This is a genomic window from Comamonas sp. 4034, from assembly GCF_050434545.1.
GTDB classification, from domain to species: domain Bacteria; phylum Pseudomonadota; class Gammaproteobacteria; order Burkholderiales; family Burkholderiaceae_C; genus Comamonas; species Comamonas odontotermitis.
Genome location: NZ_JBNDIT010000001.1, coordinates 170553 through 285895 on the forward strand (window position 1 = coordinate 170553; position 115343 = coordinate 285895).

At 59.2% G+C, this 115343-nt stretch carries 94 protein-coding genes, 1 pseudogene and 1 riboswitch (1 of these 96 only partly in view); of the genes and pseudogenes, 45 read left to right on the plus strand and 50 right to left on the minus strand.

Annotated elements, in window-relative coordinates:
- On the minus strand, positions 1-1096 hold the start of the coding sequence (locus ABIE32_RS00790) for a beta strand repeat-containing protein (RefSeq protein ID WP_429012871.1). 2855 nt of this gene lie to the left of the window's left edge; the window shows 1096 of its 3951 coding nt (coding positions 1-1096); the start codon lies at positions 1094-1096; its stop codon lies off the left edge, out of view.
- Between the two features lie 684 nt (positions 1097-1780).
- The gene (locus ABIE32_RS00795) at positions 1781-2920 is read right to left on the minus strand and encodes an acyltransferase family protein (protein WP_429012874.1); all 1140 of its coding nucleotides are present in this window, start codon (positions 2918-2920) and stop codon (positions 1781-1783) included.
- Between the two features lie 435 nt (positions 2921-3355).
- Between ABIE32_RS00795 and ABIE32_RS00800 the strand changes: the two genes are divergently transcribed.
- Both ABIE32_RS00800 and ABIE32_RS00805 read left to right on the plus strand, forming a co-directional pair.
- Positions 3356-5392: an acetoacetate--CoA ligase gene (locus ABIE32_RS00800; RefSeq protein ID WP_429012876.1), complete on the plus strand. Its 2037-nt coding sequence runs from the start codon at positions 3356-3358 to the stop codon at positions 5390-5392.
- An 84-nt stretch (positions 5393-5476) separates the two neighbouring features.
- A complete protein-coding gene (locus ABIE32_RS00805; RefSeq protein WP_429012879.1) occupies positions 5477-6712 on the plus strand; it encodes a multidrug effflux MFS transporter in 1236 nt (411 codons plus the stop codon).
- 73 nt (positions 6713-6785) lie between these two features.
- Here the strand turns inward: ABIE32_RS00805 and ABIE32_RS00810 are convergent, their stop codons facing one another.
- The 8 genes from ABIE32_RS00810 to ABIE32_RS00845 all read right to left on the minus strand — a co-directional run bounded on the left by ABIE32_RS00810 (position 6786) and on the right by ABIE32_RS00845 (position 16314).
- The gene (locus tag ABIE32_RS00810; protein ID WP_224150661.1) at positions 6786-7931 is read right to left on the minus strand and encodes a M20 family metallopeptidase; all 1146 of its coding nucleotides are present in this window, start codon (positions 7929-7931) and stop codon (positions 6786-6788) included.
- Positions 7932-7961: 30 nt separating this feature from the next.
- Positions 7962-8846, minus strand: a complete 885-nt coding sequence (locus ABIE32_RS00815; RefSeq protein WP_429012882.1) for an alpha/beta hydrolase — start codon at positions 8844-8846, stop codon at positions 7962-7964.
- Between the two features lie 19 nt (positions 8847-8865).
- Complete coding sequence (locus ABIE32_RS00820; protein WP_429012885.1) at positions 8866-9876, minus strand: ABC transporter ATP-binding protein; 1011 nt, start codon at positions 9874-9876, stop codon at positions 8866-8868.
- Complete coding sequence (locus ABIE32_RS00825) at positions 9873-10850, minus strand: ABC transporter ATP-binding protein (protein ID WP_429012887.1); 978 nt, start codon at positions 10848-10850, stop codon at positions 9873-9875. The genes ABIE32_RS00820 and ABIE32_RS00825 overlap by 4 nt, the downstream gene beginning before the upstream one ends.
- Positions 10850-11758, minus strand: coding sequence for an ABC transporter permease (locus ABIE32_RS00830; protein ID WP_429012890.1), 909 nt, complete (start codon positions 11756-11758; stop codon positions 10850-10852). The genes ABIE32_RS00825 and ABIE32_RS00830 overlap by 1 nt, the downstream gene beginning before the upstream one ends.
- Before the next feature lie 17 nt (positions 11759-11775).
- Complete coding sequence (locus ABIE32_RS00835; RefSeq protein WP_224150665.1) at positions 11776-12750, minus strand: ABC transporter permease; 975 nt, start codon at positions 12748-12750, stop codon at positions 11776-11778.
- A 165-nt stretch (positions 12751-12915) separates the two neighbouring features.
- Positions 12916-14535, minus strand: coding sequence for an ABC transporter substrate-binding protein (locus ABIE32_RS00840; protein WP_429013606.1), 1620 nt, complete (start codon positions 14533-14535; stop codon positions 12916-12918).
- Between the two features lie 162 nt (positions 14536-14697).
- The gene (locus ABIE32_RS00845; RefSeq protein ID WP_429012893.1) at positions 14698-16314 is read right to left on the minus strand and encodes an ABC transporter substrate-binding protein; all 1617 of its coding nucleotides are present in this window, start codon (positions 16312-16314) and stop codon (positions 14698-14700) included.
- A 503-nt stretch (positions 16315-16817) separates the two neighbouring features.
- Here ABIE32_RS00845 and ABIE32_RS00850 point away from each other — a divergent pair.
- From ABIE32_RS00850 to ABIE32_RS00860, 3 genes are all read left to right on the plus strand, one after another.
- Positions 16818-17270 carry a DUF1439 domain-containing protein gene (locus ABIE32_RS00850; RefSeq protein WP_429012896.1) on the plus strand — a complete coding sequence of 151 codons (453 nt, stop codon included), beginning with the start codon at positions 16818-16820 and terminating at the stop codon, positions 17268-17270.
- 61 nt (positions 17271-17331) lie between these two features.
- Positions 17332-18033 (plus strand): glutathione S-transferase N-terminal domain-containing protein, encoded by a 702-nt coding sequence (locus ABIE32_RS00855; protein WP_429012899.1) that lies wholly within the window; start codon positions 17332-17334, stop codon positions 18031-18033.
- Positions 18034-18047: 14 nt separating this feature from the next.
- Complete coding sequence (locus ABIE32_RS00860) at positions 18048-18935, plus strand: pirin family protein (RefSeq protein ID WP_429012901.1); 888 nt, start codon at positions 18048-18050, stop codon at positions 18933-18935.
- 163 nt (positions 18936-19098) lie between these two features.
- Here ABIE32_RS00860 and dinG read toward each other — a convergent pair whose 3' ends face one another.
- Positions 19099-21279: an ATP-dependent DNA helicase DinG gene (gene dinG / locus ABIE32_RS00865; protein WP_429012903.1), complete on the minus strand. Its 2181-nt coding sequence runs from the start codon at positions 21277-21279 to the stop codon at positions 19099-19101.
- A gap of 314 nt (positions 21280-21593) precedes the next feature.
- Here dinG and ABIE32_RS00870 point away from each other — a divergent pair, with 314 nt between their 5' ends.
- The 12 genes from ABIE32_RS00870 (at position 21594) to ABIE32_RS00925 (ending at position 35966) form a co-directional block, all read left to right on the plus strand.
- A complete protein-coding gene (locus ABIE32_RS00870; RefSeq protein ID WP_184704550.1) occupies positions 21594-21947 on the plus strand; it encodes a DUF2304 domain-containing protein in 354 nt (117 codons plus the stop codon).
- A 34-nt stretch (positions 21948-21981) separates the two neighbouring features.
- Positions 21982-23442, plus strand: coding sequence for a mannose-1-phosphate guanylyltransferase/mannose-6-phosphate isomerase (locus tag ABIE32_RS00875; RefSeq protein WP_429012906.1), 1461 nt, complete (start codon positions 21982-21984; stop codon positions 23440-23442).
- 5 nt (positions 23443-23447) lie between these two features.
- The gene (locus tag ABIE32_RS00880; protein WP_429013609.1) at positions 23448-24251 is read left to right on the plus strand and encodes an ABC transporter permease; all 804 of its coding nucleotides are present in this window, start codon (positions 23448-23450) and stop codon (positions 24249-24251) included.
- Complete coding sequence (locus ABIE32_RS00885; protein WP_429012909.1) at positions 24251-25471, plus strand: ABC transporter ATP-binding protein; 1221 nt, start codon at positions 24251-24253, stop codon at positions 25469-25471. The genes ABIE32_RS00880 and ABIE32_RS00885 overlap by 1 nt, the downstream gene beginning before the upstream one ends.
- Positions 25468-27075, plus strand: coding sequence for a class I SAM-dependent methyltransferase (locus tag ABIE32_RS00890; protein WP_429012912.1), 1608 nt, complete (start codon positions 25468-25470; stop codon positions 27073-27075). The genes ABIE32_RS00885 and ABIE32_RS00890 overlap by 4 nt, the downstream gene beginning before the upstream one ends.
- A gap of 21 nt (positions 27076-27096) precedes the next feature.
- On the plus strand, positions 27097-29430 hold the full coding sequence (locus ABIE32_RS00895; protein ID WP_429012915.1) for a glycosyltransferase family 4 protein: 2334 nt from the start codon (positions 27097-27099) through the stop codon (positions 29428-29430).
- A gap of 12 nt (positions 29431-29442) precedes the next feature.
- Positions 29443-30657 carry a glycosyltransferase family 4 protein gene (locus ABIE32_RS00900; RefSeq protein ID WP_429012918.1) on the plus strand — a complete coding sequence of 405 codons (1215 nt, stop codon included), beginning with the start codon at positions 29443-29445 and terminating at the stop codon, positions 30655-30657.
- A 38-nt stretch (positions 30658-30695) separates the two neighbouring features.
- Positions 30696-31412: a class I SAM-dependent methyltransferase gene (locus ABIE32_RS00905; RefSeq protein WP_429012921.1), complete on the plus strand. Its 717-nt coding sequence runs from the start codon at positions 30696-30698 to the stop codon at positions 31410-31412.
- A 97-nt stretch (positions 31413-31509) separates the two neighbouring features.
- Complete coding sequence (gene gmd, locus ABIE32_RS00910) at positions 31510-32550, plus strand: GDP-mannose 4,6-dehydratase (RefSeq protein WP_429012924.1); 1041 nt, start codon at positions 31510-31512, stop codon at positions 32548-32550.
- A 2-nt stretch (positions 32551-32552) separates the two neighbouring features.
- Positions 32553-33467, plus strand: a complete 915-nt coding sequence (locus ABIE32_RS00915; RefSeq protein WP_429012927.1) for a GDP-mannose 4,6-dehydratase — start codon at positions 32553-32555, stop codon at positions 33465-33467.
- A gap of 19 nt (positions 33468-33486) precedes the next feature.
- Positions 33487-34662 carry a glycosyltransferase family 4 protein gene (locus tag ABIE32_RS00920; protein WP_429012929.1) on the plus strand — a complete coding sequence of 392 codons (1176 nt, stop codon included), beginning with the start codon at positions 33487-33489 and terminating at the stop codon, positions 34660-34662.
- The gene (locus ABIE32_RS00925) at positions 34659-35966 is read left to right on the plus strand and encodes a hypothetical protein (RefSeq protein WP_429012932.1); all 1308 of its coding nucleotides are present in this window, start codon (positions 34659-34661) and stop codon (positions 35964-35966) included. The genes ABIE32_RS00920 and ABIE32_RS00925 overlap by 4 nt, the downstream gene beginning before the upstream one ends.
- 66 nt (positions 35967-36032) lie before the next feature.
- Here the strand turns inward: ABIE32_RS00925 and ABIE32_RS00930 are convergent, their stop codons facing one another.
- The 6 genes from ABIE32_RS00930 to ABIE32_RS00955 form a co-directional block, all read right to left on the minus strand.
- Positions 36033-37601: a glycosyltransferase gene (locus tag ABIE32_RS00930; RefSeq protein WP_429012934.1), complete on the minus strand. Its 1569-nt coding sequence runs from the start codon at positions 37599-37601 to the stop codon at positions 36033-36035.
- A gap of 112 nt (positions 37602-37713) precedes the next feature.
- The gene (locus tag ABIE32_RS00935; RefSeq protein WP_429012937.1) at positions 37714-39693 is read right to left on the minus strand and encodes a tetratricopeptide repeat protein; all 1980 of its coding nucleotides are present in this window, start codon (positions 39691-39693) and stop codon (positions 37714-37716) included.
- 136 nt (positions 39694-39829) lie between these two features.
- Positions 39830-40231, minus strand: a complete 402-nt coding sequence (locus ABIE32_RS00940) for a YkgJ family cysteine cluster protein (protein WP_224150686.1) — start codon at positions 40229-40231, stop codon at positions 39830-39832.
- Positions 40228-40593, minus strand: a complete 366-nt coding sequence (locus ABIE32_RS00945; protein WP_224150687.1) for a Rieske (2Fe-2S) protein — start codon at positions 40591-40593, stop codon at positions 40228-40230. Before ABIE32_RS00945 ends, ABIE32_RS00940 begins: the two co-directional genes overlap by 4 nt.
- Before the next feature lie 135 nt (positions 40594-40728).
- On the minus strand, positions 40729-42204 hold the full coding sequence (locus ABIE32_RS00950) for a M20 family metallopeptidase (RefSeq protein WP_429012941.1): 1476 nt from the start codon (positions 42202-42204) through the stop codon (positions 40729-40731).
- Positions 42205-42345: 141 nt separating this feature from the next.
- Positions 42346-43518, minus strand: a complete 1173-nt coding sequence (locus ABIE32_RS00955; protein WP_429012944.1) for a diguanylate cyclase — start codon at positions 43516-43518, stop codon at positions 42346-42348.
- Positions 43519-44535: 1017 nt separating this feature from the next.
- Here ABIE32_RS00955 and ABIE32_RS00960 point away from each other — a divergent pair.
- Entirely contained in the window at positions 44536-45615 is a 1080-nt protein-coding gene (locus ABIE32_RS00960) for an acyltransferase family protein (protein ID WP_429012946.1), read from the plus strand.
- Positions 45616-45667: 52 nt separating this feature from the next.
- Here the strand turns inward: ABIE32_RS00960 and metW are convergent, their stop codons facing one another.
- From metW to ABIE32_RS00975, 3 genes are all read right to left on the minus strand, one after another.
- Positions 45668-46252: a methionine biosynthesis protein MetW gene (gene metW / locus ABIE32_RS00965; protein ID WP_224150690.1), complete on the minus strand. Its 585-nt coding sequence runs from the start codon at positions 46250-46252 to the stop codon at positions 45668-45670.
- Positions 46249-47403 carry a homoserine O-succinyltransferase MetX gene (metX, locus tag ABIE32_RS00970; RefSeq protein ID WP_429012949.1) on the minus strand — a complete coding sequence of 385 codons (1155 nt, stop codon included), beginning with the start codon at positions 47401-47403 and terminating at the stop codon, positions 46249-46251. Before metX ends, metW begins: the two co-directional genes overlap by 4 nt.
- 153 nt (positions 47404-47556) lie before the next feature.
- Complete coding sequence (locus ABIE32_RS00975; protein ID WP_396022764.1) at positions 47557-48048, minus strand: Lrp/AsnC ligand binding domain-containing protein; 492 nt, start codon at positions 48046-48048, stop codon at positions 47557-47559.
- Between the two features lie 115 nt (positions 48049-48163).
- On the opposite strand from ABIE32_RS00975, the gene putA reads away from it, so the two are divergent.
- The gene (putA, locus tag ABIE32_RS00980; RefSeq protein WP_429012952.1) at positions 48164-52072 is read left to right on the plus strand and encodes a trifunctional transcriptional regulator/proline dehydrogenase/L-glutamate gamma-semialdehyde dehydrogenase; all 3909 of its coding nucleotides are present in this window, start codon (positions 48164-48166) and stop codon (positions 52070-52072) included.
- 28 nt (positions 52073-52100) lie between these two features.
- Here putA and pobA read toward each other — a convergent pair whose 3' ends face one another.
- Positions 52101-53276, minus strand: coding sequence for a 4-hydroxybenzoate 3-monooxygenase (gene pobA / locus ABIE32_RS00985; RefSeq protein WP_429012955.1), 1176 nt, complete (start codon positions 53274-53276; stop codon positions 52101-52103).
- A gap of 132 nt (positions 53277-53408) precedes the next feature.
- Here pobA and ABIE32_RS00990 point away from each other — a divergent pair, with 132 nt between their 5' ends.
- On the plus strand, positions 53409-54194 hold the full coding sequence (locus ABIE32_RS00990; RefSeq protein WP_429012958.1) for an IclR family transcriptional regulator domain-containing protein: 786 nt from the start codon (positions 53409-53411) through the stop codon (positions 54192-54194).
- Positions 54195-54311: 117 nt separating this feature from the next.
- On the opposite strand, the gene ABIE32_RS00995 is transcribed toward ABIE32_RS00990, so the two are convergent.
- On the minus strand, positions 54312-55199 hold the full coding sequence (locus ABIE32_RS00995; RefSeq protein WP_224150697.1) for a LysR family transcriptional regulator: 888 nt from the start codon (positions 55197-55199) through the stop codon (positions 54312-54314).
- 305 nt (positions 55200-55504) lie between these two features.
- On the opposite strand from ABIE32_RS00995, the gene ABIE32_RS01000 reads away from it, so the two are divergent.
- Positions 55505-56512, plus strand: a complete 1008-nt coding sequence (locus ABIE32_RS01000; RefSeq protein ID WP_429012962.1) for a Bug family tripartite tricarboxylate transporter substrate binding protein — start codon at positions 55505-55507, stop codon at positions 56510-56512.
- 74 nt (positions 56513-56586) lie between these two features.
- Here ABIE32_RS01000 and ABIE32_RS01005 read toward each other — a convergent pair whose 3' ends face one another.
- The 10 genes and pseudogenes from ABIE32_RS01005 to ABIE32_RS01050 all read right to left on the minus strand — a co-directional run bounded on the left by ABIE32_RS01005 (position 56587) and on the right by ABIE32_RS01050 (position 66077).
- Positions 56587-57603: an aldo/keto reductase gene (locus ABIE32_RS01005; protein ID WP_429012965.1), complete on the minus strand. Its 1017-nt coding sequence runs from the start codon at positions 57601-57603 to the stop codon at positions 56587-56589.
- A gap of 86 nt (positions 57604-57689) precedes the next feature.
- Positions 57690-58655, minus strand: a complete 966-nt coding sequence (locus tag ABIE32_RS01010; RefSeq protein WP_429012968.1) for a Gfo/Idh/MocA family oxidoreductase — start codon at positions 58653-58655, stop codon at positions 57690-57692.
- 2 nt (positions 58656-58657) lie between these two features.
- The gene (locus ABIE32_RS01015) at positions 58658-59545 is read right to left on the minus strand and encodes a class III extradiol dioxygenase subunit beta (protein ID WP_429013612.1); all 888 of its coding nucleotides are present in this window, start codon (positions 59543-59545) and stop codon (positions 58658-58660) included.
- Between the two features lie 174 nt (positions 59546-59719).
- Positions 59720-60040, minus strand: a pseudogene (gene ligA / locus ABIE32_RS01020) (protocatechuate 4,5-dioxygenase subunit alpha); the annotation flags it as partial.
- Positions 60041-60174: 134 nt separating this feature from the next.
- Positions 60175-61092, minus strand: a complete 918-nt coding sequence (locus tag ABIE32_RS01025) for an amidohydrolase family protein (protein ID WP_429012971.1) — start codon at positions 61090-61092, stop codon at positions 60175-60177.
- 164 nt (positions 61093-61256) lie between these two features.
- Positions 61257-61940, minus strand: coding sequence for a 4-carboxy-4-hydroxy-2-oxoadipate aldolase/oxaloacetate decarboxylase (ligK, locus tag ABIE32_RS01030; RefSeq protein WP_224150703.1), 684 nt, complete (start codon positions 61938-61940; stop codon positions 61257-61259).
- 122 nt (positions 61941-62062) lie between these two features.
- On the minus strand, positions 62063-63091 hold the full coding sequence (locus ABIE32_RS01035; RefSeq protein ID WP_429012974.1) for an amidohydrolase family protein: 1029 nt from the start codon (positions 63089-63091) through the stop codon (positions 62063-62065).
- Positions 63092-63125: 34 nt separating this feature from the next.
- Entirely contained in the window at positions 63126-64532 is a 1407-nt protein-coding gene (locus ABIE32_RS01040) for an MFS transporter (RefSeq protein WP_429012976.1), read from the minus strand.
- Between the two features lie 151 nt (positions 64533-64683).
- The gene (locus ABIE32_RS01045) at positions 64684-65382 is read right to left on the minus strand and encodes a substrate-binding domain-containing protein (protein WP_429012979.1); all 699 of its coding nucleotides are present in this window, start codon (positions 65380-65382) and stop codon (positions 64684-64686) included.
- A gap of 128 nt (positions 65383-65510) precedes the next feature.
- The gene (locus ABIE32_RS01050; protein WP_224150711.1) at positions 65511-66077 is read right to left on the minus strand and encodes a TMEM165/GDT1 family protein; all 567 of its coding nucleotides are present in this window, start codon (positions 66075-66077) and stop codon (positions 65511-65513) included.
- 97 nt (positions 66078-66174) lie between these two features.
- Positions 66175-66282: riboswitch (yybP-ykoY riboswitch) on the minus strand.
- A 234-nt stretch (positions 66283-66516) separates the two neighbouring features.
- Between ABIE32_RS01050 and ABIE32_RS01055 the strand changes: the two genes are divergently transcribed.
- Together ABIE32_RS01055 and ABIE32_RS01060 are read left to right on the plus strand one after the other, a co-directional pair.
- Positions 66517-66903, plus strand: a complete 387-nt coding sequence (locus tag ABIE32_RS01055; RefSeq protein WP_224150712.1) for an RNA recognition motif domain-containing protein — start codon at positions 66517-66519, stop codon at positions 66901-66903.
- 294 nt (positions 66904-67197) lie between these two features.
- A complete protein-coding gene (locus tag ABIE32_RS01060) occupies positions 67198-67800 on the plus strand; it encodes an RNA recognition motif domain-containing protein (RefSeq protein ID WP_429012983.1) in 603 nt (200 codons plus the stop codon).
- 115 nt (positions 67801-67915) lie between these two features.
- Here the strand turns inward: ABIE32_RS01060 and ABIE32_RS01065 are convergent, their stop codons facing one another.
- The 4 genes from ABIE32_RS01065 to ABIE32_RS01080 are packed head-to-tail and all read right to left on the minus strand — an operon-like array spanning position 67916 to position 70922.
- Positions 67916-68752 (minus strand): SDR family oxidoreductase, encoded by an 837-nt coding sequence (locus tag ABIE32_RS01065; RefSeq protein ID WP_429012986.1) that lies wholly within the window; start codon positions 68750-68752, stop codon positions 67916-67918.
- 3 nt (positions 68753-68755) lie between these two features.
- Entirely contained in the window at positions 68756-69355 is a 600-nt protein-coding gene (lptC, locus tag ABIE32_RS01070) for an LPS export ABC transporter periplasmic protein LptC (RefSeq protein WP_224150716.1), read from the minus strand.
- A complete protein-coding gene (locus ABIE32_RS01075) occupies positions 69352-69915 on the minus strand; it encodes a KdsC family phosphatase (RefSeq protein WP_224150717.1) in 564 nt (187 codons plus the stop codon). The genes lptC and ABIE32_RS01075 overlap by 4 nt, the downstream gene beginning before the upstream one ends.
- A gap of 8 nt (positions 69916-69923) precedes the next feature.
- Positions 69924-70922, minus strand: a complete 999-nt coding sequence (locus ABIE32_RS01080; RefSeq protein WP_429012989.1) for a KpsF/GutQ family sugar-phosphate isomerase — start codon at positions 70920-70922, stop codon at positions 69924-69926.
- A gap of 212 nt (positions 70923-71134) precedes the next feature.
- On the opposite strand from ABIE32_RS01080, the gene ABIE32_RS01085 reads away from it, so the two are divergent.
- Positions 71135-71689 (plus strand): adenine phosphoribosyltransferase, encoded by a 555-nt coding sequence (locus ABIE32_RS01085; protein WP_224150718.1) that lies wholly within the window; start codon positions 71135-71137, stop codon positions 71687-71689.
- Positions 71690-71842: 153 nt separating this feature from the next.
- On the opposite strand, the gene ABIE32_RS01090 is transcribed toward ABIE32_RS01085, so the two are convergent.
- Positions 71843-72661, minus strand: coding sequence for a hypothetical protein (locus ABIE32_RS01090; protein WP_429012992.1), 819 nt, complete (start codon positions 72659-72661; stop codon positions 71843-71845).
- Between the two features lie 135 nt (positions 72662-72796).
- Positions 72797-73273: a Crp/Fnr family transcriptional regulator gene (locus ABIE32_RS01095; RefSeq protein ID WP_429012995.1), complete on the minus strand. Its 477-nt coding sequence runs from the start codon at positions 73271-73273 to the stop codon at positions 72797-72799.
- Between the two features lie 190 nt (positions 73274-73463).
- On the opposite strand from ABIE32_RS01095, the gene ABIE32_RS01100 reads away from it, so the two are divergent.
- Entirely contained in the window at positions 73464-74390 is a 927-nt protein-coding gene (locus ABIE32_RS01100; protein ID WP_429012998.1) for a class I SAM-dependent methyltransferase, read from the plus strand.
- 33 nt (positions 74391-74423) lie between these two features.
- Here ABIE32_RS01100 and ABIE32_RS01105 read toward each other — a convergent pair whose 3' ends face one another.
- The 7 genes from ABIE32_RS01105 to rpmH form a co-directional block, all read right to left on the minus strand.
- Entirely contained in the window at positions 74424-75236 is an 813-nt protein-coding gene (locus tag ABIE32_RS01105) for a hypothetical protein (protein WP_429013001.1), read from the minus strand.
- Between the two features lie 130 nt (positions 75237-75366).
- On the minus strand, positions 75367-76833 hold the full coding sequence (mnmE, locus tag ABIE32_RS01110) for a tRNA uridine-5-carboxymethylaminomethyl(34) synthesis GTPase MnmE (protein ID WP_429013004.1): 1467 nt from the start codon (positions 76831-76833) through the stop codon (positions 75367-75369).
- Positions 76834-77079: 246 nt separating this feature from the next.
- Positions 77080-78663 (minus strand): ABC transporter substrate-binding protein, encoded by a 1584-nt coding sequence (locus tag ABIE32_RS01115; protein WP_224150725.1) that lies wholly within the window; start codon positions 78661-78663, stop codon positions 77080-77082.
- Positions 78664-78793: 130 nt separating this feature from the next.
- Positions 78794-80482 (minus strand): membrane protein insertase YidC, encoded by a 1689-nt coding sequence (gene yidC / locus ABIE32_RS01120; RefSeq protein WP_224150726.1) that lies wholly within the window; start codon positions 80480-80482, stop codon positions 78794-78796.
- On the minus strand, positions 80479-80763 hold the full coding sequence (gene yidD, locus ABIE32_RS01125) for a membrane protein insertion efficiency factor YidD (protein ID WP_184704648.1): 285 nt from the start codon (positions 80761-80763) through the stop codon (positions 80479-80481). Before yidD ends, yidC begins: the two co-directional genes overlap by 4 nt.
- Positions 80760-81248, minus strand: coding sequence for a ribonuclease P protein component (locus tag ABIE32_RS01130; protein ID WP_429013009.1), 489 nt, complete (start codon positions 81246-81248; stop codon positions 80760-80762). Before ABIE32_RS01130 ends, yidD begins: the two co-directional genes overlap by 4 nt.
- 52 nt (positions 81249-81300) lie before the next feature.
- The gene (rpmH, locus tag ABIE32_RS01135; protein WP_184704652.1) at positions 81301-81435 is read right to left on the minus strand and encodes a 50S ribosomal protein L34; all 135 of its coding nucleotides are present in this window, start codon (positions 81433-81435) and stop codon (positions 81301-81303) included.
- A 461-nt stretch (positions 81436-81896) separates the two neighbouring features.
- Between rpmH and dnaA the strand changes: the two genes are divergently transcribed.
- From dnaA to ABIE32_RS01205, 14 genes are all read left to right on the plus strand, one after another.
- Positions 81897-83447 (plus strand): chromosomal replication initiator protein DnaA, encoded by a 1551-nt coding sequence (gene dnaA, locus ABIE32_RS01140; protein WP_429013014.1) that lies wholly within the window; start codon positions 81897-81899, stop codon positions 83445-83447.
- Between the two features lie 147 nt (positions 83448-83594).
- A complete protein-coding gene (gene dnaN, locus ABIE32_RS01145; protein ID WP_395027057.1) occupies positions 83595-84713 on the plus strand; it encodes a DNA polymerase III subunit beta in 1119 nt (372 codons plus the stop codon).
- A 125-nt stretch (positions 84714-84838) separates the two neighbouring features.
- Positions 84839-87418 carry a DNA topoisomerase (ATP-hydrolyzing) subunit B gene (gene gyrB, locus ABIE32_RS01150; protein ID WP_395027056.1) on the plus strand — a complete coding sequence of 860 codons (2580 nt, stop codon included), beginning with the start codon at positions 84839-84841 and terminating at the stop codon, positions 87416-87418.
- Positions 87419-87743: 325 nt separating this feature from the next.
- Positions 87744-88841, plus strand: coding sequence for a hypothetical protein (locus tag ABIE32_RS01155; RefSeq protein ID WP_429013019.1), 1098 nt, complete (start codon positions 87744-87746; stop codon positions 88839-88841).
- Between the two features lie 9 nt (positions 88842-88850).
- Complete coding sequence (locus ABIE32_RS01160) at positions 88851-89402, plus strand: DNA-binding protein (protein WP_312987436.1); 552 nt, start codon at positions 88851-88853, stop codon at positions 89400-89402.
- A gap of 115 nt (positions 89403-89517) precedes the next feature.
- Positions 89518-90660, plus strand: coding sequence for a multiubiquitin domain-containing protein (locus ABIE32_RS01165; protein ID WP_429013023.1), 1143 nt, complete (start codon positions 89518-89520; stop codon positions 90658-90660).
- The gene (locus tag ABIE32_RS01170) at positions 90660-92042 is read left to right on the plus strand and encodes a ThiF family adenylyltransferase (protein WP_429013026.1); all 1383 of its coding nucleotides are present in this window, start codon (positions 90660-90662) and stop codon (positions 92040-92042) included. The genes ABIE32_RS01165 and ABIE32_RS01170 overlap by 1 nt, the downstream gene beginning before the upstream one ends.
- A 152-nt stretch (positions 92043-92194) precedes the next feature.
- Positions 92195-92374 carry a DUF6527 family protein gene (locus tag ABIE32_RS01175; protein WP_312987494.1) on the plus strand — a complete coding sequence of 60 codons (180 nt, stop codon included), beginning with the start codon at positions 92195-92197 and terminating at the stop codon, positions 92372-92374.
- Between the two features lie 290 nt (positions 92375-92664).
- On the plus strand, positions 92665-93096 hold the full coding sequence (locus tag ABIE32_RS01180) for a helix-turn-helix domain-containing protein (RefSeq protein ID WP_429013029.1): 432 nt from the start codon (positions 92665-92667) through the stop codon (positions 93094-93096).
- Positions 93097-93337: 241 nt separating this feature from the next.
- Entirely contained in the window at positions 93338-94060 is a 723-nt protein-coding gene (locus ABIE32_RS01185) for a TnsA endonuclease N-terminal domain-containing protein (protein ID WP_429013032.1), read from the plus strand.
- The gene (locus ABIE32_RS01190) at positions 94023-96092 is read left to right on the plus strand and encodes a Mu transposase C-terminal domain-containing protein (protein ID WP_429013035.1); all 2070 of its coding nucleotides are present in this window, start codon (positions 94023-94025) and stop codon (positions 96090-96092) included. The genes ABIE32_RS01185 and ABIE32_RS01190 overlap by 38 nt, the downstream gene beginning before the upstream one ends.
- Complete coding sequence (locus tag ABIE32_RS01195) at positions 96089-97054, plus strand: TniB family NTP-binding protein (RefSeq protein ID WP_429013038.1); 966 nt, start codon at positions 96089-96091, stop codon at positions 97052-97054. Before ABIE32_RS01190 ends, ABIE32_RS01195 begins: the two co-directional genes overlap by 4 nt.
- Entirely contained in the window at positions 97051-98874 is a 1824-nt protein-coding gene (locus ABIE32_RS01200) for a TniQ family protein (RefSeq protein ID WP_429013041.1), read from the plus strand. Before ABIE32_RS01195 ends, ABIE32_RS01200 begins: the two co-directional genes overlap by 4 nt.
- Before the next feature lie 107 nt (positions 98875-98981).
- Positions 98982-99356, plus strand: a complete 375-nt coding sequence (locus ABIE32_RS01205) for a hypothetical protein (protein WP_429013044.1) — start codon at positions 98982-98984, stop codon at positions 99354-99356.
- Positions 99357-99537: 181 nt separating this feature from the next.
- Here the strand turns inward: ABIE32_RS01205 and ABIE32_RS01210 are convergent, their stop codons facing one another.
- The 3 genes from ABIE32_RS01210 to ABIE32_RS01220 all read right to left on the minus strand — a co-directional run bounded on the left by ABIE32_RS01210 (position 99538) and on the right by ABIE32_RS01220 (position 103688).
- A complete protein-coding gene (locus ABIE32_RS01210; RefSeq protein WP_429013047.1) occupies positions 99538-101352 on the minus strand; it encodes an ATP-dependent helicase in 1815 nt (604 codons plus the stop codon).
- Complete coding sequence (locus tag ABIE32_RS01215; protein ID WP_429013050.1) at positions 101339-103102, minus strand: ATP-dependent nuclease; 1764 nt, start codon at positions 103100-103102, stop codon at positions 101339-101341. The genes ABIE32_RS01210 and ABIE32_RS01215 overlap by 14 nt, the downstream gene beginning before the upstream one ends.
- A gap of 181 nt (positions 103103-103283) precedes the next feature.
- Positions 103284-103688, minus strand: coding sequence for a hypothetical protein (locus tag ABIE32_RS01220; RefSeq protein ID WP_429013053.1), 405 nt, complete (start codon positions 103686-103688; stop codon positions 103284-103286).
- 120 nt (positions 103689-103808) lie between these two features.
- Here ABIE32_RS01220 and ABIE32_RS01225 point away from each other — a divergent pair, with 120 nt between their 5' ends.
- The 3 genes from ABIE32_RS01225 to ABIE32_RS01235 all read left to right on the plus strand — a co-directional run bounded on the left by ABIE32_RS01225 (position 103809) and on the right by ABIE32_RS01235 (position 106962).
- A complete protein-coding gene (locus ABIE32_RS01225; RefSeq protein ID WP_429013056.1) occupies positions 103809-104822 on the plus strand; it encodes a hypothetical protein in 1014 nt (337 codons plus the stop codon).
- Positions 104819-104962, plus strand: coding sequence for a hypothetical protein (locus tag ABIE32_RS01230; protein ID WP_429013059.1), 144 nt, complete (start codon positions 104819-104821; stop codon positions 104960-104962). The genes ABIE32_RS01225 and ABIE32_RS01230 overlap by 4 nt, the downstream gene beginning before the upstream one ends.
- 416 nt (positions 104963-105378) lie before the next feature.
- Complete coding sequence (locus ABIE32_RS01235) at positions 105379-106962, plus strand: Na+/H+ antiporter (protein WP_429013062.1); 1584 nt, start codon at positions 105379-105381, stop codon at positions 106960-106962.
- Positions 106963-107118: 156 nt separating this feature from the next.
- Here ABIE32_RS01235 and ABIE32_RS01240 read toward each other — a convergent pair whose 3' ends face one another.
- Positions 107119-108210 carry a siderophore-interacting protein gene (locus tag ABIE32_RS01240; RefSeq protein ID WP_429013065.1) on the minus strand — a complete coding sequence of 364 codons (1092 nt, stop codon included), beginning with the start codon at positions 108208-108210 and terminating at the stop codon, positions 107119-107121.
- A 265-nt stretch (positions 108211-108475) separates the two neighbouring features.
- Here ABIE32_RS01240 and ABIE32_RS01245 point away from each other — a divergent pair, with 265 nt between their 5' ends.
- Positions 108476-110557, plus strand: coding sequence for a TonB-dependent siderophore receptor (locus ABIE32_RS01245; RefSeq protein ID WP_429013068.1), 2082 nt, complete (start codon positions 108476-108478; stop codon positions 110555-110557).
- Between the two features lie 153 nt (positions 110558-110710).
- Positions 110711-112033, plus strand: a complete 1323-nt coding sequence (locus ABIE32_RS01250; RefSeq protein WP_429013071.1) for an MFS transporter — start codon at positions 110711-110713, stop codon at positions 112031-112033.
- Positions 112034-112093: 60 nt separating this feature from the next.
- On the opposite strand, the gene ABIE32_RS01255 is transcribed toward ABIE32_RS01250, so the two are convergent.
- Positions 112094-114307 (minus strand): prolyl oligopeptidase family serine peptidase, encoded by a 2214-nt coding sequence (locus tag ABIE32_RS01255; RefSeq protein WP_429013074.1) that lies wholly within the window; start codon positions 114305-114307, stop codon positions 112094-112096.
- 198 nt (positions 114308-114505) lie between these two features.
- Here ABIE32_RS01255 and ABIE32_RS01260 point away from each other — a divergent pair, with 198 nt between their 5' ends.
- Positions 114506-115297: an aminoglycoside adenylyltransferase family protein gene (locus tag ABIE32_RS01260; RefSeq protein WP_429013077.1), complete on the plus strand. Its 792-nt coding sequence runs from the start codon at positions 114506-114508 to the stop codon at positions 115295-115297.
- Positions 115298-115343 lie beyond the last annotated feature (46 nt).

Genomic DNA, 115343 nt, shown 5'->3' on the forward strand with positions numbered 1-115343 from the left:
TGACCGTTACCGGCTGCCCTTCCGCAGAGCAGGCACCCGAGACGCCGTAGGAAGTCTGATTGCTTACCGTGATGGCGGGCGCAGTGACCGACACTGTGGGCGCACCCGGATTGGAGGGCGGATTCTTGACCGTACTCTTGCTGGCAGAACTATTGGGCCCAGACGGCGTCTGTGAGGCAGTCACCGTGATGGCACCCGCAGGCAGAGCCGAGACGTTGAGCGTGCCGCCATAGCTGCCATTGCTCTGGCAGGACAGCGTCTGGCTGGCGCCTGCGGGAAGCGTCGTGATGGCAAGATCGTTGCTGCCAGGGCTGCAGGTACCGCTGACAGGAAGCAGGTTGCTGGCTGCAACCGGGTTCTGCAGATCGTCCAACGTCACGGTGGACTGGCAATCCAGCATCGACGCTTCGGAGTGGCCGATAACCACATCTGCCCTGATCAGGCCAAGCACATTGATTCTCACATGGACCGCATTGACGGAAATGCTGGTCGGAGTGACGGTTTGCTCATTGACCGTGATGGTGGCAATGCCAAGAAGACCCACACTCGCATCCAGATTCACCCCGACATCCAGACCCAGACCAGCTAATTGGCCGGAGCCATTCAAGATGTCCGTGCGCCCTGATGCGACTGGCTGCCCCTTGTCACAGGTCATCGTTGCCGTGGACGTGATGGTCCCTGCACCAAGGTTCAACAACGGTATGTTGAGGAGGTTGAGCAAGGAAAGCCCCAATCCATTGACCTGAGAAGTCGAGGTCACGCTGTTGCGGGTCAAGGTGCTCTTTGTCAACGAGGTGATGACACCCGTATCGACCTTCAGAATTCCCGCCGCATTGACGCCAACATTCGCAACATCGCTGGGTTTGTTGAAATCCGGCGGCGCGCTACCCTGCCCTGTGTTGGCAAACTTGGTATCCAACCCCACCAGCGGAGGGCCCGGAAGCAGCGCCAGCACGGTTGCAGAGGCTTCCAGTCCATAGGCTTGACCGGTGCCGGAGGAAGCTGCGAATGCCATCGCCCCCCAGCCATATGCAGTTGCCATGATGAGCCAACGGATCACCGAACGTGCGATCCCTTTCATTCCTGCGGTAGTCATATCGCCTCCTCTTGGACCAAGGCTCCAAGAATGGGCAGATAGATACCAACCAGTTTGATGCACGGCTGACTCGATCAACCCATCCACCCGAGACACTCCCAACCAGCTAATTACAAAATATTAGCAAGTAGCACACGAAGCCTCACGATCACTACCCTACACCTGGGGAATCGAGTACTTAAATTTATTTAATAAATCAAAACGCAAAAATATAAAGATTAATCATTAATAAGAAAAATACAGGCTTCAAAGAAATCTATCGAAAAATTAATTTCAATACTTTTCTCCACACAGTGAAATATTCACCTTTTTTTAAAAGCACAGCAATTTGCACCCAAAAATCACAGGCAATGCTATTTTTAAATTCAATGCATTTTTTAAATCATGTAATACTTGGACACGCATTATTGTTGACAGTGACAACCCATTCACAGGGCTTCGCCAATGCCTGCGCGGGTCTTGCCCTATCGGTTCACTCGCCGCTGCAGGCTAGGTCTTTGTGGCATCGCTGCGCGGGCTCCGTGCTTTCAGGTTCTGAAATGAAAACAAGCCGACCACACCTGCGTGCGGTCGGCTTGTCGAAATCATCCTGAACTGTCCGTGGCTACCTTACCTTGCTCAGCCCATTGGCGATCCACCTGAAACAGACATCGCACTGCGCCATCGGTGCGTTGCAGACCAATTTCAGACGGTGGCAGTTCGTCTCTGCGCTACCTGGCGCGTTGCAACCGGGTGCGCAGAAGGCGCACCGCGCCCTACACGGTCACGCAGGTGCAAAGCCCAGCGCTCCACGGTGTAGAACGATAGCGCTGCAAATGCGGCAGACAGCGGCAAGCCCAGTGCCACCACCCAGGCCCAATCCATATGCGCGCGCAACAACCGCACTACAGGGTAGTGCCACAGATAGATGCCATATGACATCTTGCCCAACCACACCAGCAAAGGCAGGCTCAGCATGTCATATAACGCGCCTTTGTGCTTGCTCACCGCAATGACGATTGCAACTGCAGTCAGCTCAGCCAACGCAAAACCCCATAGCAGTGCACCTGCATCATCCCAGGCATAGCCGATGATGATGAAAGGGAACACCGGCAGCAGCCACAGCAGGTACTTCTGGCGTGCGTGCAGCGCATCCATCCATTCGGCGCGGTGCACCGAGACCACAGCCAGCAGACTGCCCAGCAGCATGCCGGTGGCCCGGGTATCGAAACGGAAGAAGATTTCGTAGAACTGCTGACCCCTTGCCACCCAATAGGCACGCCAGACAAACATCAGCACCACAAGCAAGAACACAGGACGCCACAATTGCTTACGCGCAGTATGCGTCAGCAACAATGCCAGCAAAGGCGGCCAGACCAGGTAGAAGTGCTCTTCCACCGAGAGCGACCACATATGCAGCAGAGTATTGGGACTGTCGAAAAAGGCGATACCGTAGTCCGCCAGATAAAGTGCCGATACCACCACATCCTGGTTGATGTCTTCCAGATCAGGCCAGATCAGCGGCGCAAATACCCAATATGCGCCAAGGAACAACAACAATGCAGGCGCCAGGCGCAGAAACCGCCGCTTGTAAAAGCGCCAGTAATCCAATCGACCATCTTGTTGGAATTCTTTGAGCAGCAGCGACGTGATCAAAAAGCCGCTGAGCACAAAAAACAGATCCACGCCAAAGAACGCACCATCAAACATGGGCACATGGGCATGGGACAGAAACACCAACACAATCGCCACCGCGCGCAAACCATCCAGCGCAGGGTTGTATTTCAATCGCAAAACAGACAAAACAGACACACTCCCTACTTCGTCGGCATGCCAGGAAGCCATGCCACACGCCCAGACCCAAATAACCTATGTCTGCCGCTGCAAAGCCTGCAGAAGAATTTGTCTGGGGTTTACAAACCTATGTTGCTTAACGCGCAACGGCGCCGAAAAGCTGACTGATGAGTGAACCGGCCAGTAGGGCCGTCACAGTGGCCAACAACTGCAGGGAGCAGATGCGGCCGTTGCCCCGAGATGCCAACACGTGGGGGGCGAGGTCAATAAGAACCGAGCCTAATGCAATAGTTCCAGCAAGGCTGCGCTATTTTGTTACGGTGGAAGATTCCATGCTGGCACTCGCCTATTGCCAGGTTGACATACCGCCGTCATGTCTTTGCATCGGTACCAAGCTGCTACCCGTGCGACAGCGCTTCCGTGCTTTCCCCCATGCGGCGCACCGCCGCTTTGCGTAGGCTCTGCACAGCTTCCTCTCAACGTGCCATGACTGCCTCAACCCACGCCTTAGACCACGCTTTAACGCCCCAGATTCGCATGTACCAGGACTGGCTCGCCCAGCAACGTGGCCTGCGCTTCAACAGCTACGAAGACCTGCACCGCTGGTCTGTTTCACATCTGGCTGATTTCTGGCGCAGCATCTGGGATTACTACCAGTTGCAATCGCCAGTAGCCCTCACCAAAGACCTGCAGGTATTGAGCGGCGATGCAATGCCCGACACCCAATGGTTCAGAGGCGTGCAGGTGAGCCTGCCGCGCCAGTTGCTGCGGCATGTAAAGGCGGCCGATGCTGCAGGCATGCCGGCCATCGTGAGCGACAACGAGCGTGGAGAAGTGCGTGAAATGTCTTGGCCCGAATTGCAGCGCCAGGTGGCTTCGGTCGCCATCGCGCTGCGCAAGCTGGGTGTGGTGCGTGGCGACCGCGTGGCAGCTTACATGCCCAATATTCCCGAAACAGTGGTCGCCATGCTGGCATGCACCAGCATTGGTGCCATATGGAGCCTGTGCGCACCCGACATGGGTGTCGCTGCGGTAGTCGATCGCTTCAAGCAGATCGAGCCCAAGGTGCTCATTGCCGTGGACGGTGTGTACTACGGCGGCAAGCCACTCGATCGCAGCGCCGTCGTGCAATCGCTGCTGGCCGAGCTACCATCGGTGCAGCAGCGCATCGCCATATCCACGCCCTATGCAACTGCACCTGTTCCTGACAGCCACGACTGGCAATGGGCCACTGCGCAAGATGCGCAGGCCATCGCCGCTTTCGAGCCTGAATGGCTACCCTTTGACCATCCGATCTGGATCGTCTATTCCAGCGGCACCACAGGCCTGCCCAAGCCCATTGTCCACGGCACCGGCGGCATTCTGCTCGCGCTGCATGTGGCGGGGCTGCACAACGACCTGGGAGCCAGCTATGGCGACAACAACCGCAACGAACGCTTTCACTGGTACAGCTCCACGGGCTGGGTGATGTGGAACATACAGGCAAGCGGCCTGCTGTTTGGCACCACCATCACCATTTTTGATGGTCACCCCGCTGGCAGCAGCAGCCAGCCCGACTGGGGTGTGCTGTGGCGTTTTGCCGCCAAACACCAAACGACCATTTTCGGCGCTGGCGCCGCCTACTACAGCAACTGCATGAAGGCAGGCCTGGATATTGCGGCCATTCCCGGACTGCAGCAGGTTCGCACCCTGGGCAGCACCGGCTCGCCGCTGGCGCCCGAGGTGCAGCGCTGGGGCAGTGCACAGCTGCAAGCAGCCGGAGCTGGCGACGTATTCTGGTGCAACATCTCTGGCGGCACCGATTTTTGCGGCGCCTTCATCGGCGGCAACCGCGAGTTGCCGCAGGCACCGGGCCGCATGCAATGCCGCTGGCTCGGCCATGCCGTCGAGGCCTGGAACGAACAGGGCCAACCGGTGACGGGCGAAGTCGGAGAGCTGGTCTGCGTCCAGCCCATTCCTTCGATGCCGCTGTACTTCTGGAACGACCCTGGCAAGCGACGCTATCTGGACAGCTATTTCGACCACTGGCCCGGCATCTGGCGCCACGGAGACTGGATACAGGTGGACAGCGATGGCAGCTGCATCATCTATGGCCGCAGCGATGCCACCATCAACCGCCAGGGCTTGCGCATGGGCACCAGCGAAATCTACAACGCGGTCGAAGCGCTACCGCAAGTGCAGGACTCGATGGTGGTGGATCTGGAATACCTGGGCAAGGACAGCTATATGCCGCTGTTTGTCGTGCTGCGCGAGGGCATCGTACTGGATGACACCGTCAAGGCCAGCATCAGCCAGGCCATCCGCACCGCCCTTTCGCCCCGCTTTGTGCCCGATGCCATCTTGCAAGTGGCAGAAATCCCACGCACCTTGACCGGTAAGAAACTGGAACTGCCCATCAAGAAATTGATGCTGGGCCAACCAGCAGACAAAGTACTGAATCCGGAAACCATGGCCAATCCCGGGTGCCTGGCGTGGTACGAAGCATTTGCACAACGCCACTTTGCCACTCTGGCAAACGCATAACACCTTCTGCAAATCAGGGCATTACAGAGGTGCGGATTTCGCTGACACACGCCTCGCGCATGTATCGGCGACAATCCCGCTCCTATGTCTGAAACTTCCGGCTCGTCCTCCTCCTCCATCTCGCTTCGCCTGGTCTTCATTCTGGGTCTGCTCTCAGCCATCGGGCCCTTTGCCATCGATATGTATTTGCCCGCGCTGCCACAGATTGGCGCGAGCCTGAATGCCCCTGTTGGCGCCGTACAGGCCAGCCTCACCGCCTTCTTTCTGGCACTGGGCGTAGGCCAGCCTCTGTTTGGCACCCTGGCCGATATGTGGGGGCGCAAGAGACCGCTGTACCTGGGTTTGTCGATCTTCGTGCTGGCAAGCGTGGGATGCGCACTGGCACAGGACATCCACACCTTGGTGGTGCTGCGCTTCGTGCAGGGCATGGGCGCTGCAGCAGGCATGGCGATTCCGCGTGCCGTGGTGCGTGACCTGCATACGGGGCATGAAGCGGCACGCATGATGTCGCTTCTGATGCTGGTGTTCAGCGTGTCCCCCATCCTCGCTCCGCTGGCGGGCAGCGGTGTCATCGCCGTGGGTGGCTGGCGCATGGTGTTCTGGGTCGTGGGGGTAGCGGCCATTCTGGGCCTGGCTGCCATGGTGCGTGGCCTGCCCGAGACGCGCCCCGCCGATGCCCGACTGGACAGCAGCCTTGGCGGTGTATTGCAGGCCTACGGTTTCTTGCTGCGCGACTGGCACTACCTGGGTCTGGTATTCATCGGCTCCTGTGCAATGGCAGGCTTTTTTGTCTATCTGGCAGGTTCGCCGTTTGTGCTGATCAACCACTACGGGCTCTCCACCACGCAGTACAGCATGGCATTTGCGCTCAATGCGATTGCCTTCATTGGCGCCGCTCAGTTCACCGGCGCATTGGGTAAACGGTTCGGGCTGGTGCCCGTGGTCAAGGTGGCCGCCAGTGCATGCGGTGTGGTGATGACCAGCCTGCTGGCCTATTACCTGCTGGGCGGCGATCAACTGATCGTACTGATCGTGCTGTACTTCATCTCCAGTGCCTTGATGGGCCTGGTGATTCCAACCACATCGGTGCTGGCGCTGGAAGAGCACGGCGAGATCGCAGGCACCGCATCAGCCCTGCTGGGCACCTTGCAGATGCTGACGGGGGCTGTTGCGATGCAGGTGGTCGGCGTGTTCTCCAATGGCAAGCCACTGCCCATGGTGGTGGGCATGGCCACCGGCGCACTGTGCGGCGTGCTGCTCACATGGATCACCCTGGGCGGCCAGAAGAGTGCAGCGCGCTACGCCGACAGCCTGCAATAAGCCTCAAAAAAAAGGGCGCTGGTGGCGCCCATTTTTTATGGGATTGGGCTCCTGCAAGACAGGAGCGACAGCCTCAATCCAAGTGTGTGAGCAGATGGTGCCAGAAACGGGCACGCATCTCCAGTGTCGACACCAGAATGTATTCGGTCACGGTGTGTGCACCATCGCCATCGGCACCCAGCCCATCCAGCGATGGCACGCCCATGGCCGAGGTGAAATTGGCATCGCTGCCGCCACCCGTGGGCGGTGCTTCTTCCAGTGCAAAGCCTGCTTCCTTGGCCGACTGCTGCACACGCGCCAGCAGTGCTTCGGCCTTGGCATCCTTCACCATCGGCGGGCGGTTCACTTCCACATCGATGTCCAGCGACACCCCTTCACCCACCGGACGCAGCGCACGCATCTTGCCAACCAGTTCGTCTGCGGCCTGCAGATCGGGCAAGCGGAAATCGACAATGCACTTGCAGTAGGCAGGCACGGTGTTGGTGGCCGTGCCACCTTCCACCTTGCCCACGCTCACGGTAACACCGCGTTGGTAATCGGTCATGGCTTCCAGCGCCAGAATCTGGTGCGCCATTTCACGGATGGCGCTTCGGCCCTTTTCATGCGCGACCCCGGCGTGCGACGCCAGGCCCTTGACGCCCAGGCGCAGCATGCCGGTTCCCTTGCGTGCAGTCACGCAACGGCCACCGTTGGCGCGGGCAGGTTCCGCCACCAGGCAATATTTGGCGTTGCTGGCAAAGGCCTCGATGTGCTTGCGCGATGCGTGGCTGCCGGTTTCCTCATCGGGAACGATCAGCAAATCGACCGGCAGCGGCGTGCTGCCGGGCGCAGCGGCAGCGCTCAGTGCCGTCAGCGCCAGGTAGATGCCAGCCTTCATGTCATAACCGCCTGGCCCATACAGTCGGTCGCCTTCGATGCGGATCGGGTTGTCCGCCAGCATACCGATGGGATGCACCGTATCCGAGTGGCCCAGAATCAACAACCCCTGACGCGTATCACCTTCTGCACGATTGGTGATGTGCAGCAAAGGCAGCGCCGGCCCCGTGCCATGCTTGCCCTGCGCATAGGTTTCAGTCACCGTGGCACGCAGACCCGCAGCAGCGGCTTGTGCCCGCATCATCTCCACCATGCGCGCCAGTGCAGCCGGGTCGCTGGATGGAGACTCGCAGCGCATCCAGTCCGAGATGCCATCGACCAATTGTTGGGTAGTTGCTTGCATAGTAGATGTCCTTGGTGTTGTGGTGTGTTATCAGGCGGTGGTGCGGCCTGCCCATTGCGCGAGCCATGCAGCGTCGGGCATACGGCCCTCGAACCACCAGTGTGCGCAGACATGGCTCATGGCCTCTCCGTCGTGGCCGATGCCAGCGACTTCGTGCAGTTGCCATGCCAGTGGCATGCCCAGTTGCGCGGCCGCAGCCTGCCCTGCCGCAAAGTAATGGCGGGCGCGTGCAAAACGGTGCGGCCCCTGGCGCAGCGCTGCAGGCTCGGCGGGAAGATTGGGATCAAGGGTATCGGTATCCTGGTCACCTGCCAGAATGACCAGCGGCGTAGCCAGCAGGCGTTCCAGCGCGTCGGCCGCCAGCCCGATGCCGGCCAGCCCTTCCGGGAAAGTGAGTGTCGCATTCGGCAAGGTGTACCAGCCGGGATTGCCCGCAACCACGCCAGCAAATCCATCAGCCCCCAGAGTGCTGACGAGCCGATGCACAAACTGGCCGCCTGCAGAGTGGCCAAACAGGTAGAGCGGCTGACCGCCCACGATGCCCGCATCGCGCAACTGCTGCGCCAATACGACTACCGCCTGGTACGACCAGTAGGCGCGATCGCGCAGCTCTGCGTCTTCGGTCCAGACACTGCCGTTGTTGTAGCTCTCCACGCCCGGCCAGTGCTCGTTGCCAAAGGTCGGTGCGATGATCTGCAGGCCATGGCGATCTGCTGCAGGCATCCAGAAGTCGCGGTAGTCGTCGCCATTGCGCAGCACGCCATGCTGCACCAGTACCACCGGGGCATCTGCTGCCACACCCGGTGGGCGATAGCAGTTCAGAACGACAGGCAGGTGCAAGGCGCCGCTGTCTGCCTTCCAGGGCATTGAAAAACGGCCATGTTGCTGGCTGAAATGTTGCAGGCTGTCCGTCATCACTGGTTCTCGGTTGTTTTCAGGCCTGGTCTTGCAGGTGGCAGGCCGTGACATGGCCGGGCGCGGTCTCTCGCAGCACCGGCACTTCGGTCTTGCAGCGCTCCATCGCATGCGGGCAGCGCGGGTGGAAGGTGCAGCCCGAAGGCGGGTTCAGCGGAGAAGGGATCTCTCCCTTGATCGGTACGAAGGAACGCTTGCGCCGTGCCACATCGGGCACCTCGGCCAGCAAGGCTTGGGTATAGGGGTGCTGGGCCTTGCCGAATATCTCGGCAGTCGGAGCCATCTCCACAATCTTGCCCAGGTACATGATGGCCACACGGTCGGAGATATGGCGCACCACACCCAGATCGTGGCTGATGAACATGTAGGTCAGGCCTCGCTGCGAACGCAGGTCCATGAACAGGTTGATCACCTGTGCCTGGATGGACACGTCGAGTGCCGCCACCGGCTCGTCGCACACCAGAAAATCGGGCATCACCATCAACGCGCGGGCAATGCCGATGCGCTGGCGCTGGCCGCCGGATATCTGGTGCGGCAGGCGGTTGCGGTACTCCGTGGCAAGACCCACTTCGGCAAGTGCCGCATCAACGCGGCCTGGCACATCGCCGCTGGGCGCCAGCTTGTGTACGTGCAGCGCTTCGCCCAGGATCTGGTGCAGTTTCTGGCGCGGGTTCAGCGATGCCTGAGGATCCTGAAACACCATCTGCACGCCCAGGGTGTAGGCCAGCCTGTCCTTGCCGGCCAGCCCGCTCACATCCTGGCCCTGGTAGAGCAACTGCCCTTCGGTTGCCGGATGCAGGCCCGCCACCACGCGGCCCAGGGTCGATTTGCCGCAGCCCGATTCGCCGACCAGGCCCAGCACCTCGCCCTTGGCAATCTGCAGGTTGACGCCGTTGACGGCGTGCACAGTGCGGGTCTGCGCTGGCTGCCTGGCCACCGCACCGACGATCTTCTGCAACAGATCGGGCGTGCTGACAAAGCGCTTGTGCACATCGCGCAATTCAATCACAGGGGTATTCATCGCGGTCATGCGGCGTGCGCCTCCAGCGGAACAAAGCAGCGGAATTCGCGGCCGGGAATGGTGGTGACGGCCGGCTGCTCCGCCACACATTGCGGCGTGGCCCGGGTACAGCGCGGCGCGAAGGCGCAGCCAGGCACACGCCCCGACAGGCTGGGCGCCATGCCGTTGATCTGCGACAGGCGTGCACCAGGCGTGGCCTGTGCCGGCAAAGAACTGAGCAGGCCTTGTGTGTAAGGATGGCGCGGCGCGTCCAGCACCTCGGCCACGGCACCGGTCTCGACAATGCGGCCTGCGTACATCACGGCCACACGGTCGGCCAGTTCTGCAATCACCCCCAGATCATGGGTGATCCAGATCAGCGCCGTACCATGCTCCTGGCAGATTTTCTGCATGCGGTAGAGGATCTGGCCCTGGATGGTGACATCCAGCGCCGTGGTCGGCTCGTCGCAGATGATGAGATCGGGCTTGTTGAGCATGGCTATGGCAATCGCCACACGCTGGCGCATGCCGCCTGAAAATTCATGCGGATAGCTACGCAGGCGCTTCTCCGGTGCAGGGATGCCGACCATGGACAACGCCTCCACGCAGCGCCGGATGGCCTCGGCCCTGGGCAGCTTCTGATGCGCATCAATCGCCTCGAGCATCTGCTCCTCGATGCGCAGCACCGGGTTCAGGGTCATCAGCGGGTCTTGAAAGATCATCGCGACGCGGTCGCCACGCAGTTTGCGCATAGCTTCTGGCGGGAGTGCGCGCAGGTCCTGGCCCTTGAACAGTACCTGACCTTGCGTCACCTCACCGGGTGCATCGATCATGCCGAAGATCGAAAAGCCAGTCACCGATTTACCCGACCCGGATTCTCCAACGAGGCCAAGAATTTCGCCAGGCTGCAGGCTGATATGGATATCACTGACCGCAGGCCAGGCTCCTTCTTCGGTGTGGAACACCGTCTGCAGGTTCTTTACTTCAAGCAAAGGGGTAGTCATTACTTCCTCGGATCCAGAGCTTCACGCAGTCGGTCGCCGATCAGATTGATCGACAGGATGAGGGCCAGCAGCGCCAGGCCGGGGAACATGCTGATCCAGTAGTCGCCAGACATCAGGTACTGGAAGCCGTTGGCAATCAGAAGGCCGAGCGATGGCTCGGTGATGGGCACGCCAACCCCCAGGAAGGACAGGGTCGCCTCCAGCACGATGGCGTTGGCGATCTGGATGGTGGCAAACACCATGACCGGGCCCATGCAGTTGGGCAGCAGATGGCGCGTCATGATGCGCCAGGCCGGAAAGCCAAGGTTCTTGGCAGCCTCGATGTATTCCTTCTTGCGCTCCTGCAGTGCACGGCCGCGCATGATGCGTGCGTAATGCGCCCACTGCACCAACACGATCGCGATCACCACCTTGTCGACACCCCGCCCCATGATGGCCAGCAGCACCAGCGCCACCAGGATCGTTGGAAAACCCAGGATGAAGTCGACGATGCGCATCAGCAGGGTATCAACCCAGCCACCCATGTAGGCAGCAACCAGCCCGACGAGACTGCCAATGATGGTGGCGAGCACCACGGCGCTCAGCCCCACCATCAGGCTGATGCGCAGGCCATGCAGAATCGCCGATAGCATGTCACGGCCCTGGTCATCGGTGCCCAGCCAGTAGGTCATGCCCGATGCTGCCTCGGACATGGGCTTGAGGCGACCATCCATCAGATCGAGTGCACCCAGATCGTATGGATTCTGGGGCGACAGAAAAGGTGCCAGCAGCACGAAGGCGAGCAGCACCACCAGTGCAATCACCGCGCCCTTCACCGTGGGTTTGCTGTGCAGCTTTCTCAGGATTGCAGAGCGTTGTGGCGTTTCCTGCAAAGGCTGTGCACGCTGGGCGCTATCAATTTTCATCATATTCTTATTTGGCTGCATCATTGCGCCTCCTGCAGCTGCACCCGGGGGTCCAGCACCGCATACAGCAGGTCTACCACCAGGTTGATCATCACGAAGATGAAGGTCACAAGCATCACATAGGCCACCACCACCGGGCGGTCCAGCTTGTAGATGCTGTCGATCAGCAGCTTGCCCATACCGGGCCATGCAAACACGGTTTCGGTGATGGTCGAATACGCGATCAACGTGCCGAACTCCATGCCGATCACGGTCACGACCGGGATCAAAATGTTGCGCAGAATGTGGCGCGTCAGGATGCGGCGCTCGCTGATGCCCTTGGCGCGCGCAAACTTCACGTACTCCTGTGTCTTGGCTTCCATCACGCCGGTCGCCGTCAGGCGCAGCACCAGGGCAATATTTCCCAGTGCCAGATTGATGGCAGGCAGCATCACATGGCGCCAGCCATCAGCGGTGAAGAGAGAAAACGGCACCCCGAAAATACTGACCGTGTCGCCGCGGCCTGACGATGGCAGCCATTGCAACCAGACGGCGAACATCAATATCAGCATCATGCCCTGCCAGAAATTGGGCAGCGAAAAGCCCAGCACCGACCCGCCCATCAGGCTGCGGCCCAGCGGCTTGTCATTGAAGAGCCCGGCCACCAGCCCCAGCGGAATGCCGATCAGGCAGGTCAGACCGATGGCGACCAACACCAGCTCGAACGTGGCAGGAAAACGCTGCACGATCAGCTCAATGGCCGGAATGCCATGCACGAACGAGGTCCCCAGGTCGCCGTGGAAGGCACGGCTCAGAAAGCTCCAGTACTGCAGCCACACCGGCAGATCCAGCCCCAGCCGCTTGATCATGGCCTCGCGGTCAGCGTCGCTGGCCTCGGCACTCACCAGCAGTTCGATGGGGTCGCCCACGGCATAGACTGCCATGAACACCACCAGCGATACCGCCAGCAGCACCAGAAAACTTTGCACCAATCGGCGCAGGATATAGACGATCACGTTGCGTCCCTATTCAACAAAAGCCCCGTGCTTCCCCACTCCGTGAGGTCGCTGCCCCATTTAGGTGCCGGCCCGGCAATGAAAAATCACAATGCCCGCATTCCCCGCCGCCGGGGCCCATGCGGGCATGCCATGCACCAGGCCAAGTTGCCCGGTGCACTGGCCTTACTTGGTCGGTTTGACCGACATGGCCAGCGTGTACTGGTCGCGTCGGCCCTCGTAGCTCAATCCTTTCTTGTACGCCCAGATGCTGCTCTCGAAATGCAGCGGAATCAGCGGCACGTTGTCGAGCGCAATCTGTGTGGCCTTCTGGTACTCTGCCTTGCGCTGCGCGGAATCCATCAGCGCCATCGCTGGCACAAACACCTTGTCAAACGCGGCATTGCTGAAGCCACCGTAGTTGCTGGTGCCCAAACCCTGGTCCTTGTTCGTGGAGGCAACCCAGTACTGGAACAGGCCCGAGGCCTCGCCGTTTTCCGATGGCCAGCCGCCTATCGCAAAGCTGAACTCACGCTTGGCGCGCTTGGGAAAGTAGATGGCCGCAGCCTGCGCATCGACCGTGGTCTTGATGCCGATGCGGGTCAGGTACTGCGCCACGGCCTGAGCGATCTGGCCGTCGTTGATGTAGCGGTCATTGGTGGTCGTCAGGGTCAGCTCGAAACCGTTGGGATAGCCCGCCTCGGCCAGCAGCTTCTTGGCGGCTTCAGGGTCGAACTTGATTTCTGCGGGCTTGTCGAGGCTGCCGAACATGCCAGCAGGCATGTACTGGTTGGCCACCGTGGCCATGCCGTCCATCAGGCGCTGCACGATGGCCTTGCGGTCAATCGCCATGCTGATGGCCTGGCGAACACGCAGGTCCTGCAGCGGGTTCTTGCCATCTGCAGCTTTGACAAATGGGCTTTGCGCACGGCCAGAATCCGGCTGGAAGAAGATGAGCCGTGTGGACGGCGTCGCCACGAAGTCGAGCTTGCTGTTTTCCTTGATGCGCGGCAGATCGCGCGCAGCGGGGCTTTCGATCACGTCGTAGTCGCCCGACATCAAGCCGGTGAGGCGCGGGCCGGCATTGGGCACGGGTACCATTTTCACGGTTTTCCAGTGCGGTTTGGCGCCCCAATAGCCTTCGTTGCGCTCCATCTCGATGCCCGTGCCCTTGACGTAGGACTTGAGCTTGTACGGGCCTGTACCTATCGACAGCCTGCCGGTGTTGAACTCGGCCACCGTGGGCCAGGGCGAGGTTACGCCGCAACCCTCTTTGGGTGCGAACTTGAGCTTGTCGAACTTGGCAATACCGCTCCAGATGATGGGCAGCGAGCGCGCCAGCTCATTGGGCATGGTGGGGATGGGCCTGTCGCTTTTGATGATGACGGTGTGCTCATCGGGCGTCTGCACATCGGTGAAGTTCTGCATCGGCTCCATGTACGAGCGCGATACGTTGGTCTCGTTGTTCAGCACACGGCAGATGGTGAACAGCACATCTTTCGATGTGAACGGCTCGCCGTTGGAGAACTTCACGCCCTTGCGCAGCTTGAGCTCCCAGGTGTTGTCATCCACCGGCTTCCACGACTCCGCCAGGCCCGGAATCAGCTCCATCTTCGCATTGCGGTTGATCAGCGACTCGAAGATGTGGGCCGAGAACGAATCATTCGTCGTCACCTTGTGGTAGTGCGGATCAGCCGCCGTCGGCTCGGAGGCGAGGCCAATGGTGAGCGATTGAGCCGCAGCCATACCAGCAGGCAGGGCCAGTGCTGCAAGGCTTGCCAGCGACAAGGTAGTGCGGCGAGAGATCTTCTTCATAGACACAGGTCGTTCCTCCTTGGTTAAAAGCCAGCTACAGCACGGCTCTGCGGCACGTGGACGATAGCGATTGATCCGAATACTGAAGGGAAGGGAACAAAAGCACCATAGGTGACTTCCGCAACCCGTCCCATCCGTTGGCAATGCCCGCGATTACTTCGCAGGCTTGACCGAAGTTGCCAGCGTGTACTGGTCGCGGCGGCCTTCGTAGCTCAGCCCCTTCTTGAATGCCCAGATGCTGCTTTCAAAGTGCAGCGGAATCAGTGGCACGTTGTCGAGTGCAATCTTGGTTGCCTGCTCCAGCAGGGGCTTGCGCTTGGCCGCATCCACGGTCTTGGCCGCAGGGATGTAGATCTTGTCGAATTCAGCACTGCTGAAGCCGCCATAGTTGCTGGTGCCCAGGCCCTTGGGCGAATCGGTCGATGCCACCCACAGCTGGAACAGGCCCGAGGCCTCGCCGTTCTCCGAAGGCCAGCCCCCCATGGCAAAGCTGTATTCGCGCTTGGCACGCTTGGGGAAGTAGATCGATGCCGTCATGGCATCCACCTTGGTCTTGATGCCCACGCGCGTGAGGTACTGCGCCACGGCCTGCGCAATCTGCGCGTCGTTCATGTAGCGGTCGTTGGTGGACGACAGCGTCAGCTCGAAGCCGTTGGGGTAGCCCGCTTCGGCCAGCAGCTTCTTGGCACCCTCGGGGTCGAACTTGATCTCGGGCGCCTTGGCCAGGCCACCGAACATGCCATCGGGCATGTACTGGTAGGCCGGTGTTGCCATGCCGTCCATCAGACGCTGTACGATGGCCTTGCGGTCAATCGCCATGTTGATGGCCTTGCGCACGCGCAGGTCCTGCAGCGGGTTCTTGCCGTCCGGCGCGGTCACGAATGGCGACTTGTCGCGGCCAACATCGGGTTGAAAGAACACCAGGCGCGTGGAAGGCGTGGCCACGAAAGCCAGCTTCTTGTCTTCCTTGATGCGTGCCAGGTCGCGCGCGGCGGGGTTTTCGATCAGGTCGTAGTCGCCCGACATGAGGCCCGTCAGGCGTGGGCCGGCATTGGGCACGGATACCATCTTCACGGTCTGCCAGTGCGGCTTGGTGCCCCAGTAGCTGTCGTTGCGCTCCAGGGTGATGCCTGTGCCCTTGATATAGGACTTGAGCTTGAACGGACCGGTGCCGATTGCCATCTTGCCGCTGTTGAAATCCGCCACCGTGGGCCAAGGGCCCTTGTAGCCACAGCCTTCTTTGGGAGCAAACTTGAGCTTGTCGTGCTTGACGATGCTGCTCGAGATGATGGGCAGATTGCGGGCAAACTCGGCCGGGATCAACGGCACCGGCTCGGCCGTCTTGACGATGACGGTCAGGTCATCGGGCGTCTGCACATCGGTGATCAGCTTGGTCGTGTCCATATACGACTGCGACACGTTGGTCTCGTTGTTCAGCGTGCGGCAGATGGTGAACAGCACATCCTGCGAAGTAAAGGGCGCGCCATTGGAGAACTTCACGTCCTTGCGCAGCTTGAACTCCCAGGTCAGGTCGTCCAGGTTCTTCCACGAGAGAGCCAGCGATGGCACCAGTTCCATATTGGCAGTGCGCCCTACCAGGGAGTCATAGACATGGGCCGAGAACGAGTCGTTCGTCGTCATCTTGTGGTAGTGAGGGTCTGCCGCGGTAGGCTCGGAAGCCAGGGCGATGGTCAGCGTCTGCGCGTTTGCAGCACCCATGAGCACGCCAGCGGCCAGCGCCAGCGCGCGCTTGTTCAGAGGGAAATTCATATCTGCCTTCAAGATGTATGAGGCACCACTGCGGCACCCGTTTTCTGGCACCGGTTACAGGCGCCTGCGCAGAAAGGCCATGGCAAGCGCACGCCCGCCTTGCACTGCTGCGGTAAAAAGTCGGCACATTCTTACACGGAAATTACAACCGCCCGGCACCGCGCAAAGCCCGTTTACTGGGCATTTACCCCATGAAAACAAGCACTTTATGCGCATGCGGAACGATGTTGTGCAGGCTGCGCAACAATGCGATCCCCTGGCATGCGAAGCGGCCCGCGCAAGCGGCACGAATGCCCTTGCCCGGACTGAATGCGCTCGAAAGAAATCGATACGGAGGACGAAACTTCATTTCCAGGCCCGCCCTCCTTTTCCAAACTATCTAGAATCGCTCCATCATGCGTCGCCGCTTACTTCTTTGCTCTACTTTGTGCATAACCATCGGGCTTGCAGGCTGCTCTCTGGCCCCGCGCAGCTATACCTTGTCACAGGATGAGTTGCAAACCATGGTGGCCAAGGCTTTTCCACGTCAATATCCACTGCTGGGACTGGTGACTCTCAATGTCAATGCGCCTGCCCTGGGGCTCAAGCCAGAGATCAACCGCATCAACGCCACAATGACCGCGCAGCTCAACGGCAAGGTACTGCCCCATAGCTTTGATGGCGCGATGGACCTGGATTTTGCGCTGCGCTACGAACCCAGGGACCACACCTTGCGCGCCACGCAGGTGCATGTGAATTCGCTGATGATGACCGGGCTGCCTGACGGGCTGGCCAACATGCTGCAGGCCTACGCGCCGCGCGCGGCCGAACAGGCCATGGATGACGTCATCGTCCACACCCTGCGCGACGAAGATCTGGCCAAACTCGACAAGGCCGACCGCCTGCCGGCCTCGTTCACCGTCACCAAGGGTGGCCTGCGCATCGATTTCGACGAAAAGTCCAAGGCTGCGAACTGAATTCAATTGATTTATGCTGCGGTCATTGCGCACATCTCGCGCTCTGAACGGAGACCTCAGCATGCCTACCCTGGACGATTTCAGCATTACCCGCAAATGGCCTGCCACACGGCCTGATCTGCTCCAACTGTATTCGCTGGCCACGCCCAACGGCGTGAAGGTGTCGATCATGCTGGAAGAGCTGGGCGTGCCCTATGAGGTGCACCACATCAGCTTTGACAGCAACGACCAGCTGACGCCGGAGTTCGTCGGCACCTTCCCCAACAACAAGATTCCAGCCATCCTCGACCCCAACGGCCCGGGCGGCGAGCCGATTGCACTGTTCGAGTCAGGCGCCATCCTGGTGTACCTGGCCGAAAAATACAACCAGTTTCTGCCGCAGGACCTGGGGCTGCGCTACACGACGCTGCAGTGGCTGATGTTCCAGATGGGCGGCATCGGCCCCATGTTTGGCCAGGTGGGCTTCTTCAACATCTACGGCGGCAAGGATTTCGAGGACAAGCGCCCACTCATGCGCTACGTGAACGAATCGAAACGACTGCTCACCGTGCTGGACAAGCACCTCGCAGGCAAAGATTGGGTGGCAGGGAGCGAATACACGATTGCCGACATGGCCATCTTCCCGTGGATTCGCAACATGATCGTGCGCTACAACGCCGAAGAGCTGATCGGCTGGGGCCAGTACCCCGAAGTAAGCCGCGTGCTCAGCCAGTGGCTGCAGCGCCCAGCCGTGCAGCGCGGCCTGCTCGTTCCGGCCCGCTGACGAGGAGAAGCACCATGGATTCCACCCCCTTGAACCGCTACCCCGGCCGCGTTGCCGACGTGGGAGGCGTGCCGGTGTTGCGCGCACTGCCCAACCGCGCCCGCCGCATGGTGGGCGCCTGGTGTTTTCTGGACCATGCAGGCCCCTCGCACTTTGACGAAGGCCCTGGCATGCAAGTGGGCCCGCACCCGCACACCTGCCTGCAGACCTTCACCTGGATGATCGAAGGCGAAGTGCTGCACCGCGACAGCCTGGGCAGCGAGCAACCGATCCGCCCGGGCCAGGTGAACCTGATGACGGCCGGCAAAGGCATCGCCCACTCGGAGGAAAGCCTGGGCAAGCCCGATTTCCACGCTGTGCAGCTGTGGATTGCCCTGCCCAAAGACCAGCGCTTCATCCCCCCGCGCTTTCAGCATTACCCGGTGCTGCCCCAATTCAGCCGCCAAGGCCTGCAGATGACGGTTCTGGCTGGCGAGTGGGAGGGCCAGCGCGCGCCGACCGAGGTACACAGCCCGCTGGTAGCGGTTGATCTGGAGGCCAGCCAGCCCACTTCGGCCCCCCTGGCCTTGCGCACCGATTTTGAATACGGGGTGCTTTGCCTGTATGGCGACCTGCAGGTGAACGGTCAGACAGCACCCGCCAACGAGCTGATCTATCTACCCGAGGGCGGCAGCATGGTAGATGTGCAATGCGGCGCAAACAGCCGCTTCATTCTGCTGGGCGGCGAGCCCTACGAGGGTGGCGTGCTGATCTGGTGGAATTTTGTCGGCCAGAGCCAGGAAGAAATCGAAGGCTTTCTGGCCAACTGGAACCAGGGCATCGGTTTTGGGGAGCCGGTGGCCTCGCCGCTGCCGCCGTTGACTGCCCCGACACTGGATGGCGTGCAATTGCGCCAGCGGTAGGCCCAGCCCATACTTTGCTACCCCCGTCTGCTATCATTTATATAGCTATTGGCGCTTATAAAGCATACGCCAATGGCCTTTTAATTGCATCAAAGCTCGGGCAGGCAGCGCTTTGCAACTGAAACTGAGGCTTGGGCTGCGCGTGGCCCGCTTCACCTGATTTTCAGGCCGTAGCCATTCGGCGGTGCAGTGTGAACGGTGGCAGGCTGGCCAGCAGACGCTGGCCGTAACCGGTGCGCACCAGGCGCTTGTCGTAACAATACACATGGGCCTGGTCGGCCTCGGTACGGATGGCGCGGCCCACCCACTGCGCCAGGCGGATGGCGGTGGCTGGTACCACGATTTCACTGAAAGGGTCGCGACCCGAGTTCTTCAGCCACTCGGCGCGCGCCTCGTCCACCGGGTCGTCAGGAGGCGCAAACGGCAGCTTGGTGATGAACAGGGATTCGCACAGCGCCCCCGGCAGATCCAGCCCTTCGCCAAAGCTCTGCATGCCAAAGATGATCGATGGCAGGCCAGCAGCCACACGCTCGCGATGCTGCTGCAGCAACTGGCTGCGGGGCAAGGTGTTCTGCACCAGCACATGCTGGCGCATGGCGGTGGGCAGGGCATCGACCGCCAGACGCATCTGCTCGCGCGATGTGAACAGCACAAGCCCCCCCGACTGCACCTGGGCCAGGTCTTCCAGCAAGGCGTCAACCATTTCGTTGGTGTATTGGGCGGGCGTGCGTGGGTCTGCCTGGGTCTCGGTCACCACCAGACTGCCCTGCTCGGCATAGTTGAAGGGGCTGGCCACTTCGAGCGTGCTGACCGCCGCATCGTTGTTCAACCCCGCTTCGCGCAAAAAGAAATCAAACTGGCCGCCGCTGGTAAGCGTGGCCGACGTGAGCACCGCTCCGCGCACCTGGCTCCACAGATGGTGGCGCAGGGTCGAGCCTGGAATCACCGGGCTCGCATAGGCTTTGATAGCGACAAACTCGCCCACCACATCCAGCGTGAACCACTTGGCCGCAGGTACGTTGCCCGCAGGTGCATCCTGCAGCAACAGCTGTGTGGTGTTGTGTACGGCCTCCAACCTCGGCGCCAAGGTCCCCACCTGCGCGTACAAGGTGGACAGGCGTTTGGCTTCATCGGGTTGATCGCGCATCTGGGCACGCAGGGCCTTGGAAATGGCTTGCAGTACCTCCAGAAAGGCCCCTGCGTGGTGCGCTGCCTGTGCCAATGGCTCTACCAATGCGGGCGGCAACTCTCCGCGCGGCAGGCGCACGCGCGCCGGGCCCCGGCTGCCACCTTGCAGCTGCTGGCGCATACCCTCACCATACTCGTCCATGATCAGGCGCGCCATGTCCTGCAGATGTTGGCGCAACTGCGACGAATGGCGGGGAATGTCGGCGATCTCCGAAACCTCGACCAGCGCCCCCACGCGCTGCGCACGGCTCGCGAGCTTGTCGATCCAGGTGAGCTGGCTCAGGTTCATTTCGCAGGCAAACTGGTCCAGCGCGGTACCGGGCAGATGGTGAGCCTCGTCCAGGATCAGCAGGCAGTTGTCCAACTCCGGCAACAGGCGCGCGCCCAGCGAGGACAGCAGCAGATCGTGGTTGGCCACCAGTACCTGGGCCTGCACCAGCTCCTTGCGGCGTTCGTAATAAGTACAGCTGCCAAACAATGGACAGTGCTTGCCGGTGCAAGAGGCACCTTCAGCGGCCACAGGGCTCCAGACTTCGGGCTCGGGTGGCGTATCCAGGGTATCGCGGTCGCCATCCCAGCGCCGGGTTGCCAGGGCATCGGCCATGCTGGTGTAGAACTGCAGGCGTGCCGCATGCTCCTGCGGGCTACGCTGGGCATTGCGCGCCTGCGCTGCCTCTTCAGGGAAGAAATCGTCATCGATGGGCTCGCCCCCATCCGCTGCATCACCCTGCGCCGCGCCCGCCAGACGCTCCAGCTTGAGCTTGCATACGTAGCGCCCACGCCCTTTGGCCAGCGCATATTTAAAGGGCTGCGGCATCTGCTGCGCCAGCGCTGGCAAATCCTTGTTCACCAATTGCTCTTGCAGCGCCACCGTTGCCGTAGAAATCAGCACGCGCGTACCGCGCTCCAGTGCCATCGCAATGGCAGGCACGGCATACGCCAGCGATTTACCCACGCCAGTGCCCGCCTGGATTACCGCAAGGGCGCGTTGCGGCTCTTCGCCCTCTTCCAGTTTGCCCAGTTGAGCAGCGGCAAAAGTCTCTGCCACCTTCTCGGCCATCAAGCGCTGCCCAGGCCGCGAGCGAAAGCCACCATCCGCATTCACCATGCGGTCAAAGGCGGAAACAGCGTTGCGGGCCCATTCGGAAGAAGACATAGGCGGGGAGTGTGGCATGGTTTGGGAGGGCGCAGCCAACACTGGGGATTTATGCGGTATTTATCAAACAAATGCATGAGGTACGCCCTCCACGCCGCTTGGTACCCAGACCCTTCACCAAATGTCGCCGTGACATTTGGCAATACCCCGCTGCCCATACCAGACAGTAGAATCGCTTGGGGCATATTCGATGCCATTTTTCATCAGGGTAAAAAGACCACGTGTTTCCCGCAAGGAAAGCATGCAGGGCAACCGCACATAGATAGGGGCATGCGCCGGCCAGGCGTGTGTGGTCGCTGTGAATCAAGGCTGAAATGGCAACTTATCAAATTACTACCACGGTACTGGGCGTGCTTTTTGCCGCAGTCATCCTGTACCTGATCCGTGGTGACCGCCTTTATTTGCGACTGGGCTTGTTCTGGTTTGCGCTCGCAATGCTTGCTGTATTGCTGGGCGTGTGGCCCCGCATGCTCGATCAGGTGGCAGATCAACTGGGCATTCGCTACTCGCCCACGCTGCTGCTGGTATGCGCCGTGGCTGTTCTGTTCATCAAGGCTCTGCACGCGGACATGGTCAACACACGGATCGAGCGACAAGTGCGCCGGCTCAACCAGAGCCTGGCACTGCTACATATCAAGAGCCAGCAAGCCGCCAGCGAAAAATCCTGAGCATTAACTACATCAACTTCAGCAAATCATTCCAATGTCAAAGCTTACGCCGGTCATCATGTGTGGTGGCAGTGGAACCCGTTTGTGGCCTTTGTCGCGCGAACACTATCCCAAGCAGTTTCTGAGCCTGAGCGCCGATGGCAAATCGATGCTGCAAAATACCGCATTGCGCCTTAGTGGGCTCAATTCCAGCATCCAGCAAACCGGCCCCATCCTTGTCTGCAATGCAGAACACCGTTTTCTGGCGGCCCAGCAACTGCAGGAGCAAGGTATTACCGGCGCCAAGCTGGTACTGGAGCCCATCGGCCGCAATACGGCCCCCGCCTTGACCTTGGCCGCCTTGGTGGCCGAGCCCGATGCCGTGCTGCTGGCCATGCCTGCCGACCACGTCATGACGCGACCCGAGCAACTACACCGGGCAGCAGAAATCGGCTGGACACTGGCTCAGAGCGGCGCCATGGTGACTTTTGGAATCGTTGCCGACCGGCCAGAGACCGGGTATGGCTATATCCAGAAAGGTGCTGCGGACAACAACGGTGCATTTTCCATCCAAAGCTTTGCAGAAAAACCATCTGCACAGCTTGCCGAGCAATACCTGGCCAGCGGCCAATACCTGTGGAACAGCGGCCTGTTCATGGTGCGCGCTGACCAGTGGCTCAAAGCCATGGCTGCCCTGCAGCCCGCAATGCTGCAAGCCTGCCAACAATCCATGGCCCAAAGCACCACGGATATGGACTTCATCCGTCCGCATACCGATATTTTCGGCGCGTGTCCGTCAGACTCCATCGACTACGCGGTCATGGAAAAACTACCCGTCAAGCCCGAACTGGGCGTGCACGCGCGCGTTGTACCGCTGGACGCCGGCTGGTCAGACCTGGGTGCCTGGGATGCTCTGTGGGACGTTCTGCCGAAAGACGCGCACGGCAATACCGGCAGCGGCGAAACACTGGCCGTCGATACACGCAACAGCCTGCTGTTCTCTGAGAACCGCCTGATCGCCACCGTCGGCCTGGAAAACGTCGTCATCGTGGAAACCGCCGATGCCGTGCTGGTGGCCGACAAACGCCGCACGCAGGACGTGAAAAAAGTCGTGGCGGAACTCAAAGCACAAAAGCGCAGCATGGCATCCACCCACCGCAAGGTGCACCGTCCCTGGGGCTGGTATGACAGCATCGACAGCGGCGAGCGCTTCCAGGTCAAGCGCATCGTGGTCAACCCCGGCGCCAAGCTCAGCCTGCAGATGCACCACCACCGGGCCGAACACTGGATCGTGGTGAAGGGCACCGCCGAGGTCACCAATGGTGACGAAACCTTCCTGCTGGGCGAAAACGAATCCACCTTCATTCCCCTTGGTCACGCCCATCGCCTGGCCAACCCCGGCAAGGTGCCACTGGAGATCATCGAGGTCCAGTCGGGCAGCTATCTCGGTGAAGACGATATCGTCCGCTTTGAAGACACCTATGGCCGCGCGCCAGTAGTGCAACCAGCCAAGTGAGCACCATGCCTGGATTACCCATGCTTCGCGCCCTCTGGGCATACCGCGGTTTCATCTGGAGCAGCGTGCTGCGCGAGTTCCATGGCAAGTACCGCGAATCGCTGCTCGGCGCTTTCTGGTCAGTAGCCAACCCGCTGACCATGATTGTCATCTACACCGTGGTGTTCGGCCAGCTCATGCGCTCTACCCTGCCGGGGCACGAGCAAACGCCATTTGCTTTCAGCATCTACCTGTGTGCTGGCATCATCACCTGGAGCCTGTTTGGCGAAATGCTGGGGCGGTTGAACAATGTGTTCTTGGAGCAAGGTAACCTCATCAAGAAATCGAATTTTCCGCGCATTTGCCTACCCGCCATCGTCACGGTATCAGCGCTGATTAATTTTGGAATCGTTTTCGTCCTGTACTTGCTGTTTTTGATCATCATCGGTCACTGGCCCGGAACAGCTCTCCTCGCGCTGGTGCCGTTACTCGTGTTGCAAATCCTGTTTACGCTGGGTCTGGGGATTTTTCTGGGCACGCTCAACGTGTTCTTTCGCGATGTAGGTCAACTCACTGGCGTGGTACTGCAGTTCTGGTTCTGGCTCACTCCCATTGTCTACACCCTACCTGCACTGCCGGAAAAGGCACGTGATCTGATAGCCTTGAATCCCCTGCAGCCACTGATTGCATCCTACCAACAGATCTTTCTAGATAAAACCCTGCCCGCCTTTGGTCCACTGCTACCGCTGGCCATCTTGACCGTCATCTTCCTGCTGCTCGGTGCAGGCTTTTTCCTGGCCCGCGTGGGCGAACTGGTGGACGAACTGTAATGAGTGCGCTGACTGTTACCAACATAGGCAAGGCTTACAAGCGCTACCCCAGCAAGTGGGCCCGTGCGTGGGAATGGATCACCCGCCGCCTCACCCATGAGAAAACCTGGGTGTTGCGCGACATCAGCTTCACCATACCTCCGGGAGAGGCTGTGGGCATCATTGGTGTGAATGGCGCAGGAAAGAGCACGCTACTCAAGATCATCACCGGCACCACTCAACCCACTACCGGAAGTGTGAAAAGCAATGGCCGTGTAGCTGCCCTGCTCGAGCTGGGAATGGGTTTTCACCCTGATTTCACAGGACGACAGAATGTATTCATGGCGGGGCAGTTGCTAGGCCTGCGACAGGACGAAATCGCTGCCTGTATGCCCTCCATTGAGGCATTTGCGGAAATTGGCGACTACATCGATCGCCCCGTACGCATGTACTCAAGCGGCATGCAGGTCCGATTGGCCTTTAGCGTGGCTACCGCAGTGCGGCCCGACGTGCTGATTGTCGATGAGGCGCTATCGGTGGGCGATGCCTACTTCCAACATAAAAGCTTCAACAAAATTCGCGAGTTTCGCGAACAAGGCACCTCGCTACTTATTGTCTCGCATGATCGCGGCTCAATCCAGAGCCTTTGTGACCGTGCCATCTTGCTAGAACGTGGCTTTGTAATTAAAGATGGCGCTCCAGAGGAGGTCATGGATTTTTACAACGCGTTGATTGCCGAAAAGGAAAATGCAACAACCACCATTCAAACCAAGCAGCTTCAGGACGGCAAAGTACAAACCATATCTGGCACAGGAGAAGCCCGTGTGGAAACCATTGAGTTATGCAATGCGAAAGATGAAATAGTTGATTATATAAACGTTGGCGAGCCTATTCAGTTAAAGGTATCTATCCGCCTACACAGCGATTTACCAGATCTCGTTTTTGGCTATTTGATTAAAAATCGACTAGGCGAGCCAATATTCGGTACCAACACACATCATCTGAAAATTAGTATGAAGCAGCTAAAAACGGGAGAAAATCTTAAGCTCAATTTCTCGTTTCCCGCCAATATCGGCCCCGGATCATACTCAATTTCAACAGCACTGCATATTACCGAAACTCATCTTGCTAAAAATTATGAATGGTGTGATCTCGCTTTGGTATTTAACGTTATAAATATCGATAGACAACCGTTTATTGGAGTCAACTGGCTACCACCTCAAGTGGAATATAAAAAATGAGTACGACTAACTTCTATCGCGCCTTCGAAGAGCGATACCGAGGCTCACGAGAATTGATTGGCCATCGACTCAAGGCATACCTACCATTCATCACTCCTCTCCGTAAATTATATGAGCCCACAAAAGCGGTTGATTTAGGATGCGGCCGCGGTGAGTGGCTAGAGCTACTAATCACCCAAGGATTTGAGCCGCACGGCGTGGATTTGGACACAGGCATGCTTGCTGCCTGTATCGAACGAGGATTCTCTGTAACAGAGGGTGATGCAATCGAATATCTAAAGTCATTGGAAGATGAATCTCAAAGTGTCATCTCCGGCTTTCATATTGCAGAACATATTACTTTTGATAAATTAGAAGATCTGGTAAATCAATCTCTTCGAATTTTACGCCCCGGAGGGCTACTTATTCTGGAGACTCCTAACCCAGAAAATTTAGTCGTGGGTACAAGTAATTTTTATCTTGATCCAACCCATTTAAAACCTATTCCACCGCCACTTCTATCATTTTTACCCGAGCACCATGGGTTTTCTCGAGTTAAAACAATCCGACTTCAAGAATCGAAAAGGCTAAAGACAAGCAACGAAATTGATCTATTCGATGTTTTTAGCGGAGTCAGCCCTGATTATGCAATAGTTGCGCAAAAAAAAGGGGCGTCAGAAATAATGGCCTCTTTTGATCCTGCCTTCAACGAGCCTTATGGTTTAGAACTAGATTTTTTAGCAAAGCGATACGATCAAAAGATAGAGGAAAAGATTCAAGCTTCCATAGCAGGGGCAAGGGCCGAAATGCTAGGCATGTCCAATGTATTGACGCAAATTACCTCAATTACTGACGATCTAATTACTTCCAAAGCAGAATTAGCTCATAAGAATGCAGAGATAGTAAAATTACAAAGGGAGGCAGAGTATATTTCTCAAGTGCTCGATATCTCAAAACAAGACCATGAACGTGCAATTCATGCAGCATTCTTAGATATAAAAAATCTGCAAATGCAGATTCAATCTCTTGATTTAGAAAAAAGGGCTTTATATCAAAGCTTCTCCTGGCGCATCACATCGCCCTTCCGTTGGCTTGTAGATTTAATCCCAAAGAAATCGAAAAATATGAGTACCGCACTGGAAAGTAAAGGACTTTTATCCAGCAGCATCAATTTCATGATTCAAAAAACAGTGCAGGTGCTCCAATACCCTATATCCGTATTAATAAAAATAACTCTAAAAAATGGCAGATATAGCGAAAAGATCAATAGATTTCTAATAAACAATCTGCCCGGGCTCCATAATCAACTTCGCGACATAGCTTATCAATACAGGCTAATAAAACCAACAAGTTACTCCCCTCCATTATTTAGGGAAGCGCCTCCTCAATACCCCTCTTTCCATCGGAGAGCTAAAAATACATCTAAGGGACCCAGGTCTAAGTTTGTCGAAAATAGATCAGACCATTCCTTAGATCTCGAGTATTTATTGAGACCTCAAAAAGAGAGTGAATTTGATTTTAAAGAAGTCATGAAAAATCTCAAGGCAATAAACACGACTGACATAGAGAGCTTTAAATTTCAAAATTCAGTATCAATTAAAATCGAGAACCATAGTTCATCTTGAATTTGATTAAATATTTATAAAATGAATATTGCATTGATAGCCCCCAGTCATGTGCCTTTTGTACTAGGAGGTGCCGAGCGCTTGTGGCATGACTTATGCCATCAAATTAATGAATTAACATCAAATAGAGCCGACATCATTAATATTCCAGCACCGGAGGGGGATTTTTGGGAAATCATTGAGTCTTATAACACCTTTTCAAGGTTAAATTTAAATCACTTTGATATGGTGATATCGGGCAAAAATCCTTGCTGGATGGTACAGCATCCGAATCATATTCTATACATGCTACATCCTCTTCGAGGAGTATATGATACCTATCCGCTTTTTCATCTTCCTTATCAAGTCAAAAGCAAACATACTTTAGTCAATAAAATTGCTGCAGCATGCGATGCGGGCATTGCTTCCGATGAGCTTTTCGATGAATTAAATGAGTTAAAACGATTCAAAGATGAAATTATCGAAGATATAAATATTCCATCTCCATTTTTAAGAAAAATATTACATCGATTCGATTCAAATGCTCTCAGTTCTGTAAAAAGAATCTATACAATTTCTAATACTGTAACAGGGCGAGCAGAGTACTTCCACGGAAAAGAAGTTAACGGCACACTACCTCCACCCAGCGGGCTTAAGGTTCGTGAAGGATCGCCGTCTGCATATCTCCTAACATATAGCAGACTCGATCAAGCAAAACGCATTGATTTAATTATTCAGGGATTTAAAAAAACCAGGGTCAATTTGGAACTTCGAATTGCTGGCGAGGGTCCGGAACTGCAGAATTTAATTAATTTATCCGCAGGCGATGAAAGAATTAAATTTCTTGGAAGATTAACGGATGATTCATTAGTCGATCAGATAGCACATGCCCGCGCCATTTGCTTTACCCCTTATCAAGAGGACTATGGACTCGTTACGATAGAGGCACTTTTTGCGGGAAAGCCAGTCATAACGACGTCTGATGCAGGTGGTCCGTTGGATTTTATTGTGAATGGAGTGAACGGCTATGTAGCAGAGCCTACCCCATCATCAATAGGAAATGCAATAAATAATATTTCGCAAGAGTCTGACTACTTTTCATTAAGTGCTGCCGCTAAAAAATCTGTTTCTCATGTGCGCTGGGACAATCTGATCGCAAGACTGCTTGAGCAGAATAATCAAACTACCATCAATAAAAAATTAATAGGTGTTTTCTCCACATACCCTATATATCCTCCTAAAGGAGGAGGCCAAGCGCGAGTTTTTTATTTATGCAAGGAATTGGAGAAAGAATACTGTGTCCACGTCGTGTGTTTGGTCGATGGTTCTCAATGTGAAGAAACCATACAAATTTCATCCAACTTCAAAATAACCAATATTCCCGCAAATAAAGGATTTTCTGAAGAAGATTGGAAAATGTATCAAAGCTCAGGAATTCCCAGCACTGATATTGTAATGAGCTACTTCTTCGACGAAAATTCACGATATATTGAGGTTGCAAAAAAATTAATTAAACAAGCAGATGTTCTTGTGGCCGAGCAGTGCTATACATATCCACTCATATATAAATATGGAGAATCCAAGCCAAAAGTATATAACTCTCAGAATGTAGAATATGTTCTAAAGGAGCAAATGCTTGCTTCCGCAAAAAATAAAGACAAGCTTCTAAAATACGTTCATGATGCTGAGTTTTCTGCATGCAATTCGGCCGAACTAATAATCTATTGCTCAAAGTCAGATGAACAAAAGATGAAGGAAGTTTACCCAGAATACATCGGACATTTTTCTGAAGTGGTAAAAAATGGCGCAGACCTGTCCTCGATATCTTATCTAACATCAAATGAGCGAAAATCTCTACGCCACAGATTAGGCATAAATGGGGTGGTTGCTATTTTTATTGCGAGCTGGCATGAGCCCAACATTGAGGCAGTGCGCAGCCTCTCAGTTATTGCGCAAAAAACACCCCACATCAATTACTTGATAGTTGGGACAGTCGGAGATTATTTCTCTAACAATCCAGAAAAATTGAGTAGAAATCTGCATTTTACGGGGTTAGTAACGGTCGAGGAAAAAGATATTTTATTGCAAAGTGCAGACATTGCCGTTAATCCAATGCTAACAGGTTCCGGCACCAATATAAAAATGTTTGACTATCTGGCTGCAGGCTTACCAGTTGTGTCAACGCCCGTCGGAGCACGTGGGATAGAAGACATTCATCAAAATGCATTTGTTTGTGATCTTGATGAGTTCCCAGAATATATAAATAGAGCGTTGAAGCAAAAAATTAAATACTCACGCCGCTCTTTTATTCAAGAGAACTATTCTTGGAAATCTGTCGGCGATTCATATCGTTCGGCGATTTCTAAATTACTTTGATCGGAGTAATCGATGACCCCAACGGCAGAAAAAAATAATAAATCCACAATCTGCTTGGTGACTCCTTGGCCACCTCAATACTCGGGCATAGCAGATTATGCATATTCTCTAACAGCTGCGTTGATTAAACATGGCCTTGAGGTAACGATAGTTACAAACTGTCAAAATCCGACGGCATTGGCAGGATGCAATATCCTATCCATTAATTCAGATTCTGAGTTAAAGAATGCACTAGATGGGCATGTAATGCCTATCTTTCAGCTTGGAAATCACCCTGATTTTCATGGATTCATGCTAGATGCAATCAATTGGCTAGGAGATAATTGTCTTATCGAATTGCACGATGTCGTCCTGCATCATTTAATTATAGGTGCCACAGGTAATCGAAATAAAGACAGTTTTTATTTAAATTGGCTTGAGAGAAATTACGGCTCAGTAATTTCAAATCAATTTGAGAGTGATAAATCTTTTTCGCTTGATGAAACCACTTCTCTCGATTTCCTCACTTATCCTTGCTCAGATCACATAGTTGACGACTGCGCCGGCGTTATTGTTCATTCCCATTTTGCAAAATCTGTACTAAAAAATGCGGGAGTTACCGCTCCAATTTGGAACATAAATCTTTATGAAAATAATAGTGCACAGTTCCTGAATAGAATTATCAATGATGAAGAAATTCTGAAAATTGGAATTTTTGGCGGTGTGCAGAAAAATAGAAAAATTGAAAGCGTAATTGAAGCCTTATCCAGTTTAAGTCAAAAAGCAATTGATCGAATATCGTTGGATATTTATGGCTCGATAGATTCAGATTGTCAGTATCTTATTGAAAAATCCAATAATAATTTTGGAGAAAAAATCAAATTCCATGGCCGAATTGAAGAAACTGAATTTCATAAAGCTTTTTTAAATACTGACTTATGTATATCGCTGAGATCCCCTTCCATGGGAGAGACTTCTGCCATTGTTTCTCGCGCGCTATCCATTGGTTTACCCACTATCGTAAGCAATACTGGATGGTATGCAGAATTACCTGAATTCATTCCAAAAGTTAATAATGGTAAAATTGAATCAGATTTAGCTTCTTTAATTGAAATTATATCAACCAATAGAGCGCTTTATGCTAAATTCAGGAACCAATTCATTGATTATGCCAGGTCTTTGGACGGAATGGATTCTCTAGTAGATGATCTTGTCTCGATAAGATCTGGGATTCTAGAGAGAATTTAATTTTAGCACTTCTCAATTAAATAGATAAGGAGCTATTCATGACGGCATTACCCATCGAAATGCTAAACCGCCGAAAGCTAAATTTAGGATGCGGTCATGATTATAGGGAAGAATATATCAATATTGATCTCTATGAGCGCCACAATCCTGATTTAGTTGCGAATATAATTGAATTATCAATACTTCCAAGTGAATACTTTAACGAAATTATCGCCCAAGATGTTCTTGAGCATCTAGAAAGAAATAAGGTACCTGTAGCGTTGGCTGAGTGGTCACGACTACTTGCGAATGAAGGAACGCTACGCATTCGTGTACCTAGTTTGGTTCATATGGTTCTCAATTTATGTCATCCTGACAATCAGTCTATTGAAAAAGCTGATGAGATCAATCATATGATTTTTGGCACTCAAGCATATAGCGGAGATTACCATTTAACTGGTTTCAATCCTATAATTCTTGAAGCCAGATTAGCTGAGAACGGTCTTAAAATTTGCGAAGCAAAATTGCTTTATGGCTTAGTTTATGAGGTAGTTTGTCGCAAATGTGAGAAACTCTTTGATCACAAAGAAATTGTTCATAATCTATATTTTAAACATTTGAGACGCCCTGCAGATCCAGAAGGCTTTGCTTATTATCTAAAGCACCTAAAAGATGGAACAATTGATGTTGATAAATTTGAAACCATACTCACAACCAGCGCCGAATATGAATTTATACAAAAAAATCCATCATATTTGTATGGGCATGTCAAGTAAATTTCATTTCTTTATAAGTAGTTTTCATTAAACCAGCCTATCCATAATCATCACTAGCCGACGAGAAATTCTCTTCTTAGAGAAGGCCAAACATAATATGAAATCTAATAACGCAATCGTTACCGGTATCACCGGCCAAGACGGCGCCTACCTTGCCGAGTTGCTCCTAAATAAGGGCTACAAGGTCTATGGCACCTACCGCCGCACCAGTTCCGTCAATTTCTGGCGCATCGAAGAGCTTGGTATCCAGAGCCACCCCAACCTGCATCTGGTGGAATACGACCTGACCGACCTTTCCGCCAGCATTCGCCTGCTGCAGACAACCGAGGCGACCGAGGTGTACAACTTGGCAGCGCAGAGCTTTGTGGGTGTGTCGTTCGAGCAACCCGTCACCACGGCCGAGATCACCGGCCTGGGGGCGGTGAATCTGCTGGAGGCCATTCGCATCGTCAATCCCAAGGTGCGTTACTACCAGGCAAGCACGTCGGAGATGTTCGGCAAGGTACAGGAGATTCCACAAGTGGAGTCCACGCCTTTTTACCCGCGTAGCCCCTACGGTGTTGCCAAGCTGTATGCGCACTGGATGACAGTGAATTACCGCGAAAGCTATGGCATTTTTGGCTCCAGCGGCATTCTGTTCAACCACGAGAGTCCCCTGCGCGGACGCGAGTTCGTTACCCGCAAGATCACCGACTCGGTCGCCAAGATCAAGCTGGGCAAGCTCGATGTGATGGAGCTGGGCAATATTGATGCCAAGCGCGACTGGGGGTTTGCCAAGGAGTATGTCGAAGGCATGTGGCGCATGCTGCAAGCCGATGAACCCGACACCTTTGTGCTGGCCACCAACCGCACCGAAACTGTGCGGGACTTCGTGCGCATGGCATTCAAGGGTGCTGGCATCACGGTGGATTTCCGTGGCTCGGCCGAAGGCGAGACGGCGGTGGATACCGCGACCGGCAAGACGTTAATGCGCGTCAATCCCAAGTTCTACCGCCCAGCCGAAGTGGAATTGCTGATTGGCGACCCCGCTCGCGCCAAGGATAAGCTGGGATGGGAGCCGCACACCACGCTGGAGCAACTGTGCCAGATGATGGTGGAGGCTGACCTGCGCCGCAATGAGGCGGGCTTTTCATTCTGATCATGGACCAGCATGGCAATAGCGCCAAGCGGGCGCTGATTACCGGGACAAGTGGCTTTACCGGCCATTACCTCACACAGGAACTGCAGCAGCATGGCTGGGAGGTGTGGGGCCTGGGGCAAACGCCCAAGAGCGAGTCGCAAGCGGGGCCGGACTACTATGTGCAGGCCGATCTGAACGACTATGCAACGCTGCAGGCCGCCGTTCACCAAGCCGCGCCACATGCCGTTTTTCATCTGGCTGCCATTGCTTTTGTCGGCCATGGCTCGCCAGCAGATTTCTACCAGGTGAATGTGGGCGGCTCGCGCAATTTGCTTCAAGCCCTGGCGGGCTTGCCAATTGCACCGCAGAGCGTGCTGTTGGCCAGCAGCGCCAATGTGTATGGCAATGCGGCAGAAGGCCAGTTGGCTGAGTCTACCCCCATACACCCCGCCAATGACTATGCCGTCAGCAAGGCCGCCATGGAGATGATGGCCAGCCTGTGGATGGACAAATTGCCGCTGGTAGTGACCCGACCGTTCAACTACACGGGCGTGGGTCAATCCGCCGATTTCCTGATTCCCAAGATCGTCAGCCATTTCCGCCGGAGGGCATCGCAGATTGAACTTGGGAACCTGCAGGTATGGCGCGATTTCTCGGACGTGCGGGACGTGGTTCGGGCCTACCGAATGCTTGCAGAAAAGCAGGTGACAGGAACGGTCGTCAATGTGGGCTCTCAAGCCCTGCATTCGCTGCAGGATGTTCTGGATACCTGTGCGCGATTGACGAGTCACCAGATGGAAGTGCAGGTCAACCCGGCCTTTGTACGCGCCAATGAGGTCAAGACCTTGTGCGCCGACACCTCACGGCTGGAGTCATTGGTCGGTGCGCGAACCCTGATTCCGCTTGAGCAGACGTTGCAATGGATGCTTTCTTGACCCACCTCGGACGATTGCAATGAAGCTGGATGTCATTCTTGCTGCCGATGCCTTGCGAGCGCCGCTCACCGGCATCGGTCGTTACACCTATGAAGTGGCCAGACGGCTTGCCCGGCATGAGGAGGTGGCGCGGCTGCGCTATTTCTCGATGGGGCAATGGCTGGAGGACCCCTTGGCCGCGCTGGACAGCCCTCCATCTGAAGGCGCGAAACCAGTCCACGCTCCGCGCGAGCGCGCAACCCTGCGCACCCGCTTGGCAACCAGCCCCCTGGCCGTGCGTATTTACTGCGCATTGACGCCCATGTACTTTGGCTGGCGGCTGCGTGGTAACCGACAGTCGATTTACCACGCACCCAATTACATCGTTCCGCCATTCGATGGACAAACGGTCAGCACCGTGCATGACCTGTCGCACATCCTGTACCCCCAGTTCCACCCACGCGCGCGGGTGGAGTACCTGAACCTGACCCTGGGCCCCAGCCTGGCACGCACCAGCCATGTGATCACCGTGTCCGAGGCGGTGCGCCAGGAAATGATCGAGCGCCGGCTGATGCCGCCAGATCGCATTACCGCCATCCTGGAAGCGGCAGACGCAGCGTTCCGCCCCCACACCCCACAGATGCTGGAGCCAGCCATGCAGGCCCTGGGCCTGCGTGCGGGGCAATACTGCCTGTTTGTGGGTACCGTGGAGCCTCGCAAGAATGTGGAGCGGCTGATCCAGGCTTACGAACTGCTGCCGCAAGAGATGCGCCGCGAGTGGCCTCTGGTCATAGCCGGTGGCAAGGGCTGGAACTCGGAAGCCATCCACGCCCGCATGGCAAAGGCACAAGCCGAAGGCTGGCTGCGCTATGTATCGTTCGTCGACCAGCGCTGGCTTCCCGCGCTGTATGCCGGTGCACGGCTCATGGCCTACCCATCACTCTACGAAGGCTTTGGCCTGCCGATCGTCGAAGCCATGGCCAGTGGCACGCCAGTGCTGACTTCCAATACCTCGTGTATGCCCGAGGTCGCGGGAGGTGCCGCCAGGTTGGTGAATCCTTTGGACGTGGAAGACATGGCGCAGGCTTTGGAGGAGTGTCTCAGCAACGAGGCATGGCAAGCCGAAGCCAAGGTCAAGGGGCTGGCCCGTGCATCCGGCCTGTCGTGGGATCGCTGCGTGGAAGAAACCGTGGCGGTCTACAGGCAACTGGCATGAGCCTGGGCTCACGCAACTACCAAAGCTGGTATGGCAGCGGTGCTGCTGCTTTGGTATTTGCACTGCTGGCCTGGGTACTGCGAAGCTCGGGCAGCTACCCCATCTGCCACAACGATGAGGGCAACTGGATCTCCATTGCCCACCAACTCGACGCAGGCGTGCGCTGGCCAGTTTCAGGCCCCGCATTCATCCATACGGTTCGCACGCTCTCCGAACAACTGCAGTTCAGCCATGCCCACTCCATATCCGTGGTGGGTGTTGGCGGTGTGTTTGTTTCCATGCTTTTGTTGCTGTGGGGCTATCGCAAGCTGGCGTTGGCGGGCTCTGGCGTCATTCTGGCAGGGCTGGCATTGTCCAGCTATTTTTGGGCACCGCTGATGGAGTCCCGCCCACAGCAATGGGGGCAGATGCTGGTGTTCCTGGGCGTGATCTGCGCCTGGCTGTGGTTGCACCGCCAAGGCGGCTGGGCGTTTTTTTTGATCGTGCCCTGCATTGCGGTGACGCACATCCTGAGCCACGCCATCCTGGTCTTTTTATGCGGCATGCTGGTGATTGCCGATTTTTTGGAAAAGCGCCCATTGACATGGCGCCATTTCAGCCTGCTGCTGGTAGTCGTTGCGAGCATGGGCGTTTATGTATGGCCACACGGACCTTATGCAGCCATGCTGACTGACCTGGAGCACGTTCAGATGAAGCGCCTGCTGCGGGCCGGCCCTTACCTCGTGGTGTTGCCATTGTTCACGGGTATGGCGCTCATGTGGGTACAGCGCAGATGGCACTGGCGACCCAGCTGGAGCGAAGCCGTGGCCGCGAGCCTGGAACGCAGGCGCACTGCAACTGGCCTGGGACTGCTGTGCCTGGTTTTTACCGCACTGGCGATACAAGCCTATTTGCTACCCACACAAGCATGGCTGCCTTACGGCGGATCCATGTTGCGCTTCCTGGCCTTCCAGCTTGGCAATGTGATGTTCGCCATTTTCTTTGTGGTTGGAATCTACGGCCTGGTCGAAGGGCTGCGTACCCAGCGCTTCGATCCGGTCATGGGTCGTTTGTTGATCTGGGTACTGATTGCTTTCACCACGCTTGCACTGCTGAGCATTGCCGCTTCCTGGTGGCTGCTGGATACCAACTGGTTTTTGCGCGTACTGAACTATGGCATCTTCTTTGCCGCCATCGTGACCGCCGTTGGCATCTCCAGCGCCACCAAGACCTGGCCCAGGGCCGCCACCTATGCGTTGCTGGGGGTGGGCATGGTGGCCAGCATTCTGGCCGTGGTCCGCCCGCCGCAATTGCTGGGCTGTTGATCGTGCCGCTCCATGGGGCTATTGGTGAAATGCTTGTATTCCCAATACCAGCATGCGCCATCTGCTCTATTTTTTGAAGCTCCACACCCACGCGCCAAGGACACCGTGCGCAGCCAGTGCCCAATCCGAGGTGGCCGCGTCACGCAGTACCCATGGGTCCCGGCCCAGACGGTGGTACTGAATGCCCAGGCCGCCCAGCAAACGCTGCCACCAATTGGGCTTGCGGTCTTCTGCGATACCACCCTGATCCAGGACACGGTGCGCAGGCAGGATGGTCAAGGCCATGTAGCCCTGCTCGCTGACAAGGCGTTGAACCACCGCCAGCACGTCCTCCCATCCCAGATCTGCGAGCGCAAGGGTGGTAATCGAGGCTTGCTGGAGCCTGGAGGAAGCCTCCGGGTCGCTCGTGGCGTCCACACATACCAGTTGTTGACTCGGCGATGCGTTCCGCCACTGCACCAGCAAGTCGATATCGCGAAGATCGTGCAAGACGGCAACCAACAGTTGCGACGAAGCCGCCTTTTCGATATCTGGAATGGCGGCAATCGGAGAGAAGCTTTGGTAGATCTCGCGAATGCGTGCCTCGCATTGTGCAATGGTGAACTGCGCATCTGCAGCGCGCTGCGCAACCTGGCCGCGATGCGCCAATTGCGCCTTGGCTTCCAAAGCCTGGCGGATGGCCTCCCTCCATGCCTGCACCTGATCAGGCGCATAGCACTGCCCGGTTCCAGATTGCCCCACCACCCATGACATGCCCGAGCCATCCAGGTCCGAGGCGATGCAGGGCTTGCCGTGCTGCATGGCTTCGATCAGCACCAGCCCGAAGGCTTCGGTGCGCTCCCGCGACGCCAGCGCAAAAATATCGCAGGAGTTGAACAATGCGTACTTCCTCGCTTCGCTCACCTGTCCAAGCAGCTTGACATTGGCGCAGCCGTGGTGAGACCGCTCGCGCTCGATCAGGGCCTCCAGATCCTTGCGCTGCTCTCCTTCACCGGCAATCAGAAGCTGTACCTCTGCAAACCCGGCGACGGCGGATATCAGCGTATCGAAGCCTTTGTAGTACGTCAGACGCCCCACGGAGAGAATGCGCAGTTGGGCATCGCCCCATTCTGAAACGTCTTCTTCCTCCGCCTGTTGGAGTGTCTCGGTATCGAGCGGCTTGAGCCCCAACGGTATCGCCACGGTCTTGTACAGCCAGCGCTGCAGCGGCGCGCTCGCAGCCATGTAGGGCGGCGATGTGGCCAGAATGGCTTCGCTGTGCTGCAGCAGCTTGGTTTCAAACGGTTTGTAGAGCTGATAACAGGCCTTCAGCACCGTATCCCACTCCGAAACCAGAACATCCGAGTGCCAATGCACCACCCAGGGAATGCGGCGTGCGCTTGGAATGATCAGTGGCCAGAACGCTGCGTTGTTAGGCATATGCAAATGCAGAACATCGGGCTTGAAACGCTGAATAGCCTTCCACAACGCAAACGGAAAGCCCAGTGCGATGGGTGCGAAAACAAGCGTCACCTGCACCGGAACACGAATCAGCCACTCAGGATCATCAGGCAGCGGATCGCCGTGCACCACTGCCCGCGCATCGATACCGCAAGCCCGCTGCTGCTCGATCAAGTCTGCCAGGAAGGACTCCATTCCTCCGCGATAAGGCGGGTAATACTTGCCTACATGCAGCACCCGGAGCGGCGACTGTCCGTTCTTTTGATGAGTTTCGCGGTCTTTTCCTGGCAACCATCGGTGCAGCATGTTATTGGCCAGCCTTTGCCTTCATCTGGGCGAGCAGACTCCTGTAGACCGGATTGGCGGGGTCCATCTCACTGGCGCGTTGCATGGCGGCGTATGCCTTGGCGGCATCGCCCTGCTCCCGGTACGCCAGCGCCTTGCCATAGAAGGCAGGAGGGTTGGGACGCCGTGCCAGAGAGGCATCGAAGATCTGCATGGCGGCCGCAAAGTCCTTTTTGCCGATCAAGGCAATCCCCAGGCCAATTTCGAAGCGAGTGTTGTCTGGTGCGCTCTTGAGCAATTGCTGGTAGTTCGCAATGGCGGCGTCATAGTGCCCGGTGGGAATGGCGACCTCGGCTTGCTCCAGCCATATCTGGGGAACCAGCGCAGGCTCAGGCTGCCAGGTGAGCGCCTTGGCATAGCTTTGATAGGCTTGCTCCAGTTGCTGCGTCTGTTTGTAGGCCGTTGCCTGGTGGTAGGCCAATGCGGCGTTCTGAAAGCCCTGTTTCTCGGCTTCGGCAAATGCCTGGAGCGCTTCCGGATAGCGCTTGAGCAGCTCCAGCGCCATGCCGCGGTTGAACTGCGCAGAGCCCAGCGGCTCTTTGAGTGCAATGGCCTTCTCGAAATCCTGCAGAGACTGTTCGTAGTTCAGGTTCTCCAGCAGATAGGCGCCCCGGTTGTTGAACGGACGCCAGCGCCCGAAGGCATTGAAAGGTGCCTGCATATCCACTTTCTGGGCCGCATCCGTCCAGGCGGTATAGGCGTTCTTGAAGGTGAGATTGCGCTCCACCGCCAGGCCCGTCAAGCCGATGCCCACAACGCATGCCACGGCCACCATGGCCTTGCGCGGAAGGTGCAGCAGCACTAGCGCAAGCAGGGCGGGCAGCAACATCGCCCAGATGTAGCTGCGGTACAGCACAAATGGATCCTGCAGCCAGGCGGTGACGAATTCGGTGCTGAACAGAATCACCGTGCTCAGCAGCACCAGACCCACCAGGCCCCAGCCATCACGGCGGCGCAGCAGCAGGCACAGACTGCCGATCAGCAAGGCCAGATAGCCTACCGCCCCCAGCCAATGGGGCCAGCTGGAGTAGCTCAGTGGATATACCGGCCGCAGGTCAATCGCCATCCACTGCACATTGGGCAGCAGCCACAGCAGACCGTAGTTGAAGAAGAGGGTCGCCTGGTTCATCAGGCTCAGGGGATAGATGGATGAGGTGATACCGGGGTACAGCTTTTCCAGCAGATGCACATAGGCCCACGATGTGTCATCGGTCGCCACGGCACCCACAAACGCCCCCAGCTGCTGCCACAAGACTGCGGTGAACACGCCCATCACCATGGAAATGGCGATCACGATGCCGGCAATCACCTTCCAGGACGGGCGTTTCACAAAAATGTAGAGCGGCAGGGCCAATGCAGGCAACACCACGGCATGTTCCTTGCTCAGCAGTGCACATACAGTGAACAGCAGCGCCAGCAAGGCCCATTTGATGCCTCCGCCGGCAAGCGCCCTGACAAAGGTCCAGCAGGCCAGCGCGGCAAACAGGGTCATCATCACCATGCTGCGCTGAACCAGGTAGCCCACGGCATAGACGGCCATGGGATGCACCGCAAACAAGGCCACCGCCGCAAAGATGGCAATCCGGCGATTGGTATCGAAACCGGGTTCTGCCAGGGTTTCTTCAGAAAAGCGAACGTGCTTGAACAACTCGGTCATCAGCAGCCAGATCGCATAGCAGCTTGCCAGGTGCAGCAGCACGTTGACCACGCGCTGCACGACAAAGCTGTCTCCGAACAGGGCCTGCACCCACACAAAGCTGCCATAGGACAGCATGCGTACTTTCAACTGTGCCAGGTTGCCATAGGCGCCAAAGATGGTGCCGTCGGTGAAGCGGTTGTCATCGAACACCAGACCGTTATGGAGCCCGACCCCATAGATGACGCCCACGGCCAGGAGACTCGCCACGATTCCCAGAAACCAGAACAGTTTTGTTTTTTGCATCGTCGATACGGCTAAGAAAATGCCCCATGAGCAAGCCCTGGGGCAGTTTGGACCAGCACCACCATGTGCCTTCAAACCATTTTAGAGGACTTCTGCGCGCGCCTTGCGTCCAGGCTGCCCGCATGCAAACACAGTCCTAGCCTAGATTTTTGTTACCGTATGCGCAAAAACCCGGCTTGGGTCCCTTCTTGGGATGCAGGCGGCAGGTTTCGGGGCGTTTTTCATACACCGTGCACATGCGCGTGGTGGGGTGCAGAAAATTGCAATCTCCCCCTGCCCGCCGCGCCATGGTGAAAATATTGTGCTTGGGGTTGTAGTGGTCAATCAGCCTGGCCTTGAGCAGGCGCTTGGCTATCAGCTTGTGGTCGACATTGTCCACCTCGAACGGGTCCACCAGTTCCAGCCGCACCAGGTCCGGCAGTTGCACTTCCAGCGGCATGGTGCAGCAATTGGCCGCGCAGCTATCGCACATACCGGGCTTGTATTTGCTCCAGGTGTCCAGCCGGTCCACATCGACTACGCGGATGGAAGATTTCATCGCGCCGCCCCATTCGCCTGCAACCAGATCTGTCCATCCCGCTCCTCCACCGGCACCGCATCGAGGTGCGAGCCACGGCATGGCCCGCCCACGCAAGCGCCGGTGTTGGGCTGGTAGATCGCACCATGGTAGGGGCAGAGAATGAACTGGCGACCGCTTTCGAGCACGTCGCCATCAAAATCCATAGGGACGCTGGCGTGCTGGCATTCGTTGATCCAGCCATGCAAGCTGCCCTGCCAACGGATGACAAAGGCCTTCTGGCCATTGGGCAGTTGAAAAAGGATTGGTTTGCCGTTGTCCACCAGATCGGCACTGCTGCCAATCGGGTCGGTGGCGTCAAAAAGAATCGTGGCGTCGCTCATGCTGTTGAGAAGGTGCGGGTCTGATATGGCAAAAAACATCCCGGCCAAGTTCACACTGCGCCGGGAGATGTTGCCTCAAAATAGATAGCAAATTGCGCATACTCTGCCTGCGCCAGCCCGCTATTTTAAGAAAATTCAGCCCTGCGCCTGTGCAGGCATGCTGGCAATCACCTGCGCCACTGCGGCCGTCAGTTTTTTGGCATACGGCACATGCAGGAACTCATTGGGTCCGTGGGCATTGCTCTTGGGTCCGAGCACCCCGCACACCATCATCTGCGCCTTGGGGAAACCTGCGCTCAGCATGCCCATCAGGGGAATGGAGCCCCCCTGGCCGATGAAACCGCAGTCAGCGCCAAAGTAGGAGCGGCTGGAACGGTTGAGCGCATTCAGGAACCATTCATCGGTACTGGGCGCATTCCAGCCGTTGGCACCGCTGGCACCTTCCCAGGTGACCTTGGCCTGGTACGGCGCATTGTCTTCCAGCAGGCCCTTCAACTCCTGCATGCACTGCACCGCATCCACCAGTGGAGGCAGGCGCAGGCTGAGCTTGAATGCGGTGTAGGGACGCAGCACATTGCCCGCGTCCTGCAATGCTGGCAGGCCTTCTGCACCGGTGACCGACAGCGTGGGCTCCCAGGTGCGCTTGAGCAGTGCCTGCGTGGGGTCGGTCGTGGTGGGCAGCGCAAACAGGCTGGAGCCATTGCAATCGAAGTGCGCCCAGGGGAAGCGCTTGTACAGCTCATCGCCCAGAATGGCAGCGGTGGCCTGCGCCTGGGCCAGGCGCTCGGCAGGTACCTGGCAATGAAAGCTCTCGGGCAGCAGACGTCCGGTCTTGCTGTCTTCCAGGCGGTCGAGTACCTGTCGCATGATGCGGAACGATGATGGCACCACGCCCGATGCATCGCCTGAGTGCACGCCTTCGGTCAGGATCTCGACCTTCAGGGTGCCGGCCACCATGCCGCGCAGGCTGGTGGTGAGCCACAACTGGTCGTAATTTCCGGCGCCGCTGTCCAGGCAGATCACCAGGCCCACATCGCCCAGGCGCGGCTTGAGCATGTCGATATAGGCTGGCAGATCGCCCGAGCCGCTTTCTTCGCAGGTCTCGATCAGGCCGACAATGCGCGGGTGCGGCACATTCTGGCGCTTGAGCTCCTGCACCGCAGCAATGCTGGCGTAGGTGGCATAGCCGTCGTCGGCGCCACCTCGGCCGTACAGCTTGCCGTCTTCATACTTTGGTGTCCAGGGGCCCAGATCGCTGCGCCAGCCCGAAAACTCCGGCTGCTTGTCCAGATGACCGTACATCAACACCGTCTGCTGGCTGCCAGCTTGTGTGGCGGGTACTTCGAAGAACAGCACCGGCGTGCGGCCTGGAATGCGAACCACGTCCAGCTTCAGGCCGTCCACCTTCTGTGCCTCGACCCAGGTGGCGGCATTGCGCACCACGGTGTCGAGGAAACCGTGCTTTTCCCATTCGCCGTCGAAACCGGGCGACTTGGCCGGAATGGCGATGTAGTCGGTCAGCTGGCGCAGAATATCCTTGTCCCACTGCTCGCTGATATGGCTGAGCGCGGGATCGGCCTGCAGGTTGGAAGCGTCAATGCGGGCATTCATGGGGTGGTCTCCTGATCGTGCTGCGCTTGCTGGCGCATGAAGGCCTCAAGGGTACCAGCCCTGGCGCGGAAAGATCGCTTTTCCCCGGCAAACCCCTGCTTTGGAGGCAAGCAAATGGCGATTGGGGTCACCAGCCCTGACTCAAGCCCGGCTTTCCCGCCAAAGCGGCGTACTGCTTTCCGCGGGCGGCACCGGCAGCTGGCGGTGCATGACAACGCAATTGCGCCCAGACGCCTTGGCACGGTACATGGCACTGTCCGCCGCCTCCAGCAGTGTCTCCCATGGAGTATGTGCTCCCACGGCGCCTGCAAAACCGCCAATGCTGACCGTCACCTGCAGCGCATGGCCTTTGATGAGCACGCTCGATGAGCGCACGGCCAGAATCAGCCGCTCAGCAAGAATCTGCGCCTCCTCCATGCCTGTGCCGGGGCAGACGATCACGAACTCTTCCCCACCGAAGCGCCCGAGATACACATCCGAGCGCACATTGCTGGCCAGCACGCGGCTGACATGGCGCAGCACCTTGTCGCCGGAGATATGACCATGCGTGTCATTCACCCGCTTGAAATGGTCCACATCGATCAGCAGCAACGCCAGAGGATGGGCCTGGCGGCCAGCATCCTTGATGCAATGCTCCAGCGCCCTCACCAGCGCACGGCGGTTGAGCATACGGGTGAGAGGATCCCGCAGCGCAGCACGGCGGCTTCGGGCTTCCCGCCGATCCTGCACCATGCGCATGAAGCCCAGGGTCAGCAACAGAATCACCACCACGTTCAGCGCCGTGCGCGCCCAGTACCACAGCAGAGGCTGCTCCATGGGCGCCACCTCCTGCGGCAGGCCTTGGCCAGGCCCGCATTGCAGATAAAGCACGCCAGCCAGGAAAACCCCCAGCGCCACATACAGCATGCGGTAACCAGTGCCCAGGCGCAAAGCCCGCATGCGCCACAACTCCAGCGCCAGCCAGCCCAGTTGAATGGCAAACACTGCATGCATGGCATAGAGCAGCACAGGCGCCAGTTCCGCACCCAGCGTCAGGCTGCCAAGCAGCAAGACAGCGGCAGGCGCCAGCAAGAGCCAGCGCCAATCGGAGTCGAGTTGGCGAAACTGGTGCAACGCCATGACGAGGCACCCCAGCATGGCACTGAACAAGCAACTGGTCAGCAGGCCGCTCCACCGTGCGGCCGCTAGCGACAGCATCTGCACGGCGGCCAGCAAACCCACCAGCAACATGGCCAGCGCCACTGCCCCCAGGCCCTTGCGCCAGCCCTTGCGCCCCAGCACGACAATAGAGGTAACCGCCGACAAGGCGGTCATTCCAACCATCATCCACATCAGCGCAATGCCTACCAAGCCCCGCTCCATAAACAAGGATAAATAATTTTAATAATTAATAAATTATAACTATAGAAAATTTACCACTGCGTCGGTCTTCAAGCGCAGGGACAGGCTGCTTTCAATGTGTTGACGATCTCCTCGCGCCGCGACACCGGATCTGCGGGATGGTAGCCGCCAACACCACCCAGCAAATCGTAGATTTGCGGTTGAAACGAGGTGCCGGGCCGCGTCAGGCCGAGCCGCGCTAGGCCGGACCGCGCTAGGCAAAGCCGCAGGCAGTACAGACGTACAACGAGGCTGAGCGCCCCCGGCTGGGCGCCCCCAACGAAGCACGACGTATCAAGGGTTGTGCTAGCAGCTCTTAGCAGCCCCACCAATCACCGCTTTCAGTGGCCATGGCTCCGAATCAGCACTGGGCCACCGGGTGTGACGGATCAAGGTCCGCCGCGATGACTGAACAACCACGGCTCTGGTGACTGACTGCCACAACTGAAACATTTGTCGCGCTGCGAGAAACCCAGGATGGTCGAGCAGGCACTGATCGCCCGGTTCGGCAAGCCATGCAGTCCCCAAGCAGAACGGTCTGCTCGGGGGGGGGAACCACTTCAACAACCGCTGACGCCCGAACCAGGCACTGCATATGAGAATACCCGCTGAGGCATTCGCAGGGTCGATGCGTATTTACAGCTGGCTATTAAAACATCAGACAGGTCAGATGGAATGGATAGAATGGTGTCCGTTCAGACCCTGGACTCTCGACGCTCATTTAATAGCGAAATACTTGAAGCCAGGGGTCAAAACCCAAACAATACCAATAATTTTATTATCAAGAATTCCTCTCATTCTGGCGCTCCACCTGTTGGAACACTGATAACTCGCCGTGCCCCTAAGAAAAAATAATAAAACAAGCAGAAGCAATTAAATTATTGAACCTTGATGGTAATTTGAAAAACGTCCCATCTCAAATAGATCTTTCGAAATATTTGAAAACAATAAATGATTGAATATATACAAATACTTCGTTTCATAGCAGCCATTTGGGTTGCTATCTTTCATGGATCAATGGCAGGAATGTTTTCTGGTTCAGCACCTTGGGTAGACCTTTTTATCAATTGGGGATATGCGGGCGTTGATATTTTCTTTGTCATCAGCGGCGTCATCATGGCGCATTCAACAAGAAATACCCCCGCTCAGCCACGCGCTGCAGGTGCTTTTTTTCTTATTCGGTTCTCTCGAATTTATACAGGATGGTGGCCCGCCATGTTACTGTATGTTATCTTTTTTAAAATAACACATCAGCTTGGCCCCGAAATTGATCTAAAGGCCTCTTTCTTCCTCTACTTCACAGAGCTATCAGGCCTTATCAATATTGCGATCTGGTCCTTAATGTTCGAGCTATATTTTTATATCATAATAACGATCAGCCTATTGCTTCAGAAGCAGCATCGCACTCCCTTTTTAGGGCTGCTTTTCACCGCTTTAATTCTAATCAATTTGTATTTATTCATAGATCGCTCTACTGCAGATATTTACTCCAATCCCAATTGGATTCAGATGTTTTATATTGCACCCATAGTGGCCGAGTTTTTTATGGGCCACTTTCTTTACGGCTATGTCAAAAAAACTTCCTGCCCATCATGGAAAACATGGGGATTCATCGCAATATTGCTAATTTCATTGACCATATATTCAGCACCCCGCTTTGCAAATCATCCATATGGCTTGGCAAATCTTTACTATTGGCCCGAGCGGGCAGTGCTCATAGGTGGGGCCGCGTTAGCGATCGTAGGCATGGCCTTGAAACTACCACCTCCACAAAATAAAATTGCTCGGGCGCTAGCAATATTGGGCGATTATTCTTACTCCATCTATTTACTGCATATCCTGGCTTTCGGCGTCATGCTTTCATTATTACCACTGGGTAATTTTGACAATCATTTTCGCACCGTTATCTCAGTTGCGACCATATTAATTTTGCTACTGGCATCCGCTGCCTACTATCATTGGGTGGAACATCCCGCCTATATGTTTTTCCGTAACAGGATCAGCCGATTGCTCACGCCATCTTCTCAATGACCTGTCTTATCTAAGAAGGTCCTCCCGCCCTCTACGACGCTGCCACCGCGCTTCAGGCGTGCTCGAAGTGGAACACCGCCGTGCCCGCCAGCGCATTGGGCAGCAGGCGCTGCACATGGCCGTTCTGCAGACCGAAGCTGTCCAGAATGCGCAGCTTGTTCTTGATGGCCAGCACCTCGAAGTCCTTGAAGGTGCCGACGCGGATATTGGGCGTGTCGTACCACTGGTAAGGCAGGCGCTTGGTCACCGGCATGCGGCCCTGCAGAATCGAGAGGCGGTTGGGCCAGTGTGCAAAGTTGGGAAAGGCCACCACGCCCTGCTTGCCGATGCGCGCGGTCTCGCGCAGCATCACTTCGGCATTGCGCAAGTGCTGCAAGGTGTCGATCTGCAGCACCACATCAAAGCTGTTGTCCTCGAAGATGGCCAGGCCGTCTTCCAGATTGAGCTGCAACACATTGACGCCACGGCGCACGCAGGCCAGCACATTGGCATCGTCGTACTCAATGCCGTAGCCGGTGCAACCGCGCTCTGCCTGTAGATGGGCCAGCAGGCTGCCGTCGCCACAACCCAGGTCGAGCACGCGCGAGCCTGGGGGTATCAGTGAGGCAATGGCGCGCAGGGTGGATTTTTCGGTCATGCGGCCTCCTTGGTGGCTGGTGCGGTGTTCAGTTCGTTGGCAATGTTCTCAAAATAGGAGCGCATCACGCCCATGTAGCGGGCGTCATCGAGCAAGAACGCGTCATGGCCGTGCGGAGCGTCGATCTCGGCATAGCTCACGGTACAGCGGTTGTCGAGCAAGGCTTTGACGATTTCTCGGCTGCGCGCAGGCGAAAAGCGCCAATCCGTCGTAAAGCTCACCAGCATGAACTTGGCCTTGGCCTTGGCAAGCGACTGGGTCAGGTCGCCGCCATCGGCCTTGGCGGGGTCGAAATAATCGAGCGCGCGAGTGATCAGCAGGTAGGTGTTGGCGTCGAAGTAGTCGCTGAACTTGTCGCCCTGGTAGCGCAGATAGCTCTCGATCTGAAATTCCACGTCCTGCGTGCTGTACTTCAGGTCCATGCCCTCGCGCAGCTGGCGGCCGAACTTCTGGTTCATCACGTCGTCGCTCAGATACGTGATGTGGCCGATCATGCGTGCAATGCGCAGGCCGCGCTTGGGCACCACGCGGTGCTCGTAGAAGTGGCCGCCGTGAAAATCCGGGTCGGTCACGATGGCGCGGCGCGCCACTTCGTTGAAGGCAATGTTCTCGGCGCTCAGGCACGGCGCACTCGCCACGACCACCGCGTGGCGCATGCGTTCAGGGTGCTGCAGCGTCCACGACAGCGCCTGCATGCCGCCCAGGCTGCCGCCCAGCACGGCCGCCAGCTGCGTGACGCCCAGGCGATCGAGCAGACGCGCCTGGGCGTTGACCCAGTCTTCCACCGTCATCACCGGAAAATCTGCCCCGTACACCTTGCCGGTATCGGGGTTGATGTGCATGGGCCCGGTCGAGCCAAAGCAGGAGCCGAGGTTGTTGACGCCGATGACAAAGAATTTGTTGGTATCGACCGCCTTGCCCGGTCCGATCATGTTGTCCCACCAGCCCTCGCTCTTGGGCTGGCCTTCATAGCTGCCAGCCACGTGGTGAGATGCGTTGAGCGCATGGCACACCAAAATGGCGTTGGACCTGTCGGCATTCAACTCGCCATAGGTCTCGAAAGCCAAGTGGTAATCGCGGATGGAAGCGCCACTTTTGAGGGGGAGCGCCTCCGGGAAATGCATTGATTGAGGTGTCGCAACAAATGACATAAGAAAACCCGGCAACGCTAAAAACGAGGCCGGGTCGATGCTTTTCTGTCGCCTACCGAGTCTTTAGCTGGATTTATAAAGCGCCCGCAAGCTGAAGCAAATCGGCGCCGTGAAGCACAAAGTGTACTACCAATCGCTCGCAAGCGGCACCTGTCAAAACCCGCCCAGGTACAGCCGACTCGAGCTTTTCACCTCTTCCATCACCGCATATGTCCGCGTCTCGCGCACGCCAGGCAACTGCCACAGCACTTCTCCGGCAAAGGTGCGGTAGTGGTTCATGTCGGCCACACGGATCTTCACCAGATAGTCGAAGCCGCCCGCCACCATATGGCACTCCATGATTTCGGGCCGCACCTGCACGGCAGCCTTGAACTCCTCGAACACATTGGGGGTGGTGCGGTCGAGCAGGATTTCGATGAACACCAGCATGGCCGCACCCAGCTTTTGCGGGTTCAGGCGCGCTTCGTAACCGGCGATATAGCCGTCCTTGGTCAGGCGCTGCACCCGCGCCAGCACGGCGGTGGGCGAGAGTGCCACGGCTTCTGCCAGCTTCAGGTTGGAGATGCGTCCATCGCGCTGCAGCACGGCGAGGATGCGCAGGTCCATGCGGTCAAGGTCTTCGGGCGGGGCGATCATATCGGTCATAAGCGGCCTGGATGCAGAATCTTTCTCTATGAAATAGAGCAATTATGGAGAGAAATTCATCGTACAAACTCGCACACTGGCGATATTCACTACCACGGTATTCCCAGAGGCCGCCATGACCGCACCCACCCTGTCTGCTGTTCGCTCCATCGATTTTGAGCAAAATACGGCTCCAGCACACAACCATCAAGCGCAGACAGCTACTGTTTTTGATGATTTCACCCCGGCATTGCAGCCAGCCACGCCACTGCGCGCAGCCATTATCGCCGCCTACCGCAAGCCCGAGCCTGCCGCATTGGCCGACCTGCTGCCCCAGGCCACGCCGCCCGCCGCCATCGCGCAGGCGGGGGACGCACTGGCGTTGGAGCTGGCCAAAAAGCTGCGCGAGCGCAAGGCGGACGCTGGCCGCGCGGGCCTGGTGCAGGGGCTGCTGCAGGAGTTTGCGCTGTCGTCGCAGGAAGGCATTGCACTGATGTGCCTGGCCGAGGCCCTGCTGCGCATCCCCGACGCAGCGACGCGCGATGTGTTGATCCGCGACAAGATCGCCCACGGGGAATGGAAGGCCCACGTGGGCAAGAGCCCGTCGATGTTCGTCAACGCCGCAGCCTGGGGCCTTGTGCTGACCGGCAAGCTGGTGGCCACGCACAGCGAGGGTTCGCTCGGCCAGTCGCTCACGCGCCTGATCGGCCGTGGCGGCGAGCCGCTGATCCGCAAGGGCGTGGATATGGCCATGCGCATGATGGGCGAGCAGTTCGTAACTGGCGAGACCATTGGCGAGGCGCTGCAGAACGCCGAGCGCCTGGAGGACAAGGGCTTCCGCTATTCGTATGACATGCTGGGCGAAGCCGCGATGACGGCTGACGATGCCAAACGCTATCTGCGCGACTACGAAAACGCCATCCACGCCATCGGCAAGGCCAGCAACGGCCGTGGCGTGTACGAAGGCCCGGGCATCTCGATCAAGCTGAGCGCCCTGCACCCGCGCTACAGCCGCGCGCAGCACGACCGCGTGATGGCCGAACTCTACCCCGTGGTGCTGCAGCTCACCTTGCTCGCCCGCCAGTACAACATCGGCCTCAATATCGACGCCGAAGAAGCCGACCGCCTGGAGCTGTCGCTCGATCTGCTGGAAAAACTGTGCTTTGCGCCCGAGCTGGCAGGCTTTGCCGGCATCGGCTTTGTGGTGCAGGCCTACCAGAAGCGCTGCCCCTATGTGCTCGATTTCATCATCGATCTGGCGCGCCGCAGCCAGCACCGCCTGATGGTGCGCCTCGTCAAGGGCGCGTACTGGGACAGCGAGATCAAGCGCGCCCAGGTCGAAGGCCTCGAAGGCTACCCGGTCTACACTCGCAAGGCCTATACCGATGTGTCGTACATCGCCAATGCGCGCAAGCTCCTGGCCGCGCCCGATGCGGTCTACCCCCAGTTTGCCACCCACAACGCGCACACGCTGGCCACCATCTACCACCTGGCCGACCCGGCCACCTACCAGCCGGGCCAGTATGAATTCCAGTGCCTGCACGGCATGGGTGAGCCGCTGTACGAGCAGGTGGTGGGCCGCAATGCCGCAGAAAACCTGGGCCGCCCCTGCCGCATCTACGCGCCCGTCGGCACGCATGAAACGCTGCTGGCCTACCTGGTGCGCCGCTTGCTCGAAAACGGCGCCAACACCAGCTTCGTCAATCGCATCGCCGACCAGGACATTCCGCTCTCAAAACTGGTGGAAAACCCCGTCGCCACCGTGCAGCAATGGGCGCAGAGCGAAGGCCAGCTGGGCCTGCCCAACCCGCACATCGCCCAGCCGCGTGAACTGTATGGCGACAGCCGCGCCAATTCCGCCGGGCTGGATCTGGCCAATGACGACCGCCTGCGCCAGCTGCAGGGCGACCTGCAGGCCAGTGCAGCCATGGCGTGGCACGCCGAGCCCATGCTGGCACAAGGTGCGCCGGCCTCCACCAACGCACCGGAAGCCGTCGTCAACCCGGCCGATCACCGCGACACGGTCGGGCAGGTGACGAACGCCTCGGCCGAGCAGGTCGAGTTCGCCCTGGGCGCCGCCCAGGCCGCCGCTGCCCGCTGGCAGGCCACACCGGTGGCCGAACGCGCCGATTGTCTGGAGCGCGCCGGCGACCTGCTCGAAGCCCATATGCCGACCCTGATGGGCGTTTTGGTACGCGAAGCGGGCAAGACCTGCTCCAACGCCATTGCCGAAGTGCGCGAAGCCGTGGATTTTCTGCGCTTCTACGCCGCCCAGGTGCGCAGCTGGAGCAATGCTGTAGACCCGTCTGGCTACCAGGCCCTGGGCCCGGTAGTCTGCATCAGCCCGTGGAACTTTCCGCTCGCCATCTTTACCGGCCAGGTGGCTGCGGCACTGGCGGCGGGCAACACCGTGCTGGCCAAACCTGCCGAGCAGACACCGCTGATCGCCGCCGCTGCCGTGCAGGCGCTGTGGCAGGCGGGCGTGCCCAGCGATGTGCTGCAACTGCTGCCGGGCACCGGCGAGACCGTGGGCGCACGCCTGACCGCCGACAGCCGCGTGCAGGGCGTGATGTTCACCGGATCGACGGAGGTGGCCCGCATCCTGCAAAAAACGCTGGCCCAGCGCCTGGACGCCCACGGCCAGCCCGTCACCCTGGTGGCCGAAACCGGCGGTCAGAACGCGATGATCGTGGATTCGTCTGCCCTGGCCGAGCAGGTGGTGGTCGATGTGCTGTCGTCCGCCTTCGATTCGGCAGGCCAGCGCTGCTCCGCCCTGCGCGTGCTGTGCGTGCAGGAAGAGGCAGCAGACCGGCTCTTTGCCATGCTGCGCGGCGCCATGCAGGAGCTGAACGTAGGCAACCCGGCGCAGCTCCACACCGACGTGGGCCCGGTGATCGACGCGGAGGCGCAAGGCATCATCGACCGCCACATTGCCAGAATGAAGGCCAATGGCCACCAGGTGTGGCAAACCGCTGCACGCCCCGGCAGCGCAGCGCAAGGCACCGCACAGGGCACATTCGTGCCACCCACGGTGATCGCCATCAACAAGCTGTCGGAGCTACAGCGCGAAGTATTCGGCCCGGTGCTGCACATCCTGCGCTACAAGCGTGAAAACCTGGCCCAGCTGGTGGCCGACATCAACGCCACCGGCTACGCGCTCACCCTGGGGCTGCACACCCGCATCGACGAAACCATCGCCCAGGTGGTGAATGCCGCAAATGCAGGCAACATCTACGTCAACCGCAACATCGTCGGTGCCGTGGTCGGCGTGCAGCCGTTTGGCGGCGAAGGCCTCTCGGGCACCGGCCCCAAGGCGGGCGGCCCCTTGTACATGCTGCGCCTGCTCGCCCGCATGCCAGCCACTGCCACTGCAGATGCCCTGGCCCACCTACCCCGCATGAAAGGCAGCGAAGCCCGCGCCGCAGCCGCCACGCCCGCTGCAGGCAAACGCGGCAATGCCCACGGGCTGGAGCTGGCAGATGCCGCACCCGCCCCTGCGCTGGCGGCGCTGCAGGCCTGGGCCCAGCAGCAGGGCCAAACCCAGCTCGCCAGCCTGTGCCTTGCCTATGGCGCGCATACCGGCAACGGCTTTGCCGCCGAGTTGCCCGGCCCCACGGGCGAGCGCAACCTCTATGTACTGGGTGGCCGCGAGCGCATTGCCTGTGTGGCGGGCAGCGCCGACAAGTTGCTGGCCCAACTGGCAGCCGTGCTGGCAGTTGGCACCACCGCCGTCTGGCCCCAGACCAGCGCCAATGCCGCCTTGCTTGGCCAACTGCCTGCCGACGTGCGCGCCCATGTGGTGCTCGCAGGCCACAACACCGAGGAGCTGCTGCAATCCGAAGACTTTGATGCCCTGGTCACCGATGCCGCCAGCGACTGGCTGGCCACCGGAAGCCGCCTGACTGCGCGGCCCGGCGCCATCATTCCCATCACGGCGCAGGCAGTGGACGGCAGCGTTCCCCTGTTCCGCCTGCTTGCCGAGCATGCGATCAGCATCAACACGGCTGCTGCAGGGGGCAACGCCAGCCTGATGACGCTCGGCTAGCGTTGCGGCGAGGCCCTCTCTTTCTGCTTCAGACGAGCGGCAGGCCCACGTAGTTTTCCGCCAATGCGGTGGAAGCTGCGTGGGAGCGGACGATATAGTCCAGCTCGGCCTGCTGTACCCGGGCGTCAAAAGCCCCCGCCTCGGGAAAGCGGTGCAGCAGCGAGGTCATCCACCACGAAAAGCGCTCGGCCTTCCAGATGCGCGCCAGGCACCGGCCGGAATAGCCGTCCAGCCCCGCGTCGCTGCGCTCGCCATAGTGCTGCGCCAGCGCCTGGGCCAGGTAACCCACGTCAGACGCCGCCAGATTGAGCCCCTTGGCACCAGTGGGCGGCACGATGTGGGCGGCGTCGCCCGCGAGAAACATGCGGCCAAAGCGCATGGGCTCGGTCACAAAGCTGCGCAGCGGTGCAATGCTTTTTTCAAGCGAAGGGCCGGTGACGAGCCGCTCGCGCGCCTCGGGGTCGAGGCGCAGGCGCAGCTCCTGCCAGAAGGCCTCGTCGCTCCAGGCTTGCGCCTTCTCGGTCAGGGGCACTTGCAGGTAGTAGCGGCTGCGCTGCGCGCTTCTTTGGCTGCACAGCGCAAAGCCGCGCTCGGTATTGGCGTAAATCAATTCGTCGGAGACCGGCGGCGTGTCCGACAGCAGGCCCAGCCAGCCAAAGGAGTAGACCTTCTCGAACGTGCGGATGCGCTCGGCCGGCACACTGGCGCGGCACACGCCGTGAAAGCCGTCGCAACCCGCGATGAAATCGCACGCGATCTCGTGCACCTGGCCGTCCTTTTCGTAGCGCACCCGGGGGCTGGGGCCGTCAAAATCCAGCGGCTGCACCTGGGCTGCCTCGTAGATGGTGGTCAAACCTTCGGCAGCGCGCACTTCCATCAGGTCGCGGGTGACCTCGGTCTGGCCATAGACCACCACGCTCTTGCCGCCCGTCAAGCCATGCAGATCGATGCGGTGGCGCTGGCCGCCAAACAGCAGCTCGATCCCCTGGTGCGGCAGGCCCTCGGCGCGCATGCGCCCGGCAGCGCCCGCCTGCTCCAGCAGATCCACAGTCACCTGCTCCAGCACCCCGGCGCGGATGCGGCCCAGCACGTAGCTGGCGCTGCGCTGCTCCACAATGATGTTGTCGATACCGGCCTTGTGCAGCAACTGGCCGAGCAGCAGGCCCGCCGGGCCAGCGCCGATGATGGCGACTTGGGTTCGCATGGTGTTTGTCTCCTGGTTGGTAATGCCTCTCAGGCTACGAAAGCACCCCGATCAAAGCGAGACGCTGTCGCGTGATTTGCGCGATCACCGCGCAATCTGCGCGACAATCGCCCAAAACTCTGTCCGCCTGCCATGCCCCAAGCTGCCTTCCCGATTGCACCTGAAGACTTCATCGCCGGGCTGGCCAAAGGCCTGGCCGTGCTGGAGAGCTTTGACACCGAGCGCCAGCGCCTCAATGCCACGGTGGCAGCGCAACGGGCCGGTATCACACGGGCGGCAGCGCGCAGGCACCTGCTGACGCTGACCCACCTGGGCTATCTGGAGACCGATGGCCGCCAGTTCTGGCTGGCGTCGAAGGTGCTGCGCCTCTCGGGCAGCTACCTCGCCACGGCCCGCCTGCCGCGCCTCGTGCAGCCGGTGCTGCACCGGCTGGCAGCGCAGACGGGGTTGTCGTTCTCGTGCGTGGTGCGCGATGGCGACGAGGTGGTGATCGTGGCGCGCAGCGCAGTGCATGAAAGCGGCCAGCGCGTGCTCGCCCACGGCCTGCACCTGGGCAGCCGCCTGCCGGCCCACGCCACCTCCACTGGCCGGGTGCTGCTGGCGGCCCTGCCCCCAGCCGAGCTGGAGCTGTGGCTGGCCGAGCGCGCGTTGCCGCGCCTCACCGCCCATACCGCCACCGATGCAGCCGCGCTGCGCGCAGTGCTGCAGCAGGTGCGAGAGCAGGATTACTGCGTGGCGCGCGAAGAGCATGAGCTGGGCGTACAAGCCCTCGCCGTGCCGCTGCGCAACATGGGCGGCCAGACCCTGGCCGCGCTCAACCTGGTGACCTCGCCCCAGCGCATGGAGCCAGCCACCATGCTGGCCCAGTTGCTGCCGCTGCTGCAGGAGGCAGCGCGCGAGTTGCGCCCGCTGCTGTAAAAATATCAAAAAGAGAGCTGTTTGCGCTTATCACCATTGATCTTCAGATATTTTCTTATCTGAAAATGTCTACCATCAAGCGCCAACAGCTATGTTTTCGGGAGCGACCGCGTTGCGCTACACCTGGAGGCTGAGTTCGCGCAGCACTTCGGAGGTGCGGCGCACCAGGGGCGTGGCCTTGCGCTTGGCCGACTGCGCCAGGCACAGCGTGATGGGCACATGCGGTGACTCGATGGGTGTCACCGCCAGGTGCGCATCCGCGTCATGGTCGTGGAGCGCGCTGCGGGTGAGCGCGGCGTAGCCATAGCCACCGCGCACCAGATCGAGGATGACGGGCACGCTGGACACTTCCCACACCACCTGGAGCTTGACTTGCGACAAGGTGGCCTGGGCCTCCATGAGCTTGCGAAAGATCTGGCCATGCTGCGGCATGATGAGCGGAAAGTCGGCCAGTTCTTCAAACCGCACCGACGCGCGGCCACCCAGCTCCGCCTTTGGGCCAACCAGACACAGGCGTTCCTCCAGCACCGGCGATACTTCGATGTGCGGCTGCGGCTCGGGCGAATACACCAGGCCCAGGTCCATGCGGCCAGTGGTCAGCCACTCGGCAATGTTCATGGAAAAGCCTTCCACCACCGCCAGCCGCGCCTTGGGCATCTCGCGGCTGAAAATATCGATGAGCGGCAGGGTCAGCCGCCGCGCCAGGCTGGGCGGAAGGCCCACGACGATGCGGCCCACCGGCTCGCCGCGCTGGGCGCCCAGGTCCTCACGGGCCAGCGCCACGCGCTGCATGATGGCGTGGCCATGCTCCAGCAGGCGGCGGCCCGCATCGGTCAGCGTTACGCCACGGCCGGTGCGGATCAGGAGCGTCTCGCGCAGCTCGGTCTCCAGCGCACGTACCTGCCGACTCAGCGCGGGCTGCGCGGTATCGAGCAGCACGGCGGCCTTGCTGAAGCTGCCAGTCTCGGCTACAAGCACAAAGGTTTCGATCTGCTGAAGATTCATCGGTACCGCCTCGCCTCCTCGGGACTGGGTTCTGTATTCTTTGAACAGGCTCTCAGAGCCGCTAATACAACTCAGCAAATCGAAGATTTGCGGTTGAGACGAGGCGCGAAGCCGTAGGCAGTACAAACGCACGACAAGGCTGGGCGCCCCCGGCTGGGCGCCCCCGACGAAGCAACGACGTATCAAGGGATGTGTTAGCGGCTCTTATGCCATTTTGCTATAGCTGCTAGCAGTAATACCACATAGGTGGTTTGCGCCGTCCTCTCCACAATGCGGCCATTACAACGAGATCCAGGAGACAACACATGCAATACGAACCTATCCCTTTGAGCCGCCGCAGCGCAATCCTCGCTCTGGGCAGCTTGGGCGCTCTGGCAGCCTGGCCCGCACAGGCGCAGGGCAGCGACGCCAAATGGCCGACCAAGCCTTCCCGCATCATCAACCCTTTTCCGGTTGGCGGTGGCCCCGATGGACTCTCGCGCCTGGTGGCCGACAAGCTCAGCCGCACCTGGGGCCAGCCGGTGGTGGTGGAAAACCGCCCGGGCGGCAACGGATTCATCGCCATTGACGCCTTCAAGCGCGGCGCCACCGACGGCACCGACATGATCCAGCTGGACAATGTGCACATCGCCGCCTATCCGCACCTCTTCAAGAAGCTGCCCTACAGCCTGGACAAGGATTTCGACATCCTGATGCCGCTGTTTCGCAACTACTTCTTCGTCTGCGTGCCGGTGAACAGTCCCTACAAGACCATGGGCGACCTGATCGCCGATGCCAAGGCCCGGCCCGGCCAGCTCAACTACGGCTCCTGGTCGGTCGGCAACCCGGTGCACCTGGGATCGGCCCTGCTTGAAAGCATGACCGGTACCCGGATGGAGCACGTGATCTACAAGGAAACCAGCCAGCTCTACCAGGGCGTGGCCACAGGCCAGCTGAGCTTTGCACTCGGCTCGCTGGGCACGGCCGGGCCGCTGATGCGCGGCGGCAAGCTGCGCTTTCTGGCGGTGGCAGCGCCCCAGCGCATTGCGGGTTTCGAGAACGTGCCCACGGTCTCCGAATCCGGCGGCCCAGCTGGTTATGCCGTCACCGGCTGGAACGCGCTGGCCGTGCGCCCCGGCACACCCGTTGCGGTGCAGGACAAGATCCGCGCCGACGTGCGCCAGGCGCTGACCGGCAAAGATGTGGAAGAGAAGTTCGCCGCCTTCGGCTACGAAAGCTACGCTCCCACGCCTGCCGAATTCAAACAGTTCATTGCCGACGAGAGCAAACGCTTTGGCGATGTGATCCGGCAGGCAGGCATGTCGCTGGACTGAGCTCGGCTCCAGTATCCAACAGCTATTGAGCGCTTACAAACAAAGCGCCAATAGCTATATTATTAATAGCAGATTCAGACCGTTTCAAACGCATACTTCTCGGTATCCACCTCGCGCTGGGCCGCCAGCGCGTAGCGGTCGCCCACAATGCCTTCGGGTTGGAACAGGTCGTCCAGCTCGGCAAGCACCGCCGCATCGAGGTGAATCGCGCCGCCCCGCAGGTTTTCGTGCAAGTGCGCAACGCTGGTCGTGCCCGGCAGCGCAATCACATGCTCGCCCTGGTTCAACACCCAGGCAATCGCCAGCTCGGCCAGGGTACAGCCCGCCCGTTCGGCAATGGCCTGCATGGGCGCCAGCAACTGCAGATTGCGCGCATAGGCCTCGGGCTGGAAGCGCGGCATGGAGGCACGGATATCGCCCTGCACCAGGCCGTCCACCTGCTGCAACTTGCCGCTCAGGAATGCCCGGCCCATGGGGCTGAAGGCGACATAGGCAATGCCCAGCTCCTTGCAGGCTGCCAGCGTGCCCAGCTCGGCATTGCGCGACCACAGCGAATATTCACTTTGCAGCGCAGCAATCGGGTGCTCCCGGTGCGCGCGGCGCAATGCGTCAACCCCCACCTCGGACAGGCCCAGCGCGCGGATCTTGCCCTCTTCCTGGAGACGTGCCATTTCGCCCACCGATTCCTCAATGGGCACGCGCTGGTCCCAGCGGTGCAGGTAGTACAGGTCAATCACGTCCGTGCCCAGGCGTTGCAGGCTGTCCTCGCAGTTCTTGCGCAAGGTTCTGGGGTGGCCGTCGATCACCCGGCGCATCACGCCGTCATCGCCGCGCACGCCAGCCATGCCGCCCTTGCTGGCCAGGGTGATGTGGTTGCGGTGAGACTTGAGCACGGGGCCGACCAGCGATTCGCTGGCGCCAAATCCGTAGAGCGCTGCGGTGTCGAACAAAGTCACACCCGCCTCCAGCGCAGCGTGCAGCACGGCATGGGCCTGCTCGGTGGAGACGGGGTTGCCATACGCATGGCAGAAATTCATGCAGCCCAGGGCTACGTTGGCCACGGTAAAGGGGCCGATAGTGCGTTTTTCCATGACTTTTTGGGTATTGAATGCAAAAGCCCGCCGTTGCGGGTGCAACTGGCGGGGCAGTGGGTCGTCAATCCAGGCAGATGCCTGAATCAGCCGGCATCCAGCTGCTGCTCCAGATCGTGCAACACCTTATAGCAGTTGAACACTTTCTGCACGCTGGAATTGGGCTCGCGCCCCTCGCGAATGGCGGCGAAGAACTCGCGGTCCTGCAGTTCGATGCCGTTCATCGACACATCGACGTGGGAGACGTCGATCTTCTCTTCCTTGCCTTCCTTGGTCGATTGCGCCAGATCGTCGTAACGCGCGATATAGGTGCCGGTGTCGCCGATGTAGCGAAAGAACGTGCCCAGCGGGCCCTCGTTGTTGAAGCTCAGCGAGAGCGTGCAGATGGCGCCATTGGCCGCCTTGAGCTGGATGCTCATGTCCATGGCGATGCCCAGATCCTTGTGGATGGGGCCCTGAACCGCGTTGGCCTTGATGATCGGGCTGCCCGCCTGGTAGGCAAACAGGTCGACCGTGTGGGCAGCATGGTGCCACAGCAGGTGATCCGTCCAGCTGCGCGGCTGGCCCAGTGCGTTCATGTTGGTGCGGCGGAAGAAATAGGTCTGCACATCCATCTGCTGGATGTTGAACTCGCCCGCCTCGATCTTCTTGTGGATCCACTGGTGGCTGGGGTTGAAGCGGCGGGTATGGCCCACCATCGCCACAAGGCCACTTTTCCTTTGCAGATCAAGTACCTGCTGCGCCTGCGAAAGGCTGTCAGCCAGCGGAATCTCCACCTGCACATGCTTGCCCGCCTGCATGCATTGGATGGCCTGGGCCGCGTGCATCTGCGTGGGCGTGCACAGGATGACGGCATCCACCTCGGGCAGGGCCAGGCTGTCGGCCAGCTCGGTGCTCACATGCCCGATACCGTATTGGGCTGCCACTTCGCGGGTCTTGTCCAGATCGCGGCTGACCAGCGAGACGACTTCCACGCCGTCGATGTTGCGGATACCGTCCAGGTGCTTGATGCCGAAGGCTCCGGCGCCCGCCAGGGCTACTTTGATGGTCATTTTCAGTTCTCCAGAATGAGGTGGCCCACGGCCGTGTTGGACGCAGGGACGTGAAAGAAGCGATGCACCAGCCGGGGTGCGGGGCCACCGGCCACGTCGGCCATCGCGCCACGGGCAATCAGCCACATCACCAGCTCGATGCCTTCGCTGCCTGCTTCGCGCACGTAGTCGATGTGCGGCATTTCGGCGAGGTCTGCCGGGTCTGCAATCAGCCGGTCCAGGAAGCGGTTGTCCCACTCGCGGTTGATCAGCCCCGCGCGCGGCCCTTGCAACTGGTGGCTCATGCCACCTGTGCCCCAGATCTGCACCTTGAGCGGTTCGTCAAAGCTCTCGATGGCGCGGCGGATGGCCTGCCCCAGCGCAAAGCACCGGCGGCCCGATGGCACAGGGTACTGCACCACGTTGACGTGCAAGGGAATCACCCGACACGGCCACTGGGCCGGGCTGCCGAACATCAGGTTCATCGGCACGGTGAGGCCATGGTCCACCTTGAGTTCATTGACGATGGTCAAGTCGAAATCCTGCTGGATCACCGACTGCGCGATGTGCGAGGCCAGCTCGGGGTGGCCCATGACCTTGGGCACCGGCCTGGGGCCGTAGCCTTCGTCGGCGGGCTCGAACTCCGCCGCCGTGCCGATGGCAAAGGTCGGGATGACGCTCAGGTCGAAATTGGTGGCGTGGTCGTTGTAGACCAGAAACACCACGTCCGGCAGGTTCTCGCGCATCCATTGCTTGGTAGGCTCAAAACCCGCGAACAGCGGCTGCCAGTAGGGCTCGCCGGTCTTGCCCAGGTCGATGGCCGCTCCAATGGCGGGCACATGCGAGGAATAGACCGATGCCGTGATACGCGCCTGGTTGGCGGAGCCTTTGGCAGGCTGTGCCTCCGACACGTTCTGCGCATTCTCGATCTGCGCGGCCAACGCTTCCTGCGCCTGGCTCTCGCGCCAGCTCTGCCAGTTGCGCCAGGCTTCGGACTGCACCGGCGCGCCCTGTGCGTTGCCGCCTTCGCCCACCACCCGGTTGCCCTCGGCACTGCGCCCGCCGCCCATCATCATGTCGCGGTACTGCTGCTCGGTCATACCGGTCATGCTGCCCGCCATCTGCTGGAACGACAGGCCGTCGGTGGCGCCGAGCTTGGAGAGAAAGTAGATATTGCCGCCGGTGCGCATCATCCAGTTGAGGTCGCGCGCACGCACCGCCGCTTTTTGCTCATCGGTCATCGGCCATTCAGCCAGATAAGCGTCTTCATCGGCCTTGAAGCGCTGGCGGTTCTCGGCCTTCATCAGGCTCATGCAGAACTGGTTGAGCCAATAGCCCTTGCGGCTCTGGTCGGCATCGAAGATGGTGGTGCCGGGCACATCGAGATAGGGTTTTTCAAGCGACATGGTTTCTCCTTATCAGACCCCGGTCAATCAACCCCGGGGGCTGGCGTATCCGTCTGCGGGACGGCCAGCCAGAGCCGCCCCGCAGCCTAGGCCGTCGTCCCCTGGAGGAAGGCGCCGTAGGCGACTCAAGGGGGTCATATTTCTTCGGGCCAGTACAGGCGCATGGGGTTGTCCACCAGCAGCCTGCGCTGCAGCTCGGCGGTGGGTGCAATGTGCGGGATGAAATCCACCAGCAGGCCGTCGTCGGGCACGTGGTCCTTGAGGTTGGGGTGCGGCCAGTCGGTGCCCCAGAGCACACGGTCGGGAAACTCCTCGACCACCTTGCGCGCAAAGGGCACTACGTCGCGGTAGGCATTGCGCTCTCCATCCAGCGCCTTGGGGCCGGTCAGCGAAAGGCGCTCGGGGCACGATACCTTGCTCCACACATTCGGGTGCTCACGCATGAACTTGAGGAACAGCGCGAACTCTGCGCTGTCCACGCCCTTGGCAACATCCGGGCGCCCCATGTGGTCCACCACCACGGTGGTGGGCAATGCGGTGAAAAAATCCCACAGCTCGGGCAGATCCACGGCCTCGAAGTAGATCACCACATGCCAGCCCAGCTTGGCGATGCGGCCTGCAATCTCCATCAGTTCATCCTTGGGCGTGAAATCCACCAGGCGCTTGACGAAATTGAAGCGCACGCCGCGCACGCCAGCGGCGTGCAGGGCCTGCAGCGCTTCATCGCTGATGCTGCGCCTGACGGTGGCCACACCGCGTGCGCGCCCGCCGGACGACTGGCAGGCATCGACCATGGCACGGTTGTCTGCCCCATGGCAGGTGGCCTGCACGATCACATTGCGCGCAAAGCCCAGGTGGTCGCGCAGAGCAAACAGCTGCGCCTTGCTCGCGTCGCAGGGCGTGTACTTGCGCTCGGGCGCAAAGGGAAAGGCAGCGCCGGGGCCGAACACATGGCAGTGCGCGTCAACGGCGCCCGCAGGCAGCTGGAACCTGGGTTTGCTGGGGCCGGCGTACCAGTCCAGCCAGCCGGGGGTTTTTTCGAATGCGCTCATAGGTGCTCTCCACAATTTTTTCAATGCTCCGTACGCTGTTCGCCATCCATGAGACTGGCGCAACCCACGGGAGTGACAGCAAGCAAGGTCCGCCCCGCAACCAGGCTGTCGTCCCCCTTCTGCGTAGCGACAGAGGGGGAGGCGGCGCAGCCGCTCAGGGGGTGTTAATCCAGATACCGCAAGCCAGCTTTCTCCAGTGGCTCACGCATCTTGTACATGTCGAGGCCCAGAATGCCCGAGGCCAGTTTGGCGCGCTTTTCTCCCTCGAAGCTCTCACGCTTTTGCGCCGCTTCCAGGGTTTGCACGGCGCGGGCCGCCGGCACGCAGACCACGCCGTCGTCGTCGGCCACGATCACATCGCCAGGCGTCACCCACATGCCGGCGCAGACCACGGGGATGTTGACCGAGCCCAGCGTGGCCTTGATCGTGCCCTTGGACGAAATGGCACGGCTCCACACCGGAAAGCCCATCTCCTGCAGCACCCGCACATCGCGCACGCCGGCGTCGATGATGAGCGCACGCGCGCCCCGGGCCTGGAAGCTGGTGGCCAGCAGATCGCCAAAGTAGCCGTCGGTGCATTCGCTGGTGACTGCGGCCACCACGATGTCTCCGGGCTGGATCTGCTCGGCCGCCACATGCATCATCCAGTTATCACCGGGCTGCAGCAGCACGGTAACGGCCGTGCCCGAGACCTGCTGGCCCGGGTAGATGGGGCGCATATAGGGTTTGAGCAGGCCGACGCGGCCCATGGCCTCGTGCACTGTGGCCGAGCCGAGGGCAGCCAGGCCGTCGGCAGCGGCGCGGTCGGCGCGCTGGATGTTACGGTAAACGACTCCGAGTTCGTACATGGAAAGATCTCCGCTGGTATGGCTTCCAAAAAGTGAGCTGTTCGCGCTTTTTGATCCATCAATTCAGATGGTTTTTATATTGAGAGCAGCCAACAGCAAGCGCCAACCGCTCTCTTTTTTGATCAAAGACCCTTGGCCTTCAGCGCCGTGTCCAGACGCGTAAATACGCGGCGCGCGTTGCCTTCATAGACCATGTGCTTCTCCTCCACTGTCAGGTTCTGCGTGGCGTCGATGTAGCGCCGGGTGTCGTCGTAATAGTGGCCGGTCTGCGGGTCGATGCCGCGCACGGCGCCGATCATCTCGCTGGCAAAGAGGATGTTTCGGGTGGGAATCACTTCGGTCAGCAGGTTGATGCCCGGCTGGTGGTAGACACAGGTGTCGAAGAAGATGTTGTTCAGCAGGTGCTCTTCCAGGAGTGGCTTTTTCAGCTCCTGCGCCAGGCCGCGAAAGCGCCCCCAGTGGTAGGGCACCGCGCCACCGCCGTGGGGGATGAGGAACTTGAGCGTCGGAAAATCCTTGAACAGATCGCTGGTCAGGCACTGCATGAAGGCCGTGGTGTCGGCGTTCAGGTAGTGAGCGCCCGTGGTGTGAAAGCAGGCGTTGCAGCTGGTGGAGACGTGGATCATCGCGGGGATGTCGTACTCCACCATCTTTTCGTAGATGGGGTACCAATGGCGGTCCGACAGCGGCGGCGAAGTCCAGTGGCCGCCCGATGGATCGGGGTTGAGGTTGATGCCGACATTGCCGTACTGCTCCACGCACTTCACCAGCTCCGGAATGCAGGTTCTGGGATCAACGCCGGGCGACTGCGGCAGCATCGCAGCAGGGATGAAATGATCAGGAAACAACTCGCTCACCCGGTAGCACAGCTCGTTGCAGATCGCAGCCCAGGTGCTTGATGTCTCGAAATCACCGATGTGGTGGGCCATGAAGCTGGCGCGCGGGCTGAAGATGGTGAGGTCCGAGCCGCGCTGCTTCATCAGCTTGAGCTGGTTGGTCTCGATGGTCTCGCGGATCTCGTCGTCGCTGATCTTCAGTTGGCTGGCCTTTGGGGCCTGGGATGGGTTCTGCAGGCCCGCAATCTGCAATTCGCGCCAGGCACCCAGTGCTGCAGGTGCCGTGGTGTAGTGGCCGTGTACGTCGATGATCATGGTGGGAGCATCCTTTTTGCTAAAGCGAATGAATTCAATGGCTTGCGGAAATACCGGCACCCGCAGCCTGGGGCGAGTTCTGCGGCTCGGCCCCGCCCTGGGGGCTGGCCCACTGCTTGACCATGAGGGCCGCCATGGCGATGAGGCCGGGAATGGCAACCACGGTAAAGATCTGGCTGAAGCTCAGATGGCGCGCCGTGAGTTCTGCCACCAGAAAAGAGCCCGCAATTCCCCCAAAGCGGCCCACCCCCAGCATCCAGGCCACGCCGGTCGCACGGCCGCTGGTGGGGTAGAAGGCCGCAGCCAGTGCCGGCATGGAAGACTGGGCGGTATTCATGATGGTGCCCGCCACGAACACCGACACCACCAGCCAGCCCAGGCTCGCGGCTTCCTGCCCGATCCACCAGATGGCCACGGCAGTCAGCGCGTAGCCGGCGGCAATGATGCGGTTGGCGTTGAAGCGATCCATCAGCCAGCCGAAGAAGACGGCGCCCACGCCGCCCAGTGGAAACAGCGCCGCCACCAGCGTGGCCGTCTTGGGGCTGAGGCCGCCTTCCTTGAACAGCACCGGCATCCAGTTGACCAGCGCGTAGAAGATCACCAGGCCCATGAAGTACGCCAGCCACAGCATGACCGAACCCACCCGGTACTGGCGGGACAGCACGACGCCCAGGCCGCTCTTGCCATCCACGGCCACGCGGTTTTCGGTCATCACAAAGCGCTGCACGCCTTCCACCGCGCTGCCTGCAATGCGTACCAACGGCTTGCGGATGCGGTCCGCCGCATACCCCTTGGCCACCATGTAGCGCACGGACTCGGGCAGCAGCAGCACCAGCAGCGCCACCAGCAACAGCGGAGCAATGCCACCCAGGTGCAGCACACTGCGCCAGCCAAAATGCGGAATCATCCACGCCGCAAGAAAGCCACCCAGGGCCGCGCCCAGCGGAAAGCCGCAGAACATGGCATTGGTGAGCATGGCGCGGCGTGAATCGGGACAGTATTCGCTCATCAGCGTGACTGCATTGGGCATGGCCGCGCCCAGGCCCAGGCCGGTGACAAAGCGCAGCACGGTCAGCGTGCGGATGTCATGCGCGTACCCCGAAGCCAGGCAGGCAATGGCAAACACCAGCACCGAGCCGACCAGCACCGCCTTGCGGCCGAAGCGGTCGGCCAGCGGCCCCGAGCACATGGCGCCACCGGCCAGGCCAAACAGCGCAGCGCTCAGTACCGGCGCCAGATCGGGCTTGGCCACGCCCCACTCGGCCAGCAGCGAAGGAGCGATGTAGCCGATGGCGGCGGTATCGAAGCCGTCGAGCAGCACGACGAAAAAGCACAGGGCGAAGATCACCCATTGGAAACCGGAGAACGGATGCTCGTTCAGGATGGTCTGCACATTGGCAACCGTGGAATCCGGCGCCTCGGAAGGGGTTGGCGAAATCATGTCGGTGTCTCCGTTGTCTCTCTTGGTGGTTCTGTATTCCTGTCCTGCGGCGGGTACCTGGGCTTTTCATGCCCAGTTTCGGCTCGCCCGCCGCGCCGGTACTCGCATCTGCCCCCAGCATCCATTCACTGGTGAAGCAGCCGATATCGCATCACACGGGCTCCATGCCCTGGCGGCGTTTGGCCATGGCAGCGCCAGGCGCGGCCATGAAGGCGAGCAAACGACGCGCCGCATCAGCCCGGGCCGAAGCAGCCGCCACGCCAGCGGAAAAGACGGTGTCAATGGCAATGGCCTGCGGCAACGTGCCGACGACTGTGATCCCCGGCACATGAAGCAATTCGCTCAGTTGCTGAAAACCGAGCGCCGCCTCGCCATTGGCCACCAGGGAGGCCACAGGCACCCCCGGGCGGGCCTGCACGAGGTGCGGGCGAATCTGTTCTGCGATGCCCCAGCGTGCAAACAGCGCCTGCAGTGCCACGCCGCTGGGGCCCGTGGAGTAGCCGATGCCAGACGCGGCCAGCACGGCGGCGCGCACAGTCTCTTCAGAGGAAATATCGGGTGCCGCAGCGCCAGCAGGTACCGCCACGGCCGTGCTGCAGCGCATCAGGTCCACCCGGCTGCCGGCCAATACCCGGCCTGCGGCTTCAAGCCCGGCAATGGCGCCCGATGCGAGGAAAACCACATCGAATGCTTCGCCACCATGCACCCGCCGCGCGGCATCGACGCCGCCTACCGACTCGATTGCCACCGGCTCGCCACCCTGCGCGTGCCAGTCAGCCACCAGCTCCGCCAGCAACTGGCGGGTGGCCATCGACGAAATGCCTTTGAGGGCGTTGGAAACGGTGCCCATGTGCTTTGCCTCCTGTTATGCAAAGCATTGTCGGCATGGCTGCACCGGGTGCCAACCTCTGGTGTCCACTATCAGCTATAGCAATCCGGCATAGCTGATCGCCGCGCCGGGCCGCGCGGAGCGACGGCTTATCCAGCCACCAGCGCCAGCACGCCGAGCGCTGCAAAGATCACGGCGCAGGCACGGTGGATCCACTGGATCGGCAGTCTCTTGGTGATTTTGTCGCCAAACCAGACCACGGGCGCATTGGCCAGCATCATGCCGATCGTGGTGCCTGCCACCACGCCGTAGTACTGCGCCGGGTACTTGGCAGCCAACCCCACGGTGGCCAGTTGCGTCTTGTCGCCCATCTCGGCCAGGAAGAACAGCAGCAAGGTCGTGCCGAACACGCCCCAGCGGCCGCTGCTTTTGCCAGCCTCGTCTTCGTCGATCTTGTCGGGAATCAACATCCACCCCGCCATCAGAATGAAGGAAACGCCCAGAATCCAGCGCAGCACATCGGGGCCCAGCATGGTGGTGATCCAGGCACCTACGGCACCTGCCAGGGCATGGTTCACGATGGTGGCAACAAAGATGCCCAGCACGATCGGCCAGGGTTTACGGTATTTGGCGGCAAGAACAAGCGAGAGCAGCTGCGTCTTGTCGCCCATCTCGGCGAGCGCGACCACGGCGGTCGAGATGAAGAAGGCTTCCATGGTGTGGGGGATCTTTATGTAGCCGGATGGTTGCAAGACAGCATTGACCACATCGCGACTCCGGCAGTTGGATCGCAACATGGTCAATGGTCTCGCCAAGCATCTAAATAGATGCCGTGTACGCCATAGGCCGAAGCCCAAGTTTGTTGACGCACACTCCGCGGCGCATTGCGCGCCCGGCAGGCTACTCCCCAAAGACACGCGCATCATACGCTCAAAACCGATGTTGCGCCGCAACACATATGGCCGCCAGGGAAAATACCAGGGTGCGCTTGCGTGAACTGTCAACACGCCGTAAGCTGATTCGCCCATAATAGGGGAGCTTTGTGTCTCACTTGGTACACAGGGCGTGCGCGGTGATCCGTCTTGGAAGTTGTCACAGGTTTTGTTGATTGCATCAGGCTCCATCGCTTTTAATTGTTTTTTTCGGAGTCCTCAAATGGGCAACAAACTCTACGTTGGCAATCTGCCATATACCTTCCGTGACAGCGATCTGGAAAGCACCTTCAGCCAATTCGGCTCTGTTTCCAGCGCCAAGGTCATGATGGAACGCGACACCGGCCGCTCCAAGGGCTTCGGCTTTGTGGAAATGGGCTCGGACGCTGAGGCACAAGCTGCTATCGAAGGCGTGAACGGTCAAAACTTCGGCGGCCGTAACCTGGTCGTGAACGAAGCCCGTCCAATGGAAGCCCGCCCACCTCGCAGCGGTGGCTTCGGTGGCGGCCGTGGCGGCTTTGGCGGTGGTGACCGCGGCGGCTTCGGCGGCGGCGGTGATCGTGGTGGCTTCGGCGGTGGCCGTGGCGGCTACGGCGGCGGCAGCTACTAATCATTGCGCCAGAAACCAACTGCGGTTTTTGGCCGTCAATTTACGGGATCTCCCGATCAAAAGGCCTCTTTGAGGCCTTTTTTGCGTTTTGTTGCAGCTTTCGCACCACACCTAGGGGCATCGACTACACCAAAAGGGTTTTTTATCCCAGAAAATAAAGGATGGAGCACCCCTCCACTGGGCTATTGCGGTGAATGATCAGTTTCGTCGTGACGCATTGGATGATCACATGATTCAGGTATTGCGTTTTACGGGACTCCATCGCGTTATTTAAGAGTTTTCAGGAGTCCCTCAATGGGCAACAAGCTTTACGTCGGAAATTTGCCGTACCAAGTGCGCGACAATGATCTGGAACAGGCCTTCGGCCAATTTGGCAGCGTAACCAGCGCCAAGGTGATGATGGAACGCGACACGGGTCGCTCCAAAGGCTTTGGTTTTGTGGAAATGGGCAGCGATGAAGAAGCCCAGGCCGCAATCAACGGCATGAACGGCCAATCCTTGGGTGGCCGCAACCTCGTCGTGAACGAGGCTCGCCCCATGGAGCCACGTCCTCCCCGCACCGGCGGCGGCGGCTTTGGCGGCCCACGCGGTGGTGGCTTTGGTGGCGGTGGCAACCGTGGCGGCTTTGGCGGTGGTGGTGACCGTGGCGGCTTCGGCGGCGGTGATCGCGGCGGCTACGGCGGTGGCGGCGGTTTTGGTGGCGGTGGTGGCGGCGGCTACGGTGACCGCGGCGGCCGTGGTGATGGTGGCGGCGGCGGTTATGGCCGTGGCGGCAATGACCGCGGCTTTGGCGGCGGCGATCGTGGCGGTGAGCGCGATGGCGGCTTCCGCAGCCCTTACGGCAATGGTTCGCGCAACCGTGGCGGCAACCAAGGCTTCGACAACGACGATTATTGATCTGCGTCCGGCACGCCGCATGGTGTGCCCAGACTCTGGTTCCCAGCCCCGCAAGGGGCTTTTTTATTGCCCGGATGCTGCCTGAGGCGGCCCATGCGCGGCGAGGAACGTACGTCTACCCCTCCGAGCCTCCTGTGCGCTCGGCATGCCGATGCTTGCGTGGCCGGTTGGCCAGCGCCCTGTCGTAGACGGCATTGGGCAGCAGCCGCAGCAGCTTGGCCACCAAGCCCATCTGCCAGGGAATCACGCTGTAGCTGCGGCCTTTGCCGATGGCTGCAAACGCCCGGTCGGCAAAAGCTTCGGGCTGCATCAAAAATGGCATGCCATAGCGGTTCTGGCTGGTGAGCGGCGTGGCGACAAAGCCGGGGCAGATGGTCTGCACCTGCACACCACTGCGCGCCAGTTCCACCCGGAGGCTTTCGCAGTAGCTGATGACGGCGGCCTTGCTGGCGCAGTAGGCACCATGGCCGGGCAGGCCTCGGATGCCGGCAACGCTGGCAATGCCCACCAGCTTGCCCGAGCCGCGCGCCTGCATGGGCCGCACAAAGGCGTGAAAAGTGGCCGCCATGCCGATCACGTTGGTGGCGTAGGTCTGTGCCATCACCTCCAGGTCTTCGCGCTCTGCCGTGTCGATGCCAAAGCTCACTCCTGCATTGGCCACCACCACGTCAGGTACGCCCTGGATAGCGAGGCACTGCTCGCAGGCCGCGATGATCTGGTCACGATCTGCCACATCAGCACTATATATTTGATAGCTATCAGCGCTTATGGAATGTGCGCTAGCCCATTGTTTTATCGCATCTACCCGGCGCGCCACCAGCGCCAGCCGCCAACCGGCCTGGTGGTAGCGCAGTGCCAAGGCTTGACCGATGCCGCTGGAAGCACCCGTGATCAGCACCAACGGCGCGGCTGCGGCTGCCACTGGAGGGGAAGTTCGTTGCAGCGCGCCCATGGCTTACTTGGACGGCACGAGGGTGCCGCGCACCCGGCCTTTGAGCTCGGCCACCTGCGAGAGATTGTTGTAGGTCATGGCGTCGGCGGTGAAGCGGTCATTGCCACGGGTGATCTCCACCGGTTTGTTCGAGCTGACCCGCTCGTCATTAACAAAGGCATGCAGAAAGTCGCCACGGAACTCCATCGGGGGCACGCCCGGCTTGGCCGCCTTGCGCACCACATGCGCATTGCCGAACAGCTGCACTTCGGAGCCATCGGCGTTGGAGAGCGCACGGTCGGCCGTGGCCACGGTTTCCGAGCCGTCCTGCCGCACCGAGCGCAGATTGGCCTTGTCGATTTCGAGGGTCTCGGTATCCATGTAGTGGCGCATGGTGGTGCCACGGATTTCGCTGGTCAGGGTGCCCGTGTCGTCAAAGCTGCGCACCGAAAAGTCCCGCATGTAGTAGTCCACATCGTGGCCTTTGACCGCCACCTCGGCCTCCACCTGGGCCTTGGGCGCATTGCGCACCAGCCACCATGTGCCCAGCGCCAGCAGGCCCATCAGAAGAATGGGCAGGTAGATGGACATCCAGTCCCAGACGCGTCGAAAGCGAAAATTCATTGTCCGTACCGATCCAGCAGTTTGATGTAGGCGCCGGAGGCTGCCAGCAGCACATCGCAAAACTCGCGTGCAGCCCCTGCCCCGCCGCGCTGCACGGTGGTGAAATGGGCCACGCCGCGTGCCTCTGCATGGGCGTTGGCCGGTGCACACGCCAGTTGGCAGCGGCGCAGCACGGGCAGGTCGGGCCAATCATCGCCAATGGCCGCTGCTTGGTGCCAGTCCAGCCCCAGCTCGGCCAACATGTCCTGCGCGGCAGGCAGCTTGTCTTCCGTGCCATAGCGCACGTGCTCCACGCCCAGCGCGCCCAGGCGGTGCCGCAGTGCACGCGAATCGCGGCCGGTGATGACGGCGGGTGTGATGCCAGCCTCGCGCAGCATTTTCATGCCATGGCCATCCAGCGTGTGAAAGCGCTTGAGCGTCTCGCCCGCTTCGCTGATGTAGAGGCCACCATCGGTGAGCACGCCGTCCACATCAAAAAAAGCAATTTTGATGCCTTGCGCACGCAAAAGTAGCTCTGCCGGCCATTGCTGGGCCGGTGTGATCGGGCCTGGGGAAGTCATTGTCACCATCAAATCACCTTCGCGCGCATCAGATCGCCAATATGCACGATACCCACCAGATGCTGGCCAGCATCGGTCACCAGAACACTGGTGATGCGGTGGGCCTCCATCATCGCCGCAGCGTCTGCAGCCAGGGCATCGGGTGAGATCTGGCGGGGCGACGCGTACATCACCTCGGCTGCCGTCACATGGCGCAGGTCGGCACCCGCTTCAATGCGGCGGCGCAGGTCACCATCGGTAAAGATGCCTTGCAGAACGCCCTGTGCATCCACGATGGCCGCAGCACCCATGCCTTTGGCACTCATCTCGCGCATCAATTCGCTGAAAGTCGCACTCGGCAGCACGCGAGGCACTTCATCACCGGCCCGCATCACATCGGCCACATGGGTGAGCAGGCGGCGGCCCAGTGCGCCCCCGGGGTGGGAGCGGGCAAAATCCTCAGCCTTGAAGCCGCGCGCCTCCAGCAAAGCCACCGCCAGCGCGTCGCCCATGGCCATCTGCGCTGTAGTGCTGGCCGTGGGCGCCAGATTCAGCGGGCAGGCTTCCTTGTCGACACGGGTATCGAGCACCCAGTCGGCATGGCGCGCCATGGCCGATTCGCGGTTGCCGGTCATCGCCACGACAGGCACGCCCAGGCGCTTGAGCACGGGCAGCAGCACCGCGATTTCGGCGCTTTCGCCGCTGTTGGAGATGGCCAGCACCACATCATCGCCAGTCACCATGCCCAAATCACCGTGGCTGGCTTCGCCCGGGTGCACAAAGAAAGCGGGCGTACCGGTCGATGCCAGGGTTGCGGCAATCTTGCGGCCCACATGGCCACTTTTGCCCATGCCGGTGACCACCACCCGGCCACGGGTGACCAGCATGCGCTGCACCACCTGGACAAAATCATCATCCAGGCGTTGCGCCATGGCCAGAATGGCCTCTGCCTCGATCGAAAAAGTGGATGCAGCCAGCTGGAGAATCTGCGCCGCCTGGACCGGGCGCATGGCTTGTGGAGTGCTCATTGGGATGATTTTATCGGAGCGTCCCACCCGATTGCAGAGTAAGAGCATGTTCCCGGTCTCCACCTGCTGCGGTACCACGCAGTCGTGAGGCAAGCGCGAGAGAATTGCGAGGAAATCGTCAACATGTTCTACCCGCAAGCGGCGCAAAGGAAGCCTGCCCGGCCGTTTGCACTACCATGACAGCCTGGATCGCCCTTCCCCACCTACACACCATGCAAGCCCCAGACGTCAACGCCTTTTTGCGCCACCATGTCCGCACCGTGCCCGACTGGCCAGCGCCGGGCGTGCAGTTCCGCGATATCACGCCCCTGCTGCAGAACCCACAGGTCTTCCACGTCATGATCGATGCCTTTGTGCATCGCTACATGGGCCGCGACATGCGGCCCGATGTGGTGGCAGGCCTCGATGCTCGCGGCTTCATCATCGGTGCAGTCATCGCCTACCAGTTGAAAGTCGGCTTCGTTCCCATCCGCAAGAAGGGCAAGCTGCCCTTCACCACCGTGGAGGAGACCTACGAACTGGAATATGGCAGCGCCACCGTTGAGCTGCATGCCGATGCGGTCAAACCCGGCGACCGGGTGTTGCTGGTCGATGACCTGATCGCCACCGGCGGCACGATGATGGCAGGCAAAAAGCTGCTGGAGAAACTGGGAGCCTCGGTGGTGGAAGGCGCGGCCATTGTTGATCTGCCCGAGCTGGGCGGCTCGCAACGCCTCAAGGATGCCGGGCTGCCACTCTTTACCCTGGTCGATTTTGCCGGGCACTGAGGCCCTGAAGAGCCGCACCCAGCTTTGCATTTAACGCACGCGCACGGGCGCAAGAACGCTGGCAGTCTGCCTGCTTCTTGCGTAGATTTCAGCAATCAATCTGCCTGAAATCCAATACTGGCAAGCGCTATTAGCTCTTCTTTTTTAAAAGATTCAGTTCAGGTCACCGTACTGCGTGGTGCTGAGCCCGCCAAAATTGGTATCAGGTGTCGGCGCAGGAGCGCCCCCCTGCCGAGCAGCCTGGCGCGCGGCCTCCACCTGCTGGGCAGCGCTTGCGCGTGCCGGCACAATGGGCGCCGGGCGGGTCGCAGCAGGCGCTGGCGGCCTGTCGCCCTCGAGTACAGGAACAGGGCGGGTCGCGGCATCGATCAACGCCTTCTTGAATGCCTCGATCTCGGCTTCTTCAATCGGATCAATGCCGGCAACTGGTGCAGCGGCCATGCCAGCAGCCCCTGCCCGGGCAGGAATGGCACCTGCGCGAGTGCCTGCAGCACCTATAACGGAGGTGGAGGCTGGTTTGGCCTTGGCCGAAGATGCGCCCAACTGGCCATTGAGACGCCAATAGACCGATGTGACCAGAATTTCAAACCGGGTTTTGGCGGAATACGCAATCAGCGCCTCGATCTGGCTGAGTTTTTCTGGGCCGACGGAAAACTGCTCGGCCAGATCGATCATCACGATGAACTGGGTGGCACGCTTGTCCAGCGCCAGCACTTTGAACTTGTAACCTGCCGACAGGATGCCAGAGCGCACCATCGATTCGCGTACGGAGGAATACACCATTTCGCGCCGTGCAGAGCGCTCACCCGGGCGCGAGGCAGTGTCTGCAACATGTGACGGCGCCAACGGCGCAGCAGCCTGTGGACTGTGCTGAACCGTTCGCAATGATTCAGCAAACACCGACGGCTGCGCGGCTTCAGCGCGCGCAGGCAGCTTGCTGGATTTGCCAAACCATCTGGCAATAAGAGACATGCCGATTCCCTACCCAAATCTGTTTTTTATTCTGAATGATGTTCGCTTCTTTAGGAAACAAACGTTTGCAATTGTAGATGGCTGCGCCGGATCCATCGCAAAAAAATCTACCTGAGCCTTGTTCCACCATCGCCTTTATGTGGTGGCGACGCGTCGTTTGCGATTGCCCAGGCGTTTGGCAAGCACCGAACCCGCAGCCATGGCCAATGCCACCGCTACTGCAGGCTGGCGGTTGCACAGCTCGGTAAAGCGGATGCTGGGCAGCCCCCACAGGCGCGTAGCCGACACCGCCTGCACCGTGGCGCTGCGAGGGCGGTGGGAGAAGAAGGCGCCCTCGCCCACAATGGAGCCAGGCCCCACAATGGCAAGGCGGATGCGCTGCTGTTCGTCTTCAAAGTGCACGCTCAGGCTTCCGCTCTCCACAAAAAACAGCGTGCGCTCCTGGCTGCCCTGCTGAAACAGCACCTGCGAGGCCCCGAGATTGGTAGGCGCCAGATATGGTGCCAAAATCTCCCACTGCGCATTGGTCAGCGGGTTGATCATGCTTTCTTCGTCCTGGCAATTGTTGATGGCGCCAATCAGGCCGCCGATGTCGGTTGGGGTATTTATCATGCACTTTTTCCTCCCAGACCCAAGCATGCCAGGCTCGTGATCTGCAAAACGATTTTTCTGCTACATCCAATCTAACCGACGCGTCACCTTTTTGATTCGCAGCAGCGAGACAGTTTGTAAAAAATTATCCTTCACAGCCTTTGCGCCATGCAAGCGCCTGTTTGTCTGGCCACGGGCTGTCATCTGATTCATGAATGCTCTATTCGACGCCATCGCCGCCATGCCTGTGTGCAAGGACGCGCAGCGCCTTTTCCATGGCCGCGGCGGCCTGCATCCTGGCTGCGAGCACCTGTCGCTCGACATCTTCCCGCCTGCCATCGTATTGACCAGCTTTGCTCCGCTGGAGGGTAGCGATCTCCAGACCATTGGTGATGCGCTGCAGGCGCGCTGGCAACAGATCCACCCTGGAGAGCCGCTCATCTGGGTCTACCAGTGCCGCGCGCTGGGAGCGGCGCAGACCCGGCTGGTGCAAGGTAGTCTGCCCGATCCGCACACGGTGGAGGAAGATGGCGCTCGCTATCTGGTGCATGTGCTGCGCGGCCAGAACCATGGCCTTTTTTTGGACATGGCCGCAGGCCGGCGGTGGGTGCGGCAGTACATTGCCCGCCAGCCCGATCCGGGCAGTTGCAAGGTGTTGAACCTGTTTGCCTATACCTGCGCCTTTTCGGTGGCGGCGTTGCAGGCTGGTGCCGGTCAGGCGATCAATATCGACATGGGCAAGGGGGCGCTTGCCACCGGCCAGCAGAACCACCGGCTCAACCAGCTGGCAGGCGGGCAGTTCTGGCCACACGATATTTTCAGCAGTTGGGGCAAGATCACCCGCACGGGGCCGTACCAGCTCGTCATCATGGATCCGCCCAGCTACCAGAAGGGCAGCTTTGTCGCCACCAAGGACTACGCCCGCCTGATCAAGCGTCTGCCCGACCTGCTGGTGCCCGGCGGCCATGCGCTGCTGTGCCTCAATGCACCGGAATTGCCGCTCTCCTTCTTGACGGAGCAGGTGGCGCAGATCGTGCCCGAGCTGGAATTCATCGAACAGGTCGCCAACCCGCCCGTGTTTGCCGATGTCTCGCCCGACAAGGCGCTGAAAGTACTGGCTTACCGCATGCCGGGTTGAGGTTCGTCAGGAGCCAGGTCGACTGGGCGCACATCAGTCCTTGCCCAAGGGCGCGCTCAACAGCAGCGGCGTCGGGTCCGGAAAGATATCGCGCCATACCTCGGCGAATGCCAGCTCGCCCACGCCGGGGGCTTCGCTGAAATCCGGCAGCGCCAGCAGGCACAGCTGCAGGTGCAGATGTGGCAACCACCAGCCGTTTTCGTCAAAATCGCCCAGCTCGGCAAACTGTGTTCCAGCGGCAATGGCATCGCCCGGTCGCCAGCGCCGCGCTGTGCGGTGGCTCAGGTGGCCCCAGATGCTGTAGAAGGCGGCACGGTCATCGCCTTGAGCTGGATCGTGGCGCAGCACCAGCATGCCACCGTAATCGAGCCGCTCGTCACGCACCTCGGCTACCACGACTTCTGCAGCCTGCGGCAGGGTCAGCACCGTGCCGGCCGGTGCAAACAGGTCCAGCCCCAGATGGCAATCGCGCATCACGCCGTCCAGCCGGGTCGAACGGTAGTTCTCGCTTTGGTAGACGCAGCGTTGCTCCATCCAGTCACCCACGCCAATGGCAAAACCGGCTTGCTGCTGCAGCGCCGCATAGGCGGCCACCGCGCCTGCGCGGTCCATGGTGGCGCTGGCCCGTGCCACGGGCGATTCTGCGCTGCGCAGGTCGACATAACTCGTTCGCGCCTGCTGCAGGCCCGGCATCATGCCGCTCCAGCAGCCATGGTGCTGTGCGAGCCATGCATGGAAAGCCACTGCCTGTGGCACGGCGGCCTGGCCCAACTGGTGGCGTGCAATGGCATCGGCAATCGGATCGACGCCCGCAGCCTGCAGGAGGTTGGAAGGAACAGTAGTCATCAGAAGGAAGGGAATGGGTATGGAATAGGTGTGGAATGGCCATCCAACCGGCTCTTTGCACATTGTGCTTTCGCCGATCCATGGCAGCAATGCAGCGCTGTCCACTGCGCAACCGGGGCTGCCGTATTGGCTATTTCCCGATGCAGAAACTGCTGAAGATCACGCCCAGCAGATCGTCCGATGTGAATTCGCCGGTGATGGCGTTGAGTGACTGCTGCGCGAGGCGCAGTTCCTCGGCCAGCAGATCGAGCGCGGGGCTGTCCACATGCAACTGCTCGTGGGCGCTGTCCAGGTGTTCCTGCACCTGCTGCAGCGCCTGCACATGGCGCGCGCGGGCAATGTAGGTGCCTTCGGCGGCCGATTGCCAGCCAGCCATGGCCAGCAATTGCTTGCGCAATGCATCCAGCCCGTCGCCAGTCTTGGCCGAAAGAATCAGCGGCTCATCGCCCGCCGTATCTGCAGACGCATGAATTGCTACGATCTTTGATGCCTCTGCGCTCATCTGGCGTGCGCTGGCGGCTGAAAATGCATCCGCCTTGTTCCACACCTGCATCACCGGCACGCTGGCGGGCAGCTGTTCGCGCAAGGTGGCGGCGATCTGTACATCGGCGGCGCGGTAGCTGTCTTCCTGCATGCGCGTGAGGTCGTGCAGAAACAGCACGGCATCGGCGCTGGCAATTTCTTCCCAGGCGCGGGCGATACCGATGCGTTCCACCTCGTCGTTGCTCTCGCGCAGACCGGCGGTGTCGATCACGTGCAGCGGCACGCCTTCGATCTGAATGGTTTGCGCCACCTTGTCGCGCGTGGTGCCGGCAATCGGGGTGACGATGGCCAGCTCCGCCCCTGCCAGCGCGTTGAGCAGCGAGCTCTTGCCCGCATTGGGCTGCCCGGCGATCACCACCTTGATGCCTTCACGCAGCAGCGCGCCCTGGCGTGTGCGCTGCATCACCCCCTGGAGCGTGCTGCGCAGCTGGTCGAGCTGGCCATAGGCGTCGGCTTTCTGCAGAAAGTCGATCTCTTCTTCTGGAAAATCAAGCGTCGCCTCCACCAGCATGCGCAGGTGGATGAGCGCATCGCGCAGGCGATGAATCTCCTGCGAAAAGGCTCCGGTGAGCGAGCGGCTGGCGCTGCGCGCAGCCGCTTCGGTGCTGGCATCGATCAGATCGGCAATCGCCTCCGCCTGCGCCAGGTCGATCTTGTCGTTCAGAAAGGCGCGCTCGGTGAACTCGCCCGGCTCGGCCAGGCGCAGGCCCGGCAAGGTCGCCTGGCCGTTGGCAGCGAGGGTCTGCGCGGCCTCCAGGCAGCGCGCCAACAGCAACTGCAGCACCACCGGCCCGCCGTGGGCCTGCAGCTCCAGCACGTCTTCGCCGGTATAGCTGTGCGGCGCCGGAAAGTACAGCGCCAGCCCCTGGTCGATGGCCTGGCCGTCGACCGCCTTGAAGGGCAGATAGCTCGCTTCGCGCGGCTTGAGCGCCTTGCCGCACAACAGCTGCACCAGCGGCGCAATGGCCTTGCCCGACACCCGCACGATGCCCACGGCGCCGCGTCCGGGGGCGGTGGCAATGGCAACAATCGGGTCTTGGTGGCGGGCAAGCATGGGCGGTTCTCGGACAGGTTCAGACAAATGGCTGCAGCGCAAGGGCTGCACACTACAGATTTAATAGCTATTGGCGCACGTTGGTTGTGCGCCAAAGGCCATTTTCATTCAAAACAGCAGGTTCAATGCCTCTGATTATCAGCGTGCCCGGCCAGCAGCGCTGCACCGAGGGCTCCCCACCCCCCGGTAAAAAGCAAAAAAGCCTGCTCGCGCAGGCTTCTTGGTTGGGTTGCGGCTTGAACCCGCTTACTTGATGGTCGTCCAGGCCGGAATCGGGCGTGCATCGGCGCGGTACACGGTGTCGATGCCCTTGCGCATGGCCCAGGGGAAGATCTGGTGGTGCACAGGGATGGTGTAGAAGTTGTCCTTGGTCATCTTCAACGCATCGTTGATCAGCGCATCACGCTTGGCCGGATCCGTCTCGGTCTTCATCGCGTCGATCTTGGCATCCAGCTCCTTGTCGGCAATGCGGCCACCGTTGTAGACGCCGCCGCCCGCGCTGCCCTTGCTGTGGACCAGCGCATCCAGCGTGTAAAGCGCATCGAACGTGGCCACGCCCCAGCCGAACAGGTAGGCGTTGGGGTCGGAGTTCATCACACGCGTCACATACTGGGCCATCGGCGTGGCCTGCAGGCTGGTCTTGATGCCGATGCGGGTCCACATGGCGGTCACGGCCTGGCAGATCGCCTCGTCGTTCACATAACGGTCGTTCGGGCATTCCAGCTTCAGGTTGAAGCCATTGGGGTAGCCGGCTTCAGCCAGCAGCTTCTTGGCGCCTTCCACGTCGTATTTGGCGGCACGCTGCTCCAGCTCCTTGGTCCAGCCGTGCACCATGGGCGCAATCATGGTGCCCGCAGGGATGGACATGCCACGCATGGTGCGCTTGTGCAGGCCTTCGGTGTCGATCGCCATGTACATGGCCTTGCGCACCTTGATGTCCTTGAGCGGGTTCTTGCCCGCCGTGCCGGCGCCCGGCAGCTCGTCGCGGAATACATCCAGGCCCAGGTAGATGGTGCGGTTTTCCGTACCTTCCAGGAGCTTCAACTCAGGCGTCTTCTTGATGCGGTCCTGGTCCTGCGGTGGTGGGTCCACCATGAAATCGACCTGGTTCGAGATCAGCGCAGCGGTGCGGGTGGCAGCCGATTTAATCGGGGTAAAAACCACTTCATCCACGTTGCCGGTGGGTTTGTCCCACCAGTTGGCGTTTTTCTTGAGGGTCAGCTTCACATCGGGCTGCCAGCCCGTGGCGATGAACGAGCCTGTGCCGTTGGTGTTGCGGCTGGCAAAGGATTCTTCCTTGCCTGCGTAATCCTGGGTCTTGACGGAGTTGTTCTTCTCGGCCCAGGCCTTGTTCATGATGCGGGCCTCGGTCAGCTCGCGCAGCAAAATGGGGTTGGGGCCCTTGAGGATCAGATCAACGGTGAAATCGTCGACCTTCTTGACTTCCTTGATGCTCTGGGTTGAGCTCATCATGTTCGATGGCGGCGTCATGATGCGGGTCAGAGAAAACACCACGTCATCGGCCGTGAAAGGCGCACCATCGTGAAATTTGACGCCCTTGCGCAGTTCGAAGCGCCATTGTGTGGGGCTCACTTCGGTCCATTTGGTAGCCAGCGCGGGCTCCAGCTGAAAATCCTTGCCATAGCGCACCAGCGGCTCGTACACCTGCTGCAGGAACGCATGCGTGGTCTGGTGGTTCTGCGCGTGGGGATCCAGGGTCAGGATGTCATTGGCGCCAGCCCAGCGCAGGGTTGCCGCATGCGATGCGCCTGCGCACACCAACACTGCCAGCGCCAAGGCGCTGCGTTGAAAAACCGAAACTTTTGCCATACATCAACCCCCATGTTGTTTAACAACGATCTGAACAGACCATGCTAACGAAAAAACGGCCGCAAATGCGACCGTTCCGGGGGCAGATGCGGGAATGCCCGCCTAGGCAATCCCTGCATTGACAAAGCGCTTACTTGAACTTCGGCAGGTTGAACTGCGGCGGCACACCCATGCGCTTGTTGATGATCCACTGCTGGGCAATCGACAGGATGTTGTTGGTGCACCAGTACAGCACCAGGCCCGCCGGGAAGAAGAAGAACATCACGCTGAACATCAGCGGCATGATCCACATCATCTTGGCCTGCATCGGATCAGGCGGCGCGGGGTTCAGCGCCGTCTGCAGCAGCGACGACAGGGTCATCACGATCGGCAGGATGAAGAACGGATCAGGAACCGACAGGTCGTGGATCCAGCCGATCCACGGTGCGTTGCGGATTTCCACGCTCGACTGCAGCACCCAGTACAACGCCATGAACACAGGAATCTGGATCATGATCGGGAAGCACCCGCCCATGGGGTTGACCTTCTCCTCGCGGTAGATGCGCATCATCTCCTGCTGCATCTGCTGCGGCTTGTCCTTGAGGCGCTCGCGCATCTCCATGATGCGTGGGTTGATGGCCTTCATCTTGGCCATCGAGGAGTAGGCCTTGGCGTTGAGCCAGTAGAAGGCGATCTTCAGCAGCACCACGAGCGCCACAATGGACCAGCCCCAGTTGCCAATGAAGGTGTGCAGCTTGGACAGCAGCCAGTACAGCGGCTTGGCCAGGATCGTCAGCCAGCCATAGTCCTTGACCAATTCCAGGCCGGGCGCCATGGATTCGAGCATCTTCTCGACCTGCGGGCCGACAAAGAGGCGCGCCTCCACCGCCTTGCTCTGGCCGGGAGCGATCTGGCCCAGCTGGGTGATCTCGCCCACCGAGTACAGATTGTTGCCAGCCTTGCGGGCGTAGATGTCGCGCTGCGTGCCCTGTGGCAGCAACCAGGCGCTGGCAAAGTAATGCTGCACCATGGCCACGTAGCCATTGTCGGCCTGCTTGTCCAGGCTGTCGGTCTTGCCGTTTTCGATGTCCTTGAAATCCACCTTGTGGAACTTCTTGGCCTCGGTATAGACCGCAGGGCCCGTGAAGGTGGAATAGAACATCGATTCGCCAGAAGGCTTGTTGCCATCACGCGTGAGCTGCAGGTACAGCTGGGGGCTGACTGCCGCACCACTGGTGTTGACCACATCCTGCTTCAGGCCGATGGCATAGTCGCCGCGCTTGATGGTCCAGGTCTTGACCAGCTTGACGCCGCCCTGCTCGGGCGATTCGAACACCACATTCAGGCTGTCCTGGCCTTCTGCCAGCTCGCGTGGACCCGGTTGCAGCTTCATCACCGTTTTGTGGGTGGGGAAGTTGCCGCCGATCAGGCCGGTCTGCGCCACATACACGCGGGCGGCGCTTTCGTCCAGCAGCTTCACAGGCTTGGTCTTGTCATCCTGGTCGGCGTACTTGAGCAGTTCGGCACCGATCAGCGAGCCGCCTTCGCCATCAAAAGTCAGGCGGTACAGGTCGGTCGTCACCGTCACCTTTTCGCGCTGCGCAGCAGCAGGTGCAGCACCGCCGGTGGCGGGCACATTGCTGCTGTCAGCTGCAGCTGCCTGGGCCGCAGCAGGTACGCCCGCCTCGGTCTTGGTGGCATCCGCAGGGGTAGCCGCAGTGACTTCGGGCGTCGGGAAGAAGGTGGGCTTGCGGCCATTGTGGATTTGCCACTTGTCCCAGAGCAGGACGAGTGAGAAACCAAATATCACCCACAAAATGGTGCGGCGAATGTCGTTCATGAAGACTTCTCGGAGGGGGAAGAGGATGAATCAGCAGGAGTTACCAAACGGCTGAACCAACGGGGATGCGAGGGAACCGGGTCCAGGCCGCCCTGGCACCACGGATGGCAGCGCGCCAGACGGCGCACAGTCAGATAGCTTCCCATGGCGGCGCCATGCTGCTCCAGCGCTTGCAACGAATAGACCGAGCATGTGGGCTCGAAACGGCAGGCAGAACCCAGCCATGGGCTCAGCAGCAGCCGGTAGCCACGTACCAGTCCGATCAGCAAACGCTGCATCATACGCTATGCCCTGTAGCGGCGCCATCGCGCCCGGGGAGCGCATCACGCGTGTTTTTCTGCGCCCGGGCAAACAGTTGCAGCAACTCGGCACGGACCGCCTTTTTCAGGACGTCCGAGGTCGGGCTGATGAATTGCTTGCGGTCGAACGTACTGCGCAGGCGCACCACATGGGCATGCGCCGGCAGCTGCAACGCCTGCTCGGCCGCAACGGCATAGATCTGGCGCTTGATGGTGTTGCGCGTGACGGCACGGCGCGCCCAGCGCTTGGGCACCATGGCACCCAGCCAGGTACCAGGCAACGCAAAAAGGGCCTGCGGTGCCGCCTCACTGGAAGGCAAGGCACCGGGCCCTGATGGGGAGGCAGCCTCGCTGCCAGAGGATGCGGCGTTCAGATCCAGTCGGTGCAGCGCAAAATGCGCCGTACGTGCAATGGTTCCGCCCGCCATGGCGGCCTGAAACTGGGGTCGTGTCTTGAGGCGATGCACCGGAGCACTACCTGGCACTCTTCATCAGAGCGCCAAGGCCACCCATTCAGGCTTAGACGGCCAGACGCTTGCGGCCCTTGGCGCGGCGTGCGTTGATCACGGCACGGCCACCCTTGGTCTTCATACGGACGAGGAAGCCGTGGGTACGGGCGCGGCGGACTTTGGAAGGTTGGTAAGTACGTTTCATGATGCAATTCCTAGAGAGGCTTGGTTCCGGTTTGGTGGCAACCGAGCCGCTCACCCACATCCAGAAGGAATGGGAGGCGCTACAGTGACCAAGCTCAAGCCCTGCTCAAGCGCAACACCGGTGAAATAGTGCACGTCACCTGACAAAGATCGGCATGTTGCCGCCTCTTTTTCAAATTTCGCGCGCGTAAAAATTCGCCCTGCATGCAGGGAAACCGCAAATTATCGCAGTGTTTGTCAAGCTTGGCAATTGCTTGGGCTTTTTAGGCAGTTTTTCGGTAATATGCCTGTAGTCCCCACATCCCGGCACCGTCCATGCCCGGTCTGCACCGTCAGCGTTTTCATGGATGGGTCACATGATGTGGATAACTTTTGCACAAGCTACAATAGCCAGTCAATCAACATTCCCCCTTATCCACAATTACAAGATTGAGTGGGGCGAATATTTCCGCGAGATACGCAATGGATGAAGCCAGCCTGGGCCAAGGTCTGTGGCGCGCAGTTGTAGAGCAACTGGCCCAAGAAATGCCCGAGCAACAGTTCAACACCTGGATCAAGCCGCTGACCGCCGTCGTGTCAGACGACCTGTCCAAGGTCACGCTCTATGTCGCCAACCGGTTCAAGTTGGACTGGATCCGCGCCCAATATGCCGGCCGACTGGCTGCCATGCTGGAGGAAACCTATGGTCAGCCCGTCGCCATCGAATTGGCCATTGCCCAGCGCGATGCTGCCGTGCGCACCGTGGTGCGCCCGGTACGCACCGGCGCGCCAGCGGCAGGTTACGCCAGCGGCACGTCGTCTGGCATGGGCTTGGGTCCCTCGTACGGCCCGGCCAACCGCAGTGGCGGCGGCTACCAGCAGAACGCGCAAGATTACGGCAGCGACGGCTTTCGGGGCAATGCCCAGCAGCATGCAGCCCAGAACGAGGCTGCCCCTGCCGCAGCGGGCGGCGGAAGCTCCGAAATTGATAGCATCAACGGTAGCGGCAATTTCCGCAACCGGCTCAATCCGGCCCTGACCTTCGACACCCTGGTCGAAGGTACGGCCAACCGCATGGCCCGCTCGGCCGCCATGCATGTGGCCGCCTCGCCCGGCCACCTGTACAACCCGCTGTTCATCTATGGCGGCGTGGGCCTGGGTAAAACCCACCTGGTGCACGCCGTGGGCAACAAGCTGCTGGCCGACAACCCGGACGCCAAAGTTCTCTACATCCATGCCGAGCAATTCGTCTCGGATGTGGTCAAGTCCTACCAGCGCCGTACCTTCGACGAGTTCAAGGAGCGCTACCACTCGCTCGATCTGCTGCTGATCGATGACGTGCAGTTTTTTGCCAACAAGGACCGCACCCAGGAAGAATTCTTCAACGCCTTTGAAGCGCTGCTGGCCAAGAAGAGCCACATCGTGATGACCTCCGACACCTATCCCAAGGGGCTGGCCAACATCCACGAGCGCCTGGTGTCGCGCTTTGATTCGGGTCTGACGGTCGCCATCGAGCCGCCCGAGCTGGAAATGCGCGTGGCGATTCTGATCAACAAATCACGCGCCGAAGGCACCGAAATGCCCGAGGAAGTGGCGTTCTTCGTTGCCAAGAACGTGCGCTCCAACGTGCGCGAACTCGAAGGCGCGCTGCGCAAGATCCTGGCCTACTCGCGCTTCAACCAGAAAGAGATCTCGATCCAGCTGGCACGCGAGGCACTGCGCGACCTGCTGTCGATCCAGAACCGCCAGATCAGCGTCGAAAACATCCAGAAGACCGTTGCCGATTACTACAAGATCAAGGTGGCGGACATGTACAGCAAGAAGCGCCCGGCCAGCATTGCCCGCCCGCGCCAGATTGCCATGTACCTGGCCAAAGAACTGACGCAGAAGAGCCTGCCCGAAATCGGCGAACTGTTCGGCGGCCGCGACCACACCACCGTGCTGCACGCCGTGCGCAAGATTGGCGGCGAACGCCAGCAGCTGACCGAGCTCAACCAGCAATTGCACGTGCTGGAGCAGACTCTGAAAGGTTAACCAATGGAAACTTTCGTTTTATCCGAAACAATCGTTTTCGCAAATCGCCTGCTTTGCGCAGGCACAATGGCAGATGGGACAGGGGCAGAGGGGGCTCCTTGCATGGCTGCTGTCCGCAACAACTCCGCAATTTGACAAGAGGTTGAAATGATTATCCTCAAGGCCACACAAGACAAGGTCATCGCAGTTCTGCAATCGGTCGCCGGCATTGTCGAGCGGCGCCATACCCTGCCCATTCTGGCCAACGTGCTGATCCGCAAGACCGGCAACGCGCTACAGCTGACCACCAGCGACCTGGAAATCCAGATCCGCACCACCGCAGAGCTGGGTGGAGACATGGGCGACTTCACCACCACCGTGGGCGCGCGCAAGCTGATCGACATCTTGAAAACCATGCCCGGTGACCAGACCGTGAGCCTGGAGACACAGCAGTCCAAGATGATCCTCAAGGGTGGCAAGAGCCGTTTCACCCTGCAGACCTTGCCCGCGGAAGACTTTCCGCTGGTGCAGGAGGCGCCCTCGTTCGGCCCCGTATTCAGCGTGCCGCAAAAGGTGCTCAAGGACCTGATGAGCCAGGTTTCCTTCGCCATGGCGGTGCAGGATATCCGTTACTACCTCAACGGCATCCTCTTCGTGGCCGAAGGCAACACCCTCAGCCTGGTGGCCACCGACGGCCACCGCCTCGCGTTCTCCAGCGCCACCCTGGATGTGGAAGTGCCCAAGCAGGAAGTGATCCTGCCGCGCAAGACCGTGCTGGAACTGCAGCGCCTCCTGAGCGACGCGAGCGGTGACAACCAGCCCGTGATCGAGATGCAGTTTGCCAGCAACCAGGCGCGCTTCACCTTTGCGGGCATGGAATTCGTCACCAAGCTGGTCGAAGGCAAGTTCCCCGATTACAACCGTGTCATTCCGCGCAACCACCCCAACAGCGTTACCCTGGGCCGCGCCCCGCTGCTGGCCAGCATGCAGCGCACGGCCATCATGACGAGCGACAAGTTCAAGGGCGTGCGCCTGACCATCGAGCCCGGCACCCTGCGCATTGCGGCCAACAACGCCGAGCAGGAAGAGGCCGTTGACGAACTCGACATCGACTACGGCGGTCCATCGGTGGAGGTCGGCTTCAACGTCACCTACCTGATCGACGTGCTCTCTAACATGAGCCAGGACATGGTGCGCATCGACTTTGCCGACAACAACAACTCGGCTCTCATCACCAATCCGGAGAACGACAGCTTCAAGTACGTGGTGATGCCCATGCGCATGTAAGCGCATTGCTCCTGAAAAGAGAGCTTGCAGCGCATGCTGCAATGCTCTTTGCGATAGATAAATATTTGAATTCAAGACAAAACAGGCGCCTCTAGCTCCTGTTTTTGCAGTACCAAGGCAGCTTCATGACCGCAGAAAACCAGCCGGAACAATCTCCCAGCACGCCAAGCACCCCTGATGCAGGCGGCTACGGCGAAGGCGCCATCCAGATTCTGGAAGGCCTGGAGGCGGTGCGCAAACGCCCCGGCATGTACATCGGCGATACCTCCGACGGCACCGGCCTGCACCATCTGGTGTTCGAGGTGGTGGACAACTCCATCGACGAAGCGTTGGCTGGTTACTGCGACGACATCCTCGTCACCATCCATGCCGACGGATCGCTGTCGGTGGTGGACAACGGCCGCGGCATCCCTACCGGCGTGAAGATGGACGACAAGCATGAGCCCAAGCGCTCGGCTGCCGAAATCGCCCTGACCGAGCTGCACGCGGGCGGCAAATTCAACCAGAACAGCTACAAAGTCTCGGGCGGCCTGCACGGCGTGGGTGTGTCGTGCGTCAACGCACTGTCCATCAAGCTCAAGCTCATCGTGCGCCGCGAAGGCCAGGTCCACCAGATCGACTTCTCGCGCGGCCATGTGCAGAACCGCCTGATCGAAATCGTCGATGGCGTCGAAGTCTCGCCCATGCGCATCGTCGGCACCACCGAAAAACGCGGCACCGAAGTGCACTTTCTGCCCGACCAGGAAATCTTCAAGGAAAACTTCGAGTTCCGCTACGAAATCTTGGCCAAGCGCCTGCGTGAACTCTCCTTCCTGAACAACGGCGTGCGCATTCGCCTCAAGGATGAACGCGACGGCAAGGAAGACGACTTCTCCGGCGCCGGCGGCGTACAAGGTTTCGTCAACTTCATCAACGCCAACAAGAAGGTGCTGCACCCCACGCCCTTCTACGCCACCGGCTCGCGTCCGGCGGAATCCTATGGCGGCATTCCCGGCACCGAAATCGGTGTGGAAGTGGCCATGCAGTGGAACGACGGCTACAACGAATCCGTTCTCTGCTTTACCAACAACATCCCGCAGCGCGACGGCGGCACCCACCTGACCGGGCTGCGCGCCGCAATGACCCGCGTCATCGGCAAATACATCGAGCAGAACGAACTGGCCAAGAAGGCCAAGGTGGAAGTGACGGGCGACGACATGCGCGAAGGCCTGTGTGCCGTGCTGTCGGTCAAGGTGCCAGAGCCCAAGTTCAGCAGCCAGACCAAGGACAAGCTCGTCTCCAGTGAAGTGCGTGCGCCGGTGGAAGACATCGTCGCAAAGACGTTGGCCGAATACCTGGAAGAAAAGCCCAACGACGCCAAGATCCTGTGCGGCAAAATCATCGACGCGGCCCGCGCCCGTGAAGCCGCCCGCAAGGCGCGCGAAATGACGCGCCGCAAAGGCGTGCTGGACGGCATGGGCCTGCCCGGCAAACTGGCCGACTGCCAGGAAAAAGACCCTGCGCTGTCTGAAATCTACATCGTCGAGGGTGACTCCGCAGGCGGTTCGGCCAAGCAAGGGCGTGACCGCAAGTTCCAGGCCATCCTGCCACTGCGCGGCAAGATCCTGAACGTGGAAAAAGCCCGCTACGAAAAACTGCTGTCCAGCAACGAAATCGTCACGCTGATCACCGCACTGGGCACCGGTATCGGCAAGGCCAGCGAAGACTCAGGCAAAAGCAACAGCGACGACTACAACCTGGCCAAGCTGCGCTACCACCGCATCATCATCATGACCGATGCAGACGTGGACGGCGCGCACATCCGCACCCTGCTGCTCACCTTCTTCTACCGCCAAATGCCCGATCTGGTGGAGGCCGGCCACATCTACATTGCCCAGCCACCGTTGTACAAGGTGAAGAACGGCAAGGAAGAGCTGTACCTGAAGGACGGCCCTGCGCTGAACCAGTTCCTGCTGCGTGTGGCACTGCAAGGCGCCAATGTCACCACCGGTGGCGACGCCCCCCGCACCATCGAAGGCGAAGAGCTGGCCAAACTGGCCAACATGCACCTGGCCGCAGAAACCGTGATCGAACGCCTCTCTTCCTACCTGGACGCCGAAGCGCTGCGCGCCATTGCCGATGGCGTGCAGATCAAGCTCGACACCCTGCAAGACGCCATGGACTGCGCCCCTGTGCTGGAAGCCAAGCTGCGCGAGCTGACGACCACGGGCGTGCCCGCCGAAGTGAGCGGTGAACTCGATCCGCACACCGAAAAACCCATCCTGCGCATCAGCCGCCACCACCACGGCAACATCAAGAGCTCCATCATCACGCAGGAATTCGTGGAAGGCCACGACTATGCCGCGCTGGCTGCCGAGGCGCAGAACTTCCACGGCCTGCTCGCAGAGGGTGCCAAGGTCACCCGTGGCGAAGGCGAAAAGGCCAAGATGGAAAAGGTGAGCGACTTCCGCCAGGCCATGCAATGGCTCATCAGCGAAGCCGAACGCACCACGGCCCGCCAGCGCTACAAAGGCCTGGGCGAAATGAACCCCGAACAGCTCTGGGAAACCACCATGGACCCCGATGTGCGCAGCCTGCTGCAGGTGAAAGTCAACGACGTCATCGAAGCCGACCGCGTGTTCACCATGCTGATGGGTGACGAGGTGGAACCCCGCCGCGATTTCATCGAGACCAATGCGCTGCGGGCGGGGAATATCGATGTTTGATTTTTGTCGGGTGACAGGGAAAGTGAAAACTGTGCCAAGTTGGTGAAAAAAGAGTTCAGATGATCCAGGCTCTTTTTTCATCTGCGCGTTTGCGACTATGCGTCACTATCCCGGCCACCGCTAGACGTGGTTCAGCTGTCTGTTATCGGCACAGGGCAGCCACTGCAACTATTAGCCCCTTTACATAGAGCTGCGGCTTGGCTCTGTCAGCTTAGCCAGCCAGTTGATGATGGATTGAACTCGCACGAGCTCGACCCTCATTCTCTCGCACTGAGCAGGTTGTTGCTTCGAGAGCGACGTCCAAGAACACGCTTATCATCAGAAAATGCTGTCACAACTTCTGACATTTCTCGGCAAGCATCCTGGAACCAAAGCCAGAGACGTGGCAGCCTTTTTGGGAAAGGACAAATCCGCGGTCAATCAAGTGCTCTACAAGCACAGCGACAAATTTTCTCAGGGCGATGACTTCGGCTGGTCTGTGATCGGGCACGAAGAGCTCCGCATTGAATTCCCTGAAGACTCATGGCTTTCCACCAGGGAATTTGAGGACATACTATCCAGACACTGCACCCCATGGCACGACGCCTGCAAACGCGTGATCTTCGTGTTCAAAAAGGAGTGTCGGATGCTACTGGATGCCTTGGCCAGGCTCCTGGCACTGAGCAATCAGCTTGACGCAGCAGGCAAAAAGGTATCGCTCGATTTCACAGCATGCCGAAGCACGCTAAGTTACCTCGACCGCATGGATTTTTTCGAGGTTCTCGCATCTAACATTGCGATCCTGCCCCATCGTCCGCGCGATCGACGTGGCGCACTCTACATGGGTAACAACGATGGTGTAATCGAGCTCCGCGTCATTGATCCAGCAAACCCCGATAACGAAATTCCTCGACTCTTAGAGCGCAGCTTCGTGCGCTGTGTCGATGAAAGCTACTCGACGCTGGCTCTAACCGTCATTGGGGAACCATTCAAGAACGTCTTGGATCATTCTCGCTCTAGCCTCGCTGGCTTTGCGGGCTTGCAAGCCTACAAAAATAGGACTCGTATACAGGTTGTCATCTCTGACAACGGTCTGGGCATTGTTGGTACATTGCAACCCATCCTACAGAGTCGCTACCCCAAGATCGCCTCCCGCATTGATAAATCAAAAGAGCATGCAGGTATAGCGCTACTTAAAGAAGTGTTCTCTACAGGCCAGATCAGTCAAGTAGAAGACGATGATAGGGGCACAGGCTTGAAGAGCTCAGGCGACCTCGCGGGGAAGTACAGTGCCCGAATTTTTGTAAGGCAAGAAGACTTTGAACTTCGCATTGATCACCGTCCTGAAGGTACGCGCTACACCTCGCGCACCAACTTAGTGCGCATCAATGGAACGCATATCAGCTTCGATTTCAAGCTTGACGGAAGTACAATTGCTCGTTAAATTAGTTATATGAACCAGAACTCCATCGTCGTGAAGCTTCGTGATTTCACGAACAGCGATAGGCCGTTTGGGAATAGCGAAGGCAAAGATGCCTTCCGAAAGCTATCGGATTTCGTAGAGGGGAAGCACGGCGTACGCGTCATCGGAATCTCGTTCGATGGCATCACCTCAACGGACGCATCCTTTGCTCGCGACAGCGTTGTTGCGCTAGCCAAGCAGCTGCGGGGCGAACGCGGCTTCTATCTCACCGACCTGCAAAACCGAGATCTCATAGACAATTGGAGCTACGGCGCTAAAGCAAAAGAGCAACCCCTCGTCATATGGACCAGTGACAACTTCGAGATCATCGGCCCCGATCTAAGTCCCGCGACTCGAACGCTTGTTGAATACGTACTACGAAAAGGGAATACCTTCACGGCTCAAGTAGCCGCTGACCTAGGTATTTCCGTGCCTAACGCCAGCACCCGGTTGAAGGCGCTAGTGACCCAGGGCTATCTCCTCAGAGTTGAAGAGGGTGCTGCGTCCGGCGGGTATGAGTACAAGTATCAAGCAATTCGCTGAATCTGATTAAACAGCTTGCTTTAATCAGAAAAAATGAGGTAATATCCGCTTCAGCCCAAAGCGCTGTGCTGCGGGCAATGTTAAACAGCTTCATTGAAGCAGAAAGCGAATTACCATGAACTCGAACAATCACTCACCCGCCGCTATCCCTGTTGGCTTTGTCGAGGCCCTCCCCCAGACACACGACATCCATGTGATCCGCGACGAACTCTGCGTGGTGGAAGCAGCCCACGCAGCATCTTTCAACCCCAAGGGCAGGGACATCCTTGCCGCCGCAAGCCGCCCAGCTGATGCCGACCAGATCGTGCTTCAGGTGCTGAAGGCCGGCGGCCTTGAAAGTATCAGCCTCGACGAATCGGCCGACCTCACCTTGGGCACCAAGTTCGTGCTGGCAACAGGCGACCGAACCTTCCGCTTCACCATCGATGGCATGCCCTACGAATGGCCTTACGCGAAGATTTCGGGCGCAATGCTGCGCGAGTTGGCAGGTGGAAACGCAGATGCAGATCTGGATATCCTGCGCCGCGGCGCCGGTGTCCCGGTCTCGCTCAAGGAGCTGGTCGACCTGACGCAAGCCGGTGTGGAGCAGTTCATCAAGGTCACTAAGACAAAAACTTGGAAGCTCCAGGTGCAGGGCGAGACGCTGGAATACGACGTTCCCGAGGTCAAAGTATCCGAAGCCATGACTCGCGCCGGGTTCGACCCGAAGAAGGCTTGGCACATTTACCTAATCGTCAAGAATCAGCCCAAACAGGAGGTATCGCTGGACTATATCGTTGACCTGCGCAAGCCGGGCATCGAGAAGATCCGCCTCATGCAGCGTAATGTAGACAATGGAGATGGTCAGCATCAGACCCAGCGCCGGCAATTCAAGGTGCTGAAGGTTGACGAGCAGTTCCTGGATGGCATGGGCCTGCGCTGGGAGGCCGTAGTAGTGGACGGCCAAGCTCAATGGCTAGTCATCCATGACTACCTCCTCCCTGCCGGATATGCGCCACAAACCGTACAACTGGCACTGAACATCCCGAAGGACTACCCTGCGGCCCAGATCGATATGTTTTACTTCTGGCCCCATGTCTGTCTGGTCAGCGGCCGTGCTATCCCGAGCACGCAAGTCACCGCAACGGTAGACGGCAACGTATTCCAAGGCTGGTCCCGCCATCGTAATGCAGCCAGCAAGTGGGATGAAAACAGCGACAACGTGCGCACGCACATGGCGCTGATCGAGACTTGCCTGAGCAAGGAGCTGGGAGAATGATGCCGCGCACCACCCTGAGTCTGACCGCAGCTGCGCATGCACAGTTGCACACTCATCTTTTTCCTGGCGACGGAAAGGAGGCCGCGGCTGTACTAGTGTGTTCACGAGTGCCCGGCTCCCGCATGCGTATGCTAGTACGCGAGGTGATCACTGTGCCGCACGACGCATGCCTCAGACGCACGGATTGCTCTCTGACCTGGCCGGGCTCTTACATCGAGCAAGCCATCGACGCAGCCGAGGCTGAAAGCCTTGGCATCGTGCTAATTCACTCCCACCCCAATGGCTTCCCAGCGTTCTCCTATACCGATGATCAGAGCGACCATGAAGTCATGCCCAGCATCTTCGCCGCCTTCGATGCCTGGCACGGTTCTGCCGTAATGATCCCCACCGGAGCCATCTTTGGCCGAATTTACAACCGACACGGCGTGCACACTCCTATCGACCTAATCTCGGTAGCAGGTGATGACTTGCATTTCTGGTGGCGTGACGACCTGACCAGTGGCATTAAACGCCCCATGGCCTTCACACCCGACATGACTTGCGAGGTATCACGACTGACAGCAGCGGTCATTGGCATTTCCGGCACGGGGTCGCCAACAGCCGAACAGCTTTGCCGCCTGGGCTTTGGCCGCGTCATCGGCATTGATTTCGACCATGTCGAACACAAGAACCTTAACCGCATCCTTAACACCACCTTCGCAGACGCAGAGGCTGGCCGCCTGAAAGTAGAAGCATTCGCAGAACATGCCAACTGCTATCGCGCTAAACCGTACTTTGAAGGCATGGCCATCAACATGATGAGCCGCGAAGGGGTGATGGCGCTGGCCCAAGCTGACGTCATCTTTAGCTGTGTCGACACCCACCGGGCCCGAATGATCGCCGACCGCGCTGCTGCAGCCTTCCTGCTGCCGTTGATCGACGTAGGCGTGGGCATCCCCACCCGCAACACCACACGTGGCCTGGCAATCGCAGAAGTGACCGGCCGCGTTGACTACGTGTATCCCGGCGGCAGCAGCCTACGTGATCGCGGTGTGTACACGCCCGAGTCTTTGCAGGCTGAAGCCCTGGCTGAAGAAGACCCGATTGCCTATGCTGAGCGCGTAAAAGTCGGCTACATCGAAGGTCTGCCTAACCAGGCACCCGCCGTAATTGCACTCAACATGCGTGCCGCTAGCGCGGGCGTTCTGGAATTCATCGCACGAGCTTACCCATATCGCCACGAGCCTAACGCAAACTACGCGCGGTCAAAGTTCATGTTGGCCGAAGCGTTTGAGGAATTCACCTCAGAGAGCGAATTCAACCATAAGCATGCACTCCCTCTCGCCACCGGCAGCGCAGAGCCGCTGCTCGGCCTGCCGATCCTCGGCCAGGAGGAAATATGATGAGATGGTGGCAACGTCGGTGGCTAGAGTTCAAGGAATGGGCATGGCCGTACCGCAGCCTTTTGGTGATTGCAGGGGATGGGTTAGCAAGTAGCCCGCCCCCCCGTGACTTAGTACTCCTTACCGAGGACGGCGAACCTTGGTCCGTGGTGATGATGTGCCCCTGCGGCTGTGGCCAGCGAGTCGAACTGCCGCTCCTGCAGGAGGCTTCTCCGCGTTGGAACTTACAGGTAGACAAGCTAAAGCGTCCCACGTTGCACCCCTCGGTCTGGCTGCGTGACGGTTGCCGGTCACATTACTTTATCCGCTCAGGAAAGGTTGTCTGGGTGTGAGCCATGTGCTCCTGAAGGTATTTTCATCTTAGCGTTTAGGCGATACCGTCTGCGGAAGGCTGAATTCCGAACTGGAATGCAACGCCCGCCAAACCTAACCGGCAAAGCTTAAAGGTATCACCCTGCTGACATGCATCAATAGCCGAGCTTGCTAGGAAGCAACTCGCAGGATCGGCTCAACTCAGTGTGATAGATATATATCACTAAGCATTTGTTTTTATTTGGTTTTTTGACTTTTCCTCGCTACTAGATTACGCTCACGAACATTCAAGCGACCTGTCCGAGTCATCGTGAGCCCCTTCTCTCGTCTGCTGCATGAATTGCGCCAAAGACACGATCTGAGGCAGAACGCGCTTGCCGAAAAAATGGGCTACGACAAGACCTATATCTCCGCTGTAGAGGTGGGTCTCAAGGGGCCTCCAACGCCGGAATTCATCGACAGGCTGGTCCGCGCCTTGTCGCTGAGCGAAGCAGAACGCCAGCACCTTCATGAGGCCGCCGATGCATCTCGGCGCAAGATGGTCGTGGACAGCAACATCTCGGAAGATGCCTACTGGCTGCTCAAGGAATTGCGGGAGCGGCTGCACAAGCTATCGCCCACGCAGATACGCGTCATTCGTGACGTGCTCAGCCTTCCCATAGAGGGGCAAGCGGCCACCCACACTGCAGATGCATGCGACGCCCGCCATCGCCCCCATATCAAACAGGAGGCCACCATGTGAGCGCGCAATAAAAAACGGGACAGCCTTTCGGACCGTCCCGCTGGGTGAAGCACCTTTCGATACCTCGATTCACACCCCAAGTATCCCCAGCTGCCCTCCCAGCGTCAAGGCATCCCCCAATCTCCATCCCCGTGCGACACCGGTTCATGACCCGGTGAGGGCATTTTTTTGCCTAAAAACGCGGGACTCGTTGACATGTTTCCAGCCTGGGCACAACAACACCGGGCGGAAGGGAGCACCCATGCCCACGCATTTTTGGCGCGGCCATTGGCAGGGCCGCAACGCGGCTGGCCAGGTCCATCAGCGCGCGCGTGAAGTCGTACGGCCCACGGGCGGCATCCTGCGCGGCTTTGTTCCCAGCAGAAAGAACGGCCGCCTTGTGCACCACGAGGGCCTACTTGAGCGCGATGCCATCACGCTCTTTGAGGCCCATCACCGGGTTGTTCAGTACCGTGAGCAGCCCTTGACGCTGCAGTACCCGGACGGCCCTCGTTTGCGGCGCTACACCCCGGATTTCGAGGTGGTGCTCGATACCGGAAAAGCCCTCCTTGTCGAAATCAAGCCGGTGCGCAGCCTGCAGAACCCCGAGGTGCAGCACAAGCTCTCTTGCATTGCTGCGCACCTCGAACGCACCGGTCAGCCCTTTGTGGTGCTCGATAGCGCCGTCATCCGACAAGAACCACGCCTCACCAATCTGAGGCAGATCCTGCAACAGACCGACTACCTGATGCCGACCTCAACGGCGGTCATCGTCGCACTTCGCAAGCGTGGGCACTGCTTCCCCATGGCGTACCTAGAGGCCCAGCAAGCCCTTGCCGACATGCGCCTGCGGCCGGCCAATCTGCTGCTCATGGGTTACCTGTGGTGCGACCTGAGCATCCCATTCGGCCCCGCCACGGAACTTCACCTGATTGAGGAGAAAAGCCATGAATGGTTTTGCCTTTCGCAAGCACACGGTTTTTGAATGGCAAGGTGTGCAGCACCGCATCGAGCGCCTTCATCCCAATGGCGACATCTGGCTGGAGCGCCTGGACTCGGGACAACTCGTTTCATCGACGCGCACTGAATTGCTGGCGGCGTATGCCGATGGAAGCCTGTCTGCGCTGAGCACCGCGGCATCCAACACCTCCGAGCCCACCATTGCCGGCAATGTGTACACACGGCCGTTGAGCGACCTCACGCCCAAGGTGCAGCATGAGCTGCGGCGCCGCCAAGCCTATGTGCAGGGGATACTGGCCGACGGACCGCCCCTCTTCACCAAGGCGTACCTCACGCCGCGATTGCAGGAGATTGCCAGGAAAATAGGCGATCCCCAGCCGCCCTCGGCGCCCACCTTCTGGCGCTGGATCAGGAGTTACCAGCGCGACAACGACTTCCGGGCGTTGATCCCCCGCCATGATCGCCGCGGAAGCCGCCAGCCGCGTCAGTCCGACCGCCTCCTGGCACTGGCAGAGGAAGCCGTCACCGAAGCCTACAAGCTCTCGCGCCACACGACCATGACGGTGATCCAATCTATCCTGCAGGGCAAGGTGGATCAGGAGAACATTTCCCGCCACAACGGGTCAACGCTTCTGGTCATGCCCTCCCTACGCACGCTGTACCGGCTGTTGCAGCGTGTCGAGGCCTACGAGGCTTTCAGCTTGCGCAATGGCACAGCGGAGGCCGAGCGCAAATTTCGCATACTGAAGGGCCTCGTCATCTCCAAGCGCATTCTGGAACGGGTCGAGTGCGATCACACAGTCCTGGACCTCTTTCTGATCGATGAGCGCACCCAACTACCGCTGGGACGTCCAACGCTGACGATATGCATTGACCACTACAGCAAGATGCCCCTGGGCTACTACGTGAGCTACCAGGCACCATCCATTGCGGCCGTGGTTGGCGCGCTGCGGCATGCCATTCTTCCCAAGCCGGCATCAACGCATCATGACGGCACTTCAGCAAACGCAGCGCTTGCACCTACCCATGCCTGGACATGCCATGGGCTACCGCAGGTTCTCGTCGTAGATAACGGTCTGGAGTTCCATGCCCACGCCCTCCAGAGCATCGGCATGGATCTGGGGATGGCAGTGCTGTTCTGTCCCAAATACCAGCCTTGGTTTAAAGGATCTGTGGAGCGTTTTTTGGGGAGCATCTCGCGCCGATTCCTGCATACCTTGCCTGGCACCAGTTTTTCTCGATGGCACCACCGAGGGGACTATGACCCGCTCAAGCATGCGGTGCTCACGCTGGGTGACTTCACGCAGATGTTTGAAAAATGGCTGCTCGACGACTACGCCCAAACCGTGCATCGCACCACCCAGGAGACCCCATGGGCGCGCTGGCACCAGGGCTTGCAGAACTATGAGCCGACCTTGCCCCGCAGCCGCCACACACTGGCACAGCGCATTGGACAGGTCAGCCAGCGCAAACTAAGCAGGGAAGGCATCCTCCTTGAGGGTATCCGGTACAGCGGCCCGGAATTGCTCCCACTGTTGCGCTCCCATGGTCCTGGAGTCGAAGTGCGCATCGTGTTTGATCCCGATGATTTGGGCGAGATCCATGTCTGGGGGCCGGACCAGACCGACCCGATCACAGTCAAGGCACTGGACTGGGAATACGCCCATGGCCTCACCCAATTGCAGAACCAGCTCATCCGCAAGATGGTGCAAGAACGCGGCGCGGCACAAACCAACTTCCAGGCCAGGCAGGAGGCGCGGCTGGCCCTCATCGACATGATGCGCGAGCAAATCACCAGTCGCAAACTCGGTGACCGCAAGCGGGCAGCCAAGCTCCAGGGGGACAGCAGCCGGCAGGCCAAGCCACCGACTGCTCCTGGCGCATTGCAGCCGCCACGGTCCCCGTCACCTCTCCCCATGGCGACGTCTACATCGGCTCAGCAGTCTGCCCTCTTCTCGGCATCGCACACAACGCAACTGCGAGGGGACTTCACCCCTCGGAGGTATCCCTTGCTTCGGTCTGTCAACGATCTGAAAAACAACGGAGGCCGTCCATGACAGAGGCGTTCTACGGCACCGTCAAGCAGCTACAAAGTACTTGCTTGATGTTTCCGGCATTTCAAACGGCTTTTGAGCGCATGGATGCTAATTTGCGCCTGTATCGGAAAACCGGAATCGCCCAGAATCTTCTGGTGCTGGGCGAAAGCGGCACTGGTAAAACCACTCTGGCCCGAATGTTCACCGAACGCTATCCAAGGCATGCTTTGATTGAGCGCGATATAGTTCCAGTGCTATATGCCAGTGTCCCTGCGGCAGCCACCATTGCCGGCACGGTTGAAGCCATACTGACGCAACTGGGCGACCTAGAACCTGATAGAGGAACGATCTCAATCAAGACGGCCCGGGCCGTCAAGCTGGCCAAAGGCTGCGCCGTGGAAATGCTGGTCTTCGACGAGGCCCAGCACATCCAGGACCGCGGCAGGTCGCAAAGCCAGTACTTTGTGGGCGATTGGCTCAAGGCATTTATCGATGCGCTTTCTCTGCCGGTAACCTTGCTTGGCTTACCGCGTACCCAACGCCTGCTCCAAGTCAACGAGCAATTGCGGCGACGGTTTTCTCACTGTGTTTCGCTGTCCACTGAGCCAGGCAACCAGCTGCCCGACGAAGCCGACAGCATTGCCTTGCTCGCCTCGTTGGCAGAGGCGGTGCCGCTTCCGCTGAATCCCAGCCCTCAAGGCTGGGGCGAGTTGGGGCTGCGGCTGCATTTCGCCACGCAAGGGCGCATCGCCTATGTCAAGCAGCTACTGGTCCATGCCTATGGTTGCGCGATAGACAGCGGCAGCAACTGCATCACAACCACCGAACTGGCGCATGCTTTTACGGCCTCCATCTGGCCGGCAGGCATCGGGCCGTTAAACCCTTTTGACCAAGGTTTTCAGTGGCGAAACCTTGATCGCCAAGGCGAACCATTCCAGATGGGAGATGTAGGCACCCAGCCACCGAGAAGGAGCAAGCATTGAAAGCGCTACCCCTTCGTCCTGCTCCGATTCCTGGCGAGCCCTTGGACAGCTATATGGAGCGGCTGGCCCATGCCAATGGCTGCAGCACCTCCGATCTGACCCGCTTGATTCGCCAGTACGGAGATGACCACGTTGAAGGGCTTTCCTGCCTATTGGGTGGTCAATCGCTGGTGGATTTTGGATCTCCCGCGATTCCGAAAATTACTATCCCAGTCCAGTCCTTGGGCCTTACCAGCACCAGCTTCACGCATCGCCGCATGCGCATCTGCCCAAGCTGCATTGCCGAATCACCGTGGATTCGGCCGCTATGGCGCCTGAAGGTGGTCACGGCGTGCCCCGTGCATGGCATCACCCTAGTGCAAAACTGCCGTCGATGCCATGAACCCGTGCGCTGGAGCACCGCGCTCATCGGCGCATGCGGTTGCGGCCTGCGATACCGGGCCTCGGCACATAAGGTAAGCCACGCTGAACTGGTGCTCATGCGCGCCATCGGTGCGTCCCTTGACGGAACTGGCGATTTGGTGGTGGGAGACCTTGCCCTAAGGATGAACACAGCCGAGTGGTCCACATTGCTCCGCTATGCAGGCCGGCTGGTTCAAGGTCCGACACTGCAGCGCCCTGGAAAAATCGCCGTCTTGGAAGATCTGGACGTTGCAAGAGGCCTTGTGCAAGGCACGTTGGCATTGCTACAGGATTGGCCAGATGCATATTGGCGCTGCCTTCAAAAGTTCGTCGATGCCGCGCCTTGGGATGGAGGCGTCCGACGTGTATTCACGCCCTTGTACACGGTGATCTATGAACTGCTGTCCGAGCCTGCATTTCAGTTCCTGCGCGACGGATTTGAAACTTTCCTGCTCGAGCACTGGCGCGGAGAGCTCTGCGGGCGGCACCGAGCATTCAGGCCAGAAACCTTGCAAAACCATCCTCGCAAAGGGCTCGCCAAACTCGCCCGCGAAGCGGGTATGGGCCGCAGCCTTCTCAAACGCCTAGTGCACAACGACTACCTGCCGGGAATCCGATTCAGGTCACCCTCTGGCAAGAGGCGCGAAACGATTACCGTAGACGTCTCCAAAGTTGCTGCGCTTCTGCCTGATCGCTCGGCTTACCGGGATCTCAAGAGCACGGCGCATTTACTCGGTTTGAAGCGCTCTCGCTTGCGCCAGTTCGTTGCGCTGGGCATCCTGCAGGCTGATTGCCGACCCGACTGGAGCCGGAGATCGCATTGGCACTTCCACAAAGCAGCGCTGCAAGACTTCATCGCGCGCCTTCAAACGCTCAGCAGGAGTGAAGCGTTCGAGTCCACCGTGACGCTGGGGGAGGTGCTGCAGTTCTGGCAGCTGGCTCCTCAGGAACTGCGCGCTCTATTCGACGCACTTTGGTGTGGCGAGGTGCCGCTGAGAATGACCGAGAGCACGGTCATTTCGGCAATGGTGCTTGACGGCAACCGCACCCGCTCGTGGCTCGAAGATTACCGCCGCCGCACGATCCCATGGATAACGCCGACCCAGGCGGCCAAGCTTATCGGCGTCAAGGAGCAGGTGGTGTACGAGCTCATCGGCAAGCACCTGCTGGTAGCCGATCTTGTATCCGGAGGCCGCTCGATGCTCAAACGTATCCGGCATGACAGCCTGCAAGCCTTTCAACGCGACTATGTTTCGCTCAGCACGCTCGCCAAGGCTGAAGGCACCACGGCAACAGCTCTGCTTGCCAAGCTACCAGCCAAGCCTGTGACAGGGCCGCGTGTTGATGGCGGCCGGCAGTATTTTTTCCGGCGGGAAGATCTTGCAGGGTTGAATCTCCCGGATGCAGTAGAGGACTGAATGGGACAGAATTGAATAGTGCCGTTCGGTGGCTCTCAGCGCTTCTCTTCAAAGTAGGGGCTTTGTCGGTCTGTGGACAATCGGACGCTTGGACCAGGAGGTTTGTGATGGTGAACCCAACTACCGCCGCTTTCCGCAAGATGATGCTCAATGGCCGCTTGAATAAGCTGATGAACCAGGGCGTTCAGGAAGGCATCGCAGCGACCGCATCGGCTCGGGAGGACAGGCAAACCACAACCGACGCCCCCCAGCTTGCAACAAGCCTCCACCCGAAATCCGCAGTGAAGGAGGAGTCCGCCATAACCGACGCATCTACTGAAGTCACGCACAAGGACATTGAGCAGCACCGCCGCTTCGTGCGGCCTGCATTCTTCACGCCTGTGGATAGGCCATCAAGGAAACAGCCGACACAAGCCGAGTTGGATGCGGAGTTTGCGATTCCTGCCCATTTGCTAAAAAAGCAGGATGCTCCCGACCGATGAGCGTGGCGCTGATTTTCAGCAGGTCATTGCGACCTAGAACTACCTCCTGGTAGTCCAAGTTTTCGTCCGCACCCCCAGTGGGTCACTTCTGTGTGGAAATCAACACCCAATGCATTGAAAGTTCTTCTTGGTCTTGCAACTGCCCCGACGCTACCGCGTAGCTATAGAACTGGGCGGCCATTCATATGCCCGCGGCGTCCATTCGATCTTCTAGCTCATTAAGAAATGGCGAGCGTCCCAGACGCATCGGGCCATAGCGCCCTTCGACGAAGCCAGAATACAGCATGTGGACCTCATCGCGAGCACGTGTAAGGCCGACATAAAAAAGTCGGCGACTTTCGCGCAGCTTCTCCGGAGTTTCATTACGCCACGGCAGGTTTCCCAAATCTAGGCCGACCATGATGACCACATCATATTCACACCCCTTGGCGGAATGAAGCGTCAGTAGATTCAGATGATCGGGTGAGCCGTCCCGGCCACCCAAGCCTGCAATTTCAACCGCGGCAAGAGCACCATTCTCACTGAGCGCTGCCGTCATGCGATCCAATTGCTCCTTCTGGTCGGAGAGTGCCGGCTCAGCAACCAACAGACGATCCACGATCCCGCTGCGCAGCGAGGCCACAAAATCTCGCGCAGGTTGCTGGTCAGTGCGGAGCTCCCATAGCAACGCTGTCAGTGCATGCCCTTCACGCCGAGCCTGCACATCATCCAGGCTCGCCCTATGAAATGCGAGATAGCGGTCGATAAGTCCGCGCAGCTGCGGACAACCGACACGCCAGCCACCCGCACACCATGCAGCGCAATCCTCCACCCAGCTTGTCAAGGCAACCTTGCGGTACGGAGCTGCCGTATCTACGCGAATGTAGTCGTAACCACCAGCTGCCACAGCGTCAGCCACGATATTTCCTGCACGGTAGTCTTTGTACAGAACAGCGATATCGCCTAGCGTGCGTCCGGGCTTTGCAGCTAGAGCAGCGGGAATGATCTGCTCGACGGCGTATGCAACCTGATCAGCCATACCACCTGCACGCAGGACGAACTCAATGGTCGCTTCACGCGCTGGATCACTCGCTTGATAGCCCCGGGCTTCTCCAAGCGCCATCTCCGAAGCCGCTACGATCCCGACGCCTGAGCGATAGTTCATTTGGAGTTGGACACGTTCAACATCCCTGCGTCCTGCCAGCTCCATAAGCAACGAGCCATCAGCCCCCGTGAATCCGTAGATGGACTGATCTGCATCACCAACCGCAAAAAGCCTGACGCCTCCATCGAACGCCAGGCGTTTGACAATTCGATGCAGCGCTACGCCGAGATCCTGATACTCATCCACCGCGAGTACCGGAAACTTAGCCTGAACCAGAGGGAGAACCCAATCATGCTCAGAAATCAACCGCTGACCAAATATCACCATGTCATCGTAGTCAATGAGGTCCTCATCACGCAGAGCGCCCTCATATGCCTCAGTCCACGCTGCGAGCTCTTCTTCGCTACGCCATGCGACGCTATTGCGGTCAAGCACTGAGCGACGATGCCGCCCCAAGTCAATGGCCCTGTAGGGATGATTCTCGCCAAAGAGTTCCTCACCCGTCTGCTTCAATAGCCGATCGCTGACACGTTGCGTAGCCACGGACAATGGGAACGTGAGGGGCAATCCCGCTAATCGTCCATACGGCAACAGAAGATGGCGTAAGCAGAACCCGTGGACGGTACCGATAAATAGATTGGGGGCATCTCGTAGTCCCAAGGCTTCAACCCGCCGCGTCAACTCGCGAGCGCATTCCTGACTATACGTGATGCATGCAGCCCCTCGCGGTGCTTCGACATCTTCGGCCAAAATGCGGGCGAGCTTCAGCACGAGCGTTTTTGTCTTGCCACTTCCCGGGCCTGCAAGCACAACGCAGTGCCCTTGGGAGTTGTATGCGGCCAACTGGCCGGGGTTCCCAACCAGTTCGGCGGCCTGTGCCAGATAGGCTGTACTGACGTTACGCGACGGCATTGCGTATGTGCTCAAGCGCGGAACGAATGTAAGCAGGGCAATCGTCCTTTGACACGGACCCAGCAAGAGCCTGAGCGAAGCGCCCTTTACCAATCCGTTCGATCAACCGCAGTAAGTGGGCTTCATCGACTTGGTCCACATCGTCGACCCACTTTTGCAGAGCAGCTTTAGTCATTGGTTTCAGCGGCAACTCCTCCTCGATTACTCCTTGCATCGCTTCGGCTAGACCGCCGGCGAATAGCTCTGTCTCCAGAGTGTTGTCATTGACGAAGTAGCCGTACTCTTTGGCACGCTCAATCACTTCATCGGCATTCATGCGCTCGTGATCGATGCCGTCCTCGAGTACATCCAGCACACTGATAAGCCGCCTGCGGACCAAGGGTTGCTTGCTGGTGATTGGATCTCGGTCCGTCAGAATGACATGGGGGATATCCAGGCCTCCAGAGCCCAGAAGCTTCACGTATGGGGTGAAATTCGTACCGCTCACCGAGCACACTGTAATTCCAAGCACATCGAGGGGGATACCCAGAGCTTCAGCAAATGCGGGAATGAGAAAGCGCTCCGCATCGCCTTCCACCAAAATCACGCCGCGAGAAAAAAATATCTCCCCTCGGGTGACGTCGATATAGCGCTGCAGATCCGCTTCATCCGCAGGTTCGAATGGCGCTTTGGCAGTCGAGACCGCGACAGTCTTGCCCACTTTCGCGTCGTGGCGTAGCAGGATGATAGATCTGATTGGTGCAACGCTTGCGATATGCGGCGAATGGGTGGTAAGAATTGTCGTCAGCGGAGGGGCTTGCTCATCATTCTTAGCTCCCGTACCAAGGAAATATCGATAGACAAGCCGCTGCACATGTGGGTGTAGGTGCGCTTCCGGCTCTTCGACAACGAAGAAGGTGTGGTCACGCTCCCCATCTGTGACGAGCCGATCAAGCTCAAGGCTCTTGAGAGCCAGAAAGATCAGGTTTGCAGTGCCCAGGCTGGCATCGCCGACACCCCTGACTCCATTGTCGATCAGCAAGCGCAGACTGCGCAGCAACGCATCCACTCTGGTAGGTGCAAGTCCCAGCGAAACCGGAACCGCATGCTGCCCGCCTGCGATAGCGATTAATCGATCGCTGATGCGATTTGCCGTCGCCAGAACTTCCTTATGGCCGGCCAGCTCGCGTTGTGCTTCATCCACCTGATTCTGAATTTCCTCACGGGCCTCGTCGTCCAATGAGGTAGCGAGATCTTCGATAAGCGGTCGCAGTGGCGAGCTGCGCCAGCTCGCAAGGTCCTTTTCCGCGTCACGTAGCGCTCCCTGCACATCCATGGGCAGCATGCGGCGAAGTCCTCCGCCAATGCGCATGTCGGGATCGTTACCCCCAAAGACTATGTATTCATAGTCCTTTAGAGATTCTGGATTACGACCCAGTCCCGTCTTCGGCTGAAACCGATAAGTGAGCCGGGCCACCATGGGTGGACCTGGATGGATCACGCAGTCGTTGAGGTGTGCCATCAAGCGAGGATCGTCTGTGAAGTCCGTCAGATCCACCGATATCTCGATAGTCTCACCAACTTTATCCTCTCCCAGTCCGTCCCAGAAGTGCTCCAGTCCGAGTTGGCGATCGCGTTCAGACAAGCCCGGGTCAAGGATCAACTGTAGGGCGCGAATAAGATTGCTTTTGCCAACCTTGTTTTCCCCCACGATGACAATGCTGTCACCTGTCTCGACATCAATATCCGAGAAGTTGGCGAAATTGATCAATCTGACCCTGGCAATTCTCATTCGCACTCCCCATGCAGAGTTCGTTTACAAAACGTATCATCTCGTTTTTACCACACCGTGGCAGACAAGGGGCGGATCACTCCACTTTCGCTTGAACGACTACCAACAAGAACTAGACATCGAGGAAATGAACTCGCAACAGGCGGTCAGAGCACCGCTGCTACACCCTAATTTTTGATCGCCAACTTGCGCTATCAACGATCATGCGTCTCTGGATAAAAAACACCCGTACGCCATCTCCAAAAAATGACTCTCTGAAGTCCAACCAGAAGTCGCCTTCCAATATTTCATTAACAAAATCGGTCAAGGCGTTTTGAGAAAACGGATAGTGCAGTTGCTTTAAGACCAGCTGCCTATCTGCCCTCAACTGGAACGTAGATGCCCATCTGCGCCTCAGCGCTGTACAGGGCGTTATTTTGGATGGGTCACCTTGGCTCTTGTAGGAATACCGCAACCATGTTTTTGGGTTGTCGACTTCGCCTGCGATGATCCCGAACAAGTGCATGTCGGGGACCATAGGCGCCCCACTGCCAATCTCAAGCTTTTCTAGCAATTGTTGTGTCATTGAGCGCGTACTCTCACGTACGCCAAAAAAGTTAGCAAATCAGCCACACTGGCATTGACTTCCAACACTGAGCCATCTACCATTCACTCAAAAGGAATCATTGAATCAAATTGAATCAATATGGCAAACCGCATTGTCCCTACGCTTCAAGAAATCTTGTATCGCCTCTCTGGAGCGGCGACTGACGCTTCCCTCAAAGCCCCCATGTCTGAAAACCCGGGACGCTTTCCGGTCGTTGTTCGTCCCGAGACTCGTGCGTTCCTGGAGGCTCAAGCGGCATATCTAGGGGGGTCGATCGCAGGGGTTGCTGGTGCCATTCTGGATGGTGTGGCGATGTCGACGCAAGGAAAAGATGGCGCTGTTTCTTCCCTGAGAAGCGTCTCCGAGCGATTCAGCATCTTGCTTAAGGAACACGAGCTTTCCACACCAGCTGCAGTGGAAGCTCTGACTGACATCGGCTTTTCGCTGGCTGATTTTTCCTCTGCTGAGGCCATCCAGCTCAAGCTCTCATCCACCATCTTGAGAAAAGTTGCAGAACGATTTCATGTGGAATATGACTGGTTAGCAGGCAAGAGTGATCACGTCTTTCGACCCGAAACAGGTAGCTGGTACAAAGCAAGTGCACATGCTGCCGATCAGCTCAATTTTGCTAAAAAGAACTCGACGCGCGTCGAGCTCGCGATCTGCAAAACAGCTAAGGCCGATCTCAGCATCACAGACGATGATTTGAGCGATGAAAAGCTCCCACATTTCCTCCCAGTGCTTATCCGAACCAATGACTTGCCTGGCGGCGAAGTACTGGAAACATTTCATGTTTGGGAAGAAGGCCGTTGGTCCTATTGGCGCTGCAGGGAGCATATCAAGCTTGTGATTCACTTTGCCCAACGCTTGGGCATCCACGTCACGGGCAGGACGCTCACTCAAAACGAATATGGTCTGCTCACCAATGGCCAAGTCATTCCCGCAACAATCCTGCGCAGAAATAGCCGGGTGACCTGGTACCCGGATGACTATGTCATTCCTAACTCACCTGTATCAAAGGCTGCTCACGAATGGTCAGCCATCGCGTCCGGGGAGGACTACCAATCAACGTTCGCTCATTTCAATGCCCTGTTGCAAGGAGCTTCCAGATGAAGATTTTTGTAGAAGCTGACTTTGCAAAGGGTAACGGCGCTGTTCGATGGGAAGGAATAACCGCTAGACGCATACGTCGTTTCATCGGAGTTGCCGCCGCCATCGTTGGCATGATCATGCTTGCAACGCATCGTTTCTGAGGCCGGAGAAATTTCACTTTCTTTGGCGAGATCTCTGAAATTTTTCATGATGCGTGTCATCGTCCTTGTGCAACACTGCCATCAGAGTTGAAAAAATCCTTTGATATCAATGGGAGTGTTTTTCACTTTCGATGACACCTGACAATTTTGCAGGCGCTCGCTGAGCCTGCAGATATGCTCAGAACCTGCAAGGTACTGACCCCAAAAACGCCCGGCAATGCCGGGCGTTTTCCGTTGCAAGAATGTACCGCCACCCGAATGATCAATTTAATTGATCATCATTCATTTTTCATGAGTAAATAATATTCACTCCTTTCCATCGTGCATACTGGGAACGTTTGCTTCGCCACTGCTCACCCTGAGTCACGCGATACGGTGCTCTGGCGGCCTGCATTTTTCTGCCCTCAGCCTTTGCCATGAACACATTGCAGCTTTTCGAGCTCATGATCGCCATCCTGCCGGTGATCATCGGTTTGCACTACCTTGCCAACCGTTTGGGCCTTCCCCCTGCTGTCCCGCTGCTGGCCGGGGGATGCTTGATGGCCTTCCTGCCCGGGCTTCCCGCGTTTTCTCCCGACCCCGAACTCATCCTCGTCATCTTTTTACCCCCGCTGCTGATCGACGGAGCCTGGGGAATCTCGGTGCGCTACCTGCGCAAACACATCATCGGCATTACTTCATTGGCCGTGGGTGCGGTGCTCTTTACCACCTTGGTGGTTGCTGTCGTCACGCACTGGCTGTTTCCTTCGTTGCCTTGGGCGGCATGCGCTGCATTGGGCGCGATTGTTTCGCCACCCGATGCGGTCTCCGCCCGTGCGGTGCTGCAGCAGGTCAAGCTGCCACGCCGGGTACTGATGCTGCTGGAAGGAGAGAGCCTGCTCAACGATGCCACGGGGCTCGTACTCTTTCGTTTTGCGGTTGCGGCTGCCATTACCGGCGCATTCAGCACCACGCAAGCCCTGGGAAGCTTTGCAGTACTCGCCTTGGGCGGGGCGGCGATAGGCGCTGCCGTGGGGGTTGCCTGGGTATTGATCGGACGCCGTCTGCAGGACGAGTACCTCGTCATCACATCCGCACTGTTGGTTTCCTGGGCAGCGTACATTCTGGCCGAGCGGCTCCATGTCTCCGGTGTCATCGCTACCGTCATCGCGGGCATGATTTGTGGCACCAACCAGTACAAGGTGTTCACTGCTGCAGGACGCGTGCGCGGCATCGCCTTCTGGACGGTCACCGTTTTCCTGATGGAAACAGCGGTATTCATGCTGATTGGCCTCTCGCTGCGAGGTGTGGTGGAGCGCATTGGCGGTTTTGGAATGGCTCTGGAACAAATGGCAGTACCGGTTCTGTCGATTCTGCTGGCCTTGCTGCTTGCACGATTTGCCTGGATTTTTCTATCCGATGGCGCCATCTCGCTTTGCCGGCTGCTGGGCATGAAGCGCTACACCCCTTTGGGCACGCGAGGCGCACTGGTTCTGGGATGGGCAGGCGTGCGGGGCGTCGTCACCTTGGCACTGGCGCTCAGCCTACCCGAGGACTTTCCTGGGCGCGATTTCATTTTGGTGAGCGCATTCGCCGTGATCCTGTGCACCGTCCTGGTTCAGGGAACCACTCTCGGTTTGCTGATCCGTTGGACGGGGTTGGTGCCACCCGAATCCGATAAACCACGCCTGTCCATGAGCGAAGCGGAGGCGGCGCTGATGCAGGTTCAACTGCAGGTCGTACAAAGCAGGGCCTACGATGGGGAAGGCAAGTTGATCCATCCTCAGATGCTGGAGCAGTACAGAAAGAAGGCATCCGTGTACACCAATTACGCGGGTAAGGAATCCGTGTTGATGCCCACGGTCCACGCCCATTTCGACGTGGTGCTGGAAGCAATCGCCGCCGCCCATGCGGAGTTGATCCGCCTGCACAAAGTGGGAGACATTGACGAGCATACGTTGGTCGAGCTTCAGAAGAACCTCGATCTGGAAGAGCTGACTGCCATCGCCATTCGAGCTTAAGGCCGCTTCCCCCTCGATTTTTGGGCGCATTCCATGGGCTGTATGCGTATGAGAGACATCAACGACTGCTACAAAAAGCGTTATAGATGATCTCCAACGCAATGCGGCAGCGCAGGCCAAGTACCGGCCCATGGGCCATCTCCCCGGAAGCCTCTTTCAGCGCCAATAGGTATGCACCATCTTCTGCACCCCTACCAATTGCGGTTGGGTAGCGGTCCAGGTTCGCGCAGCCTGGGTCAATGGCAAACCGCCTGCTATCCACAAGGCAGTGTCAGCGCCATGCCATGACTGGCTGCCAAGCCATTGCAGCACCTGCGCTATTTCGGGGGCTGAGGCGCCGGGCTCACCGCCGCAGATCCACTGCGCCTGCACGCGTGAAGGCAGTACATCAAAAGTGACGCGCTCCTGCGCATGGGCCACCCACAGCAACAGGGCAACGGTTTGGTCTGGCGGCAGCATTTCCACCATGCGTGCGGCAGCAGGCAAGGCACAAGCGTCGGCCACAAACACATGGTGACCCGCTCGCGCAGGCAGGCCACGGGCCGGGCTGAGAGCACCCACCGTACTGCCGGGCACGGCATGCTCGGCCCATAAGGAGCCCGGTGACGGGCCATCGGCATCCGCGTGCAACAGCACATCGACATCGATCCACGAGCCCGGAACATCGACCGCGCGAATGGTGTAGGTACGGCGCGCCATGCGCGGTTTGCCGGGTGGCCAGAGCAGACGGCCATCCTCCTGCAAAGCAGGCCAGGCCGGCTCTGCGCCAGTGGTTGGCAGCAACATGCGGATATGGATGCCAGCTTCCACAAAAGGCTGGATATCGCTGCACTGCAGACGCAGACGGCGCATCTGCGGGCTCAATGCCCGGTTGCTGACCACCTGCAGAATGTGCAATTGTGTCGGGCTGCGTGGCGCCTGTCCTTCCCAGGCGATGTTCCAGCTGCCATCTGGCAGTCCGATCTCATCGGCATACTCACCCAGGTATTCCGTCAGTGACAGCTGAAGCAATCCGCCCATGGGGGCTGTCGTGGGGTCTATCTGGCACTCCAATTTGCGGCTGGCCAGTACCCGCAATTGCAGCGCACCCACCTCTTCCAGTGTCAGAAGAACCACATCAGGTTCAGGCTCGCTGATCCCGACGCCCTTGTCGCGCCACAGGCTGGTAAGCCATTGAACGAAGGCCGCCGCGCGCGGTATGGTGATGCTTCCTTGAAGGGAAGAACTGGTAAATGCTGTCGTATCCATGGAAAGAGCGGTATTTGCATGCATTGCACTCGACGCTGGTAACGCCTGCAATAGCTGCCATTGGCGCGGTTCAACCAAGAACTGAGACTACAGAACCCAGAAGTCACGGCTGCAAGTATTGCCGCCGCTCAAAACAACCGTCGGTGAATGCTACATATTTACCACAAATGATAATGCACTTGAGAATAATTATCAGTTGAATCGTAGAATTCGCTCCAGGACAGCGGCGTGAGTGCCCGCTTCTTTTTTTAACTTTTTGAATTCTATGTTCTACGCGCAATACACCCCTGCTGTACGAGCCGCATTGATCGCCATGGGTGCTGCAGGCTTGGCCATGCCGCTGATGGCCCAAACCGCCCCATCCACCGACGACACCACCGCCGCTGACAAGACGCTCTCGACCGTCACCGTTGTAGGTACCGTCGACGAGCTGCAAAGCCTCGATTTCTATGCGCCCAATTCCAGCGCTGTGATCCGCAAGGACGAGATCGACGCGCTGGGTGCACGCAAGCTCGACCAGGCTCTGCAATACCAGGCTGGTGTGCTGAGCGAGCCTTTTGGCGCAGACAACAAGGTGGAGTGGTTCAAGATCCGCGGGTTTGATGCTTCGGTTTCGCTCGATGGAACCCCCACCTCGCCCAATGGCTACTTTGTCTGGAAGCCTGAGGTATTCGGGGTCGAATCGGTCGAAGTGCTCAAGGGGCCTAGCGCTCTGGTATTTGGTGCCTCCGAGACTGGTGGCGTCGTCAACCTGGTGACCAAACGCCCTCAAAAGCAGCGCGCGCTTGAACTCAACACCGAGGTAGGCAACAACAACCGCCTGGGCTTGAGCGTTGACTACAACAACATCGCCAACAGTGATGGCTCGGTGTACTACCGCCTTGTAGCGCAAGCCCGCAAGGAAGACGGCATGCAGCGCGAGACCAACATGAAGAGCTACTATCTGGCGCCCAGCGTCACGATGGAGTTCAGCCCGCGCACTTCTCTGACGCTTCTGGGCAGCATCCAGCGCGAAGATGGACGCCCGACCAACGGCTTCCTGCCTGCGTACGGCACCATCATCGACACGCCGTATGGACGCATCGACCGCCGCTTCAATGCCGGCGAGCCCGGTGTGGATCAGCTCAAACGCACCCAGTCGAGCCTGGGCTGGATGCTGAGCCACAAGATCAACCAGGATTGGAAGTTCACGCAGAACTACAAGTACACCAACCTCGATCTCGACCAGACCAATACTTTCGCCTACGGCTCCAACGGCGACCGTGAGCTTCTGCGCGGCTACACCTATACCGACGGCAAATCCAAATCGCATTATCTGGACAACCGCATCAGCGGCCGTCTGCGCCTGGGTGACAGCGTGCAACTGCTGCCCTCCTTCGGCATCGATTACCTCAAATCCGACACCGATGGCCTGAACAATGGCTTTGGCGCCGCGCCCAATCTCGACATGTTCAACCCTGTCTATGGTGCACCCTTCAACGTGACAGGCACGCCCTACGGGCTGCATTCCAAGCAATGGGGCGCTTATGCATCCACCCAGATGCGCGTGGGCAGCCACTGGAACTTCAACGCAGGCATCCGCCATGACAAGGCCAAGAACAACGGCCGGGCCAATGGTGCCGATTCCGATTACAACGTCAGCAAGAACTCCCTCAATGCTGGCGCGATGTACATCACCGATTTCGGTGTCTCGCCCTACATCAGCTACTCCGAATCCTTCAAGCCCATCGCTGGCGTGGATGGCTATGGCACCGCCTACCGCCCCTATGAGGGAAAGCAAAGCGAAGTGGGCGTGAAGCTCGAACCGGCCTGGCTCAACGGCGGCAACATCACGCTGGCTTACTTTGACGTCAAGGAAAAGAACGCACTGGTCTCAGACGCTTCCAACATCCAATCGCAGACCGGCAAGCGCACCAACAAGGGCATTGAATTGCAGGGCGACTTCAAGCTGGGCACCAATACCCGTATCAAAGCTGCCTATACGCACAACAATTCCCGCCAGGATGTGACTGCCACGCAGACACTGCGCACGCCGCTGATCCCCGACAACCAGGCCAGCCTGTGGGTGAGCCACGCCTTCGCTCTGGCCAACAGCCAGAAGCTGACCGTGGCCGCCGGCGCGCGCTACAACGGCTCGACCGAGGACCAACGCTACACCCCTGGCACACGCATCTCTGGCTATACGCTGCTGGATCTGATGGTGCGATACGACATCAGCCGCGAATGGGCGCTGCAATTCAATGCACGCAACCTCACCGACAAGACTTATGTCAGCGGCTGTGACTTCTATTGCTACTACGGCGGCGCACGCACGGTCGATCTTCAATTGCAGTACAAGTGGAAGTAAGCATCGCTATCTCGAAGGCTGCGCCCAACGCCTGGCGAGTGCAGCCTTCGGCCAGCTAGCCATGGATCTTCCTGCAAGCAAGTCCGCCCGGCTGCGCCACATGCGCGCCGGGCGTCATGCATTCTTGCGCCAGCCGATAAAAACGGTATTTTTATGAAAACCTCTTCCATTGCCGAACAGGCCCAGAGCCCTGCGCAGTGGTCGCTACAGAGCTTGCTGACCGTGGTCTTTCTGGGCCTGACGGCCGGCGTGCAGATGAGCGACTACGGTCTGCAGGCCATCTCGCTGTCGGCCATCCAGAAGACATTTGCCATCAGCGATGCCGCAGTCGGCGCGCTTCAAGGTCTGGCGGGTGTGCTGGTAGGCAGCGCGCTGGCGATACCGCTGGCTCGCTTTGCTGATCGCTTCTCGCGCAAGCGGGTGCTGCTGTGCCTGGTCCTGGCCTCGACAGCCATGATGGTGCTCAGCGCGCTGGCACCCAATTTTCCGCTGTTTTTCCTGGGCCGCTCGGCGGCAGGCATCACCGAATTTGCAATGGTGCCGCTGGTGTACTCGATGATTCCTGATCTGGCGCCCGAGCGCCACCGTGTGTTCGCCAATCTTGGTTTTGCTGCTCTGGTCTCGACCGGCGCGAGCGCTGGCTTCTACTACGCTGGCGATATCCAGACTGCTGCCGTGGCATGGATTCCCGGCCAACTCGACCCCTGGCGCAAAGCCTTCTTGCTGCTGTCAGCAGCCGGCCTGCCTCTGCTGGTGGCGGGCCTGTTCACCGCCAATCCGCCTCGCCATGCGATGCAGGGTGAGGCCACCGACGGGGGGTCGCTACAAGGTTATCTGCGCCAGCACTGGCGGCCAATCGCGCTGTTCGTGGGCGTGGCTGGCAGCCTGATGATTGCCGTGCAGGGCCTGAACCAGTTGATGGCCTTGGCGCTGGAGCGCCGCTTCGATGCCACGCCAGCACATATCGGCAAGGTGCTGGGAGGACTGGTGCTGGTCGCCACGCTTGGTTGCCTGCCGGTGGTGGGCTGGCTGGACCGCTGGCTTGCCAAGCGCCTGGGCGCCGCAGTGCGGCCCATGTTGATGGGCATATGTGCGCTGCTGGCTGTGCCTGCGATTCTGATGCTCTATTCCACCGCTTCACTCCAGCAGGCATTTGTGGTTGTGGGCCTGTTCCTGTTTGTCACCTGCACTGCCAATGCATTGGTGCCCACCATGCTGCAGGATCTGGCCCCGCCACCGCTGCGCGCGCGCTGTTTTGCGCTGTGGAGCTTTGTGGTGTCGGTCTTCAGCGCCTTGGGGCCTCTGCTGGCTGGCTTTGTCTCCACCTGGCTGGTACATGGCCGTATGCTGAGCGCCATCGCCATCACTGCAGTGCCCACCTTGCTGATTTCAGCCTATTGCGCATGGCGGCTTTTCCTGCATACGCGCAGCGCAACGCAAAGTGCAGCCCTGGTAGCTGCCGCGCCCGCCACGTAATGTCGGTCGCGCAGCAGGGCGTACAGCCGGTTGCGCAGAACGGGCATGTGGCGGCAGCGTTCAACGGCTGGTGTGTTTTTCTACAGCTGCCGCCGTGTGGATGCAATGCGCGGCAAACGCCCATAGCTGCGCAGCCTGCTGCAGCACGCTTTGTGGCTGATCGCTCTCCTGATGGCCGCTGTCCGGGTTGAGCAGCAGCAACGCAGGGGCGCTGCTGCTGGAATGGCGACGGATATTGGCCAGCAGCTTGGCGGGTTCCCAGTAAGGCACCCGGTCGTCCTTGAGGCCCGCTGTGCACAACACCGGCGGATACGCGGCATCACGCACATTCTCGTAGGGGGAAAGAGCTGCCATCGCGTCGTAGGCATCCGGGTCTGCAAGCGGGTCGCCCCAATCGGGACGCAACAGCGGCACCAGCGGGTGGCCCGCATCGCTCATGGTGTTGAGCATATCGACAAATGGCACCTGCGCGATGACACCTGCCCACAGGTCAGGCCGCATATTCGCCGCGCCGCATACCAGCAAGCCGCCTGCCGACACGCCATGGCTCACCGTCTGCGCTGGCGTGCTGTAACCCATGCGCTGCAGATGCTGTGCGCAGGCCAGAAAATCGCTCATCGAGTTGCGCTTGTGCTCGCGGCAACCGCCCTGGTACCAGTCATAGCCCTTTTCCGAGCCGCCACGCACATGGGCAATCGCATAGCGGTAACCGGCATCCACCCAGGCCAGCGCCGGCAGTGAAAACGCTGGCTCATAGGCAATGCCATATGCGCCATAGCCGGTGAGCAGCAAAGGCAATGGCTGTAGCTGGCCTCCTGCCAGATCCTTGCGGGAAAGCACGGTGATGGGCACTCGTTCACCATCATCAGCAACCGCGTGCATACGCTCGATCAGGTAGCGGTCCGAATCCAGCCCGCTATAGCTCTCGCGCTCCACCTCGGTGATCTGTCCGTCGCTCAGACGCACATTCAGCCAGCGCGGCGGCTGTGCCAGCGTCTGGTGGGAAATGCGTACATGCGTGGCATCCCAAGGCTGCGCCAGCGGCATCTCCAGCACGTACGAAGGCTCGCTGAATGCGATCACCGTCTCGTGGCCGTCTGGCCGCAGCAGCACGAGGCGATGCAGGCCATCCACGCGCTCCAGCCGCGCCAGGACAGACGCAAAAGGCTGCATTGCAATGATGGGGACACCAAGGCGGTGCGGCACCAGTGGCTCAACCGCTGCCGATGCGTGCATGCCCTCGCCCGGCTTGCCGGCAACCTCCATGCGCAGGATCTGCCGGTCGATTGCGCCATCCACATTGGTCAGCGCAATCAGGCCGCCATTCCACTCGTTGATTTCGTACCGAATGCCGCGTTCACGCTCACGCAACGTGCGTGGCGAATCGCACTCTGCCCCAGCTGCGATCAGGCGCACCTCACTCGTGTCAGGTCCGAACAGAGTCACCGCCACATAGCCATTGGCCGCTGTGCGCGCCACCTTCATGAACAAGGCTGGGTCGTGCTCTTCATGCACCAACTCGGCCACGCCACCAGTCACGGGCGTGCGGTACAGGCGTGAAGGGCGGCTATGGGCATCACGCCAGATCCAGAAAACGTTCTGCGATGACGGTGAAAACACCAGACCGCCATATCCAAATGCATCCTCCGGTACGAGTTCCTGGGTTGCACCCGTCTGCGTATCGAGCAAGCAGATGCGATGGCGATCATTGCCGATCACGTCCTCGGCCCAGATGAAATAGCGCTCATCCGGGCTGGCCTGGTGCTCGGCAGCCCGGTAATAGGCGTGGCCTGCGGCTCGTTCGGCCTCGTCCACCAGCGCCTCAACCCGTCCATCGGTATGGCGGCGTACAAACCGCTTGTGTCCCGGTGTCGCACTGGGCTCCACGCCATAGGTCCAGCCCGCAGGGGGCGATGCGGATGCGACTGCGGGCGCATGCACAACACTGCGCGCATAAGCCATCATTGCCTTGTAGAAGTCCTGTGCAGGTGCTGCCAGCGGCTGCAATAGCTGCTGTGCATAGTCGCGTTCGGCTTGCAGGTGCTGGCGCAAGCGCGGCGGCAGGTTCTCCATGGTGCGCGTACCCACGGCAGGCACAAACTTCATCCAGGCAAACTCGTCGTTGCGGGTGCGCCCCAGTTGCTCGATCACATGGTCCTCACGCGGAGCCTGAGGCGCTGCCAGAGCAGGCCAGCCTATAGTGAACCGGCTTGCCTCGGCGCGGTTGGCGGTCAAAGAAGATTTCTCGGCAGGAAGCGGTGTGGAAAGGGACACGGGCAAGGCGGTCTCAGCAATAGGTTGAAAGATCAGCAAAGCGCTGCCGCAGGAAATCACGGCGCGATCTGGCGAAACAGGGCCGTCTATTGTTGTAATGCCAGGTATTCCCAGCTTCATATGGGGCCAATTGCGTGAGATGCGCAGCACCCATGGCGCCGTGATCAATGCGCAAGCACAGCGTTTTAGAATGAACCGATGCCAAACGCACTTCCTCCTGTCGTTTTCCACCAGCTCTCACTGGCGTGCAGCGTGCTGGAGGCAGGGCTGGGAAGCGCCATCGTCAGCATGCATGTTTTTGGATCGGCTGTGGATACGGGTCTGCAACCTTCCAGCGATCTTGACTTGCTGGTGACCGTGGATGAGGCACCGAGCGAAAGCCAGCGCAGCGCTGTTCTGACGCAGCTCCTCACGGTTTCTGCGCCCCCTGGGGCGTCGGCCATTCTTCGTCCTCTGGAAGTCACCGTACTGAGTCTCGCCCATTTGAAGCCCTGGCGCTATCCTGCTCGCCGCGAATTGCAGTTTGGCGAATGGCTCCGCCATGACCTGCTTGGCGGTGTGTTCGAAGCGCCAATGCCGGACCCTGATCTGGCGATCCTGATCACCAAGGTTCGAGACAGCAGCATTGCTCTATATGGGCCTGAAGCCTCCGCGCTCCTTCCACCTGTACCACAGGCCGACCTTGAGCGAGCCCTTCTGGACACTGTCGGGCAGTGGAACCAGCCCGAGGACTGGGCAGGGGACGAGCGAAACATTGTTCTCGCACTCGCCCGCTGCTGGTACACAGCGTGGACGGGCCGGATCTGCTCGAAGCAGGAAGCGGCTACCTGGGTACTTGAACGCGTGGACGACCGCCACAAAGCGATCGTCGCAAATGCCCGTGCTGCCTACCTGGGGTTGGAGCAGGACACTTCGTCCACCCAGCCCGAAGCCGTGCAGGCATTCGTGCGTGATGCTCGCACAGAAGTGGAGCAAAAGCTGGCTGGCTGAACGGCGAATCACCTGGCAGCTCCACTCGCGGTCGATACTGGCCGCT

What these genes read in the sequence shown, in the direction of transcription:
- ABIE32_RS00795 (WP_429012874.1), bottom strand. Translation starts at nt 2,920, where the DNA reads ATGGCTTCCTGGCATGCCGACGAAGTAGGGAGTGTGTCTGTTTTGTCT.
- ABIE32_RS00800 (WP_429012876.1), top strand. Translation starts at nt 3,356, where the DNA reads ATGACTGCCTCAACCCACGCCTTAGACCACGCTTTAACGCCCCAGATT.
- ABIE32_RS00805 (WP_429012879.1), top strand. Translation starts at nt 5,477, where the DNA reads ATGTCTGAAACTTCCGGCTCGTCCTCCTCCTCCATCTCGCTTCGCCTG.
- ABIE32_RS00810 (WP_224150661.1), bottom strand. Translation starts at nt 7,931, where the DNA reads ATGCAAGCAACTACCCAACAATTGGTCGATGGCATCTCGGACTGGATG.
- ABIE32_RS00815 (WP_429012882.1), bottom strand. Translation starts at nt 8,846, where the DNA reads ATGACGGACAGCCTGCAACATTTCAGCCAGCAACATGGCCGTTTTTCA.
- ABIE32_RS00820 (WP_429012885.1), bottom strand. Translation starts at nt 9,876, where the DNA reads ATGACCGCGATGAATACCCCTGTGATTGAATTGCGCGATGTGCACAAG.
- ABIE32_RS00825 (WP_429012887.1), bottom strand. Translation starts at nt 10,850, where the DNA reads ATGACTACCCCTTTGCTTGAAGTAAAGAACCTGCAGACGGTGTTCCAC.
- ABIE32_RS00830 (WP_429012890.1), bottom strand. Translation starts at nt 11,758, where the DNA reads ATGATGAAAATTGATAGCGCCCAGCGTGCACAGCCTTTGCAGGAAACG.
- ABIE32_RS00845 (WP_429012893.1), bottom strand. Translation starts at nt 16,314, where the DNA reads ATGAATTTCCCTCTGAACAAGCGCGCGCTGGCGCTGGCCGCTGGCGTG.
- ABIE32_RS00850 (WP_429012896.1), top strand. Translation starts at nt 16,818, where the DNA reads ATGGTGGCCAAGGCTTTTCCACGTCAATATCCACTGCTGGGACTGGTG.
- ABIE32_RS00855 (WP_429012899.1), top strand. Translation starts at nt 17,332, where the DNA reads ATGCCTACCCTGGACGATTTCAGCATTACCCGCAAATGGCCTGCCACA.
- ABIE32_RS00860 (WP_429012901.1), top strand. Translation starts at nt 18,048, where the DNA reads ATGGATTCCACCCCCTTGAACCGCTACCCCGGCCGCGTTGCCGACGTG.
- dinG (WP_429012903.1), bottom strand. Translation starts at nt 21,279, where the DNA reads ATGTCTTCTTCCGAATGGGCCCGCAACGCTGTTTCCGCCTTTGACCGC.
- ABIE32_RS00870 (WP_184704550.1), top strand. Translation starts at nt 21,594, where the DNA reads ATGGCAACTTATCAAATTACTACCACGGTACTGGGCGTGCTTTTTGCC.
- ABIE32_RS00875 (WP_429012906.1), top strand. Translation starts at nt 21,982, where the DNA reads ATGTCAAAGCTTACGCCGGTCATCATGTGTGGTGGCAGTGGAACCCGT.
- ABIE32_RS00880 (WP_429013609.1), top strand. Translation starts at nt 23,448, where the DNA reads ATGCCTGGATTACCCATGCTTCGCGCCCTCTGGGCATACCGCGGTTTC.
- ABIE32_RS00885 (WP_429012909.1), top strand. Translation starts at nt 24,251, where the DNA reads ATGAGTGCGCTGACTGTTACCAACATAGGCAAGGCTTACAAGCGCTAC.
- ABIE32_RS00890 (WP_429012912.1), top strand. Translation starts at nt 25,468, where the DNA reads ATGAGTACGACTAACTTCTATCGCGCCTTCGAAGAGCGATACCGAGGC.
- ABIE32_RS00895 (WP_429012915.1), top strand. Translation starts at nt 27,097, where the DNA reads ATGAATATTGCATTGATAGCCCCCAGTCATGTGCCTTTTGTACTAGGA.
- ABIE32_RS00900 (WP_429012918.1), top strand. Translation starts at nt 29,443, where the DNA reads ATGACCCCAACGGCAGAAAAAAATAATAAATCCACAATCTGCTTGGTG.
- ABIE32_RS00905 (WP_429012921.1), top strand. Translation starts at nt 30,696, where the DNA reads ATGACGGCATTACCCATCGAAATGCTAAACCGCCGAAAGCTAAATTTA.
- gmd (WP_429012924.1), top strand. Translation starts at nt 31,510, where the DNA reads ATGAAATCTAATAACGCAATCGTTACCGGTATCACCGGCCAAGACGGC.
- ABIE32_RS00915 (WP_429012927.1), top strand. Translation starts at nt 32,553, where the DNA reads ATGGACCAGCATGGCAATAGCGCCAAGCGGGCGCTGATTACCGGGACA.
- ABIE32_RS00920 (WP_429012929.1), top strand. Translation starts at nt 33,487, where the DNA reads ATGAAGCTGGATGTCATTCTTGCTGCCGATGCCTTGCGAGCGCCGCTC.
- ABIE32_RS00925 (WP_429012932.1), top strand. Translation starts at nt 34,659, where the DNA reads ATGAGCCTGGGCTCACGCAACTACCAAAGCTGGTATGGCAGCGGTGCT.
- ABIE32_RS00930 (WP_429012934.1), bottom strand. Translation starts at nt 37,601, where the DNA reads ATGGAGTCCTTCCTGGCAGACTTGATCGAGCAGCAGCGGGCTTGCGGT.
- ABIE32_RS00935 (WP_429012937.1), bottom strand. Translation starts at nt 39,693, where the DNA reads ATGCAAAAAACAAAACTGTTCTGGTTTCTGGGAATCGTGGCGAGTCTC.
- ABIE32_RS00940 (WP_224150686.1), bottom strand. Translation starts at nt 40,231, where the DNA reads ATGAAATCTTCCATCCGCGTAGTCGATGTGGACCGGCTGGACACCTGG.
- ABIE32_RS00945 (WP_224150687.1), bottom strand. Translation starts at nt 40,593, where the DNA reads ATGAGCGACGCCACGATTCTTTTTGACGCCACCGACCCGATTGGCAGC.
- ABIE32_RS00950 (WP_429012941.1), bottom strand. Translation starts at nt 42,204, where the DNA reads ATGAATGCCCGCATTGACGCTTCCAACCTGCAGGCCGATCCCGCGCTC.
- ABIE32_RS00955 (WP_429012944.1), bottom strand. Translation starts at nt 43,518, where the DNA reads ATGACCGCCTTGTCGGCGGTTACCTCTATTGTCGTGCTGGGGCGCAAG.
- ABIE32_RS00960 (WP_429012946.1), top strand. Translation starts at nt 44,536, where the DNA reads ATGATTGAATATATACAAATACTTCGTTTCATAGCAGCCATTTGGGTT.
- metW (WP_224150690.1), bottom strand. Translation starts at nt 46,252, where the DNA reads ATGACCGAAAAATCCACCCTGCGCGCCATTGCCTCACTGATACCCCCA.
- metX (WP_429012949.1), bottom strand. Translation starts at nt 47,403, where the DNA reads ATGTCATTTGTTGCGACACCTCAATCAATGCATTTCCCGGAGGCGCTC.
- ABIE32_RS00975 (WP_396022764.1), bottom strand. Translation starts at nt 48,048, where the DNA reads ATGACCGATATGATCGCCCCGCCCGAAGACCTTGACCGCATGGACCTG.
- putA (WP_429012952.1), top strand. Translation starts at nt 48,164, where the DNA reads ATGACCGCACCCACCCTGTCTGCTGTTCGCTCCATCGATTTTGAGCAA.
- pobA (WP_429012955.1), bottom strand. Translation starts at nt 53,276, where the DNA reads ATGCGAACCCAAGTCGCCATCATCGGCGCTGGCCCGGCGGGCCTGCTG.
- ABIE32_RS00990 (WP_429012958.1), top strand. Translation starts at nt 53,409, where the DNA reads ATGCCCCAAGCTGCCTTCCCGATTGCACCTGAAGACTTCATCGCCGGG.
- ABIE32_RS00995 (WP_224150697.1), bottom strand. Translation starts at nt 55,199, where the DNA reads ATGAATCTTCAGCAGATCGAAACCTTTGTGCTTGTAGCCGAGACTGGC.
- ABIE32_RS01000 (WP_429012962.1), top strand. Translation starts at nt 55,505, where the DNA reads ATGCAATACGAACCTATCCCTTTGAGCCGCCGCAGCGCAATCCTCGCT.
- ABIE32_RS01005 (WP_429012965.1), bottom strand. Translation starts at nt 57,603, where the DNA reads ATGGAAAAACGCACTATCGGCCCCTTTACCGTGGCCAACGTAGCCCTG.
- ABIE32_RS01010 (WP_429012968.1), bottom strand. Translation starts at nt 58,655, where the DNA reads ATGACCATCAAAGTAGCCCTGGCGGGCGCCGGAGCCTTCGGCATCAAG.
- ABIE32_RS01025 (WP_429012971.1), bottom strand. Translation starts at nt 61,092, where the DNA reads ATGAGCGCATTCGAAAAAACCCCCGGCTGGCTGGACTGGTACGCCGGC.
- ligK (WP_224150703.1), bottom strand. Translation starts at nt 61,940, where the DNA reads ATGTACGAACTCGGAGTCGTTTACCGTAACATCCAGCGCGCCGACCGC.
- ABIE32_RS01035 (WP_429012974.1), bottom strand. Translation starts at nt 63,091, where the DNA reads ATGATCATCGACGTACACGGCCACTACACCACGGCACCTGCAGCACTG.
- ABIE32_RS01040 (WP_429012976.1), bottom strand. Translation starts at nt 64,532, where the DNA reads ATGATTTCGCCAACCCCTTCCGAGGCGCCGGATTCCACGGTTGCCAAT.
- ABIE32_RS01045 (WP_429012979.1), bottom strand. Translation starts at nt 65,382, where the DNA reads ATGGGCACCGTTTCCAACGCCCTCAAAGGCATTTCGTCGATGGCCACC.
- ABIE32_RS01050 (WP_224150711.1), bottom strand. Translation starts at nt 66,077, where the DNA reads ATGGAAGCCTTCTTCATCTCGACCGCCGTGGTCGCGCTCGCCGAGATG.
- ABIE32_RS01055 (WP_224150712.1), top strand. Translation starts at nt 66,517, where the DNA reads ATGGGCAACAAACTCTACGTTGGCAATCTGCCATATACCTTCCGTGAC.
- ABIE32_RS01060 (WP_429012983.1), top strand. Translation starts at nt 67,198, where the DNA reads ATGGGCAACAAGCTTTACGTCGGAAATTTGCCGTACCAAGTGCGCGAC.
- ABIE32_RS01065 (WP_429012986.1), bottom strand. Translation starts at nt 68,752, where the DNA reads ATGGGCGCGCTGCAACGAACTTCCCCTCCAGTGGCAGCCGCAGCCGCG.
- lptC (WP_224150716.1), bottom strand. Translation starts at nt 69,355, where the DNA reads ATGAATTTTCGCTTTCGACGCGTCTGGGACTGGATGTCCATCTACCTG.
- ABIE32_RS01075 (WP_224150717.1), bottom strand. Translation starts at nt 69,915, where the DNA reads ATGACTTCCCCAGGCCCGATCACACCGGCCCAGCAATGGCCGGCAGAG.
- ABIE32_RS01080 (WP_429012989.1), bottom strand. Translation starts at nt 70,922, where the DNA reads ATGAGCACTCCACAAGCCATGCGCCCGGTCCAGGCGGCGCAGATTCTC.
- ABIE32_RS01085 (WP_224150718.1), top strand. Translation starts at nt 71,135, where the DNA reads ATGCAAGCCCCAGACGTCAACGCCTTTTTGCGCCACCATGTCCGCACC.
- ABIE32_RS01090 (WP_429012992.1), bottom strand. Translation starts at nt 72,661, where the DNA reads ATGTCTCTTATTGCCAGATGGTTTGGCAAATCCAGCAAGCTGCCTGCG.
- ABIE32_RS01095 (WP_429012995.1), bottom strand. Translation starts at nt 73,273, where the DNA reads ATGATAAATACCCCAACCGACATCGGCGGCCTGATTGGCGCCATCAAC.
- ABIE32_RS01100 (WP_429012998.1), top strand. Translation starts at nt 73,464, where the DNA reads ATGAATGCTCTATTCGACGCCATCGCCGCCATGCCTGTGTGCAAGGAC.
- ABIE32_RS01105 (WP_429013001.1), bottom strand. Translation starts at nt 75,236, where the DNA reads ATGACTACTGTTCCTTCCAACCTCCTGCAGGCTGCGGGCGTCGATCCG.
- mnmE (WP_429013004.1), bottom strand. Translation starts at nt 76,833, where the DNA reads ATGCTTGCCCGCCACCAAGACCCGATTGTTGCCATTGCCACCGCCCCC.
- ABIE32_RS01115 (WP_224150725.1), bottom strand. Translation starts at nt 78,663, where the DNA reads ATGGCAAAAGTTTCGGTTTTTCAACGCAGCGCCTTGGCGCTGGCAGTG.
- yidC (WP_224150726.1), bottom strand. Translation starts at nt 80,482, where the DNA reads ATGAACGACATTCGCCGCACCATTTTGTGGGTGATATTTGGTTTCTCA.
- yidD (WP_184704648.1), bottom strand. Translation starts at nt 80,763, where the DNA reads ATGATGCAGCGTTTGCTGATCGGACTGGTACGTGGCTACCGGCTGCTG.
- rpmH (WP_184704652.1), bottom strand. Translation starts at nt 81,435, where the DNA reads ATGAAACGTACTTACCAACCTTCCAAAGTCCGCCGCGCCCGTACCCAC.
- dnaA (WP_429013014.1), top strand. Translation starts at nt 81,897, where the DNA reads ATGGATGAAGCCAGCCTGGGCCAAGGTCTGTGGCGCGCAGTTGTAGAG.
- dnaN (WP_395027057.1), top strand. Translation starts at nt 83,595, where the DNA reads ATGATTATCCTCAAGGCCACACAAGACAAGGTCATCGCAGTTCTGCAA.
- gyrB (WP_395027056.1), top strand. Translation starts at nt 84,839, where the DNA reads ATGACCGCAGAAAACCAGCCGGAACAATCTCCCAGCACGCCAAGCACC.
- ABIE32_RS01155 (WP_429013019.1), top strand. Translation starts at nt 87,744, where the DNA reads ATGCTGTCACAACTTCTGACATTTCTCGGCAAGCATCCTGGAACCAAA.
- ABIE32_RS01160 (WP_312987436.1), top strand. Translation starts at nt 88,851, where the DNA reads ATGAACCAGAACTCCATCGTCGTGAAGCTTCGTGATTTCACGAACAGC.
- ABIE32_RS01165 (WP_429013023.1), top strand. Translation starts at nt 89,518, where the DNA reads ATGAACTCGAACAATCACTCACCCGCCGCTATCCCTGTTGGCTTTGTC.
- ABIE32_RS01170 (WP_429013026.1), top strand. Translation starts at nt 90,660, where the DNA reads ATGCCGCGCACCACCCTGAGTCTGACCGCAGCTGCGCATGCACAGTTG.
- ABIE32_RS01175 (WP_312987494.1), top strand. Translation starts at nt 92,195, where the DNA reads ATGATGTGCCCCTGCGGCTGTGGCCAGCGAGTCGAACTGCCGCTCCTG.
- ABIE32_RS01185 (WP_429013032.1), top strand. Translation starts at nt 93,338, where the DNA reads ATGCCCACGCATTTTTGGCGCGGCCATTGGCAGGGCCGCAACGCGGCT.
- ABIE32_RS01190 (WP_429013035.1), top strand. Translation starts at nt 94,023, where the DNA reads ATGAATGGTTTTGCCTTTCGCAAGCACACGGTTTTTGAATGGCAAGGT.
- ABIE32_RS01195 (WP_429013038.1), top strand. Translation starts at nt 96,089, where the DNA reads ATGACAGAGGCGTTCTACGGCACCGTCAAGCAGCTACAAAGTACTTGC.
- ABIE32_RS01205 (WP_429013044.1), top strand. Translation starts at nt 98,982, where the DNA reads ATGGTGAACCCAACTACCGCCGCTTTCCGCAAGATGATGCTCAATGGC.
- ABIE32_RS01210 (WP_429013047.1), bottom strand. Translation starts at nt 101,352, where the DNA reads ATGCCGTCGCGTAACGTCAGTACAGCCTATCTGGCACAGGCCGCCGAA.
- ABIE32_RS01220 (WP_429013053.1), bottom strand. Translation starts at nt 103,688, where the DNA reads ATGACACAACAATTGCTAGAAAAGCTTGAGATTGGCAGTGGGGCGCCT.
- ABIE32_RS01225 (WP_429013056.1), top strand. Translation starts at nt 103,809, where the DNA reads ATGGCAAACCGCATTGTCCCTACGCTTCAAGAAATCTTGTATCGCCTC.
- ABIE32_RS01230 (WP_429013059.1), top strand. Translation starts at nt 104,819, where the DNA reads ATGAAGATTTTTGTAGAAGCTGACTTTGCAAAGGGTAACGGCGCTGTT.
- ABIE32_RS01235 (WP_429013062.1), top strand. Translation starts at nt 105,379, where the DNA reads ATGAACACATTGCAGCTTTTCGAGCTCATGATCGCCATCCTGCCGGTG.
- ABIE32_RS01240 (WP_429013065.1), bottom strand. Translation starts at nt 108,210, where the DNA reads ATGGATACGACAGCATTTACCAGTTCTTCCCTTCAAGGAAGCATCACC.
- ABIE32_RS01245 (WP_429013068.1), top strand. Translation starts at nt 108,476, where the DNA reads ATGTTCTACGCGCAATACACCCCTGCTGTACGAGCCGCATTGATCGCC.
- ABIE32_RS01250 (WP_429013071.1), top strand. Translation starts at nt 110,711, where the DNA reads ATGAAAACCTCTTCCATTGCCGAACAGGCCCAGAGCCCTGCGCAGTGG.
- ABIE32_RS01260 (WP_429013077.1), top strand. Translation starts at nt 114,506, where the DNA reads ATGCCAAACGCACTTCCTCCTGTCGTTTTCCACCAGCTCTCACTGGCG.